This is a genomic window from Maribacter sp. HS (genome assembly GCF_048059195.1).
Classification (GTDB): domain Bacteria; phylum Bacteroidota; class Bacteroidia; order Flavobacteriales; family Flavobacteriaceae; genus Maribacter; species Maribacter dokdonensis.
This window is the reverse complement of record NZ_JAYLVV010000002.1, coordinates 173,015-288,357: the sequence shown is the minus strand read 5'-3', so window position 1 is coordinate 288,357 and position 115,343 is coordinate 173,015. Positions and strand designations below refer to the sequence as shown.

The window sequence follows — 115,343 nt, the reverse complement described above, 5'->3', positions numbered from 1 at the left end:
TCTCTTGGAGCGTTCCGGTGGTAAACTTAAACTTGAAATATACCCTAGTCAACAATTAGGAACGGAAAGAGAGTGTTTGGAGCTTTTGCAAATAGGTAGTTTAGATATGACAAAAGTTTCTGTAGGGGTATTGGAGAATTTTGCACCGAAAATGAAGGTATTGGGTCTTCCCTTTCTCTTTAGAGATCGTCAACATTCTTTCAGTGTACTTGATGGACCTATAGGCGAGCAATTATTGAACGAAGGGGAGCAATATTGGTTAAAAGGTTTGGGCTATTATGATGCTGGCAGTCGCAGTTTCTATACCATGAACAAGCCAATAGAAAAACCAGAAGATCTGGTCGGGGAAAAAATAAGGGTAATGGAAAGTGCAACGGCAGTGAACATGGTCAAGGCTCTTGGGGGATCGCCAACTCCTATTTCTTGGGGTGAACTTTATACATCTTTACAACAAGGTGTTGTTGATGGCGCCGAGAATAATCCTCCTAGTTTTTACCTGTCAAGGCATTATGAGGTTTGTAAGTACTACTCATTAGATGAGCATACGGTGCTGCCAGATGTTCTGTTAATTGGTACTTATGTATGGAATAAATTGAATGAGCAAGAGCAAAAATGGTTGAGTGCATCGGTAAAAGAATCTGTAAAATACCAGCGTGTTTTATGGGCAGAGGCAGAAGAGGAAGCTTTACGTGAAGTTCAAAAGGCTGGTGTTGAAATTATTCGACCAGATAAATCACTTTTTGCGGAAAAGGTAAAAGATATCTATGAAGGTTATAAGGATGATCAGGATATATATCCACTTATCAAACAAATTCAAGAAACAAAATAGTCTGCTATGCGAAATAAAATAGACGCCGTTTTAGGCAAGACCTTGGTGCTGATTATGTCGGTTATGGTAATTAACGTACTATGGCAAGTTTTTACAAGATATGTTACCGGTAACCCCAGTTCATTTACAGATGAGCTTGCTCGTTATTTAATGATATGGATCGGCGTTCTAGGTGCGGCATATGTGTCGGGTCGTAATCTTCATGTTGCTATTGATATTTTACCACTTAGGCAAAATGAGAAAACACAGAAAAAGTTAAAGATAATTGTAACCATTCTGGTAATACTATTTGTATTGTTCGCTTTTGTGGTCGGAGGGTCTCGTTTGGTTTACATCTCATATGTACTGGGGCAACAATCACCTGCATTGCAAGTACCTCTGGCATTGGTTTATATCATAATTCCCATTAGCGGATTACTGATTATGTATTACAAAATTTCTGACCTTAAAAATATGAAATCATGATGGAGCATTTACCTATTCTAGTATTAGTGTTGAGCTTCATATGTTTGCTATCCATTGGTACGCCGGTAGCATGGAGTATCGCTATTTCTTCATTGTTGACCATGCTGGTAAGTATACCCGCAATGCCTGCATTTACAACGGTATCTCAACGGATGGCTACGGGGCTTGATAGTTTTGCCCTCTTGGCAATTCCGTTCTTTGTGCTTTCGGGCGAACTTATGAATAAGGGTGGTATAGCCCATAGGCTAATCGCCTTTGCCAAAACTTTAGTTGGTGCCTTTCCCGGTGGTTTAGCTTTAATAAATGTCATAGCCGCAATGTTAATGGGTGCTATTGCAGGGTCTGCTATGGCTTCTGCATCAGCAATGGGTAGTATACTTGGACCTGAAATGGAAAAAGAAGGCTATTCAAAAGAATTTGGCGCAGCGGTCAACATTACATCTGCTACAACTGGTTTAATAATTCCGCCTAGTAATGTGTTGATCGTATATTCATTGGCAAGTGGGGGAGCATCTATAGCTGCCCTGTTCTTGGCTGGATACGTTCCGGGAATTATGACCGGGCTTTTTTTAATGATCGTGGCAGCTTTTTGGGCAAAAAAGAAAAAATATAAGGTAGGTAAACGTAGCAGTTTTAAACAAGTAGGTAAAACATTTATAGATGCTTTGCCAAGTCTTTTTATGCTTGTGGTAGTAATTGGCGGTATTGTAACGGGAATTTTTACCGCTACTGAAGCCTCCGCCATAGCCGTGCTATACAGTTTAATTTTAGGTTTTATATATAAGGAAATTACCTTGCCTAAACTACCACAGATTTTACTGGATTCTTCTGCCACTACGGCAATTGTTATGTTATTGATAGGTTCATCAATGTGCATGTCATGGGCTTTGTCCTATGAAAATATTCCGCAAGATATCAGCTCTGGACTATTAAGCTTAAGTGAGAATAAAATTGTGATTCTTTTGATTATAAACTTACTATTGCTCTTTGTGGGAATTTTTATGGATATGACTCCCGCCGTTCTGATCTTTACACCGATATTTTTACCTGTGGTAACCAAGTTAGGACTTGATCCCGTTCACTTCGGTATTATTATGGTTTTGAACCTTTGTATAGGTTTATGTACACCGCCCGTAGGCTCGGTACTTTTCGTTGGAGTAGGTGTGGCTAAAACTACTATTGAAAAAGTGTTTAAACCATTATTGCCTTTGTTTATTGCAATGATCATTGCACTGTTCTTGGTCACTTATATTCCACAATTGAGCTTATGGTTACCAAGTTTATTTGATTTGTAGGATTAAAGAAAGTCTTATTGATTATGTGGGAATTGTTGAAGCTAAAAAGAATACTTCTAGAGAAATAGTCCAATAATCTTTATATTTTGCTGGACGATTTTCTGACAATTAATTTTGCTGGCAGCACCACATTGTTCTGAACTTTTTTATTTGAATCATTTTCAATTTGTTCTAAAAAGACCTTTGCCGCCATTTTTCCCATTTCCAATGGTGACTGATCTACAGAGCTAATTGATGGTTCCATAAATTGCGTAAAGGGTTCGTTACTAAAACCTACAACGCTTAAATCTTCTGGTATTCTAATAGATTTACTTTGTAAGTATTTGACTGCACCTAACAATCCGTTGTCTGTAGATGAAAATATGGCATCTGGTGGTTCTGGTAAATTCATAAGCGTTTTTGCCGCATCTTTACCTGCCTCCATATTACTTTGCAAGGAAATTACATATTCCTTTCTAAAGGGTATGTTATGTTTTGCCAGTGCATCTTTATATCCCTTAAATCTATGTTGGTAAAGTTCAATACTTTGGTCAACGTCAAAGTGGGCAATTTTTTTACAGCCTTGTGCAATTAAATGCTCCGTTGCAATAAAACCACCTTGGTAGTCATCAATGGTAACAGTGCTTATTTCATTGAACCTTAAAACCCTGTCAAACAGTATAAAAGGCGTATTTTTTTTAACGGTCTCCTTGAATTCATCTTTATTCTGCTCGGTAAAAGATGTAGATAATAATATACCATCTACCTGCGCATTTAATAGGTTCTGTATAATTTTCTTCTCCCGGTTTCTATCCTCATAGGTTTGCGATATAATTACATGAAAACCTTTTGGATATAGTTCATCTTCTATACCACGAATTACAGAGGCAAAGAAATTTTTATTGATGAAAGGTACTACCACCCCAACATTTTTACTTTTACCACTTTTAAGTGCTAATGCAAGCCTATTCTGTTTGTAGTTTAATTTGGTAGCGGTAGCTAGTACAAGATTGCGTGTTTTTTCGCTTATTTTAGGATTATTGTTCAAAGCCCTTGATACCGTTGCAGCGGTAATGTTCAATTCTTTTGCAATGTCGTAAATGGTAGCCTTTTTGCTCATAGAAAAATGTATGATAAATTTACGAAGATTGAATAACTTACCGTGCTCAAAAATGTCTTAAAATAGAAGGGTGTTTAAATTTTAAAACTAAAGCCTTTCTCTACTTTTTTATGATATTTATTTTGATCGAATTCAAATAGAAAAGCACCTTTTTTAGAGGAGCTCATATCTTTCTCTTTCAATTTTGTCAATAGATCCAATGAGTTGAATTTGTTAATAAAGTTTCGCTTATCCAGTTCGGTATCCAAAATAGCTTCGTAAAGCTTTTGGAGCTGTCGCATGGTAAATTTTTCTGGTAAAAGTTCAAACCCAATAGGCTTACAACTTATTCTATTTCTTAAAAGAGTCAATGCTTCTTTAACCATTATATTATGGTCAAAAATCAATGTAGGTATATCTTTTATGTCAAACCATTTAATCGGGTTTTGCCTCAGTAATTCTTTACAATGGTGTTCTATATTTATAAGGGCAAAATAGGTTACCGAAATGGTTCTTTCTTCCGGATCACGGTCTATTTTAGAATAACAATGAACCTGTTCCATATATACCTTATTCAAGCCTGTTAAGTTCTTTAATATACGGGCAGCTGCTTCTTCTAGGTTTTCTTGCATTTTAAGAAAACCACCAATAAGTGACCATTCTCCTTTAGCTGGTTTAAAGTCTCGTTCAACGAGCAAAATTTTTAATTCTTCTTGATAAAATCCAAAAATTATACAATCTATAGCAAGTAGTACTTTGTCCTCTTTGCGATAATTATTCAAAACCATTATTCATTTTTTGCGAACCTAAATTAATGAGTTTCAATTGAACTGAACCACGTTTTTGGTAGAAAAGGTCTATAGTTTTTTCTATAGTTGGCTATTAATAAATGTGTTAGTTGTTTTTTAAAGGCTTTGATTTGCTTTGTAAATGGTTTTTTATATCTAGATAATATTACGGGAGCAAGTGAAAAACGCAGGGAGAACTAATTTTGGAGTAAACCCTGAAAATGTTAATCTGATAATTGTATTTTTTTATTTAGAATCATTTAAAATTAGTTCGATTTAAAAAATTAAAAAAAATCTCCTTAATAATTGTAAGAAGTTCGTTTTCATTAATTTATGAATATTTGTCACATATTATTATGAAATTAATTAATATATCTAAGTATTTGGTGTTGATTATTGCTATTTTGATAATATATTTAGATTTCAACATGGAATATGTTACGGGGATTTGGCAAAATGATAAAATTTCAATGAGGATTAAAAAAAGTAATTATGGTGTTACGGTAAATAAGGAAAAGGTAGAATTATACAAACTGTATAATTTGGACGGAATTCAAGTAAGCATTATCACTTTTGGAGGAAGAATAACAGCTGTTGAAACTCCTGATAAAGATGGAAATATTAAGAATGTTGTTTTAGGTTTCAAAAACTTGGAGCAGTACGAAAAACCTAACCCATATTTTGGAGCTCTTGTTGGAAGATATGGAAATCGTATTGCAAAAGGGAAATTCATCTTAAACAATTACGAATATCAACTAGCAAAAAATAATGGTGAAAATAGTCTACATGGTGGTGTGGTAGGTTTTGATAAAGTGGTTTGGAAAGTTGAAGATATTCAGGAAAATAAAACCTCGGCTTCTTTAAAACTTAGTTACTATAGTAAAGATATGGAAGAGGGTTTTCCCGGTAATTTAAAAACAACGGTCACCTACACACTAAATTCTGATAACAGTCTTGATGTTTTATACGAAGCAACTACAGATAAAACTACCATTGTAAACCTTACACAACATTCCTATTTTAATCTTTCGGGGGATTTCTCTCAACCTATAATTGATCATGTCGTGGAGATCAATGCAGACAAATTTGTGCCAGTGAATGCTTCGCTGATTCCTACAGGTGAGTTGGCAGTTGTAGATGGTACACCGTTCGATTTTAGAATACCAAAATTGGTGAGTGAAGCTATAAACATGAACAACGATCAAATTACTTTAGGTGGTGGTTTTGATCATTGCTGGGTGTTGAATAATTCTGACAAAGGGTATAGGCGTGTAGCAAAGGCATATCACCCAGAATCGGGCAGAGGTGTTGAAGTAATTACGGATCAACCAGGTATGCAATTTTATACAGGAAATTTTTTAGATAGTACGCTACCAAGACCAAACGGTGGTTTTTACGCAAAAAGAAGTGGCTTTTGTTTTGAAACCCAACATTTTCCAGATGCACCAAATCAACCAAGTTTTCCTTCTGTAGTACTAACTCCGGAAGAAAAATACCTGACAAAAACCACTTTCAAATTCACAGTTAAATAAACCATACCATGCAACAGTTAGACCATTTAGATTGGATCAGTATTTCACTCTACTTTTTATTACTTGTAGGTGTAGCCATATGGGTAATCAGAAAAAAAGAAGATAATACGGAAGATTACTTTTTAGCCGGCAGAAACGTTGGCTGGTTTGTAGTAGGTGCCTCAATATTCGCATCAAACATTGGCTCAGAACATGTAGTCGGTTTAGCTGGCACGGGAGCAAGTAATAAATTGCCCTTGCTTATTTATGAGATACATGCCTGGGTTGTATTAATGCTAGGTTGGGTGTTTTTACCATTTTATGCTAGGAGTGGCGTGTTTACTATGCCAGAATTTTTAGAGAAACGTTTTGATGCCAGGTCAAGATGGGTGTTATCTGTTTTCTCTATTGTTGCATATGTGCTAACAAAAATATCGGTGACCATTTATGCAGGTGGTGTGGTAGTTTCTGCATTATTGGGTATAGATTTTTGGACGGGAGCCATAGCTACGGTCATATTAACAGGACTTTATACTGTTTTGGGCGGTATGCGGGCTGTGGTATATACAGAAACGCTACAGGCAATTTTATTAGTGGTTGGCGCTGCTGTATTAACGTTCGTTGGGTTGGATAAAGTTGGTGGATGGGGAAGTATGGTAGATACCTTGGGACCAGAATATTTTAATATGTGGAGACCGGCGACCGATCCGGATTTTCCTTGGCCTTCATTGTTCATTACAAGTACTATAGTCGGTATATGGTATTGGTGTACAGACCAGTATATTGTACAGCGCACATTAACGGCAAAGAACATAAAAGAAGGAAGGAGAGGTACCATATTTGGAGCATTGTTAAAATTATTACCTGTTTTTTTGTTTTTGATACCAGGAGTTATTGCATTGACGTTGAAAATGCGAGGAGAATTACATTGGGAGAGTGCAGATGAAGCATTTCCGGTGTTAATGAGTAATTTGTTGCCATCAGGCCTTAGAGGTCTTGTGGCCGCAGGGTTATTGGCAGCTTTAATGAGTTCTTTGGCTTCGGTATTTAATTCATGTTCTACCTTGTTTACAGTTGATGTCTATAAAAAATTACGTCCTAATACACCCGAGAAAAAACTGGTGAGAACAGGACAAATAGCTACTGTTTTTGTGGTGATTATAGGTATTATTTGGATTCCGATAATGGCAAATATATCAGGAGTGTTATATGAATACTTGCAAAGTGTACAATCCTATATTGCACCACCCATTACTGCTGTATTCTTATTGGGAATTTTTTATAAACGAATTAATGCTACGGGAGCTTTTGCAACCCTTATCATGGGAATTTTAGTAGCCTTTTTTAGAATTGCGTTAGAGTTGCTTAAAGATAATTTTGATTCCGATGGGATATTATATTATCTGGGGGATATGAATTTCTTGACTTTTGGTGCTTGGTTCTTCTTATTTTGCTTAATCTTTATGATAGTAGTTAGTCTATTAACGAAATCGCCTGATAAAGAGCAAATAGTCAACCTAACATTTGGTACTATAACCGAGGAAGAAAAGAATAAAAATAAGAATAGCTATAATTGGATCGATATTACCGTTTCCATTTTTATTGTATTGATCGTAATAGGTATTATGGTGTTTTTCAACGGAAAATAACAACTTGGTTTACTAGTGTGGAAAGTGTCACCTATTTTAGGTGGCACTTTTTTCATTAAAATAGATGTGCATTATAAATAATTGCAATAGAGATAAAGAATTGATTTTTAGAAAATTAATTTTAAAGCACTAAAAAAATATACACATGCAAAAACCAAATAAAAGACTCGTAGGACAAACCTGTATCATCACCGGTTCTAGTGATGGTATTGGTGAAGCGGTTGCCAAAGCAATGGGAATGGAAGGAGCCAATATTGTTGTTAATTATCATAGTAGTAAAGTGGAAGCTGAAGAGGTAGCACATTGGATCAGTGAAAATTCTGAATGTGGTGATGCCATTGTGGTCAAATGTGATGTTAGCAAGGAAGATGAAGTGCAGAATATGTTTAAAAAAACGATATCAAAATTTGGTACTGTTGATGTATGTGTTGCCAATGCCGGTTTACAATTAGATCATCCATTGCATGAAATGCCATTATCTGATTGGCAGCGAGTGATAGATGTAAACCTCACCGGTCAATTTCTTTGCGCAAAAGAGGCTATAATAGAATTTAAGAGAAGGGGAATGCGACCTGATATTTCCAATTCATTGGGAAAATTAATTCATATGAGTTCTGTACATGAAGTAATACCATGGGCCGGTCATGCTAATTATGCAGCAAGTAAAGGTGGTTTGGTCATGCTAATGCAAACTATTTGTCAGGAATACGGACCGGATAAGATACGTTGTAACTCCATTGCACCCGGTGCTATTAAAACAGATATCAATAAGGATGTATGGAGTACCCAAGAAGGTAGAGATGGCATGTTAAAATTAATACCTTATAAGCAAATTGGAGTGCCCGATGATATAGGAAGTGTAGCAAGCTGGTTGGCATCGGATGAATCTGAATATATAAACGGAACTACCATTTTCGTCGATGGGGGTATGACCTGTTATCCAGGTTTTACTGCTAATGGGTAATTGGAAACAAAAAAATAGCCACCCAATTGGGTGGCTATTAGTTATTTTAATGAGAATTAATTATTGCATCAAAGGAGTGTAATCAAATTTTTGACCACCTACAGATGCATCTGCCATTAAACCTGCTTTAGGTAAAGCAAAAACGGCAACACCATCTCTATACTTTGCGTTCACAGCAACACCAGATTTAAGTGCAACTGCAGAAGCTTCAGCAGAAAACTCAAAGTCTCCTTCTTTAAACTCGGCTAAATCTTCAGCGGTTTCAAAAAAGATTACTTCCGTAATGGCTTGTCCGCCTGCTTGTAGACCTACACTTAATTTTTTTAGGTCGGCCATACCAACCTTTTCGCCATTTTCATATACTACACCGTTCCCCGATGCTCCACCAATTATGAAGCCTCCTTTTCCAACGTTAGGAAAAACTACATATCCTGCAGAGTTATTAAAGAACTGGTCTAAGCCAACATCCATTGTCATTAATTTTTCCTTTGCATTTTCGGCATCTTTAATTACTTTTTTGTCCTTACTGCTTTGTGCATTTACTCCAACGGCTACAAATAAAATAGCTGCTAATGTTATAGATTTTAAAATTTTCATCTGTTCTAGTTTTATAAATTTATTAGAATTGTTTCTATACCACAAAGTTAATTTGAAAGACAGGTATTGTTTGTTGTTATCCACATAAATATTGATTCAAATGCATGTTAAATATTTGTGAATCAGTTAATTGTAAGTTAAAAATTGAGATTTTATTTATTTTGAAGTAGCTAAATGATTTGTGCACAGCATTTTAAATGCTTTCAATATTTCTTAAATATTTGTTAATTTAAAGTTTTCGTTTTATATTCATGACATATTAAAAGGAGATAATATGGAAAAGCAAGAATATTTTTTTGATTCTAAAATGATAGCTAACCTTTTAATAGTTCTGGCATTACTTTTATCAGCTGCTTATTACATAAGTAATGCTAAGGAAATTGAAGAAGAGGTAAATACAGTAATTGTATCCTCTCTTAAAGATGTTAGTAATAGCTTGGCTGAACAAGAGACAACTAGAAAATAATTGTAATTTCTGACCATTACCAAAGCTACAGGTGAATAATCTGTAGCTTTTTTTATTGCCTATTTTTTGCCAACTATGACATTTGCAACCAGCGCAGCTATAATCATAAGTATTCCTATAAGGCTCCAAATAGAATAAATATCTCCAAACCAAAATATGCCAACCATAATAGTGAAGATAACTTCAATATATTTTAATGGTGCCACTAAATTTGTTTGTGCAATTTGAAATGCTTTGGTCATGAAAACTTGTCCAAAGAATCCAAAAATGCCTAAACTTAATAATAAAAGCCAGTCTATGCCGGTTGGGGTAATCCAATTGTTTATACTTAACAACCCGCCTATTACGGTACCTGTGAACATAAAGTAATTCACAATGACCATTGGGTGGTCATTGTTCCCAATTTTTCTAATAAGTACATAAACCAGACCACTAAATACGGACGCTGCCAAAACCAAAAGTAAGCCTGTTGAATTAATAGTGTTGTCAAAACCTTTAAGGACTAAAACTCCGCCAAAAGCAAAAAGAAATAACAACCACTGAATAGGTTTTAGTTTCTCTTTAAGTAATAATACTGCAAAAATAGCGGCATAAATGGGAGCAAGATATCTTAACGATACTGCTGTGCCAACAGGTAAATATTGCAATGACATAAAAAACAGGCTCATAGCGGTTAATCCCGCAAGAGCTCTAAATATCATGAATCTACGGTTGTTACCCAATATTGGGATTTTCTTGATTATTATGTATGATGTTCCTAAAATTAAAGAGCCAATGGTTCTGAAGAATACAATTTCAAAGGTGGGAAAATGGCTTAGGTATTTTACGAACGAGTTCATTAAACTAAATGAAAACGTACTAATGATCATAAACAAAATGGCCTTCTTCACAGTTCAAAATTATCAGTGCAAAGGTAAATGCCTGTATTTGAAATCTTCTAGTTAAACGCTGATAATTACATTTCTCAATAAAATTTTATCACTTTGATAATTTTACATGCTTGAAAGAAGTTGTTCTATGGAATTAGAGTAGTTTCTTCATTAAACTAAGAATAAAACCGATCATTTCTTAGCATTTTAATGTCCTTCAAATTAATTAAGGGAAGTTTTAATTTTAAAGGTCTTGAAATTTGACAGAATTATTTTATGGTAATTGTTATAATAGCCACAATGGTAGGGGAAGTTTTTGATAATTCCCTTAACTTGGCGGTACAATGCAGATACATTGTAGCTAGTACTGATGAATAATAAAATCTTAATTTCAATTACACAAATACAGATAAAATGAACGAATTGTTGTCCTTAAAAGATAAAAATTATGCACTTTCAGGCGGGACAGGAACCTTAGGTGGATCCATTGCCCAATATTTAGTTGAGAATGGTGCTAAAGTTTTATTGTTAGGAAGATCAGAAGATAAATTAAAGGATAAACAGAACGAGCTGAATGCGCTGGTACCAAATAGTACATTCGTTTTTAAGGTCGATGTCATGGACGAGTCTGAACTTGTTAAGCTGAAAAATAAAATAAAAGCTGATTTTAAGCATCTTGACGGACTAGTAAACTTAGCTGGCGGTAATATTCCGGGAGCAACCTTAAAGCCAGACCAAACAATTAGGGATATTTCTATGGGTGATACTAGAAAGGTTGTTGATATTAATTTATTCGGTACGGTTATACCAACTGTAATTTTAAGTGAATTAATGGTAGAGCAAGGCTATGGCTCAATTGTAAATATTTCTTCAATGGCCGCAAAACAAACTATTTCTAGAGTTCTTGGTTATTCAATGGCCAAGAGTGCAGTGGATATTTTTACCAAATGGATGGCCAATGAACTGGCTTCTAAACATGGAGATAAAATTAGGGTAAATGCCGTTGCGCCCGGGTTTTTTATAGGTAATCAAAATAGACGTTTGTTGACCAATGAGGACGGTTCTTTTACAGAAAGAGGTAACAGTATAATTAAAAATACTCCAATGGGTAGATTTGGAAATGCGTCTGAGTTAAATGGTATGGTTCATTACTTGCTTAGTGATGCATCTAGTTTTGTAACCGGTAGTATTTTTGATGTGGATGGTGGCTTTACTTCCTTTTCTGGAGTGTAAATACAATTTTTAAAGTTTGGCTATTCTTGTAATCGATTACCTAATTTACCATTAATTTTCATGCGCTTAATTTTTTATAGTTTACTTGTTTTCTTCTGTCTTTTAATCTCTTGTAATTCAGGTTATAATGAAACAGAAGTGTCTTTAGATTCATATGTTGTAGAGGACGGATTCAACTTAAAGGTTTTGGCGGCAGAACCACTTCTCAAAGCTCCTGTTGCCATAGATTTTGATGCTAAAGGTAGAATTTGGGTAGCACAAATGCCTGGGTATATGAACGATCTTCAAGGGTCAGGTGAAGAGGAACCTTCCGGCAGTATTGTTATTCTTGAAGACTTGGATGAAGACGGTGTTGCAGATCATTCTAAAATATTTATGGATAGTTTGGTAATGCCTCGTGCCTTGGCGCACGTTTATGGTGGTTTACTGTATGCAGAACCTCCGTATTTATGGTTCGTGGATATTGAAAATGATAAGCCGGTAAATAAAGTTATGGTTGATTCAATTTATGCGGTTGAAGGTAACCCGGAGCACCAGCCAAACGGATTGGAACTGAATATTGATAATTGGATATATAATGCAAAGTCTAATTTTAGATATCGAAGAATTGATGGTGTTTGGAAAAAAGAACCCACTACCTTTAGAGGGCAATGGGGCATTACCCACGATAATTTTGGCCGACTTTATTACAATGATAATTCTAGAATTTTATTGGGAGATTATGTGTTGCCAAATACGCTGATAGATAACCAATATTATACACCTAAAACTAGCGTAGATAAACTATTGACCAATGATCAAAGGGTGTATCCTGCTTTTGCAGGGTCTGTAAATAGAGGGTATGCAAAGGGAGTTTTGAATGCGGATAGCTTACTCGTCAATGCTACGGCAGCTTGTAGTCCATTGGTTTATAGAGGCGGGAGTTTTACTCAATCTTATTCCGAGAATGTTTTCGTATGTATTCCTGAAGGAAATTTGATAAAGCGTTTGCGTTTAAACTTTACGGGAGATGCTACCAAAGCGGAACAAGTTTGGCAGAATAAGGAATTTATAACCTCTTTAGATGAAGGGTTTAGACCGGTAAGCTTAAAGAACGGTCCCAATGGTAGTGTGTATGTGGTAGATATGCATAGAGGTATGATCGGGCATCATGCATATATGAGTCCGTATCTACGGGATAAAGCAAAAGCTAAAGAATTGGATACGATTGTTAACTTCGGAAGGATTTTAAAGGTATCCCATAATAATGCAACTAGTAATAATTTAACGGATTTTGATACCTTAAATGCTAGTGAATTGGTTTCATTGCTACAAAGTGATAATGGATGGATTCGTGATCGTGCCCAGCATTTTTTAATCTTTAAGGAGCTGAAAACGGTTATTGACGATGTTAAAGACCTTGCATTGAACAAAAAGAATCCTTTAGGTCAACTACATGCACTTTACGTTTTAGAAGGCTGGAATGCCTTGTCCTTTGATTTTCTTGTAAGTGTTATAGAAAAAAGTAATAGTGATGTAGCTTCTCATGCTTTGATGATTTCAAAAGATTTTATTTCAGAAAAGTCAATTGAACAGGCAAGTCATATTTTTAAGAGTGCTTTAGATAGGAATGAATTAGGTTTTGATGTATACCTAGCCAATGTTCTAGGTCACTGGGTTAAAATTGATAACCATCGATTTCAGCCTTTGTTGACCAAAATTTTAAAGCGAAGGGAGATGAATACCACTGTAATAGATGCTACAATCAGTGGATTGGAAAAGATAGATACCGTTTTATATGATGATCCGGTCATAAAGAACAACCTCAAAAACACCCCTTTCCTCAGTAAACTTGAAAATGCGATTACCAATAGAAAATCTGATAAGAAGAATGCTATTTATACTCGTGAAGTAATACGTGAAGATACGCGTACTAGTGGATCTAAAATGTTTTTTCAAATTTGCGCCTCGTGTCACGGTGCAGATGGTAAAGGTATTGATGGTTTGGCACCACCACTTATGGGATCTGAGCATGTTAAGAATACAGAGCGTTTGGCATTGATTATATTACACGGATTGGAAGGTCCTGTTCATGTAAATGGAGAACGTTATGATATAAATTTGGCAATGCCCGGACTTATTAGAAATGAATCTATAAGCGATCAAGATATTGCCAATATTATATCATATGTAACCAATGCTTTTTCTGATCGATCCAGAAGTTTAAGCAACAAGCGAATTAGTGAGTTGCGAAACGTAAAATCATCTACGGGGATGGAGTTTACCGAACCGGAATTACAAGCTTTAGATACAAAATAGAGCTATTTTAAGCTTTTTCTAATTCCCATTTCCAAACCTCTTAATTCAGCTAAACCTCTAAGTCTACCAATGCCGGAATATCCCGGATTGGTTTTCTTTCTAAGGTCATCTAACATTTTATGGCCGTGATCGGGGCGCAAGGGCATTTTAGTGTCGTTACGACCAGCGGCCTTTCTTTTATTTTGCTCATTGATCAACGCTTTCATTACTGAGTACATATCAACATCACCTTCTAAATGATTCGCTTCATGAAAATTACCATCCGCATCGCTCTGTGTACTACGTAAATGAATAAAATGAATTCGGTCTCCTAAACGGTCTACCATGCCCGGTAAATCATTGTCCGGTCTTACCCCAAAAGATCCTGTACAAAATGTTAATCCGTTATTAGGGCTATCAACGGCTTTATAAAGATCAACAATATCTTGTTCCGTACTTACCACTCGTGGTAAACCTAAGATAGGAAAAGGCGGGTCGTCTGGATGAATACACATACGAATACCCGATGCTTCGGCTACCGGAATAATTTCAGATAAAAATTCAAATAGATTTTTCTTTAATTCTTTAGGTCCTATGGCATCATAGGTTGCCAAAATTTCATTGAATTCTTCTAATGTGTACCCTTCTTCAGCGCCAGGTAAACCGGCTATTATATTACTGATAAGCTTGTTTTTGTCCGCTTCTGAAAGCGTTTGGAAATAGGCTTTGGCAGCATTTTTTTGTGTCTCGGTATAGGTGTTTTCCGCTCCGGGTCTTTTTAACAGATATAATTCAAAGGCAGCAAAGGCATTAGCTTCAAACCGAAGCGCGGTAGAGCCATCTGCCACTTCGTAATCTAAATTGGTACGTGTCCAATCTAAAACGGGCATAAAATTATAGCAAACCGTATCTATGCCACATTGTCCAAGATTGGTAATAGTTTGTTTGTAGTTGTCGTAATAGGTTTTATAATCTCCTTTTTGGGTCTTTATTTGCTCATGAATTGGAACACTTTCTACGACCGACCACGTTAAGCCGGCAGCTTCAATAGTGTTTTTTCGCTTCATTATTTCATCTACAGACCATACAACTCCGTTGGGAATATGGTGTAATGCGCTAACAATTCCTGTTGCACCTGCTTGTTTTATATCTGATAACGATACTGGATCATTTGGTCCGTACCAACGCCATGTTTGTTCCATTATATTTTATTAAATTTTATTAAACTCCGCTGAATGCGCTAAATCCTCCATCTATTGGTACAACAATTCCGGTAACGAATTTTGATGCTTCGGCACATAGATAGTGAATAGTACCATTTAATTCATTGGTTTCTCCAAATCTTTTCATGGGTGTGTTCTTAATAATAGTTTCTCCGCGTTCGGTAAATTTACCGGTTTCTTGATCAACTAATAAGGTTCTATTTTGGTTACCAATGAAAAAACCTGGTGCAATTGCATTTACGCGAATACCTTCTCCAAATTTTGTTGCTAGTTCTACAGAAAGCCATTTGGTGAAATTATCTATGGCTGCTTTAGAGGCGGAATACCCAACAACTCTTGTAATTGCACTTTGGGCGGTCATAGAAGAAATATTTATAATTACTCCCTTATTGTTCTTAACCATTTCTTTGCCAAAAATCAATGATGGTAAAATACTGCCAAATAGGTTTAGATCAACCACTTTCTTAAAATGATCAATATTTACGTCAAATATGGTTTGGTCAACGGATATGGTGGCTCCGGGCATATTGCCGCCTGCAGCGTTGATTAAGATATCAATTTTTCCAAATTTGGCGATGATTTTATCAGAAACTTCCTTTAAGTTTTTTTCATCCAAGGCATTACAAACAAATCCGGTAACGTTATTGTTGATCTTTTTTAACTGCTTTATGGCGCTATTGACGATATCTTCTTTGTAATCCAATATGACAATGGTAGCACCGTTGTTAAGTAGGTAGCTTGCCATTTCTCCGCCAAGTATTCCACCGCCACCGGTTATTAGAATTACTTTGTTTTCTATACTGAATAAGTTCATTTTTGTGTTGATTATTGTTTTAGGTCAATCGTATGGTTTCCACTGTTAAGGATGATAATTTGTTGTTTTGGTTTTATTTTCTTCCCGTTATGTCTGCCTTTTAAATTAATTAGAGGAACTTTAAATTCAGCGGACATGTTTTCAGGTATTTCTATGATATATTGATGTGTTTTTTTGTCTTTTTTGAAACTTGCTTTAATGACCCCGTTCATGGTGGGTACTTTAATATTGGAAAATTTCAAATTAGCTAGTTGAGGTTGTATTTCGGCTATTTTAAATCCTGCTGCTTTGGGTTTTATGCCCCACATATAACGTGTAGTTATGTTCAAGGGTGCCGTACCCCATGCATGGTTCCAGTCAGCATTTGGTTTGTATTTTACATCCCAAGCCTCTAAGGTCATGGTAGCGCCAATTTCTATCATGTTCCACCATGTTCTATCGCCTTTGGTATCGGTAATGAGGTCTAAAGCATATTGTGCTTCATTGCTTAAGTATAAACCTTCCAATAAATATTGTGCGCCATATACACTGCAAGCCATGCCTCTGGTTTTTATAAATTCGGTAACCGTTTTAACATGTTCCTTTGGTACAATGCCAAATGCTAAAGGCATCATATTAGCATGTAAGGAAGAATGTGTAGATCCTTCGCCATCTGTATAATATCCTCTGTCCGAATTAAAAAACTTTGTATTCATAGTGGTTTTTACATTTTTGGCTTTCTTTTTGAAAAAAGCTGCATCCTCTTTTTTGTCAAGAACAGTTGCGATTTCTGCCATTAACTTTAGATTATAATAATAGAATGCGTTTACCACGGTATTTACAGGTACAATTTCGTAACCATCCCTTTCGCCTTTTGGGGTAGCTAATTTCCAACCTGTATCTTTTTGAGCGGGTGGCCAATCAATAATGTCCTTTATTTTAGTATCTGCCTTTTTAAAACCTAGTTTCTGAATATATGCTGCATTCAGATTTGGGGAAGAAGAACTGATAAGGCCATCTGCACGTTCTAGTTCTATTAAGGTTTTTAATTTAAGGTTTTTATAATGTTGTTTTAAGGGTTCTATATCTCCCGTATACATATAATCAGTGTAGAACATAGGCACCGTATGTAATAACCATTCTGTAGGCCAAGTAGGATTTTCAATAAAGTAAGAATTAGTTCTCCTTGCCATGGTATAGAGGCTATCAACACTATAATGACTTAATTGATTTATATAGGCATCTGCTTCATATGGTATTCGCTCTCTATCACCATCTACATAAAAACCTGTAAAACTTGTAGCTTTTATAGTATGTTTACAAAGCTCCCATATGGAATCTAGAATTTTGTTGGATGATGAGAAGGCACTAGCCTCATCGTTAAATTTGTGATGTAAAGCTTTTTGATGAACCTGTAGTTCGGTAATTGGAATTTTTAGGTTTTCAATTTCACAATATCGAAAAGGCATTACAACACCAATACTATCTTGCAACTGTATGGCAGCACCTGTGGTATTACGCTTATCTGCAGTTAATTTTGGAAGGATTAAGGTGTTGGCGGTCAATTGTGGTAATACAATTTTTTGATATCTTATTGTTGCTCCCGGATTTTTATCAACTCCATTTTTATCGTTTAATTTCTCACCTAAATGAATGATTAATGAATCTGTTTGAGATTTATTGCTATATAATTGTATGGTTCCAAAAAATGCTTTACCAAAATCTATTAAATAACTATCGCCTGTTAATTTGTCAACCTTAGCAGGTGGAATGATAGTAGTTTTTAAATCAATATTTGTATTACTATTTTGAGCTTGGGTTACTGCAATAGAAAGTAGTATAAGACATATGTGAATATGCTTTTTCATAGTATTTACGATATGTATATTTATGATATTTAGAACTAGATACTATGCTGTCAGTAGCATAGTATCTAGTATAATAGTCTTATTGGGGGTATTACCTATATGTCATTGTTTTTTTAATAAGAAGGCAATTTCAAATAAGTATTGCTATGATAGAATATGATGGTTATACATCTTTTATTTCCCAACCTGGTTCGTATGTTCTAGACCATAATTTCATGGCTTCTCTATTAAAAATACGACCTGTAGCTTCATCAACTTCAAATGAATCATCTATTCTAGAAGCTATATTTGCATAATGTGTTAGCATTTGGCTAATAGCTCCCTCATCTATAGGAGAGGTTAATTCGGCTTTTCCCCTAATGGCATCAAAGAAGTTGACAGTGTGTAGAGTTGACATATCGCCACCACCACCTAGTGCAGTACCTGCTTCTTCACCGGAAGAAAGGTTTTCTTTAATGAAATTTCCTTTTTGGTCAAATAACTTATAACCGCCGCGATCAATATATGCAGTACCTTCTGAACCTGAAACTATGGTGCCCCGACCATATTTATTGCCAAATTTATGATATCCGGTTCTACTATTTCCATCCCACTTAATAGTTTTGTTTCCAGCGAATTTAAAAGTTGCTTCCATTGTGTCATACATTTCCCATCCATCATCTTTATAATGATACTTGCCAGCATCTACAGATACGTGTTCGGGATAGGTAACACCCAATGCCCAACGTGCAATGTCAAGTTCATGGGTAGCATTGTTGCCCATTTCTGCGGTACCATAATCCCATCCGTACCAATGCCAATTATAATCCCAAGTGTTGTCCGTGTACGCTCTTCTTGGAGCCGGTCCTTGAAAAAGTTCCCAATCTAAACCTTCTGGCGGGTTTGCCTTGGTTTGGTGAGGCACACGACCTCTTGCACTAATATAGAATGCGGTCGCCTTATAAACATCACCAATTACGCCGTTGTGTATATCTCTTATAATTTCTTGAGATTCTAGGGCAGATCTTTGCTGGTTGCCCATTTGCACTACTTTATCAAATTTCTTTTGATAGGCAACCACCAACTCACCTTCGCGCGGGTTATGGCTACAAGGTTTTTCTAAATAAACGTGTTTGCCGGCTTGCATTGCCATACAGGCACCTGGTGCATGCCAATGATCTGGCGTGGACATAAATATGGCATCAACATTTTTATCGTCCAATATTTTTCTGATGTCGTTTTCCAATTTTGGTTTGCTGCTAATTTTAGATGCTACTTCTGTGGCAGCTTTGTCTCGCTGACTTTTCATTACATCACATAAATAGGTAAGCTCAACATTATTTTTTTTGTGTGCTATAGCAGGTATATAGGCACCATACCTTCTACCTAAACCTTGAATAGCTACATGAATTCTATCGTTTGCACCTATTATTTTAGAATAGCTCTTTGCTGTCATCGCATTTGCGGTACCACTGGCTATCGTAGCCCCAACTGCACCCAAAGCTGTTTTCTTAATAAAATTTCTTCTGTTTGAACTCATCGTATTTATTCTTTTGTATTATTTATAGCTCGGATTTTTACATTTTTGAACGATACTAAATCTCCATGGTCCTGTAGTAGTATTTGACCTTGATCCAATTCACCGAAATTGGGCCACTTGGCATATTTACTTTCAGAAACCAATTTTCTATATGCATCACTTTTTCTTTCATATTCAAGAACTTTGGTCCCGTTTAGCCAATGTTCTACATGGTTGTCTTTAGATATGATATAGGCTGTATTCCATTCACCTATAGGTTTAATGGGTTTGTTTACATCTGCTTGAATTAAATCGTAAAGAGAGCTAACAGTTCTGCTGCCTTCATGGTTTCCTTTTTTTGCATCGGGGTGAAGGTTGTCATCCAATATTTGATATTCCAGCCCAATTGAAGAGCCTTCACCTTTATTGATCTCAGTGTCAACATAGTATTTAATACCACTGTTGGCTCCTGGGGTTAATTTAAAATCAACTTTCAATTCAAAATCTCCATAAAGTTCTTTGGTTACAATATCACCACCTGCGGCAGATTCTTCCCCACCAGAAGAAAGAACGCTTAGAACGCCATCTTCAATTTTCCATCCTTTCTCAGGGAATTCTTCTAACTTGGCACCTCTCCAACCATCAGTAGTTTTTCCGTCCCAGAGAAGTTTCCAGCCGTCTTTCTTTTCATCTATGGTCAGTTGATTTTTGGTAATAATTGGTGTTAAAGGAGAATTTCTTGAGTATTTAGAAACACTATCGGTTATGATTCTTACATTTTTCCAAATAATATCTGTTCCTGCTTTTTGATCTCTATGTATGCTATGCACCTGTAGGCATATAAAACCTTTTGCGGTTTTATCATCTATAAGATATGCGGCAGGTACGTCATTTACCCAAGTTTTAATCGTATCACCTATAGCTTCAATTCTATAATGGTTCCAGTCGTTTTGCTTAAAGGCTTTTTGTGCAGCGGGATTATCGGTCATAGGGTTTAGCCAACCACGCCTTGACTCATCATAAATACCGCCGCTCCAGGCTCTTTCAGAAGGGTCTATTTCAACTTGATATCCATGTACCCTTCCATCTCTATATGTTGGTATACTATTACTTCTAATTTGAATTCCCGAATTCATGGTAGAATCTACCTTATAGTCTAATTCTAATATAAAATCGCTATACATTTCATCGGTAGTTAAAAATGTGTTAGGAGTGTTGTGGGTTGTGGTTCCTACTATGGCACCTTCTTTAACGGCATAGGTTGCATCTCCTCCTAATTTATGCCATCCTTTTAAAGTTTCTCCATCAAAAAGATCCACCCACGGGGCATTGTCTTTAGGAGTTTCGCTACAACTAATTAATAATGTAACGGTTGCCACGAGTAATAATTTACTGTTGATCAGGTAATTTTTCATTGTTGTCATTTTGGTTTTAAAAAGGCTTTACAAAGTATTGTTTTTTAGTTTTTTTATGATGGACATTTTAATACAAAGCATGGATTTTACCATCTAACGGCAAATTTCGACTTTACTTCAAATAATGAAAATATGAAATTTTACCTCTACAGACTATGTGAATTTCGCAATTATTTAATATGTATTTTATGAAATATACAATACGACAAATATGGACTATTTTATGATTGTCCATATTTTCGATGAATATGTCCATCTGTTAACTTGGTCTTAACAATACATTAGTAGTCAATTAACTTAACAATAACAAAAATGAAAAAACTAAAACTATTAATGGTATTCCTTTTATTGGGTATGTCATCGGTACTATTGGCGCAGAGTAGCGTTACGGGTACGGTGGCAGATACCCAAGGCATGCCAATTCCTGGAGCATCTATCGTAGTAAAAGGAACATCAAATGGAACGGTTACCGATTTTGATGGCAACTTTAGTATAGCGGTAGATGATGGAAATGTTCTAAGTGTATCTTATTTAGGTTATAAACCTGTAGAGGTGACTTATTCCGGTCAATCTAACATTCAAATTACTATGGAAGAAGATACGGCTCAGCTAGATGAGGTAGTAGTAATTGGATATGGTTCTGTGAAAAAGAGTGACTTAACGGGCGCTGTAGCTTCTGTAGACAGTGAAACGCTTACAGAGCAAAGAAAGACGGATGTAGGGCAGGCAATACAAGGGCGTATTGCCGGGGTAGATGTAAGAACCCTTAATTCAAAACCTGGAGCACCTTTATCTATAAAGATTCGTGGTAATACCGTAATTACTGCAAACCAAGGTAATGAGCGTGATGGTGTTAGTGATAACCTAGATGATGATCCTTCTAAACCTCTTTTTGTGGTCGATGGTATATTTTTCGATGATATAAGTGTTTTGAATCCTTCTGATATCGAGCAGATGGATATTTTGAAAGATGCTTCCGCAACAGCAATTTATGGTTCTAGAGGTGCTAACGGTGTGGTTATCATTACAACAAAGAGTGGTATTGAAGGTAAAACCGTTTTTACTTATGATTCTTCTTTTGGATTACGATCGGCAACTAATGTTCCAGAACTTTACTCAGGTCCTGAATATTTAGAGTTTGTGGATGATGTTCTAAGGGCTAGAGCTTGGCAAGGTACAGATAGAACGGTTGCATCTTATAATAGTATAGTAGTAGATCGCTCCACTGAAATTCAATCATCTAACGAAGAAGCATCTAATGTTGCTAATGGTAGGTATACTGATTGGATGGACCTTTTTAGAAAAACAGGTTTACAAACTAGCCATACCGTTGGTATGTCCGGTGGTAGTGATGGTTTGGTCTATAACGGATCAATTGGTTATTTACATGATGAAGGTGTCATGGGTATAGAGGAGTTCGAAAGATATAATCTAAGTGCTTCTTTATCTAAAAAAGTATCTGACAAGGTAACGGTTGGTATTAAATCTTATTTGGCTCTTTCAGAAAGAGAAGAAGGTAGTAGAGAATTGTTTAGAAGTACGCTGCGCCTAGCACCAACGGTTAATCCTTATGACGAGAACGGTGAGCCTATTTTATTTCCAGATGATCAAGATTTGCGATTTGTAAACCCTATTTATGATGCAGAGGGTGCTTGGAGAATTAATACTAAAACCTTAGATGTTATCGCCAATGTATTTTTTAACTATAAGCCAAACGAATGGATCAATTTTAAAACACAATTTTCTCCTAACATTAGTACTCAACGTTTTGGGGAATATAGAGGCTTGTTGACGAAATCATCAAGAAATGACCCATCTAGAATTCAGTCTCATTATCAAACAGACTTTAAGACATCTTATACATGGGATAATATTCTTGATTTTAATTTTGATATAGCCGAAGGTCATAACCTTAAAACTACCTTGATCAATTCATTGTACTATTCTAACCCTGAGGGAAGTAATATACAGGTACGTGATTTTGATACCGATGCATACTTGTTCTTTAATACTGAAGGTGGTGCAGAGATACCTAGAGATTATGGTAGTTTTTATGAAAAAGAGACTTTAGCCTCGTTTGCCGGTCGTTTAAACTATAGTATTAATGATAAATACCTGTTTACTTTTACTGGTAGATATGACGGTTCTTCTAAACTGGCGGTAGGTAATAAATGGGCATTTTTTCCATCCGCAGCTTTTGCATGGAGAGCTAGTGAAGAACCTTTTTTGCAGAATGTTGATTGGTTAAGTAATTTGAAATTACGTTTAAGTTACGGTGAATCCGGTAATGACAAAACGGTAAACCCATATAGTTCATTAGCATTTTTGGCACAGGATAGTTATTTGTTCGGCGATGATTTTAATGTTGGTAAATCTGTTGAGGGGCTGTCAAATGCAGATTTATCTTGGGAGGTTTCTAAGGAGTATAACCTCGGATTGGATCTTTCGGTTCTAAATAGTAGAGTTAATTTCGGTTTTGAATTTTACAACAAAGAAACAGAAGGCAGTATTCTTGCCCGTCAATTGTCTTTTGTAACTGGTTTTGGAGATTCTGGTACCGTAGGTAATTTTGGTTCGGTAAGAAACAGAGGTGTGGAACTTACCTTAAATACCGTAAACGTACGTACAGAAAACTTTACATGGCGTACCAACATCAATTATACGAATAATGATAACGAAATACTTGAGCTTTATGATGGTATAGAACAAATCTTAGTTGGTTCGGACTCTAGACTGAATGGAGTTTTGCAAGTAGGTGCACCAATTGATGCAACATTTGATTATGAGGTAGATGGTATTTGGCAAATAGACGAGGCTGCGGAAGCGGAGTCCTTTGGACTATTACCTGGGCAGTATAAATATGTAGATCAAAATGGTGATGGAGTTATTAACCAAGAAGATAAAAGGGTTATAGGTTCTCAATCTCCAGATTGGATCGCAGGTATGACAAATACCTTTAACTATAAGAATCTTGAATTGAACGTTCAAGTAAATACAAGGCAAGGAGTATTTGGACATTCTGAGTTTCATCAAAACTTTGCTTCATTTAATGGTGATGCAGCAGTATTCAATAGTTTAAAGCAAGATTATTGGACACCTAATAATCCTGATGCTAGATATCCTTCGCCAGAATATGGAGAATCTTCTTACCCTTGGTTCTATGAAGATATGTCTTTTGTAAGAGTTGGTAATATTGGTCTTGCCTATTCATTTTCTAAAGACCTTTTAGACAAGTTGAATATGTCTACGTTACGTCTATCGCTTGATGTTCAAAATCCGTTCACCTTTACCGATTTTGCTGGTCCGGATCCAGAAACAGGTTTACAGAACTCCTATAATATGGGGTATTCTGTCAAAACAGTTTTATTCGGATTAAAATTATCGTACTAATTTTTAAACTATAAAAAGATGAAACTATTAAAATATATAAAGATTATAACTGTCTTCTTTATCATGATTTCGCTGAATTATGCCTGCGATGATTATTTAGAAGAAGAGATATACTCAGATATTACTTCTGAGAATTTTATTACACAAGATAATGCCGATCAATTGGTGGTTGGGGTGTATAGTAGTTTAAGAGATGTTTATAAAGAGTATACTTTTCAATATTTGGGCACCGATGTCTTTACAAGTAAAAGTGAAATATTCTCTTTTAGTCCAACAAACGACTATTTTAATTTAAACTCAGGTGAAGGCCTTGCGGTTTGGTCAAATAATTATAGTGTAGTTGGTAAAGCCAATATTGTAATTAACAGATATGAGAATCAAATAAACTGGAGCGATGCAAATTTAGGGGCAAGAGATTACGGTATAGCCCAGGCTAAGGCACTAAGAGGTTTGGCGTATTTTAATTTGGTACAACAATACGGTGGGGTAGTCATAGAGGTAGATGAGGTGCAGACCATTCGTACAGATTATGTCAGATCTACAGAAGCTGAAACATATGCACAGATTATTTCAGATTTAGAGGAGGCTATTCCTGTATTGTTAGATGACCCTAGTACAGGAAGAATTTCTAAACGCGCAGCACAACACCTTTTAGCTGAGGTTTATTTGACAAGGGCATACACTTCGGCCGGTACTTCGGCAGATTTTGATACAGCTGCGGCATTGGCTGAGCAGGCGATAGGTGATTATGATATTCGTAGCCAGTCTTTTGCAGAGGTTTTTGATTATGGTAATCAAGAAAATGACGAAGTATTATTTGCCATACAATATGGAAATAGTGGATTGGCAGATGATAAAAGTAATAACAAGCATTCGCTTTTTATGAACCAGGTATTCAACTATCCTGGTGTGAATAGAACTACAACACCCTATGGGGTAAGTGGTTTTGGGGCAATGCCTACACCATTCTTCTATTCTTTGTTCGCCGATAACGATACAAGGGAAGATGCTACAATTCACCGTGCGATTATAGCCGACAGTGATGAACCAGATGGTCCAGATAATATTGTTGCAGGTGATACCATAGTTTATTACCCTAAAAATGCACTAGATGCGGATGAATTAGCAGATCGCTTAAATCGTTATTGGGTATACCAACCAGATCAGTATCTATTTGGATTGCCCGATGATATACCAGGAGTTAATTATTTATATTCTTTAAATATTGAAAGAACAAATTTTCCAATATTTAAAAAGTTCGATGATCAAGACTTTAATGAAGATACCGATGGGGCTAGAGATACCTTCGTATTTAGGGTAGCCGGCACACACTTAATTGCAGCAGAAGCTTATTTGGGAGCAGGTAATACAGCATCGGCCCTTAATCATTTAAATATTGTTAGAGAGAGAGCCACTGGTGTTGCAAATGAATACACATCGATAAGCATTGATGATATTTTAAATGAAAGGGCTATAGAACTTGCAGGAGAAGAAAATAGATGGGCAGTACTAAAGCGTACCGGTAAGTTAGAAGAGCGTATTGCGCTATACAATCCACATGTTATGGATCATGGGACTTTCAATGCAGGCATTCACTTGTTAAGACCAATACCTGCCAATGAACTACAATTGTCAGATGGTTCTTTAGAACAAAATCCTGGTTATTAAAAATTATGGAATTTTAAGAGATAATAAGAAGTTAGTTTTCATTCCTTGAGTTGATATGGGCAGGTTTTGTACCTGCCTGTATTATGCTTTAGATGATATGGAAAAGACTATTATGAGGGTGAGATTATCTTAACCATATAGTATACTTGAGTTAATATGATTTCAGCGCTTATTTCTGAGATTAGCTTACTTATCCCATTCAAAATTCCTTTTTCAATTTATAGTTTCAAGATCACTTCATTTGTTCATATTAAAATGTAGTGAATTCAAATATTCAAAACTTCTATAAAATAGAAAGACGTAAACGAATGATTAAAAAAAACAGATTATTAAAGCATTTCTTAATTCTGTCTGCTTGTTTAGCATGTTGTATAGGCTGTAACAGCAACTTTAAAAATCCGTCGGCTGTATATTTAGTTATGGCAGAACATGCTACTACTGCAGCAACTTCGACGATTCGTGATCTAAAAAATGATCTAGAAAAAGTTTTAGAGGAAGATGTATTTATAATCACACCGAATTCTACGGTACCTGAAAATACACTTGTATTTATTTTAGGAACTTCTCAAGATACCTTTATAAATAAGTTTGTTACTAATGGCCAAGTAAAGCTTTCTAAATCAACACCAGGTTCTGGAGGTGGCATTTGGGCTATAAATACTTATCATAAGAATAAAGCTATAATTATTGCAGGTTCAGATGAGCAAGGTTTGCAATATGCGATATATGATTTCTCAAAAGATGTTTTGGGTGTTGATCCCTTAGAGTATTGGACGGGAAAATTACCTCAGAAGAAAAAGATCAATGACCTATTGAACTTTGAACCAAAGACTATAGCCCCACCAAAGGTGCCAATGCTAACTTATTTTGAGAATGACGTAGATGAATTGGCAAACTATAGGGGCGAGTTGTTAAAATACGATTGGGAGAGCTATACTGAAATGATCAACTCTTTGGTACGTCTTCGTTATAATTCTATTCAACTTTTCGACATGTTGGGTAGACCCGAGTTTTTTATTAGACCTGAGTATAAAGCCTTAAAACCAGACTATCAAATAGATATTGACTATGTAGAGAAAATGATAGATTATGCCCACGAGAAAGGAATGAAGATAGCGGTAGATTTTGCTCTTGGGTATCAAATTCATCCAATGGATGCTGAAAAAGCAGATTGTTGGAAAACATATAAAGCAGATTGGTTACAAGCTTGGCGCTATTATTTTGAGCATACACCGTTGGCAAAAACAGACGTTTTTATATTAAGACCACGCCACCAAGTATGGGATTGGAAATATGAAAGTACCTGTGGGGAAAGTAAAATTGAGGTATTTAATGAGGTTTATGCCGCATTTGGTGAACTGGTAGATGAGTATAAGCCAGAGTCTCAAAAGGTACTTGTTTGCTATTCTGATGGTATGGAAATGTGGAACAATGGTTTTAGACCTCCTAAAGATTGGACCGTGCTTTGGTCTGATCATGGATTTGGCGAATTTGAGCACTTACCAAGTACTACCGATGGTTATGATTTTGGAACATATATGCATGCTGGTTATTGGCTAAACCATACGGTACACAATCCATACCCAGAGAAGGTGGAGTCTGTAATGAAAGAAATGTTCCATAAATATGATGCTGATAATTATTGTTTGGTCAATGGGCAAAATTTTAGACCGTTTCTGTTAAATCTGGTTGCTTATAGCCAGGTATGCTATAGCCCAGATGACTTTCATGCGGATACTTTTTATAAAGATTGGACAGAACAATACTTTAGCCCAGAAGCAGCTGAACATGCAGTGAATTCAATGAAATATTTAAGTGAGGCACAAGAGGGCAGAAAGGGGTATGTAGAGCATTTATGGGAAATTAGGGAGGCAGTTTCTTATTTATCCAACGCCCCAATAGAAAGACCGGGTAAATCACCTGTGCCATATGATTATAATCGTGTAATTGGTGATGTAGAAAACGTTGAAAGAATCAATGTAGTTTTAAAGAAAGCAATTACTGAAGCAAAATTAGGATATGAAAAATTGGGTAACAATGATAATTTTTACCATTCCTATGTGCTTCTTCCAGCGCAGTTGTATTCAGATTTAATTGCCTTTGAAGCATCATTACATAAAATGGCTCAACTCAAAAAACAATTTGAGAATACTAAAGATAAACAGTATTTGAAAGAAGCTATTTCTATACTACCAGCAGCAAAGACACAACTAGATACAATTTTAGATCGCAGAAGTACCGGTGATATCGATGATAAATGGAAAAACTGGTATGCTATAGCTAACAGAAGACAAAATAATGGTTTTCCTTCTTATGATATGCTTAATGCTATTGAAACTAATCTTACTAAAATGACTCTTTAAATTGATAAGAATGAGATTTGGCTACAATTTTAAATATAACGTTATTTTACTGAGCATATCAATATTGATGTTAGGTGCATGTAAAGAACGGCCCGTAAAATCTAAAACCGATGGTAAACAGCATATTGATTACACGGCTAAGGTGTATCCTCTTTTAGATACGGAAAATTCTAGATGGTTCTACTTTTCATCTGCAAGCAGGCCTTTTGGTATGGTCAACCTGAGTCCAGATACCCAAATTGGGGGTGCTTGGGGAAGTGGTTATAGATATAAAACAGATACAATAAAGGGATTCAGTCACATACATGCATGGCAAATGTCTGGTATTTCGGTCATGCCCGTAACTACAAATAAGGAAAGCAAAGAGGATATTTATAAAGATTTCTATTCAAAATTCAGTCATGATCAGGAGGTGGTTATGCCTGGTTTTCATAAAGTAAATCTTGATCGTTTTAATATTTCCGCCCAATTGACCAGTACTAAAAGAGTAGGTTTTCATCAATATAGCTATCCTGATAACCAAGAAGATAAAGCTATACTTTTTAACCTTAATACATTGTTAGGTCCTAGTAGTAATACAGATGGTTTTTTAGAGCAGAATTCAGCTAATGAGCTTTCCGGTAAAGTAACGATGGAACCTACGCATAGGAGACCGAAGCCTTTAACCGTTTATTTTAAAGTAAAATTAAACGCTAAAATAGTATCCGTCAATAAAGATGACAAAACAGGTAATTATCTCATTGTTTTGGATAAGGACCAAAATAATGTATTAATGAAAGTGGGTATATCTTATACCTCTGTAGCGAATGCAGCGCTTAATATGTCCAAAGAATTACCGCACTGGCAGTTTGAGAAGGTTAAAGAGGAAGCAAAAGGAGAATGGAACGGTTTACTTGGAAGAATTAATGTTAAAGGCGGTTCTGAACAGGATCAAAGAAGGTTTTATACAGATTTGTGGCATGCATTACAAGGTAGGCGTATTATTAATGATATAAATGGTGCTTACCCTAATAATACAGGAGAAATATTTAAAGTAGGGCAACTGCCTTTAAAAGCTGATGGCTCGCCAAAATTCAATCATTATAATTCAGATTCTTTTTGGGGAGCACAATGGACCTTGAATACTTTGTGGGGCTTGGTGTATCCTGAAATAATGTATGACTTTTCAAATTCCTTAATGCAGTATTATAAAGATGGCGGACTCATACCACGTGGTCCTTCGGGAGGTAATTATACCTACGTGATGACAGGGGCAAGTGCTACACCTTTTATGGTTACTGCAATACAAAAAGGAATTATTGTAGATGAATTGGAAGACGTTTACCAAGCTTTAAAGAAAAATCATTTAGCTGGCGGAATTATGGAGAAAGCCGGCTATGAGCACACTACTAATATTGGTGGTGGCTTAAAATATTATTTAGACAAAGGTTATGTGCCTTACCCTATACCAGAAGGTAAATTTGGTAGCCATCAAGACGGTGCTAGTTTAACCATGGAATATGCGTACCAAGACTGGACGTTGGCACAATTAGCGAAAAAGATGGGTCACAAAGAAGATTATGATTATTTCCTGGCGAGATCTTCTAATTATAAAAATGTATTTGATAAGAAAATTGGATGGATGCGCCCTAAAGGTGTAGAAGGAACATGGAAATCTGAATATGATCCTTACCAAGCTGAACATGGTTTTATTGAATCTAACGGAGCACAATCTACTTGGTTTGTGCCACATGATTTGGTTGGACTGTCTAATTTAATGGGAGGGAAAGATGCTGCAATTGATAAACTGAATGAACAGTTTAAAACTGCAGAAACTCTTGGTTTTACAGCTGGCACTTCACATGCTGTGGAACTACACCCAGAGTACAGTAGAATTCCAATCAATTTTGGTAATCAGCCCTCAATACAAACAGCTTTTATTTTTAGTCAATTAAATAGACCAGATTTAACACAATTTTGGTCGAGAAAAGTGACGAAAACTGTTTTTGGTGGTTTATCGCCTTCAACCGGGTATAACGGTGATGAGGACCAAGGATTAATGGGCAGTTTGGCGGTACTTATGAAGATCGGTCTCTTTCAAATGAACGGTGGTACAGAAGCTAATCCTGAATACCAAATAGGTAGCCCTATTTTCGATGAGGTTACTATTAAATTGAATAATAATTTTTATAGTGGCGACCTATTTGCCATAAAAGCGAACAACAATAGTGATGCTAATTTTTATGTATCAGAGGCCGAGTTTAATGGAACATCAATAAAAGCTAATAGCTTAAGACATGACGATATTGTAAAAGGGGGCGAGCTAATTTTGGAAATGACCAATACAGTAAAATAAAAATATGAGAATCAAGGTATCAGTTCTATTGGCTTTTTTTTGCTCTACAATTTATTCACAAATAAATAATAGGGTAGATTTAGAACAGGATTTTATGGATATGGGATTTGGGATATTTGTGCATTGGAGCGTTGATTCCCAATTAGGTAGTGTAATAAGTCACTCATTGGTAGGGGCTTCAGATGATTATGTTAATCAGTATTTTAATGAACTTCCTAAAACATTTTATCCAGATAAGTTTAATGCAGACGAATGGGCAAGGTTATTTAAAATAACTGGTGCTGAATACGTTGTGTTTACTACCAAACACCATAACGGATTTTGCATGTGGGATACGGAAACCACTGATTTTAACATCATGAATACTCCTTACGGCAAGGACATAACTGGTGAGCTTTTTAATGCATTACGTAAGCAAGGGCTAAAGGTAGGTGTGTATTTTTCTCCTGAGGATTTTAACTTTTTAAACAAGCAAGGAGAACTCATTTCAAGAAATAGTAGAATGAGTCAGATTACAGAAAACGAAGAACTGCTGGAGTACGATAAAAAACAGGTTAAAGAGTTGGTGAGCAATTACGGACCTATTGACGTAATATTTTTCGATGCTTTTAAAACAACACCTATAGTACAGTATGTACATTCTTTAGACCCAAATATTGTAGTTACAAGAGGAGAAATGGAAACTCCAGAACAGAGTATACCCAATACGGCAATGCAAGGACCATGGGAAACCTGTATGACCATGGGAACCCAGTGGCAGTATAAACCTACTAATGAGTCTTATAAAACTGGAACTGAATTAATTGAAAAACTAATAGAAATAAGAGCAAAAGGAGGTAACTTTTTAATGAATGTTGGTCCTAAGCCTAATGGCGAAATTCCATTGGAACAAGAAGAACGGTTAAGAGAAATTGCCCTTTGGATGTATGTAAATAGTGAAGGGATCAAAAATGTAAGGCCCGTGCCAACTATTATTAAAGATGGCGATATGTGGTTTACTAAAGGTAAAGATGAAAATACGGCATATGTTTTTATAACTGGTCAAAAAGATTGGTTTAAAGGTTTTAGAAGAAATTTTCTGCTTAAAAATATGAAGGCAACTAAAAATACGGCTGTTTCTGTTTTAGGGCAGAATGATTTAGTGGTTGAATATTGGCCGGAAAACACACCAACATCTCATTTTGTTCAACATAAAGATTTACTGGAAATCTCAATAAGTAGAGCACAACGGCTTTACAATGATAAGGTTTGGCCTAACCCTATTGTGGTTAAGGTGACAAATGTGGAATTTATTAAATAGCAAAACTGTCTGAGAAGGATGATCAAAATACGATTTATGTCGATTAAGAAAATTGTACCATTATTCGCAATATTTATATTGATTCCCTTAGCTGGTTTTTCACAAAACCAATGGGAATTTCAAAATCAAGACTTATCATTAGAAACAAGAGTAGCTGATTTAATGAGTAGGCTTACAATCCAAGAAAAGATTTCTATGTTGATTTCTACTGCTGAGGCTATTCCAAGATTGGAAATAGAAAATTATTATCATGGTAATGAAGCTTTACATGGTGTAGTAAAAGGTGGTCGATTTACTGTTTTTCCGCAAGCGGTGGCATTGGCATCAACATGGAATCCAAATTTAATTCATCAAGTTTCAACCGCTATTTCAGATGAGGCTAGGGGTAAATGGAATTTCTACAATCAAGGTAAAGAGCAAAAGGATGTGTATAGTGATCTATTGACATTCTGGTCTCCTACCATTAATATGGCTAGAGATCCACGCTGGGGTAGAACTCCAGAAACCTATGGAGAAGATCCATATTTAACTAGTAGAATAGGGGTGTCTTTTGTAAAAGGTTTGCAAGGCGATGATGATAAATATCTAAAGGTAGTTTCTACACCGAAGCATTTTGTAGCCAATAACCAAGAGGAAAACAGGTTTGCTTACAACGCCAATATTTCAGAAAAATCTTTACGTGAATATTATTTCCCTGCTTATAAAGTGGCTGTGCAAGAAGGAAATGCCCAAGCTATAATGAGTTCGTACAATGCTTTAAATGGGGTGCCTAGTACAGCAAATAATTGGCTATTAAACACTGTTTTAAGAGATGAATGGGGTTTTAAGGGTTACGTAGTTAGTGATTGTGGTGCGCCCACCTATATTCAAAAATCACACAAATATGTAACCACTAAAGAGGAGGCGGCAAAGGTAGCTTTAGAAGGTGGACTTGATTTGGAATGTGGAGATGTTATTTATGCTGAACACTTGTTAAAGGCATATGAAAATGGGCTAGTGTCCCAGGTAAATATAGATAAGGCGGTAAAAAGGGTTTTAATCGCTCGTTTTAATTTAGGAATATTTGATAAGGTTGACGACAACCCATATACCAAAATTTCTCCAAATGTAATTGGATCTACAAGACACCAAGAACTGGCATTGGAAACATCAAGACAATCTATGGTTTTGTTGAAGAATCAAAATGATATTTTGCCTTTAAATGTAAATGATATTAAAAAAATTGCGGTTGTTGGTTTTAACGCAAATCAGGTTGTTTTTGGTGACTATAGTGGTCTTCCCGTAATTAAACCCATATCACCTTTAGAAGGTATTAGAAATAAAGTTGGTGATAACGCAGAGGTCACTTATGTGAAATGGAAAACGGCGGCTAGAAACTTAAATTTAATTGAAGCTGAAAATTTGGTGAATGACCAAACAGGTGAATCTGGTTTGTACGGAGAATATTATGATGACAAATTTTTAGAGGGTACGCCACAAACGCGCGTTGATAAAGTGGTGAATTTTGATCCAGTAAATAATCCACCAGATCCGTTTACCAACTTTCGTCATAAATCTATGCGTTGGTCTGGTTACATAACCCCAAATTTTTCAGGAGTTTATAAGATTGGGGTGAATTCTGATGATGGGGTTCGTATGTGGTTGAATGGTGAATTGGTAGTGGATGAATGGCACAACCGTGGTATGACCACAGACCAGGTAGAATTAGATATGGAGGCGGGTGAAAAATACGCTATCAAATTAGAGTATTTTGATAATGGAGGCGATGCTATTTGTCAATTGCTTTGGGAAGTACCAGCAACTACAGACGATTTATATACGGAGGACAAGCAGGTTGCCAAAGAGAGCGATTATGTGATAGCTGTAATGGGTATTAATAAATCTATTGAAAAGGAAGGTCGCGATAGAACTTCGTTAGCGTTGCCAGAAGATCAAGTCAATTATTTAAAAGAGATATATGCCGAGAACAAAAATCTAATTGTTGTTTTGGTTGCTGGTAGCTCTTTGGCTATTAATTGGATGGATGATAATGTACCAGCAATTGTGGATGCATGGTATCCGGGTGAAGCCGGCGGTACTGCCATTGCAGATGTATTGTTTGGAGATTACAATCCTGCAGGTAGATTGCCATTTACTTTCTATAAATCGGTTTCAGATTTGCCTGATATGGATGATTACGAGGTGTCTAATGGTAGAACATATATGTATTTTAAGGGAGACGTACTGTATCCTTTCGGTTATGGATTAAGTTATACCCAATTTAAATATGATTCTTTAAAAGTAAAGTCTGAATCTGATGCTGTTTTAATATCTGCAACAATTAAAAATACTGGGACTTCTAGTGGCGATGAGGTAGCTCAGTTGTATTATACAGTTAATAATTCAGCTGTAAAAAGACCTATTAAAAAATTGATAGGGTTCGAAAGAACCAGCTTAAATGTTGGAGAATCAAAAACTATTGAATTTAAAGTGACTAAAAATGACCTGCAGTATTGGGATGAAAACGCTAAACAATGGTCGTTCGAAAAAGGTGAGTATCAATTTATGATAGGCGCATCTTCTAAAGATATACGACTTCAAAAAACAAAAGAGATTAACTAATGAAACACTTTATTTCTTCACTGGTTTTATTAATGATTTTCGCATTTGTAAGCTGTAAAAGTAGCAATGTATCTCTTAACGATATTCAAGTAATTGGTAGTCATAATTCATATAAAATTGCGATTGAAAAACCATTGTACGATTACTTGCATACGGTGGAACCAAAGAAAATGGAAAGTTTGCAATACACCCATATTTCTTTAGAGGAACAATTGAGCTTAGGTTTGCGAAATTTAGAGTTAGATGTTTTTTATGATCCAGATGGAGGTCATTTTTCTAACCCTAAAGGATTAGAAGTAGTAGAATCACTTGGTCAAGAACCTTTAGCTTTTGATGTAGAAGAAAAGCTAAAACAGCCTGGACTTAAAATGTTTCATATTCAAGATATCGACTTTAGAAGTCATTATTTGTTGTTTTCTGATGGATTAAAAGCCTTGAAAAAATGGTCGGATAACAACCCAAATCATACTCCTTTAATCATTCTTATCAATACCAAAGATCAAAAAATACCACAAACCAGAGAACCTTTGGCATTTGATATAAGTGCATTGAATGCGCTAGATGATGAAATAAAGAGTGTGCTACCTGCAAGTCAATTAATAACTCCAGATGCTGTTAGGGGTGATTTTGAATCTCTGGAAAAAGCTGTTTTATCAAAAGGTTGGCCTAGCATAAAAAGTTTACAGGGAAAAATCTTATTTGTATTGGATGAAAAAGAAGAGCGTATTCAGAATTATTTACAAGGTCATGAATCGCTAAGGGGTAGGGTCCTTTTTGTGAATAGCAAAGAAGGTAATCCTGAAGCTGGTTTTAGAATAGTCAATAATCCGATTAAAGAGTTGGCTTATATAAAAGAACTGGTTTCTAAAGGGTATATGGTTCGTACTAGGGCAGATGCCGGTACCAATGAAGCGAGAACGAATAGCTATGAAAAATTTGAGAAGGCAAAGGAATCTGGAGCGCAAGTAATCTCTACTGATTATTATAAGCCTTCCACATTATTTGATTCTGATTATAAAGTGATTTTTGAAGATGGAACGTATGAGAAAATTAAGAAAAAGTAACTTAATTAAAAAGATAGTTGTAATGCTCATTTGCTTTCAAGTGGTGGTATTAGCGGCACAAGAGCAAGCTACTTCTGATTTTACACTTGTAGGGGTCAATGCGATTACCTCTATTTTAATAGATAAGAAAGATGCAAAGGTTGTAACTATAGCATCAAATATATTTGCAACTGACGTTTATAATATCACAGGAAAAATGCCTGTTGTCTCCACTAAAGATAGTAGGTCTGAAACTACAATAATTACTGGTACAATAGGTAAGAATAAATGGATTGATAGCATGATCGCTGCGGGTAATATTGATGTTTCTGAAATTGAAAATCAATGGGAACGATATAGTATTCAAATAGTTGAAAACCCAACATCCACCATTAAGAAAGCTTTAGTTGTTGTAGGTAGTGATAGAAGGGGAACAGCCTATGGTATTTTAGAACTCTCTAGAAAAATAGGTGTTTCTCCATGGGAATGGTGGGCAGATGTTACTCCGACTAAAAAAGAGTCACTTTCTCTTACTATAGAAAAAGAAGTTTCAAAATCTCCTTCCGTAAAGTATAGAGGAGTCTTTTTAAACGATGAAGATTGGGGATTACAACGTTGGGCAGCTTTAAATTATGAGCCAGAAACTGGTGATATAGGTCCAAAAACTTATGCCAAGGTATTTGAATTGTTATTACGATTAAGGGCAAATACTATTTGGCCTGCCATGCATTCTAGTACTAAACCTTTTTATTCGTATCCAGAGAATAAGCTTGTAGCAGATGATTATGCCATTGTTATTGGTACATCGCATGCGGAACCCATGCTTAGCAATATAAATACTGAATGGAAACATGACGAAATGGGGGAGTATAGATATGATACCAATTCAGAAACCATAAAAAGTTTATTCACCAAAAGAGTAAAAGAAACATCCAAATTAGAAGGTATTTATACTACAGGTATGCGTGGTGAGCATGATTCGCCCATGATCGTTGGTGAGGATGATACTGATGCGCAGGTTAACTTATTGGAACGTGTAATTACCGACCAACGAGCCATTTTAGCTAAGGAGACAAAGAAAGACCCGTCAAGTATTCCACAAGCTTTTGTGCCCTATAAAGAGGTGTTGAACTATTATCAAAGCGGACTTGAATTACCTGAGGATATCACTTTGGTTTGGACAGATGATAACTACGGGTACATACGTCAATTAAGTAATTCGCAGGAGCAAAAAAGAGCTGGTGGTGCTGGGGTTTATTTTCATACCTCATATTGGGGTAGGCCGCATGATTATTTGTGGTTGAATTCTACCAATCCGGTTTTAATGTGGGAAGAAATGTCGAAAGCATTTGAGCTTCAATCTCGTGATATTTGGATTCTAAACTGCGGTGATATAAAACCACATGAATATAACATTGAACTGTTTTTAGATATGGCTTGGAATATGGATGACTTTAAAGAAAGTTCGTCTGTAAAACAGCATACTAAAAATTGGGCTTCGCGTGAATTTGCTGAAGCATCTGCAGCTAAAATAACAGATTTGTTATTTGAAAATAACCGATTGGCATATATAAGAAGACCGGAGTTTATGGCGTGGAGCCAGGTAGAGCCCGTAACTAAAGAAGGCGAGACAGAATTAACACAGTTTCATTATGGTGATGAGGTTTCAGCACGCATAGAAAGCTATCAAGGTTTAATTGATATTACTGAAAGTTTATATACTGAAATACCAGCCTATAGAAAAGATGCTTTTTATCAATTGGTGTATTACCCGGTTATTGGTGCTTCTAAATTAAATCAGAAGTGGTTGTATAGTTTTAAGAACCAATTTACAGCTAAACAAGGTAGGCAAAGTGCGAATACTTTTAGCGTATTATCAAAAGAAGCTTATAATCGAATCATTGAAGAGACCGATTACTACAATACAGTGCTTAAAAATGGTAAATGGAACCATATTATGACAATGGCTCCTCGTTTTCTTCCGGTGTTTGCAAAACCGGCAACCTTTGCCGTTGTTAACAGTGAAAAAACTAGTTTGGGTTTAGCCTTGGAAGGGTATCAGATGGAGGTTAATGATAAGGTAATTAATAGCTATGCAGATGTACTTCCTGTTTTTAATAGCTATACTAAGAGTGCTTATTATATTGATGTTTTTGCAAATGGTAAGGGTACGGTTAATTGGAAAGCAAAACCTAAATCAGATTGGATTCGGTTGTCAGAAAATAAAGGAACCTTGAATTCTGATAATTTGGAAAAACGTATTTGGGTGAGTATAGATTGGAGCAAAGTTCCCCAAGGCGAGAATAAAAAAGAAGCTCCGCTAGGACACGATTTTCAATTGATACCGCCAAGTTTTAAGGTGAATAGTGCTATCGATTTTATAGCGGAGGGGGAAATAACTTCAATTGGTGTATCTGTCTATAATCCTAATTTAGAAGCATTAAATAACTACAAAGGTTTTGTAGAGGATAAGGGCTTCGTTTCTATACATGCCGAAAACTTCACCAGGAAAAAAGAGGGTAAAGAGGCAAATTGGAAGTTATTTGAAGGTATGGGCTATACCAATAAGGTCATAACTGCACTGCCTAGAACTTCAACGCCTTTGGTAGATTTAGAGGAAATAAAAGCGAATAGTCCGGTTTTGGAATATGATTTTTATACATTTAATTTTGGTGAGGTCGACGTGAATATACAAGCGGTACCCACCCATGCCCCATTTGCTGGAATAGGAGTTCGCTGTGCAATTGCTATTGATGATGCTACACCGGTTTTTGTGAATTTTGAAACCAAAGGTAGAAGTGAGGAATGGAAACAGAATGTACTTAGAAACGCATCAATACAAACGGTAAAACAAGTTGTAAATAAGGCAGGAAAACATACATTGAAAATATGGATGGTAGATCCTGGAGTATTAATTGATCAAGTGTTGATAGATTTAGGAGGATGGAAAAAGAGCTATGCCTTTCCGAAAGAAACGGTCAAAAAATAATTCAATCTAGAATTAGCCGGCAATATAGATTTCTGTATGTTGCTTTGCTATTTTTGATGCTTTCTTGTAGTACTGGAAAGGAAGAAGAATTTGAAGAAGTGAAAATTGCATTTATTGCAGATGCACATTTTCAAGATATCTATGCGCAATTTGAAGATGTAGATTACAAAGGAATTAAAAACCCTAAAACCGGTGATTTTGTAAACATTCGTACTATGAATGCACAATTACAATCTACCAGAATATTCAATGAGAATTATTTTGCCTTTATTGAAGCGCTAGATGACATTGTAAAAAGGGGAATTAAATTAGTTGCATTGCCAGGTGATTTTAGTGATGATGGCCAACCTGTACATGTTAAGGGTTTGCGTAGAATTTTACAACGCTATACCGACGAGCATGATATTTTATTTTTTGCTACAACAGGAAATCATGATCCTGTAAAACCCTTTGCGCACGATGCCGATAAGACCGATTTTTTGGGTATTGGGGGTAAAGAACAGATAATTACCAGTTCAATTGAAAATATAAAGGATACTGTAGCTGGGCGGCTTACCCCAATTATTACCTCGGAAATTCAAAAATGGGGATACCAAGATATTTTAAATGAAATGTCTGCTTTTGGTTTTTATCCACAAAAAGATTACGTGTATTGGGAAACTCCATTTTCAGATTACTCTTATCAAGGTTATACGTTTAACAAGGCAGAGCAAGCGTCTTCATTGGAAAATAGAACCTATGCGATCGATGCGTTTAATAAACACCCAGATGCAAGTTATCTAGTAGAACCAACCGAAGGCCTTTGGCTATTGGCATTAGATGCCAATGTTTATGTTCCAAAAAATAAATTATCTGGCGTATCAGAAAATATCAATGATTTTGAAAGTGCAAGTACAGGGTACAATAATGTGCTTTTACAAAAAAGACATTTAATAGATTGGGTGAAAAAAGTATCAGAGAAGGCTAAAAAAATGAACAAGGTTTTAATTGCTTTTAGTCATTATCCCATGGTTGATTTTAATGACAATGCTTCAGATGAAATGAAACATTTTTTTGGTGAATCGAAAATGCAACTACACCGTGTGCCAAAAGAGGAAGTGGCAGAATTATTTGCAGATGCAGGTATTGAAATTCATTTTGGTGGTCATATGCATATTAATGATACTGGTGTAAGAACAAGTACAAAAGGTAATACTTTATACAATATTCAAACTCCGTCATTAGCTGCATACGCACCTGGTTATAAGATATTAACGATACATTCTAAAACCAAGTTTGAAGTGGAGACCGTTGTTATTGAAAAAGCTGAAAAATTCAATAGTCTATTTTCCTTATACGAGGAGGAATATAATTATTTACAAAATTCGCAGACTACTGAAATTTGGAATAAAGACATTTTAACAGCTGAGAATTATAGAGATTTTACACAATGGCATTTAAAGGAATTGGTTAGGCTTCGTTTTTTGCCAAATGATTGGTCTCAAAAATTTGTTGAATCTTTTATGCATAAAACAGGTGAAGAGCTTTTAATGGCTCAAAACGATGATCTTGACAATAGTTTTAATAGCGCCAATTTATCTAGAGGTGATTTTAAGGCCTGGACGGGTTTTGACATGATATATGATTTTTATCGCTTAAGAAGCGCAGATGAATTGGCCTTTGCCGATATTGGAAAAGCTCGTTTAAAACAGTACGAATTTTTATGTAGTCAATTAAAACAATCTGATGACAGCGCTTACAGATTGTGGTCATATATTTTCGAGAAAAGTAGTAACGGAAAACCATCAGATCATTTTATAATAGATGTAAAAGCTGGGACTATTGAAAAGAAACGCCTTAACGGTCTAGAATAAACTGTTATTTGTAGCTTTAGTACATTTATAACTAACCAAACTCAAACATTTATAACAAAACATGCGAAATGTTTTCAGCATATTTATCTTAATCATTTTATTAGCATCAAGCGTAACTGCTCAAGATATAAAATTTGAGCACTATAATGATGACAGTGGGTTATCCCACAATGCTGTTAGGCATATTGTTCAAGATAAGCATGGATTTTTATGGTTGGGTACATTTGCCGGTCTAAATAGATTTGATGGTTATGAGTTTAAATCTTACCTAAGCTCTTCTACCGATGGGTCTAAACTGCACAATGATGATATTACGGCCTTAGCTCTAGATGAGGACTCTAATAATTTGTGGATAGGTACCAGAGATGGACTCTCATTATACAAAACGGATACTCATACGTTTAACACCTATTTACCTGATAGAAACAGTAGTGAAAGTCTTCCGGAAGGAGAAATAAGATCGGTTTATGTTGATAAGTTTAAAAGAATTTGGGTAGGTACAAAAAATAGTGGTCTCTATATCTTAAATGTTGAGGCCAATACTTTTAGAAAGGTTCAAATTGAAAATTTCAACTACATAAAAGCAATTGTTGAAGATAAAAATGGGAATATTTGGATCGGTAGCTACGAATCTGGCGGTGTAGCCAAATTAATGTTAGATTCTAAGGGTGAAATCTCCCAAAAACATATTTATACTCTTACAATTCCAAATTCAACAGAGAAAAATCCATATTTAAATTTTATATATGAAGATGCAAAGTCAGATATCTTCATTGGTACCAGAGAAGGGTTGTATAAGTTGAACAAAGGGTCAAATGAATTTGTAAATCTGGAAATAGAAAATACAGAGATCAGAGATGGGTTGGGTCCATATTTTCTTTCGGTTACACAGGCAGATGATGGCAAATATTGGGTAGGTACATTAGGTGGTTTATTAGTTTGTAATCAATTGGAAGATATTGCCAAAGGTGAATATAAGTGGCATTATTCAGTATTGACAGACGATACTTCCTTGGTAGATAATTTGGTGTCAGCCTTATTTTTTGATTCATCTGGAGTGTTATGGATCGGTACAGAAGATGGTTTAGATAAGTATGATCCGTTTGAAAATCAATTTAATAGCAATAAGGATATTTCACTACATATTGATAATCAAGTTCCAAGAATTAGAGGTTTTAGTAAAACTTATGATGGTAAAGTTGTAGTTGCCACAAGACATAATGGACTTTTTATCTCGAATGAAGATGCCTTTTTACCCTTGTATAACAACCAAAAAGATATAGCAAGCATTTATTCCATAGATGGGGTAACATTTTACTGTGGCCTTTGGAACGGAAAGTTATTGGTGTATGATTATAAAAATAATAGATCCAAAGAATTCAATATCGGCTTTGAGCAATCGCCAATCTTTGCTTTTGAAACATATGCAAAAGATCAGCTGTTAGTAGGGTCTTTTGGAGAAGGGGCTCTGATATTGAATACAACAGAACTTAAAAATGGTATAGACACAGAGATATTTTTAAAGGGATACCAAATAAATGAAATTGTAAAACAGAATGATTCCAGTATTTGGTTTGCTACAGAGACAGGTGTAGTTAATTATTTAAAAGGTAAAAATAGTTTTGAATATTATACATCATCGTCAACCTCAGATGCTGGTTTACTTCATGATAATGTAAGTGATATTATGTTAGATCATGAAGGTCGCTTATGGGCGGCAACAAGAAAAGGACTTAATTTATTTGATTTCAATACCAAAAAGTTTGTGCCGTTAGATGAACCTTCTGAGCTTGCCGACAAGTGGATAACAGATATGCTCACTTATACAAACGGTGATATTTGGTTCAACATGAATAGTAATAGTGTTGCCAGGTTGAAATCTAATTTAAAGAGTCATAATATTTATGATGTAAAAAGTGGTAATAGATTAGATGTTTTTAGTTCTAGTGGTTTTTACAATTTTGATGATTCAAACATATTTTTAGGCGGTAAAAACGGAATAATATATTTTTCGCCACATGCTATAAGTGAAAATAAAATAGCTAAAACCCCTATAATTACTGAGTTTAAAATACAAAATGAAGTAATAGAACCAGGTGGGGAAATCAATGGTCAAATTCCATTGCTTAAGGATGTAAACGATATTAAGAATGTAACCTTAGAGTATAAAAACAGAAATTTTTCACTTCAATTCTCTACACCTTCATACGTTAAAGAAAAACTGAACAGCTTTGAATATATGTTAGAAGGCTTTGATGAAGACTGGATATCAACTTCTAGCAATTCACGAACAGTACAATACACCAATCTGTTTCCAGGTGAATATACTTTCAAGGTAAAATCAAGCAACAGTGATGGTTATTGGAGCAATGTAAATTCGTATAACATTATCATAAAGCCTCCTTTTTGGTTAACCTATCAAGCTTTGATCCTATTTATTGCATTTTTGGTCTTGGTAATTTATTTGATAAGAAAAGAAATGAAAAATAGGCTACGCTTAAAGCAAGAATTGGTTACCGAAAAGGTAAATAGAGAGCGTGATATTAAACTGAACAATGAAAAACTTAGATTCTTCACCAATATATCTCATGAGTTAAGAACACCGTTGACATTAATCTTAGGGCCAGCAAAACAATTGTTGGAGGAAAGTAATGAGAACAGTAGTGACTATCAAAAAAGTAGATTTAATTTAATTCATCAAAATGCCAGTAGACTTTTAAATTTAGTCAATCAGGTATTAGATTTTAGAAAAGCGCAAACAGGTGAACTAAAGCTTAAAGTTTCTAAAACGGACATATTATTGTTCACCACAAATACATTCGATTCTTTTAAAGAGTTCGCTTTTAATAAGCAAATAGATTTTAATATAATTAGCGAAGTAGAACATCTTTTTGGTTGGATAGACCGAGATAAATTTGATAAGATTTTATATAACTTATTGTCCAATGCCATCAAATTCACCAACAAATATGGTCATGTGGATTTGTTTGTTAAGCTTAAAGAGAACGATAAAAATATATTGGTAATTGAAGTAAGTGATGATGGTATAGGTATTCCACTAAAAAGTCAAGAAAAAATATTTACAAGATTTTATCAAGCCACAAATAGTAAAGAAAATAATACGGGTTCCGGTATTGGTCTTTCTCTTGTAAAATCTTTGGTTGAATTACATAAGGGTACCATAGTCGTTGAGAGTAAACCCAATGAGGGTAGTACATTTACAGTTGAAATTCCTATACATAGAGAGAGTTATTCTAAAAAAGAAGTGTTCGAGTTTATTTCTAACAAAGAAATTAGTGAACCAGAAACGTTTGTTCCTATTAAAAGAAAGACGACCAATACTGATATTAAAGATAAAATTTTGGTCATTGAAGATAATACCGAGCTAAGAAAATATCTTATTGATTACTTGTCTGCCTATTATAAGGTGTACGAGGCAGAGAATGGTGAAGAAGGCTTGCAGCTTTGTAGAAAAATAAAACCAATGTTATGTGTTGCAGATGTAATGATGCCAGTAATGGACGGACTAGAGTTTTGCAATGAACTAAAGAATGATGAGTTTATTAGTCATATACCTGTAATCTTACTGACGGCATTATCTGAGAATGAAGATAAAGTCAAAGGTTATGATGTGGGTGCAGATTCATACCTGGTTAAGCCGTTTGATCCATCGCTGTTAAAATCTGTCATTGTAAATACGATTAAAACCCGTTTAGAGCTCAAAGCAAAGTTCTCTGATGAAGTTGAAAGTGAGGTAGGTTTACTTACCCATTCTCCAATTGATAGGGAACTAATGGACCAAGTAACCAATATCATTGAAGAACATATTGATGATGTTGACTTAACTACTAATGTTTTATGTCAAGAATTAGGTATGAGCTCTTCAAAACTATACCGAAAAATAAAAGAGCTTACGGATTTGGCACCTAATGAATTTATACGAACCATTAGATTAAAGAAATCTGCTAAGCTGTTAAGATCAAAGAAATACAATGTGTCTGAAGTCACCAATTTAGTAGGGTTCAATGATCCCCTTTATTTTAGTAGGTGTTTTAAGAAGCAATTTGGTTTTCCCCCTAGTAAATTGTTGAAATAGAATCTTTTATAATTTTATTGTTTGGCATGTAATCCATATTTATGATGGTATTATCCATCTAATTATTGTATTAATATGATAAATTGCATGTAGATAGTGGTACTATCATTACAACAAATCAACTTATTCAAAAACTTTAATATCGACTTTTATGAAAAAAGCGTTGAACAACAATCAAGATCATCCTATGGATAATATTGATGATTGGGAAGATAACTTATTAGAGAGATATCCTGATCCAGAAGAAACCACAAAAGAAAAAGAGGAGTTTAGAAATTATGTAGACTCAGAAAGATTAGATACGGTCAAAGAATTTTATAGGATAAATCATCAATTTCAAACCTATGATTTTGTAGTTGAAAAGGAGAAAGAATTTTTACAGTTCAATAAGAAGGAAATGTCTATTTGGGAGGCTGTTGATTTTCTAAATACATTGGTAGACGATAGTGATCCAGATATAGATTTGGACCAACTACAGCATTTATTACAGACATCTGAAGCAATAAGGGCAGATGGGCATCCAGATTGGTTTGTGCTTACTGGTTTTATTCATGATTTAGGAAAAATTCTTTGTTTGTTCGGTGAACCACAATGGGCTGTAGTAGGTGATACCTTCCCTGTTGGGTGTGCTTATTCCGATAAAATAGTATATCCGGAATTTTTTAACGCAAATCCTGATGCTACTGATAGTAGATATAATACAAAATACGGTATCTACGAGCCAAATTGTGGCTTGGACAATGTAAAGATGAGTTGGGGACATGATGAGTATCTTTATCAAATAATGAAAGATTACTTGCCGGAACCTGCCCTTTATATGATCAGGTACCATTCTTTTTATTCTCAACATAGAGAAAATGATTACACGCACTTAATGACCGCAAAGGACATTGAAATGTTCGAGTGGGTCAAAAAATTTAATCCCTACGATCTATATTCAAAAGCGCCTGTGCCACCGGATGCTAAAAAATTACTGCCTTATTACAAAGAGTTGGTAGCAAAGTACTTACCTGAAAAGTTGAGTTTTTAATTTCATTATTATTTGAGTTTGCCAATGCTCTAGCATTTTTTACTAGAGCATTTTTTTTGCTTTCCATTTTAATTTTAAACCTAACCAAATTCATATGTACACCGCTATTACTTTTATTGCCTTTACAGCTTTTGTAGCAATTTATTCATGGTATAAACTGAGAAAAGAAAAATTAGATTCTAAAGATGGTTATTTTCTCGGCGGAAGAAGTTTAACCGGTGTTGTTATTGCCGGTTCAATGTTATTGACCAATATTTCTACCGAGCATTTAATTGGTATGAACGGATCGTCTTATAAGAATGGATTTATAATTATTGCTTGGGAGGTAACTTCGGCATTGGCTTTAGTTGCTGCTGCCATCTATTTTGTTCCAAAGTATTTAAAAATGGGACTGACTACAATACCAGAATATCTTGAGAAGAGGTTTGATAGTACTACCAGAACTTTGGTTGCTTTATTTCTAATGATATCATTTGTGGTTACATTACTACCAATTGTTCTTTACACGGGAGCAATTAACATTGAGAGTATTTTTAATATATCCGAAGTTTTAGATGTATCAAAAGAAGAGGGGCTCTGGATAACTGTTGTGTGTATTGGTGTTTTAGGATCCATATATGCCATATTTGGAGGGTTGAAAGCGGTAGCTGTTTCAGATACAATTAATGGATACGGATTGTTAATTGGAGGTCTGGCAATACCAATAATAGCACTGGTAGGTATTGGTGATGGTAATCCGTTTTTAGGTTTGTCAAAGGTGTTTAACCATAGTCCAGAGAAATTCAATGTCATTGGAGCTAAAGATTCAGTTCTGCCGTTTGAGGTGCTTTTTACAGGTTTGATCATTAATCAGTTATACTTCTGGAGCATGAACCAAACGATAATTCAGCGTGCATTAGGCGCCAAGAATTTGGTCGAAGCTCAAAAAGGATTGCTTTTTACAGGGGTTTTAAAGATTTTAGTTCCCATTATCATAATTCTACCTGGAGTAATTGCCTTCTATTATTTTGGAGATTCTATGTACAATAATCAAGATATGATATATCCGGAATTAGTAAAAAAAGTACTGCCTATTGGTTTTGTTGGTGTATTTGCGGCAATAATAATGGGAGCCGTATTAAGTACTTTCAATAGTGTGTTAAATAGTGCTGCAACCATATTCAGTATAGATGTTTTTAAAAGACATTTTGGTAAAAAAAGCAGTGATAAAAAATTGGTTAGGATAGGGAAACTGACATCGACCGTTCTTGCGGTATTTGCCATCTTAGTAGCGCCAATGGTAGCAAATGCTCCAGATGGATTATACCAACTTTTACAGCAGCTTAATGGAATTTTCTTTATACCAATAGCGTCAATAATGTTGGCAGGTTTCTTTTTGAAGAAAATCTCCGCTACAGCAGCAAAAGTGGCTTTGGTCATAGGTTTGACTTTCTATATTTTAACAACCTTTATCTTAAAAGTAGATATTCATTTTGTGCATATTTGGGGTATAGAATTTGTCTTGAATATGTTGGTAATGTTCATTGTCTCCTATTTCTATCCTAATAGGCAACCATTTAAAGAAGAAGATCATGATTATGTGGAAATGAAAGAATGGAAATACACAAGACCAATGGCAATAATATTGTGTATAATTACAGTAGTAATTTATGTGTTACTAGGTACTAATTAATATGTTGCTATGGGTAAAATATGGTGTAAAGGCTTTTGTATTTTAATTGCTTTAGCTTCGTTATCTTGCAAAGAAATACCTCATAAAAAAGAAGGTATACTACGTATATCGGTAGATTCTCTTCTGCAAATTCGATATCAGAAATTTTTAGATTATAGAATAGATTCCATTTCCATCCCAAGAAGTTATGACCCTAAAACCAAAAAAGTTTTCAAAGTAGCTTCAAAAGACTGGACAAGTGGGTTCTACCCGGGTAATCTCTGGCAATTGTATAAATTAACCGGTAAGCCAGCCTTTAAATCCAAGGCAATGGAGTCAACAGATTATATTGAACAAGAAAAATATAATGATGGCACCCATGATATGGGGTTTAAAATGTATTGTAGTTTTGGAGAGGGTTTTGAAGTAACAAAAAATGACCATTACAAATCTGTTTTAATACAAAGTGCAACTACTTTGAGTACTAGGTTTAATAAAAAAGTAGGGAGTATACGTTCATGGGATTTTAATAAGGATATTTGGGAGTATCCTGTTATTATTGATAATATGATGAACCTAGAATTGTTGTTTGAGGCTACTAAAATATCGGGTGATAGCACATTTCATAACATTGCTGTGCAGCATGCCAATTCCACTTTAAAAAATCATTTTAGGGAAGACAATAGCAGTTTTCACGTTGTAGTCTATGATACCATTACCGGTAGGGCTAAAGATAAAGTTACGCACCAAGGTTATAACGATAATTCTTCATGGGCTAGGGGACAGGCGTGGGGTATCTATGGCTTTACAATGTGCTATAGATATACTGGCAATTCGGTTTATTTAGAGCAGGCAGGGAAATCGGCAGAATTTTATATAAAACATAATAGTTTACCGGAGGACGGAATTCCGTTTTGGGATTTTAATGATCCAAGTATACCAAATACTATTAAGGATGTTTCCGCTGCAACCATTGTAGCTTCTGCATTGGTAGAACTTGCAAATTTCACTAATGAAAAAGCTTATTTGGAATATTCAAAAAAGTTGTTGAAAACTTTAAAAAGTGAAGCATATCTTTTGCCATCTGAAATAGAAGCTCCTTTTATCTTAAAACATAGTACGGGTAATTGGCCTAAAAAAGATGAGATGGATGTGTCTATCAACTACGCAGATTACTACTTTTTAGAATTGATGCTTAGGATTAAGAACAAAAAATAAAAAAAGCTCCATGAGAATGGAGCTTTTTGTAGTGACCTCGACAGGATTCAAACCTGTAACCTTCTGAGCCGTAATCAGATGCGCTATTCAGTTGCGCCACGAGGCCGTTATTTGTTTCCCTTAACGGGGTGCAAATATATTTCTTTTTACATTTACCACAAAATTAAGAAGAGAATATTAAATGGATTTTAAAAGCTTTATAAGAGATGTACCCAATTTTCCAAAAGACGGAATCATTTTTAAGGACATAACTCCGCTGTTACAGAGTCCGGAAATGCTCAATAAAACTACGGAGGCATTGGCACAACTGGTAAACGACCAAAAGATTGACAAAGTAGTGGGTATGGAGAGTAGAGGGTTTATTTTTGGTCCATTACTGGCAAGTAAATTAAATGCAGGATTTGTACCAATTCGTAAACCAGGGAAATTACCTTCTACAACCTTGAGTGAAACTTATGATTTAGAGTATGGTAAGGATACTTTGGAAATTCATACGGATAGTATACAGAAAGGTGATATGGTATTGATTCATGATGATGTTCTTGCAACAGGTGGTACGGCAAGTGCTGCATGCAAATTAGTAGAAAAACTGGGAGGTACTATTGTACAGTGTAATTTTTTGATAGAGTTAACCTTTCTTGAAGGTATTTCTAAAATAGAGGAATATCAGGCAAAATCTTTACTTAAATATTAATCTAGTGCTTTGGTGGTAATAAAATAGCGCCAACCAATGATTGCCATCTGTAACTTACTGGCCTTAGATAAATCTAGTCGTTGTTTACTATAAGATGGTAGCAGTGCCTTATTCAATTTGGCAATAAATTTATAGAACTTATTTTTCAAGGTTTCTGTTTTATGCTAAAATACATAATTATGCTACAAGGCAGAAAACTCACTTGTGCTTACATCTTAAACTACAGGTTATAAGAATACCATATTTATAATTAAGCTGAAAATAAAGATGATTATAAGTTTAATTAAGGCTATCATAATTTTGATTTAATAGTTGGTTATTGAATGTTCAACCAAGATATTATAGTCTATTTCCCTAAACAAGAAATTGATCTTATTTTAATACCATTGACTATGTATTTATAAGTTAAATGATGGATGCTATTTTAAATTTAAATAATATGTCTACATGTTATATTCAAATTGTTAACATATAGTATTATTTGATTTGTAATTGTAAGAAATAAAGGGGCGGTTTTAATCGAAAGATTATTTTGTAGACGAAAAAGTAGATGAAAATTCAAATTTTGAATACTTTCATTATGTGTCAAAAAAAAAATCCGAAGTAAATAGTTCTTCGGATTTTAGATTTTAATTAGAGACGCATTCTTAGATTTTACTTTTTCAGTGTAATTTCAACAACTCCGTTTTTTCCATCTTCACCATATTGCTCTTGAGCACTTAGCCCTTTTATAACATTCATTGAAGCAATTTTATTCGGGTCTAAATTTGATACCTCTTTCGACTCCCATTTTTTTCCGTCAACAAAAAATAGAGGTTCTTTGTTATCATTACCAGATATGAACTTGAAGCCATTATCGGTTTCTTCAGAAACTTTTAAATCATACTCGCCAGATGAAGATGTGGAAATTGAAATTTGCTGATTATTATTATTACTGTTACTAGTTTTCTTAGCTGAAGTAACCTTATGGGCTACATCTACATGACTAATAAATATGCTGTTTTTATCGGTGTCTATAATGATATGAATTTTATCAATAGTGTCGTTATCAGATGCTGAATTAAATCGGCTACTTACTTCACCTTTGTTTTTGTTTCCACCATTTATCTCTATAGATATATTTTGAATCTCTGAATTTTTATTTCTTACCGTAGTATAAGAAAAATCAAAGCTTTCTTTGATCAAGTCGTTTTTGATTTTTACCAGCTGATCATCCGTAGTATTCTTGTCTATAAGTATTTCTATTGTATTGTCAGAAATATTTTTTTCATTGGTGGTATACACCTCTTTGGTATTAAAACTGATGAGAAATAACGCAAGCATAGGTAGAATGAATAAACTTTTGATTGCATTTACTTTTTTTGATTTTTGTTGATTGATCATGACTATTCGCTTTTTGATTAATGAATTAAAAAATGGATTTATGATTGATAAATTTTGCTGACCAACAGCCTGTTTCAACAGTATGTATTGGTAATCTTTTTTATTGAGCTTTATTTCTGTGTTGTCTGTATCGGCTAGAAATTCTAAGTTTTGTTTTATTACAATTCTATAATACCATGCAAAAGGATTAAACCATTGCAGTGCTAAAAAAATCTCCATGAAGACTACATCATATGAATGTTTTTGTTGAGCATGGACCTCTTCATGCGAAATAATGCTTTTAAGTTCCTTTTGATCGTGCAAACTTGGATTGTAAACAATAGCTTTAAAGAAGGAAAAAGGGGTTACATTATCTGTTGTGACAATATGGCTAATGCTATCAATATGCTTCTTATTTCCGTTTTGTATTAACTTTCTAAGCTTATAAATTTGAAGTAGGAATTTCGTTAAAAATAAGCTGGCTCCTATACCATAAATTGCTAGGGCAATATTAAATGGGGAGTTGCCAATAAAATTGTTTTGTTCATTTGGCAAGATGATGTTGTTTGTGACCTCACTTATGTGTTGTACGGGTAGGGTAATGGTATTTGAAATATAGATTAATGGAAAGAGTACAGAAGTAAACAAACCTAACAGCAGAAAAGATCTATTGAATGTATAAAAGGTTTCCCTGCTCAACAAAAATTGATAGCAAAGAAAAAAGAGACCAAGTACTGATCCGGACTTTAGCAAATAGTAACAAAAAGCTTCCATCTATTTTCCGTTTTCAATAAGATTGATAATTTCTTTTAATTCGTCTATCGATATTTTTTCTTCTTTGGCAAAGAAAGAGACAATGTTCTTGTAAGAATTGTCAAAATATGCAACCATGTCTTCATTTACATATGCTTTGTAGTAGGCTTCTTTGGCTATAATAGGATGATATTGATGTGTTTTGCCATAGGCAGTAAATCCTACGAATTTCTTTTCTTCCAGGTTTCTTACAATAGTGGAGAGGGTGTTGTAATGTGGCTTATTTTCCGTTATTTCTTGCATAATTTCCTTGACAAACGCTTTTTTTAAGCGCCAAAGAATTTTCATGATCTCTTCTTCCTTATTAGTGAGTTTTTCCATTACCTATCTTTTGGTGGATCCAAATTAAACTATTTTTTTAGTTATGCAACTATAAAAATAGTTATTTAACGAAATTTTTAGTTTTCAATTGATGTCAATTATCATATGTCCAAAAAAATGTTCTATCTATATTTGTTAAAATTCTTTACATGCAAGATTTCTTATTTATTGTTGCCGGACTAGTTTTGTTGATAGCTGGGGGTAATTGGTTGCTTAAGGCGGCGGTAGATCTATCGTTAAAATTAAAAATTCCGAAAATAGTAATAGGTATGACGGTTGTGTCTTTCGCAACTTCTGCACCTGAGCTAATTGTAAGTATTAATGCAGCTTTAGATGGTTTTCCTGATTTGGCCTTAGGTAATGTTGTGGGATCTAATATCGCAAATTTAGGTTTGGTACTTGCAATTACTATTTTATTAGGACCTATAGATGTTAGCAAAAGCTTTTATACTACAGATTGGCCGGTAATGATGTTGGCTTCTTTACTATTCTTTTTCTTTATCTATTTTGATGGAGTTCTTCAGCAATACGAAGGGGTGGTCATGGTAATTTTCCTATTTGTATTCTTGGTGTATTTATTACGATTTCAAAAACCTGCTGTTATCGATGCGGAAGATGAGCCAGATGTAATGTTGCCAACCTATAAAACAGCTCTTTTTTTAGGTTTGGGCGGTGCTGCATTATGGGGCGGTTCTGAATTATTGATAAACGGAGCAGTAGGTATGGCTACCTTATTTGGTGTTAGTGAACGTGTAATAGCAATTACGATAGTTTCTGTAGGTACAAGTATACCTGAATTAGCGGCATCGATTATAGCCATTATTAAAAAGGAAAAAGCAATTTCTTTAGGGAATTTAATTGGGTCTAATATTTTTAACCTCTTGGCCGTATTAGGTATTACTTCTATAATTACGCCTATTTCCGTTATGGATCAAGGATTGTTGACCAATGACATTTTTTGGTTGTTGGGTATTTCCTTTCTTGTTCTTCCTTTGGTTTTTATTCCTAAAGGATTGAGATTGGGTTGGAGAGATGGAGTGGTATTGCTAAGCGTATATCTTGCTTTTGTCTATTTTACCATAGGATAGTTTCTGATTCGGAGAAAGCAAAAAAAAAATGCCCTGAACATGTTCAGGGCATTTTTAATATAATCTACAATTAATTTGGTATTAAACCTTAGCTGATTTTACCGTTTTAACGATAACACCTGCAATTTTATATGGATCACCATTAGATGCTGGTCTTCTATCTTCTAACCATCCTTTCCATCCGCTTTCAACCGTTGCGATAGGAATACGGATAGAAGCTCCTCTATCAGAAATACCGAAGCTGAAATCTGTAATAGCAGCAGTTTCGTGTAAACCTGTTAAACGTTGATCGTTAAACTCACCATATACAGAGATATGTTCTTTAACTACTGGTCTAAACGCCTCACATATTTTTTCGTAAGTTGCTTGGTCTCCACAAGTTCTTAACGTAGTGTTAGAGAAGTTTGCGTGCATACCAGAACCGTTCCAGTCCATATCTTTACCTAATGGTTTTGGGTGGTACTCAATATAGTATCCGTAAGACTCCGTAAGTCTGTCCAATAAGTAACGTGCTACCCATAATTCATCACCGGCTAATTTTGCACCTTTAGCGAACAATTGAAACTCCCATTGGCCACAAGCAACTTCTTGGTTGATACCTTCAAAGTTAAGACCAGCAGCAATACAAAGATCTGCGTGCTCCTCTACAATATGTCTGCCATGTGTGTTTTTACCACCAACTGAACAGTAGTACATTCCCTGTGGAGCTGGGTAACCACCTCTTGGGAAACCTAAAGGTAATTCAGTAGCAGTATCCATAATGAAATACTCTTGCTCAAAACCAAACCAGAAATCATTATCGTCATCATCAATAGTAGCTCTACCATTAGAAACGTGAGGCGTACCATCTGCATTAAGTACTTCTGTCATTACCAAGTATCCGTCCTTTCTTGCTGGATCAGGGTAGATTGCAACTGGTTTAAGCAAACAGTCAGAAGAACCACCTTCGGCCTGGCGCGTTGAACTTCCATCAAAAGACCACATTGGGCAATCTTCTAATTTACCACCAAAGTCATTAACCACTTTGGTCTTACTTCTCATGTTTTGGGTTGGAAAATATCCATCTAACCAGATGTATTCTAATTTTGTTTTGCTCATAATGTGCTCGTTATAATTTAAAATAAGTTACAAACAAAAATATGTTTTTTATCAATCTGTATGAATTTTTAAGGGGGTAAATCTGTAAAAATTAAATTTATTTCTATCCACCCCTAATTTTTGTCGGGTATTTTATCATATTTATATTTATAGAACGTAATTTTGTGAAATTAATAATGAATTTAGGTATGATGTCCTCAAGATTTATAGCAATAAAAGAAAGTCAAAATAGAAATGCCATCGCTATTCAAGAAAATGGAAGAAGGTCTGACTTGTTCGGTATCAACGTGTTCAATGAAAAAAAGATGTTGCAATACCTAACCAAAGATGCTTTTGAAGGATTGAAAGGTGCTATGGACTCTGGTTCTAAGATCGACAGAAAAATTGCAGATCAAGTCGCAGAGGCCATAAAGGGTTGGGCAATTTCAATGGGAGCCACTCATTATACCCACTGGTTTCAGCCTTTAACCGGTTCAACTGCTGAGAAACATGATGCCTTCTTTGATCTTATGCCAGATGGTACGGCTTTAGAAAAGTTTGGTGGTGGTCAATTGGTGCAGCAAGAACCAGATGCATCTAGTTTTCCAAGTGGGGGCATAAGAAATACATTTGAGGCTAGGGGCTACACGGCTTGGGACCCATCTTCGCCCGCATTCATATATGGTACTACTTTATGTATACCTACAATATTTGTTTCGTATACGGGTGAAGCTTTAGATAATAAAGCTCCATTGTTAAGAGCATTGGGTGCAGTGGACGAAGCGGCAACCGCAGTAGCTAAATATTTTGATAAAACCGTTACCAAGGTCAACGCAACTTTAGGTTGGGAGCAAGAATATTTTTTGATCGATAAAGCTCTTGCACATTCTAGACCGGATATTATGATGACCGGTCGTACTTTGGTGGGCGAAACTCCTGCAAAAGGACAACAATTGGATGATCATTATTTTGGGGTTATACCTAGTCGTGTGCTGAGTTTTATGAGCGATTTGGAAAAAGAATGCACAAAATTGGGTATACCTGTAAAGACCAGGCACAATGAAGTTGCCCCAAATCAGTTTGAACTGGCTCCTGTTTTTGAAGAAGCAAATTTGGCAATTGATCATAATCTTCTACTGATGGATGTGATGGATAAGATTGCGGATAAACATCATTTTAAAGTGCTGTTCCATGAAAAGCCATTTGCTGGGATCAATGGGTCAGGTAAGCATAACAACTGGTCTCTACAGACCAATACCGGGGTAAATCTTCTTAGTCCCGGTTCTACACCAATGAAGAACTTACAGTTTTTGACCTTTTTTATTAACACCATTAAAGCGGTAGATACTTATGAAGAACTTTTGCGTTCTTCAATAGCTTCGGCAAGTAATGACCATAGGCTGGGGGCAAACGAAGCTCCACCAGCAATATTTTCAATATTTGTAGGCACTCAATTAAGTAATGTTTTAGATGAGCTTGAAGGGGTGTCCAAAGGAAAATTGTCTCCAGAGGAAAAAACAGAGCTTAAGCTGAACGTAGTAGGTAAAATTCCAGAAATATTGATGGATAATACCGATCGAAACAGAACTTCACCTTTTGCATTTACAGGTAATAAATTTGAAATGCGTGGCGTTGGTTCCAAGACCAATTGTGCCAAGCCAATGACCATTTTAAATACCATTGTTGCAAAGCAATTAAAAGATTTTAAGAAAGAGGTAGATGCACTGGTAGACAAGAAAAATCTTAAAAAAGACGAAGCTGTTTTTAATGTACTTCGTGAATATATAAAAACATCCAAACGAATTCGTTTTGATGGTGATGGCTATAGTGTTGAATGGGAAAACGAAGCTAAACGAAGAAAATTAAGTAACAATAAAAATACTCCCGAAGCTCTAGAGGTCTTGACATCAAAAGACAGTATTGCACTTTTTGAAACTATGGATGTAATGAGTGAGGTTGAAGTGGGCGCCCGCCAAGAAGTGGATCTGGAGAATTATATTATGCACCTACAGATAGAGGGTAGGGTGTATAATGAATTGGTTTACGGGTATATTTTGCCGTCAGCATTGGAATATCAAAATAAGCTGATTAAAAATGTGTCTGGACTTAAGGAAATTTATGGAGCGGCACATAAAAAATTCACTGAAGGGCAATTGACCATGATAGAAGAAATTGCAGAGCATGTAGTAAGCATTAAGAAAATGGTTGATGCCATGGCAGATGCAAGAAAGAAGGCAAATGCTTTAAAAGACACAAAAAAGAAGGCAAAGTCATATTGCTTTGATGTAAAACCATATTTTTCTGAAATTAGATCACATAGTGATAAGTTGGAAAAATTAATGGACAATACCTTATGGCCATTGACCAAGTATAGGGAATTGTTGTTCATTGAATAAGCCTAGTCTTTAATTATTAAAAAAAAATGGGGAATTATTAAGCTGAACTAAGGTTGCAGTTTTAATGATTCCCTTATTTTTGTTTCAAATTTTAGTTATGTCAACACCTAGCAATGAAAGATATCAGCAACGGGGCGTGTCAGCTTCTAAAGAAGACGTGCACAATGCTATAAAGAATATTGATAAAGGTCTTTTTCCTAAGGCTTTCTGTAAAATAGTTCCTGATTATTTGACAGGAGACAAAGAGTATTGCTTGATCATGCACGCAGATGGGGCGGGTACAAAGTCGTCGTTGGCATATATGTACTGGAAAGAAACGGGAGATATTTCCGTTTGGAAAGGTATTGCGCAAGATGCCTTGATCATGAACATAGATGATTTAATCTGTGTTGGGGCTACTGACAACATTATGCTTTCATCTACTATTGGCAGAAATAAAAATAAGATTCCGGGTGAGGTGCTTTCAGCTATAATCAATGGAACGGAAGAGTTGATAAACGACTTGGGTGAGTTTGGTATCACTATTCATTCTACCGGTGGTGAAACTGCCGATGTTGGGGATTTGGTAAGAACAATTATTGTAGATTCTACGGTTACTGCTAGATTGAAAAGAAGTGAGGTGATCGATAATGCCAATATTAAGGCAGGCGATGTTATTGTAGGTCTAGAATCTTTTGGTCAAGCAACATACGAGAAAGAGTATAATGGCGGTATGGGAAGTAACGGACTCACCTCTGCACGCCATGATGTGTTCTCTAATTATTTGGCAGAAAAATTCCCTGAGAGCTTTGACGCTGAGGTGCCAGAAGATTTGGTATATTCAGGAAAGGTGAAATTAACGGATCATGTTGAGAATTCTCCAATTAATGCCGGTAAATTAGTGTTGTCGCCAACAAGGACATATGCACCGATCGTAAAAAAAATACTTTCTACATATAGCCCAGATCAAATTCATGGTATGATCCATTGTAGTGGAGGGGCACAGACCAAAATTCTTCATTTTGTAGATGACCTTCATATCATCAAGGATAACTTATTTGATGTTCCACCTCTTTTTCAATTAATTCAAGAACAGTCTGGTACAGATTGGAAAGAGATGTATAAGGTTTTCAATTGTGGTCATAGACTAGAGATTTATCTTCCTGAAGATATCGCAGGTGATATTATTGAAATATCAAAGAGTTTTGGCGTAAATGCTAAAATTATAGGTAAGGTAGAGGCATCGGATTCTAAAAAATTAACAATTTCCAGTAAGTACGGCACCTTTGTGTATTAGAACATACGATTAATGTAAATAAATCGTTCTTTTTGTATAAACCTATCTTGCTATGGAAAGAAAAGAATTTTTACGAACTCTGGGTGCAGGTGCTGCATTTGCAATAACGTTTCCTTGCTTGGGCAGTTGTTCCAAGGACAATGAAGTTGAAGGAGATATTGTTACGCCACCAACCAATGTAGATTTCACTATTGATCTTACTTCTTCCGAGGCTGCTAAATTGGCAAATAATGGCGGATTTATTTTAAAAAATCTTGTTGTCGTAGTTAGAAATCTTGAAGGTGAATTTGTTGCCGCTACGCAAATCTGCAGTCATGAGCAATATGATCAGGTAAGATTTGTAAATCAAGAAGGTGGTATTTTTTACTGTGATGTGCACGGATCAAAGTTTTCTCAGACTGGTACTCCTTTAAATGAAATTCCTAATAGTACTTCAAGAGCCTTAAAAATATACAATACTTCACTTGAAGGTGATATTTTAAGAGTTTTTGAGTAATGACCAAACTATAATTCTAAAACCAACAACACCAACCTAACTTATTATTCTTTGATGATAAAATTGACCCCCAACTAGAGAAAGTAAGTGAAGTATATCAGTGCCTTATTAATAGTTATGTTGACCTACATTTCGTATGGTCAAGATAAAAAGTACGTTACCGTAAAGAAGTCTTACGAGGTAATGGGCGGTGATTTTGACATTACGGTAGTTTCGGTAGATGAGGAGTTGGGTTACATTTATATACAGGAAGCTTTGGCCGAGGTTCAAAGAATTGAGAAGTTGATTTCTTCCTGGGACCAGGACTCTGAAACAAGTATGATTAATAGAAATGCCGGTATTAAGCCAGTTCACGTAAGTTGGGAACTATATAAGCTCATAGAGCGGTCTATTCAAATTTCTGAAATTACCAACGGTGCATTTGATATAACATTCACTGCACTTAAAGATGTATGGAAATTAGATGGTTCAATGCAGTCTTTACCTTCTAAGGCAAATGTAGAGGAAGTGCAATCTAGAATAGGGTATAAGAATATTGTTTTGAACAATAAGGATCAAACTGTTTTTTTAAAGAAGAAAGGAATGAAAATTTCTTTTGGTGGAATTGGTAAGGGGTTTGCTGCAGACAAGGCAAAGGCGTTATTGGTGTCAAAGGATGTTAAGGCCGGTATTATAAATTTAAATGGTGATATTACCACTTGGGGTACCAAAGTTACAGGTGATAAATGGTTGATCGGGGTTATGAATCCAGATTTAAAAGGTGGTATTGCATCATGGATTCCAATTCTTGAGTCGTCTGTGGCAACAACGGGCAGTGACGGTAATTTTATCATGTCGGGCAATAAAAAATACACCCATATTTTAGACCCTAAAACAGGTTTTCCCGCTACGGGTATCAACAGTGTATCGGTATTTGCAAAAAGTGCGGAGTTATCAGATGCCTTGGCAACATCCATCTTTGTAATGGGACTAGATGCAGGTTTGGCTCTTATAAATCAACTTGGAGATACAGAGGTTATAATTGTGGATAGCGCCAATAAAATGCACAAGAGTAATGGCATTCTGCTAAACTAAGTATTTCAAAAAACCAAGGTGCTCGTTTTTTAATTATTTCTTCCCACGATAATCACTTTAAAGTGTCTGTAATTTTATTGTAAATTTGCCATACAAGTGAAGTAAGCATATGATAGAAAAATTAAACATAGTAAAACAACGTTTTGATGAGGTTTCCGACCTTATAATTCAACCGAATATTATATCTGATCAAGATAAATATGTAAAGCTTACTAAAGAATATAAAGATCTTAAAGACTTAATGGATAAGCGAGAAGAATATCTTGAGCTTACCAATAATATTGCCGAAGCTGAGGAAATCATTGCCGATGGTAGTGATGAAGAAATGCTTGAAATGGCCAAGATTCAAATGGAAGAGGCCAAAGGGGCTCTGCCAAAGCTGGAAGAGGATATTAAACTGATGTTGATACCAAAAGATCCTGAAGATGCTAAGGATGTCGTAGTAGAAATCAGAGCAGGAACTGGTGGTGATGAGGCTAGTATCTTTGCCGGTGACCTTTTTAGAATGTATACTAAATACTGTGAGGGTAGAGGTTGGAAAACAAATGTAATTGACCTTAGTGAAGGTACTAGTGGTGGTTATAAGGAAATTCAGTTTGAAGTATCTGGTACCGATGTATACGGAACTTTAAAGTTTGAAGCCGGTGTTCACCGTGTACAGAGGGTTCCGCAGACAGAAACCCAGGGTAGGGTACATACCAGCGCCGCTACGGTTATGGTTTTGCCCGAAGCTGAAGATTTTGACGTACAAATAGATCCTAAAGATGTACGTATAGATTTTTTCTGCTCGTCAGGTCCTGGTGGTCAATCTGTAAACACTACATACTCTGCGGTGCGTTTAACGCATATACCAACGGGTTTAGTGGCTCAATGTCAGGATCAAAAATCGCAGCACAAGAATAAGGACAAAGCTTTTAGGGTTTTGCGTTCTAGGTTATATGATTTAGAATTGGCAAAAAAACAAGAAGAAGATGCTGCAAAGCGAAACTCTCAAGTAAGTAGTGGTGACCGTTCTGCAAAAATTAGAACTTACAATTACCCGCAAGGTAGGGTTACCGATCATCGTATTGGTCTAACCTTGTATGATTTGTCTAATATTATAGATGGAGATATCCAAAAAATAATAGATGAATTGAGTTTTGTAGAAAATACCGAAAAATTGAGGGAAGCCTCTGAGATATTTTAAAATATGACTACCCAGGAATTGGTTGCCCAAATTCATAAAAAACAATCCTTTTTGTGTATAGGTTTAGATACCGACTTAGAGAAAATTCCACCTTTTTTGTTGGAGGAAGAAGATTCTATTTTTGAGTTTAACAAAGCAATAATTGATGCCACACATGATTTATGTGTGGCTTATAAACCTAACATAGCATTTTATGAAGCGTATGGCGTACAGGGGTGGTCTGCATTGCGAAAAACGATAAAGTATCTAAATAAGAATTATCCTGAAATTTTCACCATTGCAGATGCTAAACGTGGTGATATAGGTAATACGTCTACAAGATATGCGAAGGCATTTTTTGAAGATTTAAATTTTGATTCCATCACAATTGCTCCTTATATGGGCAAAGATTCAGTTGAACCATTTTTGGAGTTCAAGGATAAACATACCATCTTACTAGCCCTAACGTCAAATGGTGGTGCTTTTGATTTTCAAACTAAAAAGATTGGAGATAGAGAGCTATATAAAGAGGTATTATCGGTTTCTACTACCTACAAAGGGGCAGAGAATTTAATGTACGTTGTGGGTGCCACAAAGGCTGAATATCTGAAGGAAATTCGTCAAATAATACCTAATAGCTTCTTATTAGTGCCTGGTGTTGGTGCCCAAGGCGGTAGCTTGGTAGGTGTTTGTGAATATGGTATGACAAAAGATGTTGGACTACTTATTAATTCTTCACGCGGAATTATCTATGCATCTGACCAGGAGGATTTTGCAGAAGCTGCTAGAAAAAAAGCTAAAGAGTTACAAGAAGCTATGAAAATAGAGCTCCAAAGACTAAACTAGGTCTTCTAAAGTTTTTTTTATTTTCTGGGCTTTCGATTCAAAAAATTCTCCCAACTGGGTATTGGTTTGCATGTTAGAAGCTTTGTCTAAAAACATTTGATATTGATACTCCAATAAGCTTATAATGTCTGTGTTAGCTTCCATTGGTGTTACTGTCCCTACCTTGCAATATTGCTTTTCCATAATCCTGGTTTTAGTTTCTTACAAATATACGTTCAGATTCAGGTTTTGGATGTGTGTATGTGTAGCTGTACATCTAATTTATAGGTAATATGTCTTTTTTTTTAACAAATACACCTGTGATAATTTAAAAGATAGCGCTTTATAAGTGATTTTTTAAAATCTTAAACAGATTGTGAAAAACTATATATACATTGTACATTACAACTTTTTTTAAATACAAACCTGTGCTTCATTATATTACGTATCATCATAAAACAGCTACTGAATGGGTGACATTTGTGCATGGCGCAGGAGGTAGTTCTTCAATATGGTTCAAACAAATACGTGAATTTAAGAAACACTATAACGTATTGTTATTAGATTTAAGAGGGCATGGGAATTCTAAATCTAGTTTAAAAAATGTTTTTAATGAAAAGTATACCTTTGATGTTATTACTAATGATATTGTTGAGGTTATTGATCAAGAAGGTATAGAGAAATCTCATTTTGTAGGGATATCATTAGGTACTATTCTAATACGGAATTTAGCGGAGAACCATCCTGATCGGGTAGAAAGTATGGTTATGGGCGGTGCTATTATGAAATTGAATCTTAGATCTCAAATATTGATAAAACTTGGCATCATATTTAAATCGATCGTGCCTTATCTATGGTTATACAAGTTCTTTGCTTTTATTATAATGCCAAATAAAAATCATAAGGAGTCTAGGTCGCTTTTTGTTCGTGAGGCAAAAAAGCTATATCAAAAAGAGTTTATAAGATGGTTTAAGCTAACCTCGGAAATTAATCCATTATTACGCTTTTTTAGGTCTGCAGATATCAACATACCTACATTATATGTCATGGGAGAAGAAGATTATTTATTTCTTCCCAGCATTCGCAAAATTGTTTCTTTGCATAAAAGTTCTCAATTAGTGGTGGTTGAAGACTGTGGTCATGTTGTAAATGTGGAACGACCAGTATTTTTTAATGAGAAGGTAATTGCATATTTGGGTGGTCAAAAAACAATCTAAAGTGCTTTAACATTGATTTACAAAGATGTAGTCTTTAAGTGTTAAAATAAAAAAAAACCGATGCTCCCACCGGTTTTTGCTAACTAACTAACTCAAAAAATAACTAACTCAAAAAATTGAAAATGAATGCTTTAATATTCTTTTGTTTAATTTTAACGCATATATTTTTGAGTTATTGTTTAAGTTGTTGAAAATCTATTTTTTATCTTGAAGTGCAAATACTTTTTTAAGGACATCTGTAGTTCTTGAAGAGAACTTTGTTCTAATTTCTTCTTCCTCTACAGCAATCATTTTATAAACTCCTGATAAAGCCTCCTGTGTTACATAATCTGTTAAATCTGGGTTTACATTGTTGGTCAATGGGATTGAATTGTATTTGGTGATTATAGAACTCCAAATTTTATCTGCACCTACTTTTTGAAAAGATTCGTTGATTACAGGATTGAATTTAGCATATAACTCTGTATTCGTTTTTGTTTCCAAATAAGTAGTAGCAGCATTGTTTTCGCCAAGAAGAATATTTTTTGCGTCTGCGAATGACATGTCTTTTACAGCATTTACGAAAATAGGTGTAGCTTCTGCAACAGCATCTTCGGCAGCACGGTTCAAAACCTTTAAGCCTTCGTCTGCCAAATTGCCTAAACCTATATCGCGTAAAGTTTTATCTACCTTTTGTAGGTCTTCTGGTAATAGAATTTTGACCAATTCATTTTTATAAAACCCGTCAGTAGCGGTTAACTTGCTTACCTGTTTTTCTATACCTTGATCTAAAGCTTCTTTTAGACCATTTGCTATGGTTTCATTGCTCAAAGCAGTGTCTGTAGATGTAGGTAATTGATTTACTACTTGCTGTAATTCATTGCATGAAATTGCGAGCATCATGCAGAAGGCCAAACTAATTTTTTTAATCATTATTGTATTATTTGTGTAGGTTTTACTTTAGTACTTACGAGAATATGACCGTTTTATTGTTGTAGACCATTGTTTTGCGTGCAATATGCAATTTTACTCCTCTAGAAAGTACAATCTTCTCAAGGTCTCTACCTTTTGTGATAAAGTCTTCTATTGTGTGAGAATGGGTTACCGTAGTAACATCTTGCTCAATAATTGGTCCGGCATCCAATTCTTCAGTTACGTAGTGACTGGTGGCACCGATAATTTTCACACCTCTTTTAAATGCTGCATGATAGGGTTTAGCACCGGCAAAGGCAGGTAAGAAAGAATGGTGTATATTAATTATTTTGTTAGGGTATTTGTCTATTAAGTTGCCACTGACTATTTGCATGTATCTAGCTAAAACGATAAAATCTACATCGTGTTTTTCAAGTATTGCAATTTGCTCCTGCTCTGCCGTAACTCTATTGGCTTTAGTAAAGGGTACGTGATAGAACGGTATGTTAAACTGTTCTGCAATATACCTTAAATCGTTATGGTTACTGAGTATAAAGGGAATCTCAACGGCTAGCTCACCAGATTGGTATCTACTTAATAGGTCATAAAGACAATGGTTGTATTTAGATACGAAAATGGCCATCCTGGGTAATTTGTCATCGGTATGTAGACTCCATTCCATGTTGTAACTAGTAGCTAACTCATTTTGGAATAACGTTTTAAAATGTTCCAAATCTGAAAAGTCATTTTGGAATTCAACAACCGTTCGCATAAAAAATACGTTGGCAGGCTTATCAACATGCTGATCAAGGTATACGATGTTGCCTTTATTGCTATGGATAAAACCAGTTACGGTACTTATGATACCTGCTTGATCAGGACAATGGACTAATATAGTTGCTTTCAATTGTATGGTATTTTTTATGTCAAAAATAGACCATAATCCTTAATATGATAACTATATTACGTTGTTGTGTAAGATTTTTAGGATAATTATAGGTGGTCAGCTTTCCAAGCCTTGTACGATTTTCTAAAACTTTTGATCTCTTTTCTTAATAGATTAATGTACTCAGTCTCCTTTACTCCATGTTTTTCCAATCCCATACAGTAAGAGTTGATGTTTCTTATAATGATATTTATGTAAGAAATGGTTTCTTTACGTTCATTATTGCAATTAGAATATTCAACTTGTGCAATTTTTTGAGGTATGAGAATGGCATCTGTCAAAATAGAATTGGCCATGATGTCTCTTAAGCTCTTTGATTCATAAAGGCGTACCAAATCTTTGTTGAAAGATACATATGACGCAATCTCTCTACTCATGGTGCAGAGTTCCAGTGCTTTTCTATAAATAGGCAAATGTTTTAAACTTCTATATGCCATTGTGTGGGGTATTGTTAGTGTTATATAAAATTACGTTAGTTATTTGATTATTTTCTATCGATTTTAAATGTAATTTGTAAATTTACCTTTGATAATAAATAATTAAAACTATATTCTTTTGAATCCAAAGATAGACGAGCTTAATTGGAAAATACTAAAACAATTGCAGGATAATGCAAGGGAATCATTTGCAAATATTGGTCGTACGGTTGGGCTCACGGCACCGGCAGTGGCGGAGCGCGTAAAGAAGATGGAGGACCTTGGTATCATACATGGTTATAAGGCTACAGTATCTCACGCGTTAACCGGACATCAATTAAAGGCGATTATAACCTTAAGGGCATTTATGGGGAAATTGAAGCCTTTTTTAGCTGTTGTACCTACTTTGCAAGAGGTTATTAATTGCTATAGAATTACCGGAAACGAAAATATTGTTATGGAAGTTGTTTTAAAAGATCAGTTTCACCTAGAAAAGTTTATCGACCAATTAATACAGTATGGTGAAACAAGGACTCATATTGTTCTTTCTCAAGTAATTTCTAATGCTCCAATGCATAAAGTTAAATGATGTATTTCTTAATCTCTTTTATTAATTTATTAATGGATATTTAATTTTGGAATTAATAATCATTGGTAAATTAGTTAGTGATTAATGGTTCTAAGATATTTTGGCTAGATTTTTGATAGAAATTAAATAATGAAAAAATTACTACTTCTTACGTTCGTTTTAACCTCTACGGCAATATTTTCTCAAGAATTAAGGCTTTTAAGAGGTGCTATTTCAGAAAATTTAGTTGTTAATGATTCGGTCAATGAAACCTTCTCTCTCTATTTGCCTTCAAATTTTGAGGTAAATAAAGCCTGGCCAGTTGCCTTTGTAATGGATTTAAAGGGTAAGGGCAAGGCTGCCGTTTCAATGTTGCTGGGTGCAGCTGAGCAAGAAGGCTATGTTTTGGCTAGTTCAGATAATATAAGTGATTCGCTTTCCATTTCTGAAAATGTTTTAATTGCGAATAGAATGTTCAATTCAGTGATCAGTACCATCCCTTTAGCTAAAAATCGTATGTATACTGCAGGTTTTGGTAGTAGTGCAATGTTCGCTTCAATTTTGCCAACATTTGTACGTAATATCAATGGAGTAATTTCTATAGGTGCGTCGGTTGGTAATGTTGAGATTTTAAATCCAAAGCAACCTTTTCAGTTCGTAGGGCTTGTGAATAGGGAGGATTATAATTTTACCGAGATGTTGAATAGCAGGGAATTGCTCAATAAATTAAAGTTTCCTAATGAATTAATAGTCTTTGATGGAGATCGTATGCTGCCAGAAGGTGACTTAATTGCTAATGCATTTAGAATGTTGACGCTTACTAGTATGGCAAAAGGTCATTTGGAAAAGGATAGCAGTTTGGTGGCTTCTTCGTATGATCGATTCTTGACTTTGGCAAATTCCAACATTTCCAAACAAAAACCTCTTTTAGCTACATATCAATTGTTAGATATGGAAAAGATTTTCAATCCATTAGTAGATTTAGATACGCTAAAAGCTACGCAGAAAACTTTAAGAAGAAGTTCTAATTATAGACAGGCGAATAGAAGTCAAAACAGTTATTTTTTGAAGGAATCTTTTACCAAAGAAGATTATAACTACTATTTGGAAGAAGATATTATCACCTATAATTATGCAAATCTTGGGTGGTGGAATTATCAAATGCAAGAATTAAATAAATTGGATAAAAGTTCTAATTTATATGAGCGGCAAATGTCAAGTAGGTTAAGAGGGTATATTAATGCTCTGGTGTCAGATAATATTGATTTTATTGAAGCTGAAGATGTGGTAGATTATGAAGCACTAAATTTATTACACATGTTAAAGACCATTACTTCGCCAAAAGATTATAATGCTTACTTAGAGGTAATCTCAATTAGTTCAAAAATGGAAGATTACGGTACAGCCCTATTTTACTTAGAAGAGTTGCTTAAAAATGGTTATACGGATAAAAGCGGGTTATATTCTTTGGAACACACTGCATTGTTCAGGATTATGCCGGAATTCAATGAAATGGTTGAAAAATATTTAAAAGGTGCCAGATATGATGTTATTGAACGGTAATGTGAGGTACATCTTCCAATTTCCAATCTATGACCAGACCTTTTGCCAATGATTTGGCAATATCTTTTCCGTATAGTATTTCACATAAATATAAAGCGGCTTCAAAACTTTTTGCGCCTCCTGCAGAAGTAATGTATTTTCCGTCATGAACAAATAATACATTGTCCTTTATGTCTATTTTAGGAAACATGGCTTTGTAATTTTCAATATCACTGGGAAAAGTTGTTGAAGCTACCGAATCTAAAATACCAGCTTTTGCCAAAGGAAAGGCGCCGTCACAATGACTGGTCATATATAGTGCGCTCTTGTCTATTTGTTTAATAAAGTTGATCATGACTTCATCTTTTAAGTCACTATCCATAGAATGTTCCGCACTAGGTACTACCAATATATCTATTTTAGGTAAATCATCTTTAGTGTAGTCAAAATCGGGTAAAATGCGAACACCTTCAAAAGTGGTTATGGGTTCTAAAGTATTTGCTACGGTAAATGTGTTCATGGCCTTTATGCCTTCTCTAAATTTTGTATGTTGAAATATATCGAATGGGGCTGTAAATTCAGTATTGAACGTTCCGTTCATTATTAGAAAAGCAACATTATAATTACTGGGTTCTAGCTTTGGTAATTGTCTTGTTTCTTTAACCACTGTGGTTTCTTTTTTAGCTTTCTTTTGATTGCAGCTAACTAGTATAAATGGTAAAAGAATAAGAAGGTATTTAAGTTTCATATGAATTGTTTTCGATTTCTAAAGTACGATTATATGTGAAAAACTTACAATGAATATATTGTATTTTTGAAATGTAAATGAATGGATATGAGAATAAGTATTGCAGTATTGATTTTGTGTGTAATGGTTTCTTGCGGGCAAGAAAAAAAGTATCATGATGCCAAACCTAACATTGAATCAATAACAAAGTCAGATAAGCTAGCTGATATTTTGCTGTTTCAAGAAGAGCTGAACGCTGAGTTTAAAAATCCTGAATCTTCACCGTTGCCCGATAGGTTTAGAATTGATTTTGAGTCTTTAGAATTTTTTGAGCCAGATACCAACTACATAGTAGAAGCGGAGCTTGTAAGAACGCCAGAAGCTTTACCATTTTCAATGCCAACAACAACAGGTAGAGAATCAACGGAGGTGGTTTACGGTATTGCTAAATTTACCTTGAAAGGAAAAGATCATAAATTGGAAATTTATCAATCGCCGGAGCTAATAACGCAAGCCGAATATGAAGATTATTTGTTTTTGCCTTTTACAGATAATACAAACGGAGAAGAAACGTATGGAGGTGGTAGGTATTTAGATTTAAGAATACCAAAGGGCAATAAGATAATTTTGAACTTCAATAAAGCCTATAATCCTTATTGCGCTTATAATAAAAAATTTAGTTGTCCAATTGTGCCTAAGGTCAATAATTTGGATACAGAAATTAAAGTAGGGGTGAAAGCCTTTGAGCATTAATGGGAAAATAAAAAACCTCGGCAGGTATTGCCGAGGTTTTAAAACTTAAACTATAAAATCAACCATTAATTATATCAACAACTTAGAAAGAGTAGATAGCTGCTACTGCAAAAGTAGATAGGCTATTAGTTGTTCCAATACCGTCACTCTCTATAAACGGCTCAAAGTCGTTACCAAAACTATCCAATCTAATTTCTGGCTTAATAATCAAATTATCTTTTGTGTAGCTTCCTGTAAGGGTTAAACCAAGTACGGGAACATCATCATCTAGTAAGTCATCACTAAATGCAATATATTCACCTCTTAAGCCGATAGCAAAATTATCTGAAGTGGTTAGTTGTGGGTAAATCGCTGCTCCGTAAAAACCAGTTCCTGTTTCTGAATTATCATTGTAAGCAGCATTTATTCCAAAGAAGAAATCTTCAGAAAGATCAAATCCACCAGTATAATCTATTTCAAATCCTAGACCACCACTAGTGCCATTGTCATAATATAAATTAAGATACTGTCCAGAAACTCCTAATTGAGCTCCATAAGCATACTCTCCTGTACTACTTGTATCGTTAACATCCCATGGATTAGATACGGATAACATTAAGCTAACATCATCGGATAAGGCTATATCAGCCTTTACACCTAAGTGAGAAAATGGTCCATTTGAAAATAAGTAAGAAACACTATAGTTAAAGTTGGCAGCAGGTGCTATTACTTCGTAACCTAAAAATGTATTCCAACGACCAGCGGTAAGTGTTACTTTGTCAGATACATTCCAGTAAGCATATGCTTGATTTATTACGCCGTTTAAAACATCGTTCTCAAAAGTAGCTTCTGTTCCTCTAGGTCCAAAAACTAAATCTACTACCACACCGGTATTTTCCATATCATAACTACCTACGATATTTGCCATCCCTAAAGCAAAACCTGTTTGGTTGGCAAAAGAAGTTTCTGTAGCCGTGGTTGCATCTCCGCCATCTTTAAAAGCTGTTCTCCAGTAAGCATCTATAGATCCGCTTAAAGTGAATTTTTTCTCTTCTTCCTCTTCTTGAGCTAAAACGCCGGCAGCTGCAAAAAGCATAAGACCTGATGCGAAAATATTTTTTACGTACTTTGTATTTATAATCGTTTTCATAAGTTTTGATTTAATCCCTAATGGGATGAATTAATTTTGAGAAATTTATTTATTGAAAAGGTTATGTAACGGAGCGTTCTGCAAAACGCTCCGTATTTTTTTAGTGTTGGTTCATTCTGAAATCAGCATAAGCATCCATTCCGTGCTCATGAAGATCTAAACCTTCAACTTCTTCTTCTTTAGAAACTCTAAGACCAATAGTTGCTTTAAGTACTCCTAAAATAATACCAGAGGTAACTATACAGAACCCACCTACGATCAATACACCGTATAATTGTGTCATGAACTGAGCTCCACTAGCCATGCTACCGAAGATACCTACAACCAATGTTCCCCAGATACCACAGATCAAGTGAACTGCTACAGCACCTACAGGGTCATCTAATTTTAATTTGTCTACCAAGGCTACACCACCTACAATGATAATACCGGCAATGAATCCTATGATTACAGCTTCATTTGGTGACATTAAATCCGCTCCTGCGGTAATACCTACCAATCCACCAAGAATACCGTTCAAGAACATAGTTAAATCTAAGTTCTTATAAAGAATAGTAGAGGTGATCATTGCTCCAAATCCACCAGCGGCTGCAGCCAAACTTGTAGTAACCAATACTAAAGATGTCAATTCTGGATCTGCGGATAATACTGAACCACCGTTAAACCCAAACCATCCTAACCATAATATCAATACACCTGCGGTAGCCATTGGTATGCTGTGACCCGGTATAGCGTTTGGCTTACCATCTTTACCGAATTTTCCAATTCTAGAACCTAAAAGGTATATTGCAACTAAAGCTGCCCATCCACCTACTGAGTGTACTAATGTAGAACCTGCAAAATCATAGAATCCCCATGAATCCAAGAATCCGCCTCCCCATTTCCAAGCACCTACTATAGGGTATACCAAACCAACATAGATTACTGTAAATATCATGAAAGCTCCAATTTTCATACGTTCTGCTACTGCACCAGATACAATAGTAGCCGCTGTTGCTGCGAACATTCCTTGGAAAAGAAAATCTGTCCACCATGTGTAGCCGCCATCTGCATAGTCAGGTGTCATACCGCCTTCAGGGGCATCAATACCAAAACCTGCAAATTTTAATAAGCCCATATCTCCGTCTTCAAAGCCTGGGTACATTAAGTTGAATCCCCATGCATAATAAAGAAGTAAACCACCTGTAATAATGAAGATATTCTTAAATAATATGTTGATTGTGTTCTTTTGTCTTGTTAAGCCAATTTCTAAAAAGGCAAAACCTGTATGCATGAAGAATACCAATGCGGTAGCCAACATCATCCATACGTTATTTGCTGTAAATAATCCTGCGTCCATTTCGTTTAGTTTTTTAGTTAGTTATTTTATTTAGTTAATACCGGCTAAACCGTCTTCTTTGGTTCTTATTCTATATGCTTGAAGGACTTCAGATACAAATATTTTACCGTCACCTACATTACCGGAGTAAGCTGCCTCTAGTATTTTATTAACTGTTTTTTCTAGAAAGTCATCTGATACTACAATGGTTAGGTACCTGCGTTGTATATCAGTAGTACTGTAAGAGATACCACGGTAAACGTGACCTTCTTTTTCATTACCTACACCTGTTACATCCCAGTAACTGAAGAAATTTACTTCAATACTGTGCAACGCTTCTTTGACATCGTCAAACTTTGATTTTCTAATAATTGCCTCGATTTTTTTCATTTGAATAAGTTTTTGATATTGCCAAATATATGTTAAAAACATTGTTACCCTAAAAATATTAGGGGTTCATGCGTAATTTTTACGAGTATCTTAATATATACCCCATAAATTTTAGGGTAATGTTATTTATGGTTAAATATTTTGACGATATCTAGAAATGGAATTGATGAAATTAACCTGTGTGTAGAATAATCGTCAGAAAAAGGAGTAATTATCTAACGATTGTTTAAAAAATGAGCAAATACCTAAAAAAATGAACAAAAATAAAATAGTGCTTAGTGAATGTTAATTCTATAACATTTTGCAAATCCAAAGACCTAATGAAATGGCTAAGACACCTATAACGACACTTAACCCCATATATAAGGAAGTTTGAAGTAGAGAAGATTCTTTTAAAAGGATATTGCTTTCTAAAGCAAATGTAGAGAAAGTGGTAAAGCCTCCACAAAATCCGGTGGCTAATAATAAAGTCTGATTTTCAGAAATGTAATTGTTCTTTAAGGAGAGTCCTATTAGTATACCTATTATTAGACAACCAATTACGTTGACAAGAAAAGTACCTAAATAGAAATTTGAATAGTAGGCGTTAAGGTTTTTAGATATAATATATCTTAATATACTACCGAACCCCCCACCTAAAAAAACCAGTATAAATTGTTTCATACCTTATAAAGGTAAAAACTAAACGGCTTTCTTGTAGCTGGTTGTAAGTAAATCTAATGGGTAAATAACAGAAGTTGGTTGTTTGGATAGCTTTTGAGAAGAAGTTTTCGTTTTTTGAGAAACACTTATTAAGCTAACTACGACCAAGGCAACGTTAATACCTACTAATACTAAAAAAATTGTAAGAAATGTCATCATAATTTATTACACCTTTATAGATGAATAACGCAAAATTACGGTATTTGGTATATTAAACGAGGATATTGACCGTTTTGTTGTGAAAACGTTAATTTTTGTGGTGTAGGAAAAAAATTAACTATTCCTTTAGGAAAAACTTTATAAATAGTAGTAAAATCAAGAAAAGTGCAAAGGATATGCCAATCCATTTAACACCTTTAAAATTTTTACGATGAAAATCAAGGTCTTTTTTGTAAGAAATAATGATTATGATCGTAAAAACCACCGCAAAAGCGATTGCAAAAATGATTTGTCCGGTGCTAAACATATTTTATATTTTTACGCAAAGCTAACCTAAAACGGTAAAATAAAAATGAAAAACAAAATCAATGCAGTAAAGGAATTTCATAATTCTTTTGGTCTAGGTGTTTCTGAGGAAATGATTGCTGATTTAGGACCAGCCAAGAATATGTTGCGCTTTAATTTAATGGATGAAGAGAATAAGGAGTATTTAGAGGCTGCCCAAAATAATGATTTGGTAGAAGTTGCCGACGCCCTTGGAGATATGTTGTACATATTGTGTGGTACAATTCTAGAACATGGCATGCAATACAAAATTGAAGAGGTGTTCAATGAAATACAACGTAGTAATATGAGTAAGTTGGGTGAAGATGGTAAGCCAATTTACCGGGAAGATGGTAAGGTTTTAAAAGGTCCTAACTATTTTAAACCTAAGATTAATGAAATATTGAGTAAATAAAATAGGGGGGCAATTTGCCCCCTTTTTATTATGAATTAATTTTTTAAGCTTTCACTTTAAAGCGCCATCCAAACTTGTCCTCAGACTTGTTGTACTGGATATCAGTAATAATTTTCTTTAATTGCTGACCATAACTATTATCTAATTCTGGTAGATCATAATCTGTATCTCTAAAACCAAATCCAGCAATTGGTGATATTACTGCAGCAGTACCTGCACCGAACATTTCTTTTAATGAACCGTCTTTAGCTGCTTCAACTACTTCTTTTACAGTAATTTTTCTAACCTCGGTCTTTATACCTTGGTCTTTGGCAATTTCTAAAATACTCTTTCTGGTTATACCATCTAAAATACGATCACTTGTAGGTGCGGTCAATAAAGTGTCGTTAATTCTAATGAAAATATTCATTGCACCAGCCTCTTCTATATATTCGTGAGTGGTGTCATCTGTCCAGATAACCTGATTATATCCTTTTTCAATGGCCAATTGGGTTGGGTAAAATTGCCCTGCATAGTTACCACCTGCTTTTGCGAAACCAACACCACCATTAGCTGATCTTGAATATTTTTCTTCGATAAGAACTTTTACTTTACCTGAAAAATATGCGCCAGAAGGAGCACAGGCAATAATAAACTTATATTCATTTGCAGGGGAAGCATGAAACCCGTTGCCAGAAGCGAACATAAAAGGTCTAATGTATAAAGAACCTCCTTCTTTTGTTGGTATAAATTCTTTATCCAAGTTTAACAGTGTGGTTAAACCTTCCATGAAATAGTCTTCGGGAATCTGCGGTATGCACATTCTCTCTGCAGAAATATTTAAGCGTTTAAAGTTGTCTAACGGTCTAAATAAAAAGACATCGTCATTTTTGTCCTTATATGCTTTCATACCTTCGAATATAGATTGTCCGTAATGGAAAATTTTAGAAGAAGGGTCAAGTGTTATAGGTTGGTATGGAGTTATTGTAGGTGTTTCCCATGCTCCGTTCTTATATGTGCAGACCAACATATGGTCAGTAAATACAGAACCAAAGGTTAAATTGTCAAAATCAACTTGGTCAATTTTTGAAGTTTTAACTTTTTCTACTATGATATCTTTCGTTGCAATACTCATGAAATACGTAACTTTAGTTGATTAAAATTAAACAAATATCCATAGTAGCACTTCTTTTTTTCTTTAAAATTGATCAGTTTTGCAGGGATATCAACATTTTTGAGATTTATGAAAGGATTTAACATATTACTTGTCTTTTTATTTGGCATTTTTTCATGTTTTGGACAACAAAATGATGCAAATACTTCTTCAAAGTTTTACGGTGAAGAGTTTACTGTCACTACATTGAGTGAAAATGATGAAGTTATGAGGCAGTTTGCCACCATGCCTGTTTCTGATTCTTTACAGCTACAATTTAAAACCAAGGTAAAAGAAGTGTGCAAAGTTAAAGGCTGTTGGATGACCGTTGAGCTAGCTGATGGAAACCAAGCTATGGTACGTTTTAAAGATTACGGTTTTTTTATGCCAGCTGATATTTTAGAAAAGGAAGTGGTTTTGAATGGTAAGGCATTTGTTGAGGAAATGAGTGTTGATGATCAAAGGCATTATGCTAAAGATGGCGGTAAAACGGCTCAAGAAATAGCACTAATAACATCTCCAAAAAGAACTTACAGTTTTGAGGCTTCTGGAGTATTAGTTCCAAATTAATTGAAAAGGGAAATTATTACAACGGCTGATGGTTCTACGACCATTCAAATAAAAGATTGGCAAGAACAGTATCATTCAAAACACGGTGCTATTCAAGAGGCTTATCATGTATTTATACACTCTGGCTTAGACTTATTTGAAAATACAACGGTAGATATTTTGGAAATTGGATTTGGTACCGGTTTAAATGCACTGATTACTTTAATTGAATTCAAAAAAAGAAACTTAAAGATTAATTATACTGGTGTAGAGGCGTATCCCGTTTCTAAAGATGAACTTGGCCAGCTAAACTATTTAGAGCAGTTGAAAGCAAATTCCTTGAAAGATGAATTTGCTACAATGCACACATCTCCATGGGAAAAGTTGGTTGAGGTAACCGCAGACTTCAGCCTAATAAAGGAACAAAAATTCTTCAAGGATATTAATATGATCAATGCTTTTGATTTGGTTTATTTTGATGCATTTGGAGCTAGGGTACAGCCGGAACTGTGGACGGTTGAAATCTTTGAAACTATGTTCAAAGCAATGAAAAGTGGTGGTTATTTGGTTACATATGCAGCAAAAGGCAGTGTAAGAAGAGCCATGCTTGAAGTTGGTTTTTTGGTAGAAAGGTTACCTGGACCTCCTGGCAAAAGAGAAATGTTAAGGGCAAAAAAACAATAATTTATATGGTGTTAGTAAAACTTTAACGCCTTTAAATTCAATAGGTTCTGCATTTATGTTAAATCGAAATTAAATTGCATATCAGCGAGCATCAAAAGCAATATCTTTATTCCATGAAAGTATTGATTACAGGTGCAACGGGTTTAGTAGGTAGCGAGTTGGTATCTCAATGCCATGAAAAAGGTTATGCCGTTAATTACCTAACTACTCGAAAAAATAAAATTGTTTCAAAACAAAACTATCAAGGTTATTTCTGGGATCCTACTACTGGTGAAATAGATGCCAACTGCTTAGATGGTGTTTCTACCATTATCAATTTAGCAGGGTCAAGTATCTCTAAAAGGTGGACAAATAGTTATAAGAAAGAAATTATTGACAGTAGGGTCAATACCTTAGAACTTCTTAGGAAAACATTATTGGAGCGTGAAGGCCATACGGTAAAATTCTTGGTGTCCGCATCCGCTATAGGTATTTATCAAGATTCTTTAAGTCATTATTATACAGAAGATAATACTAATGTTGATGATAGTTTTTTAGGAGAAGTGGTTAGCCTTTGGGAGAAAAAGGCAAACGAATTTAAATCTCTTGGACTAACGGTTGCTAAAGTTAGAATTGGTTTGGTGTTGTCTAAAGATGGCGGTGCATTGCCAGAAATGGCAAAACCGGTTAAATATTATGTAGGTTCCGCATTTGGAACAGGAGAGCAGTGGCAGTCTTGGATTCATGTTGCAGATTTGGCAGGTATTTTTATACATATTATAAAGTATAGGTTAAAGGGTGTATATAACGGAGTGGCACCCAACCCGGTGACCAATGCCAAGATGATCAAAGAAATAGCAAAGGCTTTGGATCAACCTTTGTTTATGCCAAATGTGCCCAAGTTTGTAATGTACACCGTGTTAGGTAAAATGGCGTATATATTATTCGCTAGTCAGCGGGTTAGTAGTAAAAAAATTGAAGAAGAAGGTTTTGTGTTTAATTATGTGAATATATGTCAAGCACTAGGTGCAATATATGATAGTGGTACTAAGTGTGTAGATGATAAAAGTAATGTGACAAAGCAATTTGTTTCTTAAATAAAATAGTTTCTTACCTAGATGGATAATCCGCTTTTGGCGGATTTTTTTTTATTCTTTTGTGACATTTTGACATTTTTAAAGAATTGGCAGTACTTTTGCCTGCTTTTAAACAGCGATTTAAATTACAATTAATTATGAGTGATAAAGAAAACACTTTGGACGAAGAATTCTTGGAAGATGAGCTTTTAGAGGGCGAAACACAAGAACAAAAGGCAGGAGATGAAAAGGAAAATGTAGAGGAAGAAAAGTCTGTTGAAGAGACGCTAAGTGAAGAACTTGCAAAAGAAAAGGATAAGTTTTTAAGATTATTTGCTGAATTTGAAAATTATAAAAGACGTACTTCTAAAGAACGTATGGAGCTTTTTAAAACGGCAGGTCAAGAAGTTATAGTTTCATTATTACCTGTGTTAGATGATTTTGATAGAGCTATGAAAGAGTTGGCTAAATCTGACGATAAAGAGGTTTTCAAAGGAGTAGAGTTAATAAATGTCAAGTTTAGAGAGACCTTGAAAGCTAAAGGTTTAGAGATGGTTGAAGTTAATGCAGGTGATGTTTTTGATGCAGAGATTCACGAGGCCATTACTCAAATACCTGCTCCGGACAAAAAGATGAAAGGAAAGGTTATTGACGTCATCGAAAAGGGGTTTAAGTTAGGTGACCGTATTATTAGGCATCCAAAAGTAGTAGTAGGAAATTAAATAATTGGAATGAAGGAAGATTATTATGAAGTATTGGGCATTAGTAAAAACGCTACTGCTGCAGAGATAAAGAAAGCTTATCGTAAAAAAGCATTACAGTATCACCCGGATAAAAATCCTGGTGACAGTTCTGCCGAAGAGAAGTTTAAAAAATCTGCCGAAGCTTATGAAGTGCTTAGCGATGCAGATAAGAAAGCGCGTTATGATCAATTTGGTCATGCAGCTTTTGAAGGTGGTGCCGGCGGTTTTGGCGGTGGCGGCATGAATATGGATGATATCTTCAGCCAATTTGGTGATATTTTCGGTGGTGCTTTTGGCGGCGGCGGCTTTGGTGGATTTGGCGGCGGTGGCGGTCAAAGAAGGGTAAAAGGAAGTAACCTCCGTATTAGGGTTTCTTTGACCTTGGAAGAAGTTGCCAATGGTGTGGAGAAGAAAGTTAAAGTAAAGAGAAAAGTACAGGCAGAAGGTGTTACTTACAAAACATGTTCTACGTGTAATGGAAGAGGTCAGGTGACCAAAATTCAAAATACCATACTTGGTAGAATGCAAACAGCTGCAGTTTGTAGTACTTGTGGCGGTAGTGGACAGATTTTGGATGGTAAACCTGGTGATGCCGATGCACAGGGATTAAAGGTAGTGGAAGAAACGGTATCTATTAATATTCCGGCCGGTGTAGAAGAAGGTATGCAGTTGAAGGTTCCTAACAAAGGTAACGATGCTCCGGGTAACGGGGTGCCGGGAGACCTGTTAGTGGCTATAGAAACACAAGAGCATAGTACATTAAAAAGAGAAGGTGATAATTTGCATTATGATCTTTATGTAAGTATCTCTGATGCGGTTTTAGGTACATCTAAAGAAATAGATTCAGTTGGTGGTAAGGTTCGTATTAAATTAGAGCCAGGAATACAATCTGGTAAAATATTGAGATTACGAGGTAAAGGTATTACTAGCTTAAACGGATATGGAGCTGGTGATATATTGGTTCATGTTAATGTGTGGACACCTAAAGAATTGAATAAAGAGCAAAAAGAGTTCTTTGAAAAAATGCAGGGCAATGATAATTTTGAGCCTAGACCGGAGAAATCTGATAAGTCATTTTTTGAAAAAGTGAAAGATATGTTCTCTTAATTTCTAAATATTTGGTTATTAAATAAAAAACGTATATTTGAGATAATATTGGGCGACCAATATTAATTTTCTTTTTCATAGCAATTTTTTTCCCATCCTTGATTTATTAAGGGTGGGTTTTGCTTTTTAGGGCATATCGTTTTATGCTTATCTCCACTGTAATTGGTTTGGTATAAAGGAATCATAAAGAGTATAGCAGGTCAAAACAATTCAATATCTTTGTAGAAATTGAGTACATGAGTCACATTTTGGTAGCTAATGATGTCACCAAACAGTTTGGGAGCCATACGGCATTAAAAAACGTTTCCCTAGAAATTCCTAAGAATAGTATTTACGGTTTATTGGGACCAAATGGTGCTGGTAAGACTACATTGATACGTATTATTAATCAGATTACTTTTCCTGACCAGGGTAAGGTATATTTTGACGGCGAGCTGTTAAAAACCGAGCACATTGCGCAGATTGGGTATCTGCCCGAAGAGCGAGGACTGTACAAGAGCATGAAGGTAGGGGAGCAGGCATTGTATTTAGCTCAATTAAAGGGACTGTCAAAAGCTGAGGCAAAAAAGCGGCTTAAGTATTGGTTTGAAAGACTGGAGATAGGTGATTGGTGGAACAAAAAGATTCAGGAGCTTTCTAAGGGTATGGCCCAAAAAATTCAATTTGTTGTCACGGTACTTCATGAACCCAAATTATTGATTTTTGACGAGCCTTTTAGTGGCTTTGACCCTATCAACGCCAATATCATTAAAGAGCAAATCCTAAGCTTAAAGGATAAAGGTACTTCTATTATATTTTCAACACATAGAATGGAATCTGTAGAAGAATTATGTGAGCATATTGCCTTAATTCATAAATCCGAAAAAATACTTGACGGTAAATTATCCGATATTAAAAAAGCATATAAAAACAATATTTTTAAAATTGGTTTGCAAACGGATAATCAAGAATTGTTGATGAACGAGATGAAAAGTAAATTTCAGATTCTTGACCATCAATATGATGTTCTGGAAAATCAGTTGAATTTAGAGGTGCAATTACCTTCAAATGAGTCTAGGGAAATTCTATCATTTCTAGGGTCAAGGGCAAATGTCAATGAGTTTAATGAGACGATACCTTCTGCAAACGATATTTTTATTAAAACTATTCAGAACAAAAATATCGCTCATGAATAAATTACCTCTAATTATTAAAAGAGAATACATAGCCAAAGTTCGCAATAAGTCTTTTGTGGTTATGACCTTTTTGAGCCCTTTTCTAATGGTAGGTATGATATTGTTGATTGCATATTTAACGCAATTAAATGACAATGATAAAAAGGTAATAGGTGTATTGAACGAGAGCGAATATTTTGCAAATGAATTTGTAACATCAGAAGCTACATCATACATCAACTTTAACAACATCTCACTAGCACAGGCAAAAGACTCTACATTAAGTTTGGGTTTTTACGGTCTTATTTATTTGCCTAACGAATCTAGTTTGGAGAAGGTGGCAAAAAGAGCTTTTTTTTATAGCCAAGATGCTCCTAGCTCTACCATACTAGATAAATTAGAATCTTCCATTAATAGCAGATTAAGGCAAGAAAGATTGCGTGAGTTGGGTGTGTCTCCCAAAGAATATGCTGAAATGGATCGCGATTATGCCATCAATATTGAAACTTTTGATGGTACACAGAACGTAAAAGGTATCAATGAGATAAAGGCCATAATAGGTGGGGCGTTCGGTTACCTTATAATGATGTTCATTATTATATATGGTGGGTTTGTTATGCGCAGCGTTATTGAGGAAAAAACCAGTAGAATAATTGAGGTCATTATTTCATCAGTGAAACCTTTTCATTTAATGATGGGTAAAATAATTGGTACCTCGTTAGCGGGTATTACGCAATTTGGAATTTGGATTATCTCTGGCGGAATATTATTGATAGTTGGCTTGGCTATTTTTGATATTGATCCTGCGAGCTTAACCAAAGGTGGTGGTGTTGCTCCAGGTATGGTGAACGGGGCACATGTAGATGTAGATGCCCTTACACAAAATGTACAGTTATATGCCCAAGAAATTTTTGAGATTCCGATCATAGCAATGCTAGTGTTTTTTATAATTTATTTTGTTCTGGGTTATTTAATTTATAGTTCTATCTATGCAGCAATTGGCGCTGCGGTAGATAATGAGACCGATACACAGCAATTCATTTTCCCGGTAATACTTCCGTTAATGCTAGCTATTTACGTTGGCTTCTTTTCGGTTTTCAGTAATCCTAACGGCCCAATAGCCGTTGCTTTCTCTCTTTTTCCGTTAACCTCGCCAATTGTTATGTTAATGCGTTTGCCTTGGGGTATAGGTGAGGGTGGTGTACCGTTATGGCAATTGATTACATCTATTTTAATTTTAATAGGTACATTTATAGGTATTGTTTGGGTTGCCGCAAAAATTTACCGAGTGGGAATTTTAATGTACGGTAAAAAACCTACTTATAAAGAATTGTATAAATGGCTTAAATACTCGTCATAATGCAGGAGGGTACAGAAAAAATAAAGGAAATAATAGAAGATGATGTTTGGGGAACCATTAAAAAATTCTTGGACCTAGGCTATCAATTTGGTGATGGTGAAAAATCCATACATATTACTGTAGGTCTTCTGTTATTGCTTACGGTAGCTTTTTTACTTACTAGTACGGTTTTACAAGCAATTCGTAGATTTTTTACCAGAAAAATGGAAATGGATGATAAGCTGAAGTTTATCAGTATTTTCAAGTTTATTAAATATCTGGTCTACGTTGTAGTGATTCTTTTTACCATGAGCGCTGCGGGTATAGATATTACCATTTTAATTACGGCATCCGCTGCGTTATTCGTCGGACTTGGACTAGCTTTACAAGAGATTTTTCAAGATATTATTGGTGGTATTTTTATCATTGTAGACAAGTCTTTAAGAGTTGGGGATATCATTGAAATTGACAATAAAGTCGGTAAGGTATTTGAAATTAAATTGCGTACCACAAGGGCAATTACCAGAGATGATAAGGTGATCATAATTCCCAATCACAAATTTATTAGTGATATAGTGTACAACTATACTCAAAACCATAAAACTACACGAGAGTTGGTACGTGTTGGTGTAGCTTACGGTAGTGATATTGATTTAGTGACCAAAATATTATTGGATGTTATCAAAGGGCAAAGAAATATATTAAAAAGCCCAAAACCATTTGTTATTTTTGAGGATTTTGGTGATTCGGCGCTAGTTTTTGCTGTTAATTTTTACATTACCGATAGCTTTACAGATCCCAAAATAAAGAGTGAAGTAAGGTATAAAATAGATGCTGAATTCAGAAAGCATAATATTTCTATTCCTTTTCCGCAAAGAGATGTTCATTTGTATCAACAGGCACCTTTTCAACACAGCAATGTATCAAATACAAATAGTGATGATAAAGCATAAGTATGCTTGCCTGGGAATTCTGTGTTTAATGATGTTTGTTGTTGAGCCCTTTTATTCTCAAACGCCAGATGTGTTAAGGTTAGAGTATATGTTGATGCCGGAAAATAGCGGTGAGGTAGAGACTTCACGTATAAAATTGGTGCTCAACGTTCCCTTTGCAGTCCGTGATAAAAAAGATTACGTAGTGTTGGGGGCTGAATATAACAGATATAATTTTGAGGTGCCAGATGATTTATTTCCGGATGCTGGCGATTTAAGCAAGTTCCACGTGTTGGATGTAAATTTTGCTTATTTATATAAATTAAGTGAAAAGTGGAATCTAATAGGTGTTGTAACACCAAGGTGGTCATCTAATTTTGTTGAAGAACTGCAAGAAGATGACTTTAACATGAACTACACGGTTGGGGCATATAAAAACGTAAAGGATGTAGAAAAGCCATATATGTTGGTTTTAGGAATTTCATATAATGGCACTTCTCCTATAGACGTTCCGTTGCCTTTTGTGTATTATGAAAAAAGGTTCCACCCCAATTGGTCTTATGTATTGGGAGCACCAAAATCAGGGATGAAATATTTTACCAAGAAAGGTCATTTTTTTCAAACCGAAGTATTTTTAGATGGATATTATGTCAATATTCAAAACGATATTTTATTGTCTGGTAACAATTTATCTACTGATGTGTCTTCAACGGCATTATTATTGACATTAGGTTATCAGTATAAAATAACTAAAGATATGTCCGTCTACTTTATAGGTGGTAGATCTATTTATCAGAATAGTGCATTAAGAAACGAAGAACGAGAAGATATTTTCACGTTGAACGATGCGGCCGGACTTTACTTTAGAACAGGAATTAGAATAGGAATTTAAAAAGCAGTTATGTCAAAAATATTAGTAATAGAAGATGAAGCGGCAATTAGAAGGGTGTTGGTTAAAATTTTATCTGAAGAAAGCGACTCTTATTCAGTAGAGGAGGCCGAAGACGGATTAAAAGGATTAGAAACCATAAAGAACAACGACTATGATTTGGTGCTTTGCGATATTAAAATGCCAAAAATGGATGGCGTAGAAGTATTGGAAGCGGCTAGAAAGATAAAACCGGAGATTCCGTTCATTATGATTTCTGGACATGGAGATTTAGATACTGCTGTAAATACTATGAGGTTAGGTGCTTTTGACTATATCTCAAAACCACCGGATTTAAATAGATTGCTTACCACCGTAAGAAATGCCTTGGATCGTAAGGTTTTGGTCGTTGAGAATAAAAACCTAAAGAAAAAGGTGAGTAAGAATTATGAGATGATCGGTGAAAGTAATGAGATAAACATTATAAAAGAGATCATTGAAAAAGTAGCGCCTACTGATGCGCGTGTTCTTATTACAGGTTCAAATGGTACGGGTAAAGAGCTTGTAGCTCATTGGTTACATGAGAAAAGCGCTAGGAGTTCATCACCATTTATTGAAGTTAATTGTGCTGCAATACCATCAGAATTAATTGAAAGTGAGCTTTTTGGACATGTAAAAGGTGCTTTTACATCTGCTGTTAAAGATAGGGCGGGTAAGTTTGAGGCTGCCAATAAGGGAACTATTTTCCTAGATGAAATTGGTGATATGAGTTTGTCCGCTCAAGCCAAAGTGTTAAGGGCACTTCAAGAAAGTAAAATCTCTCGTGTAGGTACGGATAAGGATATAAAAGTAGATGTTCGTGTAGTTGCGGCAACGAATAAAGACTTGAAAAAGGAGATTGAAGAGGGTAATTTTAGAGAAGATCTATATCATAGACTAGCAGTGATATTGATTCAAGTGCCTAGTTTAAATGATAGAAGAGATGATATTCCCTTGTTAATAGAACATTTCTCTAAGAAAATAGCTGAAGAGCAAGGTATGGCAGGTAAAACCTTCTCTAGTAAAGCTATTGATTTACTTAAGGCCTATGATTGGACCGGGAACATTCGTGAACTTAGAAATGTAGTTGAACGCCTAATAATTCTTGGTGGTCAACAAGTTTCAGAAGATGATGTAAAATTGTTCGCTAGTAAATAACCTTTTATTTAGCGGCAGAGCAATTACCAATTCTGTTCAAAGCTTCTTGGGTTATCTCTTTGGTGCGTAAATTGTAATATTTACTTCCTTCTGTAATATTAGGTTTTAATAACTGAGCTTCGCATTCCTCATAAATTCTAGTAGCAAATGCGGTAGCCTCTTTACAATTTACACTTTCAACTACCTTGTTAAGTGAGAGTCTGTATTTCTCTAAAGAGATGTCTATAGTTTCAAAAAGGCTTTTACCTTTTTCTGGTGTTTTTTTAATGCTGGTATTTGAAGTAGATGTAGTCGTATTTACAGATAATTCATTGTTGGAATACACGCTGTCATGCGTATCGTGAGATTCCAATACCATAATAGTGTTATTGGTCAGTTCTATAGATTCATTTAAGTAGCTAATAGTGCCTTCTAGAGTTGTTGACCTTGTTGCTAGGGTAAGTACTTCTATATTCTCGTACATACTGGTTTTAGCAAATTTACAACCGCAAATATTCAGCTGTTCTTTAGATTTTTCCAAGGCGTTTAAAGCCTTGTAGGCGTAAAATCTGGCTTGGTTGATGTCTTGTGTTTGTAGGGCGGCAGTTATTTGGGATTTTGCATAACCCATGTTTGAATTGGCATACTCACATTCCACATTGTTGGCAAATGTGTGAAAGGATAATAGAACAATAGTGTAGAAAAAAATGATATTTTTCTTCATAAGTAGGTGTTTTTGGGTGTAAGAGTTGGGACCTTACAGGCATAAATTTATATGCTTTACCCTATTGAAAATATTATTTTCGATACAATACCGTTCAATCACGTTAAACGGAAAGCTGTAAAATCAGTTTTAACAGTTTTCTAAATTATTAGTATTCGTAGGTTTAATATTTTATATTTCAGTATGAATAATATAAATATAGAGAAATATAAAGCAACTAAAGATTTTAAAATATCTGAAAATGAGACATTTGAAGATTTTGGTAAATCTGATAAAGAGTTAAAAAAAGACTTATCTAAAGTTAGAAGAGAGCTTGGGGAGTTTCAAGATACTATTTACGCACATGGTAAGTATAGTATTTTAGTATGTCTACAAGGTATGGATACAGCAGGGAAAGATAGCCTTATTCGTGAGGTGTTCAAAGACTTTAACGTAAGTGGCGTAGAGGTTCATAGTTTTAAGGTGCCTACTGAATTGGAATTAAGTCATAATTATTTGTGGAGACATTACTTGGTCTTGCCAGCAAAGGGCAAATTTGGCGTTTTCAATAGAACCCATTATGAAAATGTTCTTGTCACTAGGGTACACCCAGAGTATATTTTAAATGAACATATTCCCGGTATACATACCGTAGAAGACATTGATCAAAAGTTTTGGGATAAAAGGTTTGAGCAAATCAATGATTTTGAAAGACATTTAGCTGAAAACGGTACATTGATATTTAAGTTTTTTCTAAATCTTTCAAAAGAAGAGCAAAGACAGCGTTTATTAAGAAGACTTGCTATCAAGGAAAAACATTGGAAGTTTTCTCCCGGAGACTTAAAGGAACGTAAATTGTGGTCTGTGTACCAAAAATGCTATGAAGAGGCTATAAGTAAAACTACACATGAACACGCACCATGGTTTGCAGTTCCTGCGGATAATAAAAAGGCAACCCGTGTAATTGTTGCAAATATTTTATTGCAATCGTTAAAAAAATACAAAGATATTAAAGAGCCTATGTTGAGCGAAAAAATAATGGCTAATTTAGACAGCTATGAAGAACAATTACAAAGTGAGCAGTAAGCTAGCTCTAATATGTATGATCGCTTTTATAGCTGTGGGTAAATCACAGAGTAAAGATGAGGTACAGATCAAAAAAATGTATGATTTAGCACTTACCGAAGGTAAAGGTTATGAGTGGTTAAATTATTTGTCTAACCAAATTGGGGGTAGATTGTCCGGGTCCGTGCAAGCTCAGCAAGGGGTTGATTATACAAAGTCTCAGTTAGATTCTTTAGGTGTTGATCGGGTGTGGTTGCAACCGGTCATGGTGCCAAAATGGGTTAGAGGAACTCCAGAATTTGCTTATTTTGAAACAACACCGGGTATAACTACAAATGTTGCCATTTGTGCATTGGGTGGCTCGGTGGCAACCCCGCCAAAAGGAATAAAAGCCAATATTATTGAAGTCGAGGGTGTTGAGCAGTTAACGACCTTGGGCAAGGATAAAATTGAAGGAAAAATCGTTTTTTTCAATAGACCGATGGACGCTACTGAAATTAATACGTTTACAGCGTATTCCAATTGTGTGGATCAGAGATATGCCGGGGCATTGGAGGCATCCAAATACGGAGCCTTGGGGGTTATCGTACGTTCAATGAACTTAAGGTTGGATGATTTTCCGCATACGGGGTCTATGACCTATGGTGATCAGCCAGAGTCAGAGAGAATTCCTGCTGCAGCTATAAGTACCAATGCAGCGGAAATGTTGAGTACTTCCTTAAAATTGAATCCGGAAATTAACTTCTACTTCAAACAGAATTGTAAACAGTTCAAGGATGTAGAATCTTATAATGTAATTGCAGAAATAAAAGGTTCTGAAAAGCCAGAGGAAATTATTGTCGTAGGCGGTCATTTAGACTCGTGGGACTTAGGTGACGGTTCCCATGATGATGGTGCTGGCTGTGTACAAAGTATGGAGGTTTTAAATCTTTTCAAAAAAACAGGATACAAACCAAAACGTACTGTTAGGGTCGTTCTTTTTATGAATGAGGAAAACGGATTGCGAGGCGGTAATAAATATGCTGAGGTTGCTATCTCAAATAATGAAAAGCACATTTTTGCTTTAGAAAGTGATTCGGGTGGGTTTACTCCTAGAGGTTTTACCTTTGATAGCTCTCAAGAGAATTTTGAAAAGGTCTTGAAATGGAAAAATTTGTTTGAACCTTATCTTGTACATTATTTTGAAAAAGGTTTTGCTGGTGCAGATATAGGACCTCTAAAAAAAGATGGTCTGGTAATGGCAGGCCTAAGACCTGATTCTCAACGTTATTTTGATCATCATCATGCAGAAAACGACACTTTTGAACATGTAAATAGACGAGAACTACAGTTGGGTGCGGCAACAATGGCAAGCTTAGTTTATTTGGTAGACGCTTACGGCTTTTAGTTTTAGGTTAGGGCTTGTGAAATTAAGGAAAGTGTAAATTTCAAAAATGATCGCCAAAGGTACAAACCGTTAAAATTCTTTACCTTTGCGGCTTACTAAAAAATACAATAATGGAAGAAGGAATTTACGCCAAGTTCAATACAAGTAAAGGCGAAATATTAGTTAAGTTAACTCATGATAAAACACCTGGTACCGTAGGTAATTTTGTTGCTTTGGCAGAAGGTGATAAAGAAAATAGTGCTAAAGCTAAAGGTGAGCCATATTACAACGGTTTAAAATTTCATAGGGTTATTCCAGATTTTATGATTCAGGGTGGTTGTCCTCAAGGTACCGGTACAGGTGATGCCGGATATAAATTTGATGATGAGTTCCATCCAGAATTAAAGCATGACACTTCAGGGGTTCTTTCTATGGCTAATGCAGGTCCTGGAACCAATGGAAGCCAGTTTTTTATTACACATGTGCCAACACCTTGGTTAGATAATAAGCATACTGTATTTGGTCATGTAGCAGCTGGGCAAGAAGTAGTGGATGCAATTGCTCAAAATGATGTAATTGAATCTTTAGAAATTGTTAGGGTAGGTGATGAAGCTGAAAAGTGGAATGCATTAAAGGCCTTTGAAGATTTCAATGCATCTGGTGAAGCAAGAATGGCGGCAGAAAAGGCAAAGCAAGAAGCTGAACTAGATAAGGTTGCTGCAGGTTTTGAATCTACGGCATCTGGTCTTCGTTATAAAATGATTCAGAAAGGTGATGGCGCCAAAGCGGAAAAAGGAGAAAAAGTGTCTGTACATTATGAAGGATCACTTTTAAACGGTCAAGTTTTCGATTCTTCTTATAAGCGTAATTCCCCAATTGATTTTCAATTAGGAATTGGTCAAGTAATACCAGGCTGGGATGAGGGTATCTCCTTATTACAAGTGGGTGATAAGGCACGATTTGTTATTCCTTCGGACTTGGCATATGGTTCTGCCGGTGCAGGTGGGGTAATACCTCCTAATGCTACATTGATTTTTGATGTAGAGTTAATGAAGGTAGGTTAATTACCTAAGCCTTAAAAAAATAATGAAACACCTATAATTTTAAATTATGGGTGTTTTTTTTGTTCTAGTAATCTACTTTTTTCTAGTAACGAAACTACCTAAAAGTAAAATGATGTTAATAATCATCAGAACTAAAAATACGGTCAAAAATGTGGTCATAAATACATGTATAAGGTAGGGGAACCAGACTTGTTTATTCAATAGATATGTATTTACCTAAAAGGTTGCGTAGGATCTAAAAAAAAAGAATAAAAAAAACCCGAACTAATAAGTTCGGGTTTCATACTATAAAAAAGTTAAATCGTTACCTAGTCAATTACTTTCACATTAACGGCGTTTAATCCTTTTTTACCTTGTTGTAGTTCAAATTCCACAACATCACCTTCTCGAACTTCATCGATTAAGCCAGAAATGTGTACAAAATGATCTTCGTTTGAACCATCTTCAGTGATAAATCCGTAACCTTTGGAATCATTGAAGAATTTTACTGTTCCTTTACTCATAATAGAAAAATTAAATATTAATTAAAGTGCGAAGATAGTTTTTTTTTGTTTAACTACTTAAATTCTTACAGGTTATCTTAAGGTTAATAATTGACGTCTAATGTATTGAGAATGAACTTGTTTTTGCGACTATGCAGTAGGGTCTGGAGTCATTCTTAAATAGGGTTTGATCTCTGTTACTCCCTTTGAAAATATATCTTTTGCATCGGCAGTACTTATAGCTGGACTTATAACTACCTCTTTACCTTGTTCCCAGTTTGCTGGTGTTGCTACCTTGTGGTACGCTGTTAGTTGCAATGAATCTATTACCCTTAAAAGTTCATAAAAGTTACGACCTGTTGAAGCTGGGTAGGTCAACGTTAATTTTACGGTCTTGTCCGGTGCAATGATGAATACAGAGCGTACGGTAAGATTGTTATCCGTATTTGGGTGGATCATATCATATAGATTAGAAACTTTTTTGTCCTCATCTGCAATTATTGGGAAATTCACCACAGTGTTCTGTACTTCGTTAATGTCTTTGATCCATTCTGCATGAGATGCAGCACCATCAACACTAAGCGCGATCATTTTAACGTTCCTTTTGTCGAATTCATCTTTGAATTTAGCAGCAGTGCCCAATTCGGTAGTACAAACTGGGGTGAAATCTGCAGGGTGAGAAAATAATATACCCCAACTGTCACCAAGGTAGTCATATAAATTAATTGTTCCCATAGAACTATCTGCCGTGAAATTTGGAGCTTTATCGCCTAAACGTATTGTTGCCATAATGGTATATTTTTAGATGTTTAAATTTATCCTATAAAATTAGTAGATTAAATGTCCTTGACTAAAGTTTTCGGGTTAAAAGTCTATTAAAATTTTTACTTTTAGGGTATGGAAGAACTTGATAAATTAAAATACCCCATCGGACGCTTTGAGTGTCCGGAGAGCATCACAAATGAAGATTTAAGTAAATGGATAGAGGTATTGGAAACCTTGCCAAAACGTCTGTCTGCACTAGTAGATAATTTTTCTGAAACACAATTGGATACTCCCTACCGAGAAGGGGGGTGGACAGTTCGTCAAGTAGTACACCATATGGCAGATAGTCATCATCATAGCTACACACGTTTTAAATGGGCCTTAACGGAGAACAGACCTTTGATCAAAGTATATCAGGAAAAGGAATGGAGTAATTTAATCGATGCCAGAACTGCCCCTATTGCTTTATCTCTTTCCTATTTAACGGCCCTTCACGCTAAGTTGGTGTACCTGTTAAAGAGGTTAACGCCTGAAGATATGGAGAATAGCTATATTCATCCAGATGGTAATGTAAATGTATCTGTAGCGGAGAATATTGGAAAATATGCTTGGCATAGTAACCATCACTTTGCGCATATTAAAAGTTTAGCCGACAGAATGGGGTGGTAGCGGATTAAATCATCTTTTTTAGAAGAAACATTGGCTTTTCTTCCTCTATGACATTTTTGAAGGGTACCGTGCTTTCAGCAACGATGTTAAAATCATTCTTAAGATAGAATGGTAAGGCAGGTCCCTTCTGCATTGATTCCAAAAAGATTGCTTTTTTAGAAAGTTTTTTGGCTATGCTTTCAACAAACTTAAGGCTTTTGTTACCTACACCTTTACCGGCAAATTCTTTAAGAATATAAATTTTATCTAGGTAAAGAGCATCTTTAGCTTCTAAACCTTTAATATTTTTATGTAAAGTAATCTTTAAAAGACCTACGTAGTCTATACCTGATTTTATTAAATATAGAGCGCTATTTTTATTGTTGTCTTCCTCTTCTAAAATTGTTTTGGTAAAACTATGTTCAATGTAGGTGGTGGTATCTCCATTTGGCCATAAGTGTCTATAGTGTTGATTGTAAGAGGTTATACCTGTTTTTATATAAATATCATGCAATGCAGGGGTCAATTCTTGAAATGTTATATCGATATTCATCAACGGTATAGATGTATAAGATTAAGCTTGTCCTATTTCCATTTAATATTACAGCCTATACTTGGCTTTTGAATAGCACTTATTTCTTTTCCGTGAATGAGATTTTCCATTGCATTTCTCAAATCAATGCCGGTTAGTGGTGAGCCATTACCTGGTCTAGAGTCGTCTAACTGACCTCTATAGACCAATTTTAATTCATTGTCAAAAAGAAAAAAATCTGGAGTACAGGCGGCATCGTAAGCTTTTGCCACTGTCTGATCTTCGTCATAAAGATATGGAAAGGTATAATTTTCAGCTTTAGCCTTAATTCGCATAAAGTGAGGCGCATCCTCTGGATATTTTTCAACATCATTACTAGAAATGGCAATAAATTGAATACCCTTGCTTTGGAACTCTTTAGCCATTTTAACTATTACGGGGTTTACATGGATAACAAATGGGCAATGATTACAAATAAACATGATTAGAGTGCCAACTTCACCGTTCATGGCATGAAGGTTCATGGTTTTTTCGCTAACCGTGTCCATTAAACTAAATTCTGGCGCTACGGTTCCCAATGCCAACATATTACTTTCTGTTCTTGCCATACCAACTAAAATTTTAATGTACTAAGTTAACAAATTAATGGAGCTTGTATTTACTTTATATAATTCATAATCCTTAAAATTTTAATATCATGGAAAAGTCATATGTATCATTATCTGTTGCAATAGAAGCTTTACAGGCTGAAGGTTATACAGAAGATTTTAATCTGTGCGATGCAGGTATAGAAAATAAGAGTAAAAAGAAAATTCATAAAGCTACTGAGCTAGATGTGGTGAAATTTTATCGTTTTGAGGGTATGAGTAATCCAGATGATAATACTATATTGTATGTGATTGAAACCAGTACTGGTGAAAAAGGGTTATTGGTAGATGCTTACGGTATGTATGCAGGTAATGTGCCCAAAGATTTAATTGAAAAACTTAGACTTACTTAATGGAAACAACAATCTCGTGGGAAGATTTCAGTAAAATTGATATGCGAACCGGAACTGTAACGGCGGTCTATGATTTTCCGGAAGCTAGAAACCCGTCTTTCAAATTAGACATTGATTTTGGACCTGAAATAGGGGTTAAAAAAACATCGGCTCAAATTACCGAAAAATATGATAAGGAAGATATCGTAGGGCTTCAGGTCATAGCTGTTGTCAACTTTCCAAAAAAGCAAATAGCTAATTTTATGAGCGAATGTCTTATATTGGGTGCTGTAGAGAACAGTTCGGTAGTGTTGCTGCAACCTCAAATGACAGTACCTAACGGATTGAAAATTTCCTAAATTTTTGACTGAGAATATATTAGATAACATACATATTAACTTTGATTCAGGCTCACTTTGGGTAATGAACATTGTTCTAGGTTTGGTCATGTTCGGTGTTGCTTTAGAAATATCCGTGTCAGATTTTAAACCTTTATGGTTAAGGCCAAAAGCTTTAATTGCCGGGCTGATCAGTCAGTTTTTAGTATTGCCGGCAATAACCTTCTTGTTGGTCTTGGCAATAGAACCTTTGCCCAGTATAGCTTTAGGTATGTTTATGGTGGCAGCATGCCCAGGTGGTAATATTTCTAATTTTATATCATATCTATCTAATGCCAATACGGCTTTATCTGTAAGTTTAACGGCTATGGCTACTATGTTTGCCATAATTATGACTCCGCTTAACTTTCATTTTTGGTCCATGTTATATGAGCCAGGTTCAAGTCTAATTAATGAAATTTCTATTTCATCTATAGAAATGTTCAAATTGGTCTTTTTATTGTTGGGCTTGCCCCTTGTACTGGGTATGTTAATCAATTACAAAATGCCTGAATTAGCATTGAAAATCGCAAAAAAGTTAAAGATTGTTTCCTTGGTGTTTTTTATAGGTCTGGTTTTCATTGCGCTATATAACAATAGGATTATTTTTATGGATTATATTCTATATGTATTTTGGATAGTTCTAGCCCATAATCTATTGGCTTTTACAACAGGTTATGGTATAGGTAAACTTTTTAAATTACCTGTGGATAGTATACGTTCTATAACTATAGAAACGGGAATTCAAAACTCTGGTCTAGGACTTTTACTGATATTTACTTTTTTTGATGGTCTAGGTGGTATGGCACTTCTTGCTGCTTTTTGGGGTATTTGGCATATAGTCTCAGGTTTAATATTAGCCGCTTTCTGGAATAGAAAATCGGTTGCTAAAGAAACAATAGCTTGAGCGGATTTATTTACTCAATGGTAAAGTCGGTGATTAAAACCGGACTCTATGGATATCATAAAAAAATAGTGGTATCCGGGTTGGAGCATATCCCTAAGGATAAGCCGGTGATGTTTTTGCCCAATCATCAAAGTGCATTGATTGATGTATTATTAATTGCTACCGACTGTAATCGAAAACCATATTTTTTAACGCGTTCCGATGTGTTTAAGGGTAAACTCTTAAAGGGTATTTTCTCATATTTTCAAATGCTGCCTATTTATAGAATGCGAGACGGTAGAGATACGCTTTCTAACAACGATGCTATTTTCAACTCTTGTGCCGATATTTTAAGTAGAGGAGAGGCACTGCTCTTGTTTCCGGAAGCAAATCATAATTTACGACGAAGGGTGAGACCTTTAAGTAAAGGCTTTACAAGAATACTTATAAGAACTTTTGAGCTATACCCAGATGTTGATATCATGCTAATTCCTGTAGGATTGAATTATAAACATGCCGATCAGTTTCCTGATCAAGTGGCTATCAATTATGGTAAGGCAATATCTGCCAAAAGCATGTACGTTGCCAATGATTTAAATATGACCAGCCGTAATTTAAAAAATGCAGTTTCTTTACAATTGAAACAATTGACTACCCATATACCAATAGAGCAAGATTATGATACTATGGTAAATCTTCTTAATACAAAAAATGTAGACTTTTTAAATCCTACAGAGGTGAACAATAAAATTAGGCATTATACCAATGAAGTTTCCAATTCAAGCGATTTAGCCAATACTGCTAAAGGGAAATCGGTGTTAAGAAGTGTTTTTAACGTATTAAATTTTCCGATGATTATAATGTGGCACAAATGGTTAATGCCAAAGGTTCCGGAGAAGGAGTTTATGGGTACGTTCAGGTTTGCATTTATCTTGTTAGTATACCCACTTTACCTTTTATTGTTATTTGTAGGGTTGTCTATGGTACTTTCTATTAAAGTGGCGTTAACGGCTTTGGTTGTTTTGGTATTATTGAATTTATGGTTCGTTAAAAAAGGGCTAAACTGAATTTTATAGCTATAAACTAAAAACGGCCCTTATACATAAGGACCGTTTTGTTTTTTTAAGGTTTGTTTTACCTAGATATCTTCAAAACTTACATCTGTAAAGCTAGAAGTGTTGGTAGTTGTCTTTTCTACGGGCTCTTCTATTTCTTCCTTTTTGAAATCTTTTTGGTGTCTTTCAGAAATTACTTCAGACCCTTTTTCGTTGATTATAAAATCCATCATCTCTTCAACGTTCTCTTTAAAAGCGTCAAAGTCTTCTTTGTATAAATATATTTTATGTTTTTTGTAATGGAATGAACCATCGTCATGCGTAAATTTCTTACTTTCTGTAATCGTTAAATAATAATCCCCAGCCTTTGTACTTCTTACATCGAAAAAGTAAGTTCTTCTACCTGCGCGTAAAACTTTGGAGTGAATTTCTTCTTGATCTGATAAATCTCTTTCGCTCATTTCTAATGTTTAGTGTCGTTATACTATCAAAAATGAAAAAAAAAACGCTATCCGACAACAATTTTCTAACTTTCTTTCTCTGAGAGCTGTTTGTGGTAGAGGTCTTTATAATAGCCTTCTTGTGAATTTAATTCATCATGTGTGCCCTCTTGAATAAGTCTTCCGTCATCTAAAACCAAAATTTTATCCGCGTTTTTGGCAGAAGAAACTCTATGACTTACAATTAATGTAGTTCTATTCTTAGATGCTTTTTTTAGGTTATTCAATATTTCTTCTTCCGTTTCCGTATCTACGGCAGACAGGCAATCATCAAATAAATAAATCTGAGGTTTTTTAATTAATGCCCTGGCAATTGATACCCTTTGTTTTTGTCCGCCACTTAATGTTATACCTCTTTCTCCTAAGATAGTATCATATTTTTTAGAGAAACCCATTATGTTTTCATGTACCACGGCATCTTTTGCTATGTCAATGATTTCCTCGTCTGTAGCATTCTCCTTGCCAAATTTAATGTTGTTCTTAATGCTATCTGAAAATAGGAATGCGTCTTGGGGTACGGCACCAATAGATTCTCGTAAATTGGTAAGGTCTACATTTTTAATAGGTTCGTCGTCTATTAATATCTCTCCGGAAGATGTGTCATATAAGCGGGCTACCAAATCAAGTATGGTAGATTTACCAGAACCGGTTTTACCAATAATAGCTGTGGTTTCACCTTCGTTAATGGTGAACGACAGGTCTTTTATGGCATTAATATTGGTATCTTGGTATGTGAAACCAACATTTTTAAATTCAATTTTGCCTTTGATCGTAAGGGTGTTGGTAGGATTATTTTTTATTTCTGACTCTTGGTTTAGAAATTCATTTATCCTCTTTTGACTTGCGGCTGCCCTTTGCACAATTGAAGTTAACCAGCCAACAATGGCCACTGGCCAAGTAAGCATATTTACATATAAAATAAATTCGGCAATTAGTCCTACTTCAATTTCGCCGGCCAAGTATTGTTTACCTCCTATATAAATGACCAAAATGTTACTAATACCTATTAAAAGTATCATTAATGGAAAAAACCATGCATTCACTTTAGCAAGACTTACACTTTTCTCTTTGCCTTCAATGGCAAGTTTAGTAAGATCACTATTGGTCTGCGGCTCTAATGCGTAGGCTTTTATAACGGAAACTCCTGAAAAAATTTCTTGTGTAAAGGTAGATAAGGTAGAAAGGTATTGTTGTACAATGGTACTTCGCTTATGAATTACTTTACTTATTTGATAAATTAGAACCGAAAGAAAAGGTAACGGCAATAGTGTATATGCAGCTAATGTGGGCGCTTTTATAAACATTAACGGTATCAGACAAGCAAACAATGTTAAGGTCTGTATGCCATACATAATTGCTGGACCTGCATACATACGTACTTCATTAACATCTTCACTGATCCTGTTCATTAAATCGCCTGTTCTATTTTTCTTATAAAAATTGAGACTTAGCTTTTGGTAATGATCAAAAATTTCGTTTTTAAGATCATACTCAATATATCTAGAAATGTTAATGATCAATTGGCGCATTAAAAAAGTGAAGAAACCAGATAGTATTGCAGCACCTACGATAATTAGAATATATTCCATTAATAGTTCTTGTGCGGTAGATTTTTCAATTTCCGTTTTAATATACTGTTCAACTACCGTAATAGAGTTGTTCACGTAAGAAGGCATGATCAATTGAAAAAGCCTGGCTATAATGGTTATGATTATTCCGAGAAAAAGCTTAAACCAGTATTTTTTAAAGTATTTATTTAGGTGTTTAAGTTCTTTCATACAATGCTAAAAAAAGAAGATTATCGTTTTCTTTGGCCAAAGATAGTTTTTTGACCTAAAACCATATGTTATAAATAAGCTAAGATAAATACGATTGCTGTTGTGACCCTTTAAATAGATACTTACCTTTGCGGCTTTAAATATCAATTTATTAAAAAAGTTCTTTAAAATGCTTACAAGAAGGCACATTAGAGTTAAGGTAATGCAGAGCATATATGCGCTCGTTCAATCAAAAGATGATTCATTACAGAGACAAGAGAAGTTTTTAAAAGTAAGCATAGAGAATACCTATACGCTCTACTTGTTATGGTTAAGTCTTTTTGTAGAAATACAAAAAAGGGCGGCAGAACAAATTTCTCTTTCCGCAAAAAAATATATTAGTGACGGTAAGCAAGAATTTCCAAATCCTAAGAAGTTTGTTCAGAACAGATTATTGGTGCAAATTCTTGAGAACAAAACACTTGAGGAAGAAATTTCAAATAGAAAATTAGATAATTGGTACCTTAATGAAGAGTACGTTAAACTTATTTATAAAGATATTATAGAGAGCGAAACGTATAAGGAATACATGTCTACACCTGAAAGCGATTATGCTGCGGACAAAGAATTGATATTGACCTTGTTCAAAAATATCATTGCCCCCAACGAAAAAATATATGATTACTTCGAAGATGATAAGTTAACTTGGGTAGATGACATTCCTATTGTTAATACGTTTTTGTTAAAACATTTGAAGAAGGTAAAACAAGTTCATCCTGATTCATACTTTTTGCCGAGTCTTTTAAAGGATGATGAAGACATGACCTACGCTACGCAGTTATTGTCTAGAACGTTGTTGAAAAATGATGCATTGGAAAAAGAGATAGATGGTAAAACACCAAACTGGGATAAAGATCGTATTGCAGGCATAGATAGTATACTTCTGAAAATGGCAATTTGTGAATTGTTACATTTCCCTTCAATCCCGGAAAGAGTAACCATTAATGAGTATTTGGAGATTGCCAAAGAATACTCGACTCCAAAAAGTAGCATTTTCATAAACGGAATACTAGATAAGCTTACTAAAGAATACAAATCTGAAGGAAAGCTTAACAAAATGGGTAGGGGTCTATTATAAAAATATTTTATAATTTTACAGTTAATTGATAAATCTAATATAGTATGAAAAAAATAGTTCTAATTGTTGGTCTTGTATCAATGGTAGCTTTTACTTCTTGCAAAGACAATGCTTCAAGTAAAATTAAAACAGATAATGTAGCGGAAGCAGCGGTAAGAGATGAAGCTGCTAAAGCGGTACCGGTAATGTCTTTTGAGAAATCAGAGCATGATTTTGGTACAATTGAACAAGGTGCGGCACAGGAAACAGTTTTTAAATTTACTAATACAGGTAACGCTCCATTAATTATTACAGATGCTAAAAGTAGCTGTGGTTGTACAGTTCCTAATCCTCCAAAGGATCCTATTGCACCAGGTGAGACAGGGGAGTTAAAAGTGAACTTTAACGGATCTGGTCAAAACCAGGTTACTAAAACTATTACCGTTACGGCTAACACAGAAAAAGGTTCTGAGCTTTTGAGAATAAAGGCTTTTGTTAATCCAAAAGGAGCAGCTCCATTAGGACCTGTTAAATAATTATAAATTACAGATATACCAAAGATGGGTGATATAGGGCAGTTTCTTCCGATGATTTTGATTTTTGTGGTCGCATATTTTTTTATGATCAGGCCTCAAATGAAAAGACAAAAGGATGAAAAGAAATTTTCGGCAGAGTTAAAACGTGGTGATCGTGTTATTACCAAAAGCGGCCTGCACGGAAAAGTAGTGGATTTAAATGATAAGGACTTCTCTTGTGTTTTGGAAACAATGGCCGGGAAGTTAAAATTTGATAGGTCTGCCATATCCATGGAAATGAGCAATAAATTAAATGCTCCAGAAAAAAAATAATAATTTCTGAATTCATATAAAAAACACCGATGGAAACATCGGTGTTTTTTTTTGCCTAAATGTGGTATATTTAATTACACTTAAAACAACAACAACATGCTACACAACAGAAGAAATTTTATTAGAAAAGGCACCGCAGGATTGGTAATGACAGGAGCATCATTTATGTTCCCTATGGAGATGTTATCAATGATGCGTAAGAAGGTGGGCGCCAACGACACTATCAATGTTGGTTTGGTAGGCTGTAAGGGTATGGGTTTCTCTGACTTAAGCTCTTTTCTGAAAATGAGTGATATTAATGTCATAGCATTGTGTGATGTAGATGAAAATGTATTAAGGGAAAGAACAGCTGATCTTGAAAAGGCGGGAATCAAAAAACCAAAATGGTATAGTGATTATAGAAAGTTATATGAGAATAAAGATATAGATGTCGTTATTATTGGTACGCCAGATCATTGGCATTGCCTGCAATTAACAGATGCATTACAAGCGGGTAAAGATGTGTATTGCGAGAAGCCAATTGCTAATTCTGTTGAAGAAGCCAATATTATGTTGGACTTTGTAGAGTCTAGGGATAGAATGGTGCAAATAGGCCAATGGCAGCGTAGTCAACCACATTTTGTAGATGCCATTAAATATGTGCATTCTGGTGCGTTAGGAGAAATACGATTGGCAAAAGCATGGGCATACCAAGGTTGGATGAAACCTGTTCCCGTAGTAGCCGATGCTCCAGTTCCTGAAGGGGTAGATTATAAAATGTGGTTGGGTCCGGCTCCCGATAGGGCTTTTAATAAAAATAGATTTCATTTCGATTTTAGGTGGTTTTGGGATTATGCCGGTGGTTTAATGACAGATTGGGGCGTACATCTTATGGATTATGCGTTGTATGGTATGAAAGCCGGTACACCAAAATCTGTGATGGCCTTGGGCGGTAAATTTGCTTATCCCAATGATGCCTCTGAAACTCCAGATACTTTACAAACGGTATATGAATATGACGGCTTCTCTATTCTTTGGGAGCATGCCACGGGCATTGACGGTGGTAATTATGGTAGAAATCATGGAATAGCGTTTATAGGTAATAACGGTACCCTGGTTGTTGATAGAGGTGGCTGGGAGGTAATACCGGAAACTGAATTTCAGGGCTGGGGTAAAGATGGTATTCCCAAGCTAGAAGCGGTTTCACATACCAAAGGTGAATTCAATGGGTTGGATCTGCATACCCAGAATTTCAAAGAAGCGGTAAAAAGTAGGGATAACGCTAAACTAAATGCACCAATTAAAGTGGGTTATGATGCCGCTTTGGTTTCACATATGGGTAATGTGGCCTTTAAAACTGGTAATAGAATTTACTGGGATCAAATGGTCGGTAAATTTAAAAATGAAGAAGCAAACCAGTTTTTAAAGGCTAACTATCATAATGGTTGGAATCTACCTAAATTGTAAAAGGAACTATCTACGGTATTTATCATTAAGGCCTAAACCATTTAATATCAACGGAACTATCTTTTCTAATCTAGATAGTTTCGTTTTTTCTTGTTTTGCAGTTGAAATATATTCGGCGTAATCCTTTTGTTTGGAATAGGTTAATTTGTTAAAGGCAGTCTTTAAGTCATCATTATGTTCAATGGCAATAGCTAGGTGGGTAGGAATTACAATTTTTGTTTTGGGCTTTCTTTCCACTTTTAATGCCAGTCCCTTTTTTTGATTTACTATAGCTTCTTGAATGTACGCTGTAATAACGTTATGATCAATTTCAGACGTAGAAGAAAACTTCCAATGCCGCATGGCCTTGGTTTTTCCTTCTTGCGCATTTTCCAATACTTTGTGTGGGTCCTTTAAAAACACGCCGTTAAAGAACCATATACCAAAATGCGACTTAAATTTACAAATGGCAATAACATTTTTGTCTTGTGTTGTATACGTAGGGAAGCTCCACTTATATGTTTCTTTCAATTTACAAGCTAAAGCAAGCTTTCTTAAAATAGCTACACCAGTTTTATATTGGTGTTCTTCATTGTAGAAATTATCTATTTTTTCTTGCCTGTCCATACTGTTATTGATTTGCTGTTAATTGGCAAATACGTACAATGACTTCCACAGCTTTTTGCATGCTTTCTACGGGTACGTACTCATATTTTCCATGGAAGTTATGTCCGCCAGCAAAAATATTAGGGCATGGTAAACCCATGTAACTTAGTTGTGATCCATCTGTACCGCCCCTTATTGGTTTAATTATAGGTTTTATGCCTATATCTTCCATAGCTTTTTTTGCGGTTTCTACAATATGAAAAACAGGCTCTACCTTTTCTTTCATATTAAAATATTGATCCTTCAATTCTAGTTCAATACAATTATCATATTCATTGTTATACCTTTTAACAATATCTTGTACTAACTGCTTACGCTCATTAAAACGCTTTAAATCATGGTCTCTAATGATAAGCTCTACAGTTGCATGCTCAATTTCACCGTTTATATGATGTATATGGAAAAAGCCATCTCTGCCGTCTGTTTCTTGTGGTATTTCATGTTTTGGAAATTCACTTATAATATAATTTGCAATGAGTAGGGCATTAACCATTTTTCCTTTTGCGTAGCCAGGGTGTACACTTTTGCCACTAACGGTAATTTTAGCACCAGCAGCATTAAAGTTTTCATACTCCAATTCGCCAATTTGGCTTCCATCCATCGTATAGGCCCATTCTGCACCAAATTTTTCAACATCGAATTTGTGTGCGCCTCTACCTATTTCTTCATCCGGAGTAAATCCTATTCTAATTGGACCATGTTTAATATCCGGATTGTTTATCAAATACTCCATTGCAGTTACTATTTCAGTAATACCTGCTTTATCATCTGCACCTAAAAGTGTAGTGCCATCTGTGGTAATAATGGTTTGCCCTATGTATTGTAAGAGATCATCAAAATATGATGAAGAGAGCACAATATCTTTTTCCTTATTTAAGATAATATCCTTACCGTCATAATTTTCAATTACCTGTGGCTTTACATTGGTGCCAGAAAAGTCTGGAGATGTGTCAAAATGCGCAATAAAACCTATGGTAGCAACCTGGTGGTCTACATTAGATGGCAGGGTTGCCATAATATATGCATTGTCATCAATTGTGACATCGGTTAATCCTATTGCACGTAGCTCATCAACTAATTTGTTTGCCAGATTCCATTGTTTTTTTGTGCTTGGTGTGGTATTAGATGAAGAATCGCTTTGGGTATCTATAGTGACATAGCTAATAAAACGGTCAATTATATGCTGCATTGTAAAAGGGTTTTATCAAAAATAAGCTTATAAATTGTAAATTGGTAAACGTTAGATTCTATAGTGGTAATCATGAAAAGATTTAGGTATATAATATGGTCCGTAATTATTTTGATAAGTGCTAGGGTATATTCACAGGCAGATTGCGTTTTAGGGGTTGGTGTTACCAATGATTCAATTATTTCTGAAATATTTCAGTTAAACGAAATGCAACATGAAAAACTGGTAAGTTTTAGTGCAGAATTAAAGTATAGAAACGATGTTTTGAATAATGAACTGCAGAATGTTAAAGAGAGGCATCCACAAAGTAGCGAAACAGAATTAAGACAGCTTGCAGATAAATATAAAAATGTATTGGATAGCATGGGTAGGGTACAGGCTATGATAGATAAACGGATGTTGACATTGTTCAACTCCAAACAATATGAATTGTACCAATCTTTGTGTAAACAGGCATACCGTTCACCTTATGTAGTGGTTCCAACGGTATATGCCGATAGCATTGTTGACAAAAACTGATAAACTATTACTTAACTTTCTCATTTACAGTTTGTATTTTTGCGGCTTCTAAAATATATACATGTACAGGCTTTTTATTAGACCTCTTTTGTTTCTGTTAGACCCAGAAAAAGTTCATTACCTTAGTTTTTCAAGCATTAAGTTTTTTTCTAAAATAGGCTTATCGGGCGTAATAAAATCCATGTTCGCGGTAGAGGACAATCGTTTGGAGCGTGAACTGTTTGGATTGAAATTTAAGAACCCAGTGGGGTTGGCGGCAGGTTTTGATAAAAATGCTGTGCTTTATAATGAATTATCGGATTTTGGATTTGGCTTTGTAGAAATAGGGACATTGACTCCTAAACCACAAGAAGGAAATCCTAAAAAAAGATTATTTCGATTAAAGGCGGATAAAGCAATTATCAACAGAATGGGATTTAATAACCATGGTGTTTTTGAAGCGGTCGAAAATTTAAAGAAAAACCATAAAGTTCTTATAGGTGGTAATATTGGTAAAAATAAGGTGACACCCAATAATGAGGCTATAAAGGATTATCTCATTTGTTTTGATGCGCTTTTTGACCATGTAGACTATTTCGTAGTTAACGTGAGCTCTCCCAATACACCTGGTTTGCGAGAATTACAAGATAAAGAGCCATTAACGGCTTTGCTCAATGAATTGCAATTGGAGAACGCTAGGCAAAGTAAACGTAAAGATGTTGCACGTAAACCAATTCTATTAAAAATAGCGCCAGATTTAACCGATAGCCAATTGCTGGATATTATTGATATTGTGAGTGATACTAGTATTGATGGTGTTATTGCAACTAACACTACCATTTCTAGGGAAAATTTAAAATCTCATGCGTTAATAACGGAAGAAGCTGGCGGACTCAGTGGTGCGCCTTTGAAAGATAGAAGTACAGAGGTAATTCGTTTTCTTGCAGAAAAAAGCAACAAAGCATTCCCTATTATCGGTGTAGGTGGTATACATTCCGCAGATGACGCTATAGAAAAATTAGATGCAGGTGCAGATTTAATTCAATTGTGGACTGGTTTTGTCTATGAAGGGCCTGCTTTGGTAAAAGCTATAAATGAGGCAATTTTAGAAAGGGTGTAATAAACTCTTGAAAAAAGAAAAGCCCTTGTACATTGTGTGCAAGGGCTTTTCTTTTTTAGCATTGGTTGTATGTTATTTTGCCCAATAATCAAGTACAAAGACATCATCTAAATATGGGGTCAGTATTGCTCCAAAAGCTTTATGGTCTGGGTGGGGCAAATAAATAGCACGATCTTCTTCACTTTTGAAAGTTAGGAAAAATGCATGCGTAAACCCTTTGTTTAATCCCTCTGGACTGTTGTTAAGTCCCCATTCGTAACCTTTGATCTGTTCAATTTTTGAAGGTAGGGCGCTAAAAGCATCTTCTACCTTTTTTATCTGTTCAGCGGTAGTGCCTTCTTTGAATTTGAAGAATACGGCATGTCTTAAAAGGCTGTCATTTTTAATCATGGTGTTGGTTATATTGTTTTCTTCGGTAACGGCATACGTATTAAATGCCAATGTAAAACAAACTAATAATAGAAGTACTTTAATTTTCATAGTATTTTATTTTAAAACAAGTTATTAAAAATAGCTGTAAATAATGGTAATTTGTATTTTCATATCAACCAAGGCACTATTATATTGAACTACGAAATTTTAATGGCCTTTTCTGTGGCTACTTTTTTTTTGGCTTTATCACCAGGACCGGATAATATATTTGTTTTAATACAGAGTATTAGTAATGGTAAAAAATATGGTTTGGCAGTTGTTGCAGGTTTAATGACAGGCTGTTTGGTACATACTACGCTGTTGGCATTTGGGGTGTCGGCAATTATTAAGAATAGTACCACTCTTTTTACAATAATTAAATTTTTTGGGGCGGCTTACTTAGTCTACTTGGCTATTATGGTCTATAAAGGCGGTGATGTTATTTCTATTGCCGGAGAAGAAAAAAAGAAAAGTAAGCTATCATTATTCAAACAGGGTTTTATAATGAACGTTCTAAACCCAAAAGTGACCATTTTTTTTCTTGCCTTTTTTCCAGGTTTTCTCTTTTCGGATAGTTTAAATAACGTAATTCAGTTTTATACACTGGGTGTTCTTTTTATTTTGGTTTCATCTTTTGTGTTTGGCGCTATAGCCATTTTGGCTGGTCAAATATCTAGCTTCTTAACTAACAATAAGCGTACAGGGTTTGTTTTAAAATGGATTCAGATAATTGTTTTTATGGGTATTGCGATTTATTTAGTTTTAGGTTAGTTTTATTAAAATATTAATAGGATTTACTTATTTAGAGTTCGTATTTTTACATAATGTTTAATTCAAAGATCAAAATAGTAGAATGCCCTAGAGATGCTATGCAGGGTATTAAGAAGTTTATACCTACCGATGAAAAGGTGAGGTATTTACAATCTTTACTAGGTTGTGGTTTTGATACGTTGGATTTTGGGAGTTTTGTTTCGCCAAAGGCAATTCCGCAAATGGTGGACACTGCAGAGGTTCTGTCTAAATTGGATTTGTCTAAAACCAAATCTAAGTTACTTTCCATAGTGGCAAATGTTCGTGGTGCAGAAGACGCTGTTACCCATGCTGAAGTTGATTATTTGGGCTTTCCTTTTTCTATCTCAGAGAATTTTCAAATGAGAAATACCCATAAGACCATTGCTCAATCAGTAGAAACGTTACAAGAGATATTTAATATTGCCGATGCGGCGAATAAGGAAGTGGTAACGTACATATCCATGGGTTTTGGTAACCCTTATGGTGATCCTTGGAATGTTGAAATAGTTGGTGAATGGACCGAAAGACTGGCGAAAATGGGAGCCAAAATATTATCGTTGTCAGATACCGTGGGGTCATCTGATCCAGAAACTATTTCTTATTTGTTTTCCAACTTAATCCCTAAATACCCAAATATTGAGTTTGGTGCGCACTTGCATACCACACCCTCAAAATGGCATGAAAAAGTTGCCGCGGCATATGAATCTGGCTGTAAGCGGTTTGATGGTGCTATCCAAGGTTTTGGTGGCTGTCCTATGGCCAAAGACGATTTAACCGGTAACATGCCTACGGAGAAAATGCTATCGTATTTTACCTCTCAAAAAGTTGCTACCGGCGTTAATGCCATGACTTTTGAAGCGGCATATAATAAAGCTACCGAGCTTTTTTCCCAATATCATTAATTACTTGTTGTATTTCTTCTGGCTACATTATTAAAAAGTTAAATTTATTTAGATTTAATATAGATAAGGTTGTATAATGTTAAAACATGTTATAGTTTTGCGCATTATTTAAAATAAGTCTTAATAAAAGAGAAATGAAAAAGAACCTATTATTGTTATCGTCTATTGCTAGTTTATTATTTATTTCATGTAGTTCCGATGATGACGGATTAGAATTGTCAGAATGTGTTGATGGTGATTGTGACCCTATTGAATCTACAATAGATAATCCAGATTCTTACACATTTACAAGGGATAATGAAAGTACTGTTAGCTTTGGTGGTCAGACTACGAGATTAAAAATGGGTGATGAAATATTGAGCGCATTTACAGATGTAACTTCAACATCCGAGGAAATATTAAGTATGTATGCCCATGAAGAAGGCGCTAACGATTTTGAAGATGCAGATTTAAATGCATCTGATAAAAGTGTAAGAAGTAAAACAGCTGCCTCTGCAGATTTCTTTGCAACTAATGCTACCGATCAAGCTGTGATCAGAGCGGATTTTGATGGTTGGATCTCTGCTCAAGTAGATGAGGTATTCCCAAACTGGGAGGTTGCAGCAGCAGCAGGTACGGCAGGGCAAATAGCAGACGGTTCTTCTACTAGATATATTAATGCGCAAGGGTTGGAATATAACCAAGCTTTTAATAAAGGTTTAATTGGAGCGCTTACCATAGATCAAGTAGTAAATAATTACTTAAGTACTGCCGTGTTGGATGAAGGTGATAACGTTGCTGATAATGATGCTAATGTAGTAGTTGAAGGTGAAGTCTATACCAATATGGAACATAAGTGGGATGAGGCTTATGGTTACGTGTATGGTTTAAATGCAGATGCCGCAAACCCTAATGATGATTTAGGTGCAGATAGCTTTTTAAATAAATATATTGGGAGAGTAGAAGGAGATGACGATTTTGCGGGCATTGCCGATGAAATTTTTCAAGCATTTAAATTAGGTAGGGCTGCAATTGTTGCTAAGCAATATGATGTTAGAGATGCACAAGCCGAAATAATTAGGGAGAAACTTTCTGAAGTTATCGGTATTAGAGCTGTGTACTATTTACAACAAGGTAAAAATAGTTTAGATCAAGAAACACCTGATTATGGTGGGGCTTTTCATGATTTATCTGAAGGTTACGGTTTTGTATACAGTCTTCAGTTTACAAGAAAAACCAATTCTAGTGAACCTTATTTTACAAAGGAGGAAGTTGATGCGTTTCTTGTAGATTTAATGGATGACGGAGAAAACGGACTTTGGGATGTGGAAGCAACTACATTAGATGCTATTTCTGCTGACATTGCGGCTAGGTTTAATTTTACGTTGGAGCAGGCTGCAGAATAATTTGGTCTAAAGTCGATAAAAAAAGCAATTCAATCTTATTTAGAATGAATTGCTTTTTTTATTTTTGCATTTAATTAGAATAAATAAAAATAATAGATGAAAAAGATTATTGGGATTCTTTGTGTTCTGGCCTTAGTATGGGCATGTTCCAATGATAGTGAAACCGATGATAGCGTAATTGTTGATCCGGTAGAGGAGGTTTCTTTTGAGCGCAGCACAATGTTGGTGAATTGGGCAGATAATATTATTATCCCTTCATATCAAGCTTTTACTGCGGATATGGATGATTTATTGAATACGTTCAATACGTTTAAAGCAGATGTCAATGAAGGTAATTTAATTGCTTTGCGTGCATCATGGTTGAACGCATACAAATCTTGGCAACATGTAGAGATGTTTGAAATTGGTCCTGCCGAATCTGTAGGGTTTCAATTGAACATGAATATATATCCAACGGATAATGAGAAGATTGATGGATTTATTGTTAATGGAAGTTATGACTTGTCCTTATCCTCTAACAGAAGCGCTAAAGGATTTCCTGCTTTAGATTACTTATTGAACGGCTTGGGTGATACCGATGCGGATATACTTGCTTTCTATAGTGGGGATAACAAAGAGGCTTACCTACAATATACCGAAGATGTTTTGATGGATATGCAGTCTTTGACAGAAACTGTGGTATCTGATTGGACAAATGGTTACAGGGATACATTTGTTGCCAATGACGGAGCATCATCTACGGCATCTGTTGATCGTATGGTGAACGACTATATTTTTTATTACGAGAAGTATTTAAGAGCTGGTAAAATGGGAATTCCTTTAGGGGTTTTTTCAGGTAGTACCTTACCTAGAAATGTTGAGGCTTATTATGAAGCTACTATTTCTAACGAATTGTTTTTAGAAGGTTTATCTGCTGTTCAAGACTTTTTTAACGGTAATCATTTTAATTCAAGTACTCAAGGTGAAAGTTTGGCATCTTATCTGGATGCATTGAACACGCTAAAAAATGGAGAGGATTTGTCTACGTTGATCAATGATCAATTTAATACGGCAAAAAGTATGGTGCTTGATCTTTCTGCGTTTAGAGCTGAAATTGAGAACAGTAATCCGCCAACCTCCATGTTATTGGCTTATGATGAAGTACAAAAGGCCGTACCTATGTTAAAGGTAGATATGGTTTCAGCAATGAGTATTAGTATTGATTTTGTTGATGCCGATGGTGATTAATGGAATCATTAATAGCTAAATATATAAAATCTCCTATAGAGACCGCCCCTTTGGCGGTCTTTCGTATTTTATTTGGTCTGATGATGCTTTTTAGTATTGTTAGGTTTTGGAGCTATGGCTGGATCGATAAACTTTATATTAAACCACAATTCTTCTTTTCATATTACGGGTTTGAATGGGTAAAACCATTAGGTGTTTATACTTACCTTATTTTTGTGATTTGTGGCATAGCGGCAGTTTTGGTGGCTCTTGGTTATCGATATAAATTAAGTATTATCATTTTCTTTTTGAGCTTTACGTATATAGAGCTAATGGATAAAACAACATACTTAAACCATTATTACTTTATTAGTATTCTGAGCTTCTTAATGATATTTTTGCCAGCTAACGCAAACTATTCCCTAGATGCTTATTTAAACCCCAAAAAGTGCTTTAAATATGTTCCCAGCTGGACAGTCAATAGTATTAAGTTGCTTTTAGGTATTGTTTATTTCTACGCCGGACTGGCGAAATTAAATTCAGATTGGTTGTTAAACGCTATGCCCTTAAAAATCTGGTTGCCCGCAAAGTTCGATACCCCTTTTATCGGAAGTTTTTTGGGAGAAGAATGGGTGCAATTTCTATTTAGCTGGTCTGGGGCAATTTACGATCTATCTATCCCTTTTTTACTGCTATATAAGAGAACAAGACCATATGCATTTGTAATGGTGGTCATATTTCACGTACTAACTAGGGTATTGTTCCCTATTGGTATGTTCCCGTATGTTATGATCGTTTCTGCTTTAATATTTTTTGATGCAAAAGTCCATCTTAAGATATTGAGGCTTTTATTTAAAGTATTCAAAATAAACGGTGCTAGATTCAATAATCAAACAGTTTTTAATGAGCGGTCATCATTTAAGCTTAGGTTGAAGCATATGGTAGTTGTTCTATTTTTTATGCTACAACTGGCCATACCTTTTAGGTATCTATTTTATCCGGGAGAATTATTTTGGACAGAAGAAGGCTACCGTTTTTCATGGCGTGTTATGCTAATGGAAAAATCTGGCTACGCCCAATTTAAAATTGTGGACCAGGAATCTGGTCGGTGGTTTTATGTAGATAACACTGATTTTATTACTCCGTTTCAAGAAAAACAAATGGCATTTCAGCCAGATTTTATATTGGAATACGCGCATTTTCTAAAAAACCATTTTGAGAAAGATGGCCATAAGAATGTGCAGGTATTCGTAAATTGCCAAGTTAGTCTCAATGGGAGGTTAAGTACAGAGTTTATTGATCCTACCATAGATTTGGCAAAACAAAAAGAGTCTTTTTTACATAAGCATTGGATAACACCATTTAAAGATGAAATTAAAGGAATTTAGTTATTTACTTTTATTATTAGTATCATTTCCGGTATTTGGTCAACTCACTATTTCTGGTCAAGTAACAGATGTAGAAGGGAATCCTGTTCCAGATGCCGAAATGTATATCAAAGAATTGGAACGCTTGGAAATCACCAATAATGAAGGTGCGTTTTTAATAGAGAACTTAACGGCAGGAACCTATACTATTGTAGTTTTCGCTTACGAGTTTGAAATTATAGAACAAGATGTAACTATCAATGGCAATACCGAATTCAACCCTGTCATGAATCCTTTGAAGGTCCAGAACTTATCAGAGGTGGTAATAACCCAAAAACGCCAAGAAATTTTTGCCCTAAAACAGTTGAAGAAAGTAGATGGTACTGCCATATACGCCGGTAAAAAAAATGAGGTTGTTTTATTAGACGGTATTACGGGTAATTTGGCGGCCAATAATCCCAGACAAATTTATAGTCAAGTCGTAGGTTTAAATATATACGATAATGGAGATGCAGGGTTACAACTGAATATTGGTGGTAGAGGTCTTGATCCCAATAGAACGGCAAATTTTAATACAAGACAGAACGGCTATGATATTAGTGCAGATGTTTTAGGCTACCCAGAAAGTTATTATACACCACCGGCAGAAGCTTTAGAAGAAATTCAAGTGGTTAGGGGGGCAGCTTCTTTACAGTATGGAACGCAATTTGGCGGCTTGGTCAATTTTAAATTTAAGCAGCCAAATTCCAGTAAGAAAATAGAGTGGACCAGTAGACAGACTTTGGGGTCTTACAATCTAAAAACATCGTTTAATAGTTTAAGTGGTACAGTTGGTAAGTTCAGTTATTACACCTATTTCAATTATAAGGAGGGAAATAGTTTTAGACCAAATTCAGATTATAACAGTAGAAATTATTTTGCGCATGTGGGCTATCAATTTTCGGACAAAACCAAGGTAACTGTAGAAACCACTTTTTTAAATTATTTGGCCAAACAGCCTGGCGGTCTTACAGATGCTCAATTTATTGAGGACCCAACGTTTAGTAATAGGGAAAGAAACTGGTTTGATGTAGATTGGAAATTATTTTCAGTTCGTCTAGACCATAAATTCTCTTCAAAAACGGATTTTAGTTTAAACGTTTTTGGATTGGATGCTTCTAGAAGTGCACTTGGTTTTCGAACTAACAGAGTATCACAACCAGATGACCCTGAGGAGCCAAGGGAATTATTGATCGATAATTTTCAAAACTGGGGTGCAGAGGCAAGATTATTAACAAGATATAAGTTAGGTGATACTGAATCTGCATTATTGATTGGGTCAAAAATCTATAGGACGGACAATGATCAAAGGCAAGGTCCGGGGACAACGGCGGCGAATGCAGATTTTAACTTTGCAGATGATGAGTTTCCCAATTATGAAAGACAATCTCAATTTAATTTTCCCAATGCTAATTTGGCTTTTTTTGGAGAAAATATCTTTAATATAAGTCCTAAATTAACTTTAACACCTGGTTTTAGGTTAGAGCATATTAAAACGGAAAGTATTGGTAGTTATAAGAATATTGTACTTGATTTGGCTGGTAATCCACTCTTAAATGAGGAAGTGGAAGATAATAGGGAATTTGATAGAACTTTCTTGTTGTTAGGATTGGGGGCTACTTATAAATTGAATTCTAGTGTTGAGTTCTACGGCAATTTTTCTCAAAACTATAGGTCGGTAACATTTAGCGATATCAGGGTGGTCAACCCTTCTTTTCAAGTAGATGAAAATATCTCTGATGAAGATGGCTTTACGGCAGATATAGGTTTTCGCGGTAGACATAAAAATGTACTGTCTTATGACGTAAGTGCGTTCAGCTTGTTGTATGATAATAGATTAGGTGAGATTTTAAAAAGTGAAACACAAACCAATGCCTTGGGAGAAGAAGTAGAAACGGGTAGCATAGTTAGGTTCAGGGGTAATATTGGTACCGCTTTTATGTATGGTTTGGAAAGTTTTGCCAATTGGAGCGTAAAAGAAACTTTCTTTTCGGCTAGTGATAAGTTAAAACTGAATTATTTCATGAATTTGGCCTTGACCAATTCTGAGTATTTGTCTTCGGAAGAAACCAATGTAGAAGGTAACAAAGTGGAATTTATACCAGATGTAAATTTAAAGACCGGTCTTAATTTTGGCTATGGCAATATATTGGGTAGTTTACAATATACGTATTTGTCAAGTCAGTTTACAGATGCTACCAATGCTTTGCAAGATGTTAACGACAATCAACGTGGTATAGAAGGGGAAATTCCGGCGTATGATATTTTGGATTTTTCTCTATCATATGTCTATAAAAATTGGAAGTTGGAAACCGGTATAAATAATGTTTTGGACAATAGTTATTTTACTAGAAGGGCAACTGGATATCCGGGTCCGGGTATCATACCTTCAGAGCCTAGAACCTTTTATGCAACCTTACAATTTAAGCTATAATTCAATTAATGATAGACATGGGTCATCCATTTTTTATCGGACTAAAAGAGGGTCTGAATATGAAGTGATTGTTAAGGTATTGCGTAAGATAGATATCCCAACTTTATTCACTATATTTGCACGCAATTAAATCCTTAATTGCTATGCAAGCCCACCAAAACAAAATTCTAGGAGAAGGTCTAACATACGATGACGTATTATTAGTACCTGCTTATTCTGAAGTGCTTCCAAGAGAAGTAAGTATTCAGACAAAATTTACTCGAAACATTACGATCAATGTACCTATCATCTCTGCTGCGATGGATACGGTTACCGAATCTAGAATGGCAATTGCCATGGCTCAAGAAGGTGGTATTGGTGTTTTGCACAAGAATATGACTATTGAGCAACAAGCCATGAAGGTAAGAAAGGTTAAGAGAGCTGAGAGCGGTATGATCTTGGATCCTGTTACCTTGCCATTAGATTCTACGGTGAAAGATGCCAAGGCAAGTATGAAAGAGTTTAGCATAGGTGGTATTCCCATTGTGGATGCAGATGGAAAACTTTTGGGTATTGTTACCAATAGAGATTTACGTTTCGAAAAAAATAACGACAGACCAATTTCTGAGGTTATGACTTCAAACAATTTGGTTACCGCAGATGAGGGTACCTCTTTATCCGAAGCGGAAGATATTTTGCAACAACATAAAATTGAAAAGTTACCCGTAGTATCAAAAGATAATACCCTGTTAGGGTTAATTACTTTTAGGGATATTACAAAGTTGACTCAAAAACCAATCGCCAATAAAGATCAATATGGTCGTTTACGTGTAGCTGCGGCATTAGGAGTTACTGGCGATGCTGTTGATAGGGCAGAAGCTTTGGTAAATGCAGGTGTAGATGCGGTCATTATAGATACGGCACACGGTCATACCAAGGGGGTGGTTGAAGTATTGAAAGCGGTAAAGAAGAAGTTTCCCAAATTAGATGTCATTGTAGGTAATATAGCAACAGGTGAGGCTGCCAAGTATTTGGTTGAAGCCGGTGCAGATGCCGTAAAGGTAGGTATAGGACCAGGTTCTATTTGTACTACTAGGGTAGTTGCAGGTGTTGGTTTTCCTCAATTTTCTGCAGTATTAGAAGTATCTGCCGCTATTAAAGGTTCTGGAGTTCCGGTCATTGCTGACGGTGGTATTCGTTATACCGGTGATATTCCAAAGGCTATTGCTGCCGGAGCAGATACGGTGATGCTAGGATCGCTTTTAGCAGGTACCAAAGAATCCCCGGGTGAAACCATTATCTATGAAGGTAGAAAGTTCAAGTCTTACCGTGGTATGGGTTCTGTTGAAGCTATGAAACAAGGTAGTAAAGATCGATACTTTCAAGATGTGGAAGATGATATCAAAAAATTGGTACCCGAAGGTATTGTAGGGCGTGTACCTTATAAAGGAGAGCTTTATGAAAGTATACATCAATTTGTTGGCGGATTACGCGCAGGTATGGGGTACTGTGGTGCAAAAGACATAGCAACATTGCAAGACACGGGTAGATTCGTAAAAATTACGGCTAGTGGTATTAATGAAAGCCACCCACATGATGTAACCATTACTAAAGAGAGTCCTAACTATAGTAGATAGGGATTTCCAAGAAATAAAAGCAAAAAAAAGAGGTCTATATGACCTCTTTTTTTTGCTTGAATTCTCAGCATTGAAATTTCTAATTCTTTTCTAGAAGTTGAACTCTTCTTAAATCATCTGAGGCTTGCAGCACTTTTGATTTTAAGGAAGGTTTTAACTTTGGATTGGCATCTAAATAGGCTTGTAAAATTTCATATGCCTCTAAAGAAGTATAATTGCCAATGGTACTGCTTAGCCATCTCTTTGGAAAGAAAATATCGCCCGTTTTTTGAATTTCATCCAATAGATCAAGGCTAGTCCTTAAATATTGTAAAGACTCCTTTTGATGTAACGGATGGTTTAAGTTATTCATGGCATTTGTAACCCACGATTCTTTTGCTCTATTTTTTTCTTGTTTAAGCGATTCGAAAAATTCCTTTTTTGTTTCGTAATTATTCGAGATAGAAGGAAGTAGAAACTTAAATCTATTAAGTTTGTCGGTGTTGGTTATTGCTTCTTCTGCTGTTTTAAGGATTTGCTCATTTTTTGGATGATTGTATAAAGCTAGGTTCATAGCTAATTCAGTATGATCATCATCATTGAGCTTTAAATTTTTGATGGTTAGTTCTTTACTCCATATTTTGAATAAATTTTCTAAAGATGTATTGGTGTAACCCATGGATACATAGGTTGAATACAGTGTTTTTTTAATACTGGCAGGTAATTCTTCATGTAATTTTGACCATATATCATCAGTAATTTTATCTTGGTAAAAAGCACGTTGTTCTTCTGTAAGATACTTCCAAAAAACAGAAGTTGTATATCTGGAAATATGATTAATGAGCAACTCATTTTTTTCGGTGTTCAGTCCTTTTGAAAATAGTTGTATAGCTGCGCTTGGATTAATTGTGCCATTCAACATGTTTTCATAAACATTAATATAGGAATAGCCACGGGCAACTTGATTATCTAATGTAGGTATAAGGTCAAGATCTTTCTCTTGCAGTGGGAAAACACCATACCCTTCGGCATTTGAGTTATAGATAATCGAAATTGGCTTGTGTAAACCAATCGCTTCCTTTATTTGATATGTGGCATCGGTCATTTGTACGCTAATGGTTTTAGAGCTGTCAGGATATATAAATAATATATCAAAAGCTTGTGACCATATATGTTCAGAACTGTCTTCTGCTGTTTGTGTTAGAGTGAATGAGGTTATTTTGTCATTATCATCGTAGGTAATTTCATCGTTGAATATTGGTCTACTGGAATTATTTACCCAAATAGAACTCCAAGCTATAATATCTGTTGACGATTTTTTATCAAGAATTTCAATTAGTTCGCCCCATTCGGCATTTTTAAAAGCAAAAGTTTCTATATACTCCTGTATTCCTTCTTTAAACGCATCTTTGCCTAATACGGTTTCTAATTGGCGCATCATTATGGGGGCTTTATTATATATGATGCTTCCGTACAGAGAGCCGGCGTTATTAAGATTATCTAATTTTTGCCGAATAGGATTTGTACCTAAAGTTCTATCCTCGCCATATGCATTTGGGTAATGGGTAATCATAAAAGCCAACTGATGGTCTATATTTGGAAAAGCGGGGTTCATTATTTTATCTGCCATGAAATTTGCAAACACCTCTTTCATCCATACATCATTAAACCAGTTCATTGTGACTAAATCTCCAAACCACATGTGAGATGTCTCATGGGCGATCAATTTGGCTCTGCTCAATTTTTTATTGGCTGTGGCACCTTCATCCAAGAATAATGAACTTTCTCTATATTGTATAGCTCCTACATGCTCCATACCTCCATATTGAAATCCTGGAATTGCGGCGTAATCCATTTTTTGAAAAGGAAAAGGGTATGAGGTGTAATCCTCTAAAAAGGATAATGACTGCTGATGTAAATCAAAAATGGAATCTAGACTGTATTGAATTTTAGTGGTATCGGTTTCTCTATACAACATGGTCATATCCATATTGTCAGATTTCTTACTCACCGATTTAAATTTACCTGCTACGAACGAAAATAAATACGTGCTCATTTGATCTGATGTATCAAAGTTATGCTCAATATAATCACCCTTTGAGGTGCTATTGATTTCTTTTGTGCCACATAGAACCTGCCAATCTTTTGGCGCGGTTATATTTAAGGTATATCTAGCTTTAATATTGGGTTGATCAAAACATGGAAATAATGTTCTAGCGCGATCTGGAACTAGAAGGGTGTATAGATAATCTTCGTTTCTATTTAATGAAAGTTCACCTGCTATAAACGCAATGGTAACCGTGTTTTTACCAGTAATTAAATGCTCTTTGGGTAGTATAATGTGCTCCTGTTCGTGAAGAATTGTGGCATTTTTGCCGTTTATGGAAATCGATTTTATTTTTGAGGTTTCTTCTTTGAAGTCTAAAATTACCGGCTCTTGAAGTTGTTCTACGTTAAAATTTAATTCAAGTTGAGAAGGTATGGGCTCTTTTAGCTCAGCAGGAATGTTAAAACTTAAATTGTAATGAACATCTGAGATTTGAGAGGACCTATACATTGCCATCTCCTCAGGTACACCAGCTTTTAGAGTGGTTGTGGAATGTTGCTCATTTTTACATGAACAAAGTATAGATAGTGCAAGACCAAGGTAAATAAGGATTCTCATGAAATAGCGTTATATGTTGTTGTGAAAATACTTTAATGGAAAATGCTTTCCAATTTTTGAACAACGTATAACGCTAATTGAGAATTATTTTATTGAAAAATAGATTAAATACGTGTACTGTTTACACCAAAAGTAAAATTACTTTCCGGCTTGGCCGGCGTATGCTTTCCAATCCTTTTCTTTATAAATGTCATCACCAAAATAACGAGCTATTTCCATAAATGGCTCAGGTTTCTGATATCCCGGTACTGGTGAAAGCATATTCAATTCTTCATCCAAGAAAATGGTTGTTGGATAACTAAGACGACCCTGCATTAATGCAGCGGC

101 protein-coding genes and 1 tRNA gene (2 of these 102 running past the window's edge) are annotated in these 115,343 nt (G+C 35.2%); 66 read left to right on the top strand and 36 right to left on the bottom strand.

Annotation, left to right across the window (positions count from 1 at the left end; genetic code table 11):
• The 3 genes in view from VBZ51_RS01365 to VBZ51_RS01355 are tightly spaced (at most 6 nt apart) and all read left to right on the top strand, a layout consistent with a single transcriptional unit that may run on beyond the window.
• Positions 1-829 carry the 3' portion of a TRAP transporter substrate-binding protein gene (locus tag VBZ51_RS01365; RefSeq protein WP_091606168.1) on the top strand. It extends 149 nt beyond the left edge of the window, so 829 of the gene's 978 nt are visible here — the last part of the coding sequence; its start codon lies beyond the left edge, outside the window; it ends in the stop codon at positions 827-829.
• Between the two features lie 6 nt (positions 830-835).
• Positions 836-1,294, top strand: a complete 459-nt coding sequence (locus tag VBZ51_RS01360; protein WP_305522657.1) for a TRAP transporter small permease — start codon at positions 836-838, stop codon at positions 1,292-1,294.
• Positions 1,294-2,589: a TRAP transporter large permease gene (locus VBZ51_RS01355; protein ID WP_058104300.1), complete on the top strand. Its 1,296-nt coding sequence runs from the start codon at positions 1,294-1,296 to the stop codon at positions 2,587-2,589. The genes VBZ51_RS01360 and VBZ51_RS01355 overlap by 1 nt, the downstream gene beginning before the upstream one ends.
• 79 nt (positions 2,590-2,668) lie before the next feature.
• Here the strand turns inward: VBZ51_RS01355 and VBZ51_RS01350 are convergent, their stop codons facing one another.
• A complete protein-coding gene (locus tag VBZ51_RS01350) occupies positions 2,669-3,688 on the bottom strand; it encodes a LacI family DNA-binding transcriptional regulator (RefSeq protein ID WP_416575827.1) in 1,020 nt (339 codons plus the stop codon).
• A 74-nt stretch (positions 3,689-3,762) separates the two neighbouring features.
• On the bottom strand, positions 3,763-4,455 hold the full coding sequence (locus VBZ51_RS01345; protein ID WP_091606163.1) for an NUDIX hydrolase: 693 nt from the start codon (positions 4,453-4,455) through the stop codon (positions 3,763-3,765).
• A gap of 470 nt (positions 4,456-4,925) precedes the next feature.
• Here VBZ51_RS01345 and VBZ51_RS01340 point away from each other — a divergent pair, with 470 nt between their 5' ends.
• The 3 genes from VBZ51_RS01340 to VBZ51_RS01330 all read left to right on the top strand — a co-directional run bounded on the left by VBZ51_RS01340 (position 4,926) and on the right by VBZ51_RS01330 (position 8,579).
• Positions 4,926-5,987: an aldose epimerase family protein gene (locus VBZ51_RS01340; RefSeq protein WP_416575826.1), complete on the top strand. Its 1,062-nt coding sequence runs from the start codon at positions 4,926-4,928 to the stop codon at positions 5,985-5,987.
• Between the two features lie 8 nt (positions 5,988-5,995).
• Positions 5,996-7,615 (top strand): sodium:solute symporter, encoded by a 1,620-nt coding sequence (locus VBZ51_RS01335; RefSeq protein WP_416575825.1) that lies wholly within the window; start codon positions 5,996-5,998, stop codon positions 7,613-7,615.
• 145 nt (positions 7,616-7,760) lie between these two features.
• Positions 7,761-8,579: a glucose 1-dehydrogenase gene (locus tag VBZ51_RS01330; RefSeq protein ID WP_074672582.1), complete on the top strand. Its 819-nt coding sequence runs from the start codon at positions 7,761-7,763 to the stop codon at positions 8,577-8,579.
• 60 nt (positions 8,580-8,639) lie between these two features.
• Here the strand turns inward: VBZ51_RS01330 and VBZ51_RS01325 are convergent, their stop codons facing one another.
• Positions 8,640-9,176: a YSC84-related protein gene (locus VBZ51_RS01325; protein ID WP_058103624.1), complete on the bottom strand. Its 537-nt coding sequence runs from the start codon at positions 9,174-9,176 to the stop codon at positions 8,640-8,642.
• Between the two features lie 274 nt (positions 9,177-9,450).
• Between VBZ51_RS01325 and VBZ51_RS01320 the strand changes: the two genes are divergently transcribed.
• A complete protein-coding gene (locus tag VBZ51_RS01320) occupies positions 9,451-9,642 on the top strand; it encodes a hypothetical protein (RefSeq protein WP_215996374.1) in 192 nt (63 codons plus the stop codon).
• A gap of 59 nt (positions 9,643-9,701) precedes the next feature.
• Here the strand turns inward: VBZ51_RS01320 and VBZ51_RS01315 are convergent, their stop codons facing one another.
• Positions 9,702-10,532, bottom strand: coding sequence for a DMT family transporter (locus VBZ51_RS01315; RefSeq protein WP_262493727.1), 831 nt, complete (start codon positions 10,530-10,532; stop codon positions 9,702-9,704).
• Positions 10,533-10,925: 393 nt separating this feature from the next.
• Between VBZ51_RS01315 and VBZ51_RS01310 the strand changes: the two genes are divergently transcribed.
• Together VBZ51_RS01310 and VBZ51_RS01305 are read left to right on the top strand one after the other, a co-directional pair.
• Positions 10,926-11,744 carry an SDR family oxidoreductase gene (locus tag VBZ51_RS01310; protein WP_416575824.1) on the top strand — a complete coding sequence of 273 codons (819 nt, stop codon included), beginning with the start codon at positions 10,926-10,928 and terminating at the stop codon, positions 11,742-11,744.
• Positions 11,745-11,804: 60 nt separating this feature from the next.
• The gene (locus VBZ51_RS01305) at positions 11,805-14,042 is read left to right on the top strand and encodes a c-type cytochrome (protein WP_416575823.1); all 2,238 of its coding nucleotides are present in this window, start codon (positions 11,805-11,807) and stop codon (positions 14,040-14,042) included.
• 2 nt (positions 14,043-14,044) lie between these two features.
• On the opposite strand, the gene uxuA is transcribed toward VBZ51_RS01305, so the two are convergent.
• From uxuA to VBZ51_RS01280, 5 genes are all read right to left on the bottom strand, one after another.
• Positions 14,045-15,223, bottom strand: coding sequence for a mannonate dehydratase (uxuA, locus tag VBZ51_RS01300; RefSeq protein ID WP_416575822.1), 1,179 nt, complete (start codon positions 15,221-15,223; stop codon positions 14,045-14,047).
• Positions 15,224-15,242: 19 nt separating this feature from the next.
• The gene (locus VBZ51_RS01295) at positions 15,243-16,058 is read right to left on the bottom strand and encodes an SDR family oxidoreductase (RefSeq protein ID WP_058103619.1); all 816 of its coding nucleotides are present in this window, start codon (positions 16,056-16,058) and stop codon (positions 15,243-15,245) included.
• Positions 16,059-16,069: 11 nt separating this feature from the next.
• Positions 16,070-17,905, bottom strand: coding sequence for an alpha-L-rhamnosidase C-terminal domain-containing protein (locus tag VBZ51_RS01290; protein ID WP_416575821.1), 1,836 nt, complete (start codon positions 17,903-17,905; stop codon positions 16,070-16,072).
• 163 nt (positions 17,906-18,068) lie between these two features.
• Positions 18,069-19,424 (bottom strand): Gfo/Idh/MocA family protein, encoded by a 1,356-nt coding sequence (locus VBZ51_RS01285; protein ID WP_058103617.1) that lies wholly within the window; start codon positions 19,422-19,424, stop codon positions 18,069-18,071.
• A 5-nt stretch (positions 19,425-19,429) separates the two neighbouring features.
• The gene (locus tag VBZ51_RS01280; protein ID WP_416575820.1) at positions 19,430-20,818 is read right to left on the bottom strand and encodes a 3-keto-disaccharide hydrolase; all 1,389 of its coding nucleotides are present in this window, start codon (positions 20,816-20,818) and stop codon (positions 19,430-19,432) included.
• Positions 20,819-21,130: 312 nt separating this feature from the next.
• Here VBZ51_RS01280 and VBZ51_RS01275 point away from each other — a divergent pair, with 312 nt between their 5' ends.
• From VBZ51_RS01275 to VBZ51_RS01215, 13 genes are all read left to right on the top strand, one after another.
• The gene (locus VBZ51_RS01275; protein WP_416575819.1) at positions 21,131-24,208 is read left to right on the top strand and encodes a SusC/RagA family TonB-linked outer membrane protein; all 3,078 of its coding nucleotides are present in this window, start codon (positions 21,131-21,133) and stop codon (positions 24,206-24,208) included.
• An 18-nt stretch (positions 24,209-24,226) separates the two neighbouring features.
• Positions 24,227-25,876 (top strand): RagB/SusD family nutrient uptake outer membrane protein, encoded by a 1,650-nt coding sequence (locus VBZ51_RS01270; protein WP_416575818.1) that lies wholly within the window; start codon positions 24,227-24,229, stop codon positions 25,874-25,876.
• Between the two features lie 308 nt (positions 25,877-26,184).
• Positions 26,185-28,239 (top strand): glycosyl hydrolase 115 family protein, encoded by a 2,055-nt coding sequence (locus VBZ51_RS01265; protein ID WP_416575817.1) that lies wholly within the window; start codon positions 26,185-26,187, stop codon positions 28,237-28,239.
• Between the two features lie 10 nt (positions 28,240-28,249).
• A complete protein-coding gene (locus VBZ51_RS01260; protein ID WP_416575816.1) occupies positions 28,250-30,574 on the top strand; it encodes a GH92 family glycosyl hydrolase in 2,325 nt (774 codons plus the stop codon).
• Between the two features lie 4 nt (positions 30,575-30,578).
• Positions 30,579-31,874 (top strand): alpha-L-fucosidase, encoded by a 1,296-nt coding sequence (locus VBZ51_RS01255; RefSeq protein ID WP_416575815.1) that lies wholly within the window; start codon positions 30,579-30,581, stop codon positions 31,872-31,874.
• Between the two features lie 36 nt (positions 31,875-31,910).
• The gene (locus tag VBZ51_RS01250; protein ID WP_416575814.1) at positions 31,911-34,475 is read left to right on the top strand and encodes a glycoside hydrolase family 3 C-terminal domain-containing protein; all 2,565 of its coding nucleotides are present in this window, start codon (positions 31,911-31,913) and stop codon (positions 34,473-34,475) included.
• On the top strand, positions 34,475-35,539 hold the full coding sequence (locus tag VBZ51_RS01245) for a phosphatidylinositol-specific phospholipase C1-like protein (protein ID WP_416575813.1): 1,065 nt from the start codon (positions 34,475-34,477) through the stop codon (positions 35,537-35,539). The genes VBZ51_RS01250 and VBZ51_RS01245 overlap by 1 nt, the downstream gene beginning before the upstream one ends.
• Complete coding sequence (locus VBZ51_RS01240; protein WP_416575812.1) at positions 35,517-38,507, top strand: glycosyl hydrolase 115 family protein; 2,991 nt, start codon at positions 35,517-35,519, stop codon at positions 38,505-38,507. The genes VBZ51_RS01245 and VBZ51_RS01240 overlap by 23 nt, the downstream gene beginning before the upstream one ends.
• Entirely contained in the window at positions 38,462-40,360 is a 1,899-nt protein-coding gene (locus tag VBZ51_RS01235; protein WP_416575811.1) for a metallophosphoesterase, read from the top strand. The genes VBZ51_RS01240 and VBZ51_RS01235 overlap by 46 nt, the downstream gene beginning before the upstream one ends.
• A 61-nt stretch (positions 40,361-40,421) precedes the next feature.
• Entirely contained in the window at positions 40,422-44,456 is a 4,035-nt protein-coding gene (locus VBZ51_RS01230) for a two-component regulator propeller domain-containing protein (protein ID WP_416575810.1), read from the top strand.
• A gap of 151 nt (positions 44,457-44,607) precedes the next feature.
• The gene (locus tag VBZ51_RS01225) at positions 44,608-45,486 is read left to right on the top strand and encodes an inositol oxygenase family protein (protein ID WP_071341538.1); all 879 of its coding nucleotides are present in this window, start codon (positions 44,608-44,610) and stop codon (positions 45,484-45,486) included.
• A 94-nt stretch (positions 45,487-45,580) separates the two neighbouring features.
• Positions 45,581-47,158: a solute:sodium symporter family transporter gene (locus VBZ51_RS01220; protein WP_348100976.1), complete on the top strand. Its 1,578-nt coding sequence runs from the start codon at positions 45,581-45,583 to the stop codon at positions 47,156-47,158.
• A 9-nt stretch (positions 47,159-47,167) separates the two neighbouring features.
• Entirely contained in the window at positions 47,168-48,355 is a 1,188-nt protein-coding gene (locus VBZ51_RS01215) for a glycoside hydrolase family 88 protein (protein ID WP_416575809.1), read from the top strand.
• Positions 48,356-48,387: 32 nt separating this feature from the next.
• On the opposite strand, the gene VBZ51_RS01210 is transcribed toward VBZ51_RS01215, so the two are convergent.
• Positions 48,388-48,461, bottom strand: a tRNA-Arg gene (locus VBZ51_RS01210).
• A 75-nt stretch (positions 48,462-48,536) separates the two neighbouring features.
• On the opposite strand from VBZ51_RS01210, the gene VBZ51_RS01205 reads away from it, so the two are divergent.
• A complete protein-coding gene (locus VBZ51_RS01205; protein WP_416575808.1) occupies positions 48,537-49,049 on the top strand; it encodes an adenine phosphoribosyltransferase in 513 nt (170 codons plus the stop codon).
• Here VBZ51_RS01205 and VBZ51_RS01200 read toward each other — a convergent pair.
• The 3 genes from VBZ51_RS01200 to VBZ51_RS01190 form a co-directional block, all read right to left on the bottom strand.
• Positions 49,046-49,198 (bottom strand): hypothetical protein, encoded by a 153-nt coding sequence (locus VBZ51_RS01200; protein ID WP_058103604.1) that lies wholly within the window; start codon positions 49,196-49,198, stop codon positions 49,046-49,048. The genes VBZ51_RS01205 and VBZ51_RS01200 overlap by 4 nt on opposite strands.
• Before the next feature lie 505 nt (positions 49,199-49,703).
• A complete protein-coding gene (locus tag VBZ51_RS01195; protein ID WP_416575807.1) occupies positions 49,704-51,185 on the bottom strand; it encodes a M56 family metallopeptidase in 1,482 nt (493 codons plus the stop codon).
• Positions 51,186-51,545, bottom strand: a complete 360-nt coding sequence (locus VBZ51_RS01190; RefSeq protein ID WP_416575806.1) for a BlaI/MecI/CopY family transcriptional regulator — start codon at positions 51,543-51,545, stop codon at positions 51,186-51,188. It lies immediately after the preceding gene.
• 149 nt (positions 51,546-51,694) lie between these two features.
• On the opposite strand from VBZ51_RS01190, the gene VBZ51_RS01185 reads away from it, so the two are divergent.
• Positions 51,695-52,633, top strand: a complete 939-nt coding sequence (locus tag VBZ51_RS01185) for a calcium/sodium antiporter (RefSeq protein ID WP_416575805.1) — start codon at positions 51,695-51,697, stop codon at positions 52,631-52,633.
• 81 nt (positions 52,634-52,714) lie between these two features.
• Here VBZ51_RS01185 and VBZ51_RS01180 read toward each other — a convergent pair whose 3' ends face one another.
• The gene (locus tag VBZ51_RS01180; protein ID WP_058103600.1) at positions 52,715-53,731 is read right to left on the bottom strand and encodes a glutamine synthetase beta-grasp domain-containing protein; all 1,017 of its coding nucleotides are present in this window, start codon (positions 53,729-53,731) and stop codon (positions 52,715-52,717) included.
• A gap of 188 nt (positions 53,732-53,919) precedes the next feature.
• On the opposite strand from VBZ51_RS01180, the gene VBZ51_RS01175 reads away from it, so the two are divergent.
• From VBZ51_RS01175 to pyrF, 6 genes are all read left to right on the top strand, one after another.
• Positions 53,920-56,106 carry a glutamine synthetase III gene (locus VBZ51_RS01175; protein ID WP_416576255.1) on the top strand — a complete coding sequence of 729 codons (2,187 nt, stop codon included), beginning with the start codon at positions 53,920-53,922 and terminating at the stop codon, positions 56,104-56,106.
• 97 nt (positions 56,107-56,203) lie between these two features.
• Entirely contained in the window at positions 56,204-57,382 is a 1,179-nt protein-coding gene (locus VBZ51_RS01170; RefSeq protein ID WP_416575804.1) for an AIR synthase related protein, read from the top strand.
• Between the two features lie 52 nt (positions 57,383-57,434).
• A complete protein-coding gene (locus VBZ51_RS01165; protein ID WP_058103598.1) occupies positions 57,435-57,878 on the top strand; it encodes a ubiquinol-cytochrome c reductase iron-sulfur subunit in 444 nt (147 codons plus the stop codon).
• Positions 57,879-57,965: 87 nt separating this feature from the next.
• A complete protein-coding gene (locus tag VBZ51_RS01160; protein ID WP_416575803.1) occupies positions 57,966-58,952 on the top strand; it encodes an FAD:protein FMN transferase in 987 nt (328 codons plus the stop codon).
• Between the two features lie 109 nt (positions 58,953-59,061).
• Positions 59,062-60,138: a peptide chain release factor 1 gene (prfA, locus tag VBZ51_RS01155; protein WP_416575802.1), complete on the top strand. Its 1,077-nt coding sequence runs from the start codon at positions 59,062-59,064 to the stop codon at positions 60,136-60,138.
• Between the two features lie 3 nt (positions 60,139-60,141).
• Positions 60,142-60,963 carry an orotidine-5'-phosphate decarboxylase gene (gene pyrF / locus VBZ51_RS01150; RefSeq protein WP_416575801.1) on the top strand — a complete coding sequence of 274 codons (822 nt, stop codon included), beginning with the start codon at positions 60,142-60,144 and terminating at the stop codon, positions 60,961-60,963.
• Here pyrF and VBZ51_RS01145 read toward each other — a convergent pair.
• Entirely contained in the window at positions 60,955-61,146 is a 192-nt protein-coding gene (locus VBZ51_RS01145) for a hypothetical protein (RefSeq protein ID WP_058103594.1), read from the bottom strand. The two genes, pyrF and VBZ51_RS01145, sit on opposite strands and share 9 nt — an antisense overlap.
• 224 nt (positions 61,147-61,370) lie before the next feature.
• On the opposite strand from VBZ51_RS01145, the gene VBZ51_RS01140 reads away from it, so the two are divergent.
• Positions 61,371-62,159: an alpha/beta fold hydrolase gene (locus tag VBZ51_RS01140; protein WP_091609033.1), complete on the top strand. Its 789-nt coding sequence runs from the start codon at positions 61,371-61,373 to the stop codon at positions 62,157-62,159.
• A 195-nt stretch (positions 62,160-62,354) separates the two neighbouring features.
• Here VBZ51_RS01140 and VBZ51_RS01135 read toward each other — a convergent pair whose 3' ends face one another.
• The 3 genes from VBZ51_RS01135 to VBZ51_RS01125 form a co-directional block, all read right to left on the bottom strand.
• Entirely contained in the window at positions 62,355-63,071 is a 717-nt protein-coding gene (locus VBZ51_RS01135; protein WP_058103593.1) for a DUF4197 domain-containing protein, read from the bottom strand.
• Between the two features lie 34 nt (positions 63,072-63,105).
• Positions 63,106-63,957: a formyltetrahydrofolate deformylase gene (purU, locus tag VBZ51_RS01130; RefSeq protein ID WP_071341548.1), complete on the bottom strand. Its 852-nt coding sequence runs from the start codon at positions 63,955-63,957 to the stop codon at positions 63,106-63,108.
• Between the two features lie 86 nt (positions 63,958-64,043).
• Positions 64,044-64,433: a hypothetical protein gene (locus VBZ51_RS01125; RefSeq protein WP_058103591.1), complete on the bottom strand. Its 390-nt coding sequence runs from the start codon at positions 64,431-64,433 to the stop codon at positions 64,044-64,046.
• A gap of 118 nt (positions 64,434-64,551) precedes the next feature.
• Here VBZ51_RS01125 and VBZ51_RS01120 point away from each other — a divergent pair, with 118 nt between their 5' ends.
• Both VBZ51_RS01120 and VBZ51_RS01115 read left to right on the top strand, forming a co-directional pair.
• On the top strand, positions 64,552-65,001 hold the full coding sequence (locus VBZ51_RS01120; protein WP_058103590.1) for an Lrp/AsnC family transcriptional regulator: 450 nt from the start codon (positions 64,552-64,554) through the stop codon (positions 64,999-65,001).
• A gap of 129 nt (positions 65,002-65,130) precedes the next feature.
• Positions 65,131-66,543, top strand: coding sequence for an alpha/beta hydrolase (locus tag VBZ51_RS01115; protein WP_091605983.1), 1,413 nt, complete (start codon positions 65,131-65,133; stop codon positions 66,541-66,543).
• Here the strand turns inward: VBZ51_RS01115 and VBZ51_RS01110 are convergent.
• Positions 66,530-67,270: a DJ-1/PfpI family protein gene (locus tag VBZ51_RS01110; RefSeq protein ID WP_416575800.1), complete on the bottom strand. Its 741-nt coding sequence runs from the start codon at positions 67,268-67,270 to the stop codon at positions 66,530-66,532. The two genes, VBZ51_RS01115 and VBZ51_RS01110, sit on opposite strands and share 14 nt — an antisense overlap.
• Before the next feature lie 87 nt (positions 67,271-67,357).
• Here VBZ51_RS01110 and VBZ51_RS01105 point away from each other — a divergent pair, with 87 nt between their 5' ends.
• Positions 67,358-68,002, top strand: a complete 645-nt coding sequence (locus VBZ51_RS01105; RefSeq protein WP_215996340.1) for a DUF1684 domain-containing protein — start codon at positions 67,358-67,360, stop codon at positions 68,000-68,002.
• Between the two features lie 82 nt (positions 68,003-68,084).
• On the opposite strand, the gene VBZ51_RS01100 is transcribed toward VBZ51_RS01105, so the two are convergent.
• The 4 genes from VBZ51_RS01100 to crcB form a co-directional block, all read right to left on the bottom strand.
• Positions 68,085-69,131, bottom strand: a complete 1,047-nt coding sequence (locus VBZ51_RS01100; RefSeq protein WP_416575799.1) for an outer membrane beta-barrel protein — start codon at positions 69,129-69,131, stop codon at positions 68,085-68,087.
• A 100-nt stretch (positions 69,132-69,231) separates the two neighbouring features.
• Entirely contained in the window at positions 69,232-70,470 is a 1,239-nt protein-coding gene (locus VBZ51_RS01095; RefSeq protein WP_058103586.1) for an ammonium transporter, read from the bottom strand.
• 30 nt (positions 70,471-70,500) lie between these two features.
• A complete protein-coding gene (locus tag VBZ51_RS01090) occupies positions 70,501-70,839 on the bottom strand; it encodes a P-II family nitrogen regulator (protein ID WP_058104293.1) in 339 nt (112 codons plus the stop codon).
• 291 nt (positions 70,840-71,130) lie between these two features.
• A complete protein-coding gene (gene crcB, locus VBZ51_RS01085) occupies positions 71,131-71,502 on the bottom strand; it encodes a fluoride efflux transporter CrcB (RefSeq protein WP_091605978.1) in 372 nt (123 codons plus the stop codon).
• A 550-nt stretch (positions 71,503-72,052) separates the two neighbouring features.
• On the opposite strand from crcB, the gene VBZ51_RS01080 reads away from it, so the two are divergent.
• Positions 72,053-72,439 (top strand): nucleoside triphosphate pyrophosphohydrolase family protein, encoded by a 387-nt coding sequence (locus tag VBZ51_RS01080; RefSeq protein ID WP_215996339.1) that lies wholly within the window; start codon positions 72,053-72,055, stop codon positions 72,437-72,439.
• Positions 72,440-72,482: 43 nt separating this feature from the next.
• Here the strand turns inward: VBZ51_RS01080 and VBZ51_RS01075 are convergent, their stop codons facing one another.
• Complete coding sequence (locus VBZ51_RS01075) at positions 72,483-73,553, bottom strand: branched-chain amino acid aminotransferase (protein WP_305522564.1); 1,071 nt, start codon at positions 73,551-73,553, stop codon at positions 72,483-72,485.
• 108 nt (positions 73,554-73,661) lie between these two features.
• Between VBZ51_RS01075 and VBZ51_RS01070 the strand changes: the two genes are divergently transcribed.
• The 10 genes from VBZ51_RS01070 (at position 73,662) to VBZ51_RS01025 (ending at position 83,199) form a co-directional block, all read left to right on the top strand.
• Positions 73,662-74,141 carry a DUF4920 domain-containing protein gene (locus VBZ51_RS01070; protein ID WP_416575798.1) on the top strand — a complete coding sequence of 160 codons (480 nt, stop codon included), beginning with the start codon at positions 73,662-73,664 and terminating at the stop codon, positions 74,139-74,141.
• Positions 74,142-74,804 (top strand): tRNA (5-methylaminomethyl-2-thiouridine)(34)-methyltransferase MnmD, encoded by a 663-nt coding sequence (gene mnmD, locus VBZ51_RS01065; RefSeq protein WP_321826785.1) that lies wholly within the window; start codon positions 74,142-74,144, stop codon positions 74,802-74,804.
• Between the two features lie 113 nt (positions 74,805-74,917).
• A complete protein-coding gene (locus tag VBZ51_RS01060) occupies positions 74,918-75,880 on the top strand; it encodes a TIGR01777 family oxidoreductase (RefSeq protein ID WP_286813308.1) in 963 nt (320 codons plus the stop codon).
• A 137-nt stretch (positions 75,881-76,017) separates the two neighbouring features.
• A complete protein-coding gene (locus tag VBZ51_RS01055; protein ID WP_058103578.1) occupies positions 76,018-76,581 on the top strand; it encodes a nucleotide exchange factor GrpE in 564 nt (187 codons plus the stop codon).
• Positions 76,582-76,590: 9 nt separating this feature from the next.
• Positions 76,591-77,709, top strand: a complete 1,119-nt coding sequence (gene dnaJ, locus VBZ51_RS01050; RefSeq protein WP_058103577.1) for a molecular chaperone DnaJ — start codon at positions 76,591-76,593, stop codon at positions 77,707-77,709.
• A 236-nt stretch (positions 77,710-77,945) separates the two neighbouring features.
• A complete protein-coding gene (locus VBZ51_RS01045; RefSeq protein WP_416575797.1) occupies positions 77,946-78,884 on the top strand; it encodes an ABC transporter ATP-binding protein in 939 nt (312 codons plus the stop codon).
• Positions 78,877-80,223, top strand: a complete 1,347-nt coding sequence (locus VBZ51_RS01040; protein WP_074672638.1) for an ABC transporter permease — start codon at positions 78,877-78,879, stop codon at positions 80,221-80,223. The genes VBZ51_RS01045 and VBZ51_RS01040 overlap by 8 nt, the downstream gene beginning before the upstream one ends.
• Positions 80,223-81,155: a mechanosensitive ion channel family protein gene (locus tag VBZ51_RS01035; protein WP_074672641.1), complete on the top strand. Its 933-nt coding sequence runs from the start codon at positions 80,223-80,225 to the stop codon at positions 81,153-81,155. Before VBZ51_RS01040 ends, VBZ51_RS01035 begins: the two co-directional genes overlap by 1 nt.
• Complete coding sequence (locus VBZ51_RS01030; protein WP_143751709.1) at positions 81,142-82,026, top strand: DUF6268 family outer membrane beta-barrel protein; 885 nt, start codon at positions 81,142-81,144, stop codon at positions 82,024-82,026. Before VBZ51_RS01035 ends, VBZ51_RS01030 begins: the two co-directional genes overlap by 14 nt.
• A gap of 9 nt (positions 82,027-82,035) precedes the next feature.
• Positions 82,036-83,199, top strand: coding sequence for a sigma-54-dependent transcriptional regulator (locus VBZ51_RS01025; protein WP_071341561.1), 1,164 nt, complete (start codon positions 82,036-82,038; stop codon positions 83,197-83,199).
• Between the two features lie 4 nt (positions 83,200-83,203).
• On the opposite strand, the gene VBZ51_RS01020 is transcribed toward VBZ51_RS01025, so the two are convergent.
• Positions 83,204-83,902 (bottom strand): hypothetical protein, encoded by a 699-nt coding sequence (locus VBZ51_RS01020; protein ID WP_348100492.1) that lies wholly within the window; start codon positions 83,900-83,902, stop codon positions 83,204-83,206.
• A 183-nt stretch (positions 83,903-84,085) separates the two neighbouring features.
• Here VBZ51_RS01020 and VBZ51_RS01015 point away from each other — a divergent pair, with 183 nt between their 5' ends.
• The 3 genes from VBZ51_RS01015 (at position 84,086) to VBZ51_RS01005 (ending at position 87,376) form a co-directional block, all read left to right on the top strand.
• Positions 84,086-84,967: a PPK2 family polyphosphate kinase gene (locus tag VBZ51_RS01015; protein ID WP_058103570.1), complete on the top strand. Its 882-nt coding sequence runs from the start codon at positions 84,086-84,088 to the stop codon at positions 84,965-84,967.
• A complete protein-coding gene (locus VBZ51_RS01010) occupies positions 84,939-86,333 on the top strand; it encodes a M28 family peptidase (protein ID WP_099189154.1) in 1,395 nt (464 codons plus the stop codon). Before VBZ51_RS01015 ends, VBZ51_RS01010 begins: the two co-directional genes overlap by 29 nt.
• A gap of 110 nt (positions 86,334-86,443) precedes the next feature.
• A complete protein-coding gene (locus VBZ51_RS01005) occupies positions 86,444-87,376 on the top strand; it encodes a peptidylprolyl isomerase (protein ID WP_416575796.1) in 933 nt (310 codons plus the stop codon).
• A 308-nt stretch (positions 87,377-87,684) separates the two neighbouring features.
• On the opposite strand, the gene VBZ51_RS01000 is transcribed toward VBZ51_RS01005, so the two are convergent.
• Positions 87,685-87,879 (bottom strand): cold-shock protein, encoded by a 195-nt coding sequence (locus VBZ51_RS01000; RefSeq protein ID WP_027064347.1) that lies wholly within the window; start codon positions 87,877-87,879, stop codon positions 87,685-87,687.
• Positions 87,880-88,008: 129 nt separating this feature from the next.
• Positions 88,009-88,647 carry a peroxiredoxin gene (locus VBZ51_RS00995; protein ID WP_416575795.1) on the bottom strand — a complete coding sequence of 213 codons (639 nt, stop codon included), beginning with the start codon at positions 88,645-88,647 and terminating at the stop codon, positions 88,009-88,011.
• Positions 88,648-88,755: 108 nt separating this feature from the next.
• On the opposite strand from VBZ51_RS00995, the gene VBZ51_RS00990 reads away from it, so the two are divergent.
• Complete coding sequence (locus VBZ51_RS00990) at positions 88,756-89,292, top strand: YfiT family bacillithiol transferase (protein ID WP_416575794.1); 537 nt, start codon at positions 88,756-88,758, stop codon at positions 89,290-89,292.
• Between the two features lie 4 nt (positions 89,293-89,296).
• Here VBZ51_RS00990 and VBZ51_RS00985 read toward each other — a convergent pair whose 3' ends face one another.
• Complete coding sequence (locus VBZ51_RS00985; RefSeq protein WP_416575793.1) at positions 89,297-89,824, bottom strand: GNAT family N-acetyltransferase; 528 nt, start codon at positions 89,822-89,824, stop codon at positions 89,297-89,299.
• A gap of 32 nt (positions 89,825-89,856) precedes the next feature.
• Positions 89,857-90,411 (bottom strand): thioredoxin family protein, encoded by a 555-nt coding sequence (locus tag VBZ51_RS00980; protein ID WP_416575792.1) that lies wholly within the window; start codon positions 90,409-90,411, stop codon positions 89,857-89,859.
• Positions 90,412-90,500: 89 nt separating this feature from the next.
• Between VBZ51_RS00980 and VBZ51_RS00975 the strand changes: the two genes are divergently transcribed.
• Genes VBZ51_RS00975 through VBZ51_RS00960 form a run of 4 tightly spaced genes read left to right on the top strand, consistent with a single transcriptional unit; the run spans position 90,501 to position 93,112 of the window.
• Positions 90,501-90,803 (top strand): hypothetical protein, encoded by a 303-nt coding sequence (locus VBZ51_RS00975; RefSeq protein WP_058103563.1) that lies wholly within the window; start codon positions 90,501-90,503, stop codon positions 90,801-90,803.
• Positions 90,803-91,141, top strand: coding sequence for a tRNA-binding protein (locus VBZ51_RS00970; RefSeq protein WP_058103562.1), 339 nt, complete (start codon positions 90,803-90,805; stop codon positions 91,139-91,141). The genes VBZ51_RS00975 and VBZ51_RS00970 overlap by 1 nt, the downstream gene beginning before the upstream one ends.
• 4 nt (positions 91,142-91,145) lie before the next feature.
• On the top strand, positions 91,146-92,066 hold the full coding sequence (locus tag VBZ51_RS00965) for a bile acid:sodium symporter family protein (protein WP_416575791.1): 921 nt from the start codon (positions 91,146-91,148) through the stop codon (positions 92,064-92,066).
• Entirely contained in the window at positions 92,063-93,112 is a 1,050-nt protein-coding gene (locus VBZ51_RS00960) for a lysophospholipid acyltransferase family protein (protein ID WP_416575790.1), read from the top strand. The genes VBZ51_RS00965 and VBZ51_RS00960 overlap by 4 nt, the downstream gene beginning before the upstream one ends.
• 71 nt (positions 93,113-93,183) lie before the next feature.
• Here VBZ51_RS00960 and VBZ51_RS00955 read toward each other — a convergent pair whose 3' ends face one another.
• Together VBZ51_RS00955 and VBZ51_RS00950 are read right to left on the bottom strand one after the other, a co-directional pair.
• Complete coding sequence (locus tag VBZ51_RS00955) at positions 93,184-93,561, bottom strand: PUR family DNA/RNA-binding protein (protein ID WP_074672662.1); 378 nt, start codon at positions 93,559-93,561, stop codon at positions 93,184-93,186.
• A gap of 65 nt (positions 93,562-93,626) precedes the next feature.
• On the bottom strand, positions 93,627-95,378 hold the full coding sequence (locus VBZ51_RS00950) for an ABC transporter ATP-binding protein (RefSeq protein ID WP_416575789.1): 1,752 nt from the start codon (positions 95,376-95,378) through the stop codon (positions 93,627-93,629).
• A 169-nt stretch (positions 95,379-95,547) separates the two neighbouring features.
• Here VBZ51_RS00950 and nusB point away from each other — a divergent pair, with 169 nt between their 5' ends.
• The 4 genes from nusB to VBZ51_RS00930 all read left to right on the top strand — a co-directional run bounded on the left by nusB (position 95,548) and on the right by VBZ51_RS00930 (position 98,768).
• Complete coding sequence (nusB, locus tag VBZ51_RS00945) at positions 95,548-96,495, top strand: transcription antitermination factor NusB (protein WP_416575788.1); 948 nt, start codon at positions 95,548-95,550, stop codon at positions 96,493-96,495.
• Positions 96,496-96,539: 44 nt separating this feature from the next.
• The gene (locus tag VBZ51_RS00940; protein WP_071341576.1) at positions 96,540-97,010 is read left to right on the top strand and encodes a DUF1573 domain-containing protein; all 471 of its coding nucleotides are present in this window, start codon (positions 96,540-96,542) and stop codon (positions 97,008-97,010) included.
• 24 nt (positions 97,011-97,034) lie between these two features.
• Positions 97,035-97,322 (top strand): preprotein translocase subunit YajC, encoded by a 288-nt coding sequence (gene yajC / locus VBZ51_RS00935; protein ID WP_058103555.1) that lies wholly within the window; start codon positions 97,035-97,037, stop codon positions 97,320-97,322.
• 96 nt (positions 97,323-97,418) lie between these two features.
• Positions 97,419-98,768: a Gfo/Idh/MocA family protein gene (locus VBZ51_RS00930; protein WP_416575787.1), complete on the top strand. Its 1,350-nt coding sequence runs from the start codon at positions 97,419-97,421 to the stop codon at positions 98,766-98,768.
• Between the two features lie 6 nt (positions 98,769-98,774).
• On the opposite strand, the gene VBZ51_RS00925 is transcribed toward VBZ51_RS00930, so the two are convergent.
• On the bottom strand, positions 98,775-99,374 hold the full coding sequence (locus VBZ51_RS00925) for a YdeI/OmpD-associated family protein (protein WP_416575786.1): 600 nt from the start codon (positions 99,372-99,374) through the stop codon (positions 98,775-98,777).
• Positions 99,375-99,378: 4 nt separating this feature from the next.
• Positions 99,379-100,602: a peptidase T gene (gene pepT / locus VBZ51_RS00920; protein ID WP_416575785.1), complete on the bottom strand. Its 1,224-nt coding sequence runs from the start codon at positions 100,600-100,602 to the stop codon at positions 99,379-99,381.
• Between the two features lie 72 nt (positions 100,603-100,674).
• Here pepT and VBZ51_RS00915 point away from each other — a divergent pair, with 72 nt between their 5' ends.
• Positions 100,675-101,121 carry a hypothetical protein gene (locus tag VBZ51_RS00915; protein ID WP_416575784.1) on the top strand — a complete coding sequence of 149 codons (447 nt, stop codon included), beginning with the start codon at positions 100,675-100,677 and terminating at the stop codon, positions 101,119-101,121.
• Between the two features lie 61 nt (positions 101,122-101,182).
• Positions 101,183-102,220 carry a quinone-dependent dihydroorotate dehydrogenase gene (locus VBZ51_RS00910; RefSeq protein ID WP_058103550.1) on the top strand — a complete coding sequence of 346 codons (1,038 nt, stop codon included), beginning with the start codon at positions 101,183-101,185 and terminating at the stop codon, positions 102,218-102,220.
• A gap of 72 nt (positions 102,221-102,292) precedes the next feature.
• On the opposite strand, the gene VBZ51_RS00905 is transcribed toward VBZ51_RS00910, so the two are convergent.
• Positions 102,293-102,610 (bottom strand): Dabb family protein, encoded by a 318-nt coding sequence (locus VBZ51_RS00905; RefSeq protein WP_416576254.1) that lies wholly within the window; start codon positions 102,608-102,610, stop codon positions 102,293-102,295.
• Between the two features lie 174 nt (positions 102,611-102,784).
• Here VBZ51_RS00905 and VBZ51_RS00900 point away from each other — a divergent pair, with 174 nt between their 5' ends.
• The 7 genes from VBZ51_RS00900 (at position 102,785) to guaB (ending at position 112,372) form a co-directional block, all read left to right on the top strand.
• Positions 102,785-103,402 carry a LysE family translocator gene (locus VBZ51_RS00900; RefSeq protein WP_416576253.1) on the top strand — a complete coding sequence of 206 codons (618 nt, stop codon included), beginning with the start codon at positions 102,785-102,787 and terminating at the stop codon, positions 103,400-103,402.
• 53 nt (positions 103,403-103,455) lie between these two features.
• Positions 103,456-104,325, top strand: coding sequence for a hydroxymethylglutaryl-CoA lyase (locus tag VBZ51_RS00895; protein ID WP_348429078.1), 870 nt, complete (start codon positions 103,456-103,458; stop codon positions 104,323-104,325).
• Between the two features lie 134 nt (positions 104,326-104,459).
• Positions 104,460-105,710, top strand: coding sequence for a DUF4856 domain-containing protein (locus VBZ51_RS00890; protein WP_416575783.1), 1,251 nt, complete (start codon positions 104,460-104,462; stop codon positions 105,708-105,710).
• A gap of 96 nt (positions 105,711-105,806) precedes the next feature.
• Positions 105,807-106,937, top strand: a complete 1,131-nt coding sequence (locus VBZ51_RS00885; RefSeq protein ID WP_058103545.1) for an imelysin family protein — start codon at positions 105,807-105,809, stop codon at positions 106,935-106,937.
• The gene (locus VBZ51_RS00880) at positions 106,937-108,304 is read left to right on the top strand and encodes an HTTM domain-containing protein (protein WP_416575782.1); all 1,368 of its coding nucleotides are present in this window, start codon (positions 106,937-106,939) and stop codon (positions 108,302-108,304) included. The genes VBZ51_RS00885 and VBZ51_RS00880 overlap by 1 nt, the downstream gene beginning before the upstream one ends.
• Entirely contained in the window at positions 108,285-110,756 is a 2,472-nt protein-coding gene (locus VBZ51_RS00875) for a TonB-dependent receptor domain-containing protein (RefSeq protein WP_416575781.1), read from the top strand. Before VBZ51_RS00880 ends, VBZ51_RS00875 begins: the two co-directional genes overlap by 20 nt.
• 143 nt (positions 110,757-110,899) lie before the next feature.
• A complete protein-coding gene (gene guaB, locus VBZ51_RS00870; RefSeq protein WP_210706847.1) occupies positions 110,900-112,372 on the top strand; it encodes an IMP dehydrogenase in 1,473 nt (490 codons plus the stop codon).
• A 79-nt stretch (positions 112,373-112,451) separates the two neighbouring features.
• On the opposite strand, the gene VBZ51_RS00865 is transcribed toward guaB, so the two are convergent.
• Positions 112,452-115,016: a M1 family metallopeptidase gene (locus VBZ51_RS00865; RefSeq protein WP_416575780.1), complete on the bottom strand. Its 2,565-nt coding sequence runs from the start codon at positions 115,014-115,016 to the stop codon at positions 112,452-112,454.
• 138 nt (positions 115,017-115,154) lie between these two features.
• Positions 115,155-115,343, bottom strand: the 3' end of a protein-coding gene (locus VBZ51_RS00860) for a thioredoxin family protein (RefSeq protein WP_305522671.1). Its footprint extends 324 nt past the window's final position; 189 of the gene's 513 nt are visible here — the last part of the coding sequence; the start codon falls outside the window, past its right edge; it ends in the stop codon at positions 115,155-115,157.

Coding starts and splice junctions, on each gene's coding strand:
- crcB (WP_091605978.1), bottom strand. CDS start 71,502: ATGAAACAATTTATACTGGTTTTTTTAGGTGGGGGGTTCGGTAGTATA.
- VBZ51_RS01115 (WP_091605983.1), top strand. CDS start 65,131: ATGAAAAAATTACTACTTCTTACGTTCGTTTTAACCTCTACGGCAATA.
- VBZ51_RS01285 (WP_058103617.1), bottom strand. CDS start 19,424: ATGAGTTCAAACAGAAGAAATTTTATTAAGAAAACAGCTTTGGGTGCA.
- VBZ51_RS01355 (WP_058104300.1), top strand. CDS start 1,294: ATGGAGCATTTACCTATTCTAGTATTAGTGTTGAGCTTCATATGTTTG.
- VBZ51_RS01000 (WP_027064347.1), bottom strand. CDS start 87,879: ATGAGTAAAGGAACAGTAAAATTCTTCAATGATTCCAAAGGTTACGGA.
- dnaJ (WP_058103577.1), top strand. CDS start 76,591: ATGAAGGAAGATTATTATGAAGTATTGGGCATTAGTAAAAACGCTACT.
- uxuA (WP_416575822.1), bottom strand. CDS start 15,223: ATGGAACAAACATGGCGTTGGTACGGACCAAATGATCCAGTATCGTTA.
- VBZ51_RS01170 (WP_416575804.1), top strand. CDS start 56,204: ATGTCAACACCTAGCAATGAAAGATATCAGCAACGGGGCGTGTCAGCT.
- VBZ51_RS01330 (WP_074672582.1), top strand. CDS start 7,761: ATGCAAAAACCAAATAAAAGACTCGTAGGACAAACCTGTATCATCACC.
- VBZ51_RS01010 (WP_099189154.1), top strand. CDS start 84,939: ATGAAGAACAATTACAAAGTGAGCAGTAAGCTAGCTCTAATATGTATG.
- VBZ51_RS01295 (WP_058103619.1), bottom strand. CDS start 16,058: ATGAACTTATTCAGTATAGAAAACAAAGTAATTCTAATAACCGGTGGC.
- VBZ51_RS01005 (WP_416575796.1), top strand. CDS start 86,444: ATGGAAGAAGGAATTTACGCCAAGTTCAATACAAGTAAAGGCGAAATA.
- yajC (WP_058103555.1), top strand. CDS start 97,035: ATGGGTGATATAGGGCAGTTTCTTCCGATGATTTTGATTTTTGTGGTC.
- VBZ51_RS01195 (WP_416575807.1), bottom strand. CDS start 51,185: ATGGAAGCTTTTTGTTACTATTTGCTAAAGTCCGGATCAGTACTTGGT.
- VBZ51_RS01125 (WP_058103591.1), bottom strand. CDS start 64,433: ATGGCATATAGAAGTTTAAAACATTTGCCTATTTATAGAAAAGCACTG.
- VBZ51_RS00980 (WP_416575792.1), bottom strand. CDS start 90,411: ATGGCAAGAACAGAAAGTAATATGTTGGCATTGGGAACCGTAGCGCCA.
- VBZ51_RS01175 (WP_416576255.1), top strand. CDS start 53,920: ATGATGTCCTCAAGATTTATAGCAATAAAAGAAAGTCAAAATAGAAAT.
- VBZ51_RS00890 (WP_416575783.1), top strand. CDS start 104,460: ATGAAAAAGAACCTATTATTGTTATCGTCTATTGCTAGTTTATTATTT.
- VBZ51_RS00880 (WP_416575782.1), top strand. CDS start 106,937: ATGGAATCATTAATAGCTAAATATATAAAATCTCCTATAGAGACCGCC.
- pyrF (WP_416575801.1), top strand. CDS start 60,142: ATGACTACCCAGGAATTGGTTGCCCAAATTCATAAAAAACAATCCTTT.
- VBZ51_RS01310 (WP_416575824.1), top strand. CDS start 10,926: ATGAACGAATTGTTGTCCTTAAAAGATAAAAATTATGCACTTTCAGGC.
- prfA (WP_416575802.1), top strand. CDS start 59,062: ATGATAGAAAAATTAAACATAGTAAAACAACGTTTTGATGAGGTTTCC.
- VBZ51_RS01020 (WP_348100492.1), bottom strand. CDS start 83,902: ATGAAGAAAAATATCATTTTTTTCTACACTATTGTTCTATTATCCTTT.
- VBZ51_RS01220 (WP_348100976.1), top strand. CDS start 45,581: ATGTACACCGCTATTACTTTTATTGCCTTTACAGCTTTTGTAGCAATT.
- VBZ51_RS01135 (WP_058103593.1), bottom strand. CDS start 63,071: ATGATTAAAAAAATTAGTTTGGCCTTCTGCATGATGCTCGCAATTTCA.
- VBZ51_RS00940 (WP_071341576.1), top strand. CDS start 96,540: ATGAAAAAAATAGTTCTAATTGTTGGTCTTGTATCAATGGTAGCTTTT.
- VBZ51_RS01035 (WP_074672641.1), top strand. CDS start 80,223: ATGCAGGAGGGTACAGAAAAAATAAAGGAAATAATAGAAGATGATGTT.
- VBZ51_RS00930 (WP_416575787.1), top strand. CDS start 97,419: ATGCTACACAACAGAAGAAATTTTATTAGAAAAGGCACCGCAGGATTG.
- VBZ51_RS01240 (WP_416575812.1), top strand. CDS start 35,517: ATGAGAAAATTAAGAAAAAGTAACTTAATTAAAAAGATAGTTGTAATG.
- VBZ51_RS01025 (WP_071341561.1), top strand. CDS start 82,036: ATGTCAAAAATATTAGTAATAGAAGATGAAGCGGCAATTAGAAGGGTG.
- VBZ51_RS01350 (WP_416575827.1), bottom strand. CDS start 3,688: ATGAGCAAAAAGGCTACCATTTACGACATTGCAAAAGAATTGAACATT.
- VBZ51_RS01190 (WP_416575806.1), bottom strand. CDS start 51,545: ATGGAAAAACTCACTAATAAGGAAGAAGAGATCATGAAAATTCTTTGG.
- VBZ51_RS01090 (WP_058104293.1), bottom strand. CDS start 70,839: ATGAAAAAAATCGAGGCAATTATTAGAAAATCAAAGTTTGACGATGTC.
- nusB (WP_416575788.1), top strand. CDS start 95,548: ATGCTTACAAGAAGGCACATTAGAGTTAAGGTAATGCAGAGCATATAT.
- VBZ51_RS01100 (WP_416575799.1), bottom strand. CDS start 69,131: ATGAAAACGATTATAAATACAAAGTACGTAAAAAATATTTTCGCATCA.
- guaB (WP_210706847.1), top strand. CDS start 110,900: ATGCAAGCCCACCAAAACAAAATTCTAGGAGAAGGTCTAACATACGAT.
- VBZ51_RS01145 (WP_058103594.1), bottom strand. CDS start 61,146: ATGGAAAAGCAATATTGCAAGGTAGGGACAGTAACACCAATGGAAGCT.
- VBZ51_RS01030 (WP_143751709.1), top strand. CDS start 81,142: ATGATAAAGCATAAGTATGCTTGCCTGGGAATTCTGTGTTTAATGATG.
- VBZ51_RS01290 (WP_416575821.1), bottom strand. CDS start 17,905: ATGAAAAAGCATATTCACATATGTCTTATACTACTTTCTATTGCAGTA.
- VBZ51_RS01255 (WP_416575815.1), top strand. CDS start 30,579: ATGAGAATCAAGGTATCAGTTCTATTGGCTTTTTTTTGCTCTACAATT.
- VBZ51_RS01265 (WP_416575817.1), top strand. CDS start 26,185: ATGATTAAAAAAAACAGATTATTAAAGCATTTCTTAATTCTGTCTGCT.
- VBZ51_RS01340 (WP_416575826.1), top strand. CDS start 4,926: ATGAGGATTAAAAAAAGTAATTATGGTGTTACGGTAAATAAGGAAAAG.
- VBZ51_RS01205 (WP_416575808.1), top strand. CDS start 48,537: ATGGATTTTAAAAGCTTTATAAGAGATGTACCCAATTTTCCAAAAGAC.
- VBZ51_RS01095 (WP_058103586.1), bottom strand. CDS start 70,470: ATGGACGCAGGATTATTTACAGCAAATAACGTATGGATGATGTTGGCT.
- VBZ51_RS01040 (WP_074672638.1), top strand. CDS start 78,877: ATGAATAAATTACCTCTAATTATTAAAAGAGAATACATAGCCAAAGTT.
- VBZ51_RS01080 (WP_215996339.1), top strand. CDS start 72,053: ATGAAAAACAAAATCAATGCAGTAAAGGAATTTCATAATTCTTTTGGT.
- VBZ51_RS01235 (WP_416575811.1), top strand. CDS start 38,462: ATGGAAAAAGAGCTATGCCTTTCCGAAAGAAACGGTCAAAAAATAATT.
- VBZ51_RS00915 (WP_416575784.1), top strand. CDS start 100,675: ATGAAAAGATTTAGGTATATAATATGGTCCGTAATTATTTTGATAAGT.
- VBZ51_RS01110 (WP_416575800.1), bottom strand. CDS start 67,270: ATGAAACTTAAATACCTTCTTATTCTTTTACCATTTATACTAGTTAGC.
- VBZ51_RS00950 (WP_416575789.1), bottom strand. CDS start 95,378: ATGAAAGAACTTAAACACCTAAATAAATACTTTAAAAAATACTGGTTT.
- VBZ51_RS00910 (WP_058103550.1), top strand. CDS start 101,183: ATGTACAGGCTTTTTATTAGACCTCTTTTGTTTCTGTTAGACCCAGAA.
- VBZ51_RS01345 (WP_091606163.1), bottom strand. CDS start 4,455: ATGGTTTTGAATAATTATCGCAAAGAGGACAAAGTACTACTTGCTATA.
- VBZ51_RS00905 (WP_416576254.1), bottom strand. CDS start 102,610: ATGATTAAAAATGACAGCCTTTTAAGACATGCCGTATTCTTCAAATTC.
- VBZ51_RS01185 (WP_416575805.1), top strand. CDS start 51,695: ATGCAAGATTTCTTATTTATTGTTGCCGGACTAGTTTTGTTGATAGCT.
- pepT (WP_416575785.1), bottom strand. CDS start 100,602: ATGCAGCATATAATTGACCGTTTTATTAGCTATGTCACTATAGATACC.
- VBZ51_RS01045 (WP_416575797.1), top strand. CDS start 77,946: ATGAGTCACATTTTGGTAGCTAATGATGTCACCAAACAGTTTGGGAGC.
- VBZ51_RS00990 (WP_416575794.1), top strand. CDS start 88,756: ATGGAAGAACTTGATAAATTAAAATACCCCATCGGACGCTTTGAGTGT.
- VBZ51_RS01320 (WP_215996374.1), top strand. CDS start 9,451: ATGGAAAAGCAAGAATATTTTTTTGATTCTAAAATGATAGCTAACCTT.
- VBZ51_RS00925 (WP_416575786.1), bottom strand. CDS start 99,374: ATGGACAGGCAAGAAAAAATAGATAATTTCTACAATGAAGAACACCAA.
- VBZ51_RS00975 (WP_058103563.1), top strand. CDS start 90,501: ATGGAAAAGTCATATGTATCATTATCTGTTGCAATAGAAGCTTTACAG.
- VBZ51_RS00955 (WP_074672662.1), bottom strand. CDS start 93,561: ATGAGCGAAAGAGATTTATCAGATCAAGAAGAAATTCACTCCAAAGTT.
- VBZ51_RS01250 (WP_416575814.1), top strand. CDS start 31,911: ATGTCGATTAAGAAAATTGTACCATTATTCGCAATATTTATATTGATT.
- VBZ51_RS01015 (WP_058103570.1), top strand. CDS start 84,086: ATGAATAATATAAATATAGAGAAATATAAAGCAACTAAAGATTTTAAA.
- VBZ51_RS00885 (WP_058103545.1), top strand. CDS start 105,807: ATGAAAAAGATTATTGGGATTCTTTGTGTTCTGGCCTTAGTATGGGCA.
- VBZ51_RS01105 (WP_215996340.1), top strand. CDS start 67,358: ATGAGAATAAGTATTGCAGTATTGATTTTGTGTGTAATGGTTTCTTGC.
- VBZ51_RS00895 (WP_348429078.1), top strand. CDS start 103,456: ATGTTTAATTCAAAGATCAAAATAGTAGAATGCCCTAGAGATGCTATG.
- VBZ51_RS01280 (WP_416575820.1), bottom strand. CDS start 20,818: ATGAAAAATTACCTGATCAACAGTAAATTATTACTCGTGGCAACCGTT.
- VBZ51_RS01060 (WP_286813308.1), top strand. CDS start 74,918: ATGAAAGTATTGATTACAGGTGCAACGGGTTTAGTAGGTAGCGAGTTG.
- VBZ51_RS01225 (WP_071341538.1), top strand. CDS start 44,608: ATGAAAAAAGCGTTGAACAACAATCAAGATCATCCTATGGATAATATT.
- VBZ51_RS01180 (WP_058103600.1), bottom strand. CDS start 53,731: ATGAGCAAAACAAAATTAGAATACATCTGGTTAGATGGATATTTTCCA.
- VBZ51_RS01215 (WP_416575809.1), top strand. CDS start 47,168: ATGGGTAAAATATGGTGTAAAGGCTTTTGTATTTTAATTGCTTTAGCT.
- VBZ51_RS01055 (WP_058103578.1), top strand. CDS start 76,018: ATGAGTGATAAAGAAAACACTTTGGACGAAGAATTCTTGGAAGATGAG.
- VBZ51_RS01075 (WP_305522564.1), bottom strand. CDS start 73,553: ATGAGTATTGCAACGAAAGATATCATAGTAGAAAAAGTTAAAACTTCA.
- VBZ51_RS01230 (WP_416575810.1), top strand. CDS start 40,422: ATGCGAAATGTTTTCAGCATATTTATCTTAATCATTTTATTAGCATCA.
- VBZ51_RS01305 (WP_416575823.1), top strand. CDS start 11,805: ATGCGCTTAATTTTTTATAGTTTACTTGTTTTCTTCTGTCTTTTAATC.
- VBZ51_RS00865 (WP_416575780.1), bottom strand. CDS start 115,016: ATGAGAATCCTTATTTACCTTGGTCTTGCACTATCTATACTTTGTTCA.
- VBZ51_RS01270 (WP_416575818.1), top strand. CDS start 24,227: ATGAAACTATTAAAATATATAAAGATTATAACTGTCTTCTTTATCATG.
- VBZ51_RS00875 (WP_416575781.1), top strand. CDS start 108,285: ATGAAATTAAAGGAATTTAGTTATTTACTTTTATTATTAGTATCATTT.
- VBZ51_RS00995 (WP_416575795.1), bottom strand. CDS start 88,647: ATGGCAACAATACGTTTAGGCGATAAAGCTCCAAATTTCACGGCAGAT.
- VBZ51_RS01165 (WP_058103598.1), top strand. CDS start 57,435: ATGGAAAGAAAAGAATTTTTACGAACTCTGGGTGCAGGTGCTGCATTT.
- VBZ51_RS01360 (WP_305522657.1), top strand. CDS start 836: ATGCGAAATAAAATAGACGCCGTTTTAGGCAAGACCTTGGTGCTGATT.
- VBZ51_RS01245 (WP_416575813.1), top strand. CDS start 34,475: ATGAAACACTTTATTTCTTCACTGGTTTTATTAATGATTTTCGCATTT.
- VBZ51_RS01275 (WP_416575819.1), top strand. CDS start 21,131: ATGAAAAAACTAAAACTATTAATGGTATTCCTTTTATTGGGTATGTCA.
- VBZ51_RS01260 (WP_416575816.1), top strand. CDS start 28,250: ATGAGATTTGGCTACAATTTTAAATATAACGTTATTTTACTGAGCATA.
- VBZ51_RS01070 (WP_416575798.1), top strand. CDS start 73,662: ATGAAAGGATTTAACATATTACTTGTCTTTTTATTTGGCATTTTTTCA.
- VBZ51_RS00970 (WP_058103562.1), top strand. CDS start 90,803: ATGGAAACAACAATCTCGTGGGAAGATTTCAGTAAAATTGATATGCGA.
- VBZ51_RS00985 (WP_416575793.1), bottom strand. CDS start 89,824: ATGAATATCGATATAACATTTCAAGAATTGACCCCTGCATTGCATGAT.
- VBZ51_RS01325 (WP_058103624.1), bottom strand. CDS start 9,176: ATGAAAATTTTAAAATCTATAACATTAGCAGCTATTTTATTTGTAGCC.
- VBZ51_RS01335 (WP_416575825.1), top strand. CDS start 5,996: ATGCAACAGTTAGACCATTTAGATTGGATCAGTATTTCACTCTACTTT.